Source organism: Photorhabdus sp. P32 (assembly GCF_038085095.1).
GTDB lineage: Bacteria > Pseudomonadota > Gammaproteobacteria > Enterobacterales > Enterobacteriaceae > Photorhabdus > Photorhabdus luminescens.
The window spans coordinates 1-115343 of record NZ_JAZGJN010000293.1; the positions used below are offsets into that span (position 1 = coordinate 1).

At 42.8% G+C, this 115343-nt stretch carries 110 protein-coding genes, 1 tRNA gene and 7 pseudogenes (1 of these 118 running past the window's edge); 59 read left to right on the forward strand and 59 right to left on the reverse strand.

Annotated elements, in window-relative coordinates:
- From V2H77_RS22120 to V2H77_RS22140, 5 genes and pseudogenes are all read left to right on the forward strand, one after another.
- Positions 1 to 122: pseudogene (locus V2H77_RS22120) on the forward strand (IS630 family transposase); the annotation flags it as partial.
- Positions 123 to 664: 542 nt separating this feature from the next.
- Positions 665 to 1441, forward strand: coding sequence for a tRNA-dependent cyclodipeptide synthase (locus V2H77_RS22125; protein WP_341500505.1), 777 nt, complete (start codon positions 665 to 667; stop codon positions 1439 to 1441).
- A gap of 85 nt (positions 1442 to 1526) precedes the next feature.
- Positions 1527 to 2786: a cytochrome P450, cyclodipeptide synthase-associated gene (locus V2H77_RS22130; RefSeq protein ID WP_341500506.1), complete on the forward strand. Its 1260-nt coding sequence runs from the start codon at positions 1527 to 1529 to the stop codon at positions 2784 to 2786.
- A gap of 161 nt (positions 2787 to 2947) precedes the next feature.
- A complete protein-coding gene (locus V2H77_RS22135) occupies positions 2948 to 3328 on the forward strand; it encodes a PadR family transcriptional regulator (RefSeq protein ID WP_265377672.1) in 381 nt (126 codons plus the stop codon).
- A gap of 133 nt (positions 3329 to 3461) precedes the next feature.
- Entirely contained in the window at positions 3462 to 4538 is a 1077-nt protein-coding gene (locus tag V2H77_RS22140) for a methyltransferase domain-containing protein (protein ID WP_341500507.1), read from the forward strand.
- 98 nt (positions 4539 to 4636) lie between these two features.
- Here the strand turns inward: V2H77_RS22140 and V2H77_RS22145 are convergent.
- The 3 genes from V2H77_RS22145 to glyQ form a co-directional block, all read right to left on the reverse strand.
- Positions 4637 to 4713 (reverse strand) — tRNA-Pro (locus V2H77_RS22145).
- Positions 4714 to 4895: 182 nt separating this feature from the next.
- Positions 4896 to 6965 (reverse strand): glycine--tRNA ligase subunit beta, encoded by a 2070-nt coding sequence (gene glyS, locus V2H77_RS22150; protein ID WP_341500508.1) that lies wholly within the window; start codon positions 6963 to 6965, stop codon positions 4896 to 4898.
- Between the two features lie 9 nt (positions 6966 to 6974).
- The gene (gene glyQ / locus V2H77_RS22155; RefSeq protein ID WP_049584050.1) at positions 6975 to 7889 is read right to left on the reverse strand and encodes a glycine--tRNA ligase subunit alpha; all 915 of its coding nucleotides are present in this window, start codon (positions 7887 to 7889) and stop codon (positions 6975 to 6977) included.
- Positions 7890 to 8084: 195 nt separating this feature from the next.
- On the opposite strand from glyQ, the gene V2H77_RS22160 reads away from it, so the two are divergent.
- Both V2H77_RS22160 and V2H77_RS22165 read left to right on the forward strand, forming a co-directional pair.
- On the forward strand, positions 8085 to 8642 hold the full coding sequence (locus tag V2H77_RS22160; protein ID WP_341500509.1) for a DNA-3-methyladenine glycosylase I: 558 nt from the start codon (positions 8085 to 8087) through the stop codon (positions 8640 to 8642).
- 206 nt (positions 8643 to 8848) lie between these two features.
- On the forward strand, positions 8849 to 10102 hold the full coding sequence (locus tag V2H77_RS22165; RefSeq protein ID WP_088374987.1) for a valine--pyruvate transaminase: 1254 nt from the start codon (positions 8849 to 8851) through the stop codon (positions 10100 to 10102).
- A 277-nt stretch (positions 10103 to 10379) separates the two neighbouring features.
- Here the strand turns inward: V2H77_RS22165 and V2H77_RS22170 are convergent.
- Positions 10380 to 10592, reverse strand: a pseudogene (locus tag V2H77_RS22170) (helix-turn-helix domain-containing protein); the annotation flags it as partial.
- Between the two features lie 3 nt (positions 10593 to 10595).
- Entirely contained in the window at positions 10596 to 10721 is a 126-nt protein-coding gene (locus V2H77_RS22175; protein WP_430198876.1) for a type II toxin-antitoxin system HigB family toxin, read from the reverse strand.
- A gap of 393 nt (positions 10722 to 11114) precedes the next feature.
- Between V2H77_RS22175 and V2H77_RS22180 the strand changes: the two genes are divergently transcribed.
- A complete protein-coding gene (locus tag V2H77_RS22180; protein ID WP_265377824.1) occupies positions 11115 to 11435 on the forward strand; it encodes a YceK/YidQ family lipoprotein in 321 nt (106 codons plus the stop codon).
- A 62-nt stretch (positions 11436 to 11497) separates the two neighbouring features.
- Here the strand turns inward: V2H77_RS22180 and V2H77_RS22185 are convergent, their stop codons facing one another.
- Entirely contained in the window at positions 11498 to 12787 is a 1290-nt protein-coding gene (locus V2H77_RS22185) for a DUF3748 domain-containing protein (protein WP_341500510.1), read from the reverse strand.
- Positions 12788 to 12921: 134 nt separating this feature from the next.
- Between V2H77_RS22185 and V2H77_RS22190 the strand changes: the two genes are divergently transcribed.
- Complete coding sequence (locus tag V2H77_RS22190; protein ID WP_341500606.1) at positions 12922 to 13539, forward strand: trimeric intracellular cation channel family protein; 618 nt, start codon at positions 12922 to 12924, stop codon at positions 13537 to 13539.
- Here V2H77_RS22190 and ligB read toward each other — a convergent pair.
- Positions 13533 to 15269, reverse strand: coding sequence for an NAD-dependent DNA ligase LigB (ligB, locus tag V2H77_RS22195; protein ID WP_341500511.1), 1737 nt, complete (start codon positions 15267 to 15269; stop codon positions 13533 to 13535). The genes V2H77_RS22190 and ligB overlap by 7 nt on opposite strands.
- 300 nt (positions 15270 to 15569) lie before the next feature.
- Between ligB and V2H77_RS22200 the strand changes: the two genes are divergently transcribed.
- The 6 genes and pseudogenes from V2H77_RS22200 (at position 15570) to V2H77_RS22225 (ending at position 17822) form a co-directional block, all read left to right on the forward strand.
- Positions 15570 to 15818, forward strand: coding sequence for a type II toxin-antitoxin system CcdA family antitoxin (locus tag V2H77_RS22200; protein ID WP_036814298.1), 249 nt, complete (start codon positions 15570 to 15572; stop codon positions 15816 to 15818).
- On the forward strand, positions 15818 to 16141 hold the full coding sequence (locus V2H77_RS22205) for a CcdB family protein (RefSeq protein ID WP_012776412.1): 324 nt from the start codon (positions 15818 to 15820) through the stop codon (positions 16139 to 16141). Before V2H77_RS22200 ends, V2H77_RS22205 begins: the two co-directional genes overlap by 1 nt.
- A gap of 436 nt (positions 16142 to 16577) precedes the next feature.
- Entirely contained in the window at positions 16578 to 17018 is a 441-nt protein-coding gene (locus tag V2H77_RS22210; protein ID WP_341500512.1) for an antitoxin PaaA2 family protein, read from the forward strand.
- Positions 17018 to 17290, forward strand: a complete 273-nt coding sequence (locus V2H77_RS22215; protein ID WP_341500513.1) for a type II toxin-antitoxin system RelE/ParE family toxin — start codon at positions 17018 to 17020, stop codon at positions 17288 to 17290. Before V2H77_RS22210 ends, V2H77_RS22215 begins: the two co-directional genes overlap by 1 nt.
- A gap of 158 nt (positions 17291 to 17448) precedes the next feature.
- A pseudogene (locus V2H77_RS22220) lies at positions 17449 to 17547 on the forward strand (type II toxin-antitoxin system RelE/ParE family toxin); the annotation flags it as partial.
- Positions 17544 to 17822, forward strand: a complete 279-nt coding sequence (locus V2H77_RS22225) for a helix-turn-helix domain-containing protein (RefSeq protein ID WP_341500514.1) — start codon at positions 17544 to 17546, stop codon at positions 17820 to 17822. The pseudogene V2H77_RS22220 and the gene V2H77_RS22225, both read left to right, overlap by 4 nt.
- A 34-nt stretch (positions 17823 to 17856) precedes the next feature.
- Here the strand turns inward: V2H77_RS22225 and V2H77_RS22230 are convergent, their stop codons facing one another.
- Both V2H77_RS22230 and V2H77_RS22235 read right to left on the reverse strand, forming a co-directional pair.
- Positions 17857 to 18048 (reverse strand): hypothetical protein, encoded by a 192-nt coding sequence (locus V2H77_RS22230; protein WP_341500515.1) that lies wholly within the window; start codon positions 18046 to 18048, stop codon positions 17857 to 17859.
- Positions 18045 to 18299 (reverse strand): hypothetical protein, encoded by a 255-nt coding sequence (locus V2H77_RS22235; RefSeq protein ID WP_341500516.1) that lies wholly within the window; start codon positions 18297 to 18299, stop codon positions 18045 to 18047. Before V2H77_RS22235 ends, V2H77_RS22230 begins: the two co-directional genes overlap by 4 nt.
- A gap of 638 nt (positions 18300 to 18937) precedes the next feature.
- Between V2H77_RS22235 and V2H77_RS22240 the strand changes: the two genes are divergently transcribed.
- The 6 genes from V2H77_RS22240 to V2H77_RS22265 all read left to right on the forward strand — a co-directional run bounded on the left by V2H77_RS22240 (position 18938) and on the right by V2H77_RS22265 (position 26002).
- Positions 18938 to 19258: a type II toxin-antitoxin system RelE/ParE family toxin gene (locus V2H77_RS22240; protein WP_049584161.1), complete on the forward strand. Its 321-nt coding sequence runs from the start codon at positions 18938 to 18940 to the stop codon at positions 19256 to 19258.
- Positions 19255 to 19533, forward strand: coding sequence for a helix-turn-helix domain-containing protein (locus V2H77_RS22245; RefSeq protein WP_341500517.1), 279 nt, complete (start codon positions 19255 to 19257; stop codon positions 19531 to 19533). Before V2H77_RS22240 ends, V2H77_RS22245 begins: the two co-directional genes overlap by 4 nt.
- A 649-nt stretch (positions 19534 to 20182) precedes the next feature.
- Positions 20183 to 20521, forward strand: a complete 339-nt coding sequence (locus V2H77_RS22250; protein ID WP_341500518.1) for a hypothetical protein — start codon at positions 20183 to 20185, stop codon at positions 20519 to 20521.
- Positions 20522 to 20900: 379 nt separating this feature from the next.
- Positions 20901 to 22523, forward strand: coding sequence for a hypothetical protein (locus V2H77_RS22255; RefSeq protein WP_341500519.1), 1623 nt, complete (start codon positions 20901 to 20903; stop codon positions 22521 to 22523).
- Between the two features lie 839 nt (positions 22524 to 23362).
- Complete coding sequence (locus V2H77_RS22260) at positions 23363 to 24235, forward strand: hypothetical protein (RefSeq protein ID WP_341500520.1); 873 nt, start codon at positions 23363 to 23365, stop codon at positions 24233 to 24235.
- A gap of 855 nt (positions 24236 to 25090) precedes the next feature.
- Entirely contained in the window at positions 25091 to 26002 is a 912-nt protein-coding gene (locus tag V2H77_RS22265) for a hypothetical protein (RefSeq protein ID WP_341500521.1), read from the forward strand.
- A 292-nt stretch (positions 26003 to 26294) separates the two neighbouring features.
- On the opposite strand, the gene V2H77_RS22270 is transcribed toward V2H77_RS22265, so the two are convergent.
- Complete coding sequence (locus V2H77_RS22270; RefSeq protein ID WP_341500522.1) at positions 26295 to 26543, reverse strand: hypothetical protein; 249 nt, start codon at positions 26541 to 26543, stop codon at positions 26295 to 26297.
- Positions 26544 to 26913: 370 nt separating this feature from the next.
- On the opposite strand from V2H77_RS22270, the gene gmk reads away from it, so the two are divergent.
- From gmk to spoT, 3 genes are read left to right on the forward strand one after another with little or no spacing between them, the layout of a single operon-like run.
- Positions 26914 to 27537 (forward strand): guanylate kinase, encoded by a 624-nt coding sequence (gene gmk, locus V2H77_RS22275; RefSeq protein ID WP_341500523.1) that lies wholly within the window; start codon positions 26914 to 26916, stop codon positions 27535 to 27537.
- A 54-nt stretch (positions 27538 to 27591) separates the two neighbouring features.
- Positions 27592 to 27867, forward strand: a complete 276-nt coding sequence (rpoZ, locus tag V2H77_RS22280) for a DNA-directed RNA polymerase subunit omega (protein ID WP_011144672.1) — start codon at positions 27592 to 27594, stop codon at positions 27865 to 27867.
- Between the two features lie 17 nt (positions 27868 to 27884).
- Positions 27885 to 30014: a bifunctional GTP diphosphokinase/guanosine-3',5'-bis pyrophosphate 3'-pyrophosphohydrolase gene (gene spoT, locus V2H77_RS22285; RefSeq protein ID WP_132346376.1), complete on the forward strand. Its 2130-nt coding sequence runs from the start codon at positions 27885 to 27887 to the stop codon at positions 30012 to 30014.
- Between the two features lie 60 nt (positions 30015 to 30074).
- Here the strand turns inward: spoT and V2H77_RS22290 are convergent, their stop codons facing one another.
- From V2H77_RS22290 to V2H77_RS22345, 12 genes are all read right to left on the reverse strand, one after another.
- Positions 30075 to 30503, reverse strand: coding sequence for a hypothetical protein (locus tag V2H77_RS22290; RefSeq protein ID WP_341500524.1), 429 nt, complete (start codon positions 30501 to 30503; stop codon positions 30075 to 30077).
- A gap of 14 nt (positions 30504 to 30517) precedes the next feature.
- The gene (locus tag V2H77_RS22295) at positions 30518 to 31009 is read right to left on the reverse strand and encodes a CaiF/GrlA family transcriptional regulator (protein WP_341500525.1); all 492 of its coding nucleotides are present in this window, start codon (positions 31007 to 31009) and stop codon (positions 30518 to 30520) included.
- 131 nt (positions 31010 to 31140) lie between these two features.
- Entirely contained in the window at positions 31141 to 32478 is a 1338-nt protein-coding gene (locus V2H77_RS22300) for a hypothetical protein (protein WP_341500526.1), read from the reverse strand.
- A 161-nt stretch (positions 32479 to 32639) separates the two neighbouring features.
- The gene (locus tag V2H77_RS22305) at positions 32640 to 35375 is read right to left on the reverse strand and encodes a fimbria/pilus outer membrane usher protein (RefSeq protein WP_341500527.1); all 2736 of its coding nucleotides are present in this window, start codon (positions 35373 to 35375) and stop codon (positions 32640 to 32642) included.
- 115 nt (positions 35376 to 35490) lie between these two features.
- Positions 35491 to 36285, reverse strand: a complete 795-nt coding sequence (locus V2H77_RS22310; RefSeq protein ID WP_341500528.1) for a fimbrial biogenesis chaperone — start codon at positions 36283 to 36285, stop codon at positions 35491 to 35493.
- Positions 36286 to 36313: 28 nt separating this feature from the next.
- Positions 36314 to 37051, reverse strand: a complete 738-nt coding sequence (locus tag V2H77_RS22315; protein WP_341500529.1) for a fimbrial biogenesis chaperone — start codon at positions 37049 to 37051, stop codon at positions 36314 to 36316.
- A gap of 56 nt (positions 37052 to 37107) precedes the next feature.
- Positions 37108 to 37671, reverse strand: a complete 564-nt coding sequence (locus tag V2H77_RS22320) for a fimbrial protein (RefSeq protein WP_341500530.1) — start codon at positions 37669 to 37671, stop codon at positions 37108 to 37110.
- A 163-nt stretch (positions 37672 to 37834) separates the two neighbouring features.
- Positions 37835 to 38527 carry a fimbrial protein gene (locus V2H77_RS22325; protein ID WP_341500531.1) on the reverse strand — a complete coding sequence of 231 codons (693 nt, stop codon included), beginning with the start codon at positions 38525 to 38527 and terminating at the stop codon, positions 37835 to 37837.
- A gap of 61 nt (positions 38528 to 38588) precedes the next feature.
- Positions 38589 to 39209 carry a fimbrial protein gene (locus tag V2H77_RS22330; RefSeq protein WP_341500532.1) on the reverse strand — a complete coding sequence of 207 codons (621 nt, stop codon included), beginning with the start codon at positions 39207 to 39209 and terminating at the stop codon, positions 38589 to 38591.
- Positions 39193 to 39942: a fimbrial biogenesis chaperone gene (locus V2H77_RS22335; protein ID WP_341500533.1), complete on the reverse strand. Its 750-nt coding sequence runs from the start codon at positions 39940 to 39942 to the stop codon at positions 39193 to 39195. The genes V2H77_RS22330 and V2H77_RS22335 overlap by 17 nt, the downstream gene beginning before the upstream one ends.
- Positions 39943 to 40056: 114 nt before the next feature.
- Positions 40057 to 40683: a fimbrial protein gene (locus V2H77_RS22340; protein ID WP_341500534.1), complete on the reverse strand. Its 627-nt coding sequence runs from the start codon at positions 40681 to 40683 to the stop codon at positions 40057 to 40059.
- 427 nt (positions 40684 to 41110) lie between these two features.
- Positions 41111 to 41677, reverse strand: coding sequence for a tyrosine-type DNA invertase (locus tag V2H77_RS22345; RefSeq protein ID WP_088374929.1), 567 nt, complete (start codon positions 41675 to 41677; stop codon positions 41111 to 41113).
- 439 nt (positions 41678 to 42116) lie between these two features.
- Between V2H77_RS22345 and recG the strand changes: the two genes are divergently transcribed.
- From recG to V2H77_RS22360, 3 genes are all read left to right on the forward strand, one after another.
- The gene (gene recG, locus V2H77_RS22350; protein ID WP_341500535.1) at positions 42117 to 44198 is read left to right on the forward strand and encodes an ATP-dependent DNA helicase RecG; all 2082 of its coding nucleotides are present in this window, start codon (positions 42117 to 42119) and stop codon (positions 44196 to 44198) included.
- 640 nt (positions 44199 to 44838) lie between these two features.
- Positions 44839 to 45117 (forward strand): hypothetical protein, encoded by a 279-nt coding sequence (locus V2H77_RS22355; RefSeq protein ID WP_088374927.1) that lies wholly within the window; start codon positions 44839 to 44841, stop codon positions 45115 to 45117.
- 96 nt (positions 45118 to 45213) lie between these two features.
- Entirely contained in the window at positions 45214 to 45474 is a 261-nt protein-coding gene (locus V2H77_RS22360) for a hypothetical protein (RefSeq protein WP_049584028.1), read from the forward strand.
- A gap of 702 nt (positions 45475 to 46176) precedes the next feature.
- Here V2H77_RS22360 and V2H77_RS22365 read toward each other — a convergent pair.
- From V2H77_RS22365 to V2H77_RS22375, 3 genes are all read right to left on the reverse strand, one after another.
- Complete coding sequence (locus tag V2H77_RS22365) at positions 46177 to 47478, reverse strand: RCC1 domain-containing protein (protein WP_341500536.1); 1302 nt, start codon at positions 47476 to 47478, stop codon at positions 46177 to 46179.
- An 81-nt stretch (positions 47479 to 47559) separates the two neighbouring features.
- Positions 47560 to 48774 (reverse strand): RCC1 domain-containing protein, encoded by a 1215-nt coding sequence (locus tag V2H77_RS22370; protein ID WP_341500537.1) that lies wholly within the window; start codon positions 48772 to 48774, stop codon positions 47560 to 47562.
- A 594-nt stretch (positions 48775 to 49368) separates the two neighbouring features.
- A complete protein-coding gene (locus tag V2H77_RS22375) occupies positions 49369 to 49581 on the reverse strand; it encodes a hypothetical protein (protein ID WP_341500538.1) in 213 nt (70 codons plus the stop codon).
- Between the two features lie 92 nt (positions 49582 to 49673).
- Here V2H77_RS22375 and V2H77_RS22380 point away from each other — a divergent pair, with 92 nt between their 5' ends.
- Positions 49674 to 49943, forward strand: a complete 270-nt coding sequence (locus V2H77_RS22380) for a type II toxin-antitoxin system Phd/YefM family antitoxin (protein ID WP_341500539.1) — start codon at positions 49674 to 49676, stop codon at positions 49941 to 49943.
- Between the two features lie 2 nt (positions 49944 to 49945).
- Positions 49946 to 50212, forward strand: coding sequence for a type II toxin-antitoxin system RelE/ParE family toxin (locus tag V2H77_RS22385; RefSeq protein ID WP_341500540.1), 267 nt, complete (start codon positions 49946 to 49948; stop codon positions 50210 to 50212).
- Positions 50213 to 50503: 291 nt separating this feature from the next.
- Here the strand turns inward: V2H77_RS22385 and V2H77_RS22390 are convergent, their stop codons facing one another.
- From V2H77_RS22390 to V2H77_RS22400, 3 genes are all read right to left on the reverse strand, one after another.
- On the reverse strand, positions 50504 to 51247 hold the full coding sequence (locus V2H77_RS22390) for a class I SAM-dependent DNA methyltransferase (RefSeq protein WP_341500541.1): 744 nt from the start codon (positions 51245 to 51247) through the stop codon (positions 50504 to 50506).
- A gap of 762 nt (positions 51248 to 52009) precedes the next feature.
- Positions 52010 to 52264: a type II toxin-antitoxin system RelB/DinJ family antitoxin gene (locus V2H77_RS22395; protein WP_341500542.1), complete on the reverse strand. Its 255-nt coding sequence runs from the start codon at positions 52262 to 52264 to the stop codon at positions 52010 to 52012.
- A 170-nt stretch (positions 52265 to 52434) separates the two neighbouring features.
- Entirely contained in the window at positions 52435 to 53202 is a 768-nt protein-coding gene (locus tag V2H77_RS22400; RefSeq protein ID WP_341500543.1) for a Fic family protein, read from the reverse strand.
- Positions 53203 to 53622: 420 nt separating this feature from the next.
- On the opposite strand from V2H77_RS22400, the gene V2H77_RS22405 reads away from it, so the two are divergent.
- Both V2H77_RS22405 and V2H77_RS22410 read left to right on the forward strand, forming a co-directional pair.
- On the forward strand, positions 53623 to 53913 hold the full coding sequence (locus V2H77_RS22405) for a type II toxin-antitoxin system RelE/ParE family toxin (protein WP_139654435.1): 291 nt from the start codon (positions 53623 to 53625) through the stop codon (positions 53911 to 53913).
- Between the two features lie 11 nt (positions 53914 to 53924).
- Positions 53925 to 54242, forward strand: a complete 318-nt coding sequence (locus V2H77_RS22410; RefSeq protein WP_265512992.1) for a HigA family addiction module antitoxin — start codon at positions 53925 to 53927, stop codon at positions 54240 to 54242.
- Between the two features lie 137 nt (positions 54243 to 54379).
- On the opposite strand, the gene gltS is transcribed toward V2H77_RS22410, so the two are convergent.
- A complete protein-coding gene (gltS, locus tag V2H77_RS22415) occupies positions 54380 to 55588 on the reverse strand; it encodes a sodium/glutamate symporter (RefSeq protein WP_341500544.1) in 1209 nt (402 codons plus the stop codon).
- A gap of 241 nt (positions 55589 to 55829) precedes the next feature.
- Between gltS and V2H77_RS22420 the strand changes: the two genes are divergently transcribed.
- Positions 55830 to 57224 carry a uracil-xanthine permease family protein gene (locus V2H77_RS22420; RefSeq protein WP_341500545.1) on the forward strand — a complete coding sequence of 465 codons (1395 nt, stop codon included), beginning with the start codon at positions 55830 to 55832 and terminating at the stop codon, positions 57222 to 57224.
- Between the two features lie 203 nt (positions 57225 to 57427).
- Here V2H77_RS22420 and V2H77_RS22425 read toward each other — a convergent pair whose 3' ends face one another.
- Positions 57428 to 58969 (reverse strand): 4-hydroxyphenylacetate 3-hydroxylase family protein, encoded by a 1542-nt coding sequence (locus V2H77_RS22425; RefSeq protein ID WP_445935668.1) that lies wholly within the window; start codon positions 58967 to 58969, stop codon positions 57428 to 57430.
- A gap of 562 nt (positions 58970 to 59531) precedes the next feature.
- On the opposite strand from V2H77_RS22425, the gene V2H77_RS22430 reads away from it, so the two are divergent.
- Positions 59532 to 61241: an AsmA family protein gene (locus V2H77_RS22430; RefSeq protein WP_341500547.1), complete on the forward strand. Its 1710-nt coding sequence runs from the start codon at positions 59532 to 59534 to the stop codon at positions 61239 to 61241.
- Between the two features lie 57 nt (positions 61242 to 61298).
- On the opposite strand, the gene V2H77_RS22435 is transcribed toward V2H77_RS22430, so the two are convergent.
- From V2H77_RS22435 to yihX, 5 genes are all read right to left on the reverse strand, one after another.
- Positions 61299 to 61571 (reverse strand): type II toxin-antitoxin system YafQ family toxin, encoded by a 273-nt coding sequence (locus tag V2H77_RS22435; RefSeq protein ID WP_012776381.1) that lies wholly within the window; start codon positions 61569 to 61571, stop codon positions 61299 to 61301.
- Between the two features lie 3 nt (positions 61572 to 61574).
- The gene (locus tag V2H77_RS22440; RefSeq protein WP_012776380.1) at positions 61575 to 61811 is read right to left on the reverse strand and encodes a type II toxin-antitoxin system RelB/DinJ family antitoxin; all 237 of its coding nucleotides are present in this window, start codon (positions 61809 to 61811) and stop codon (positions 61575 to 61577) included.
- A 259-nt stretch (positions 61812 to 62070) separates the two neighbouring features.
- Complete coding sequence (fabY, locus tag V2H77_RS22445; protein WP_036778427.1) at positions 62071 to 62988, reverse strand: fatty acid biosynthesis protein FabY; 918 nt, start codon at positions 62986 to 62988, stop codon at positions 62071 to 62073.
- Between the two features lie 72 nt (positions 62989 to 63060).
- Positions 63061 to 63498, reverse strand: coding sequence for a D-aminoacyl-tRNA deacylase (gene dtd, locus V2H77_RS22450; RefSeq protein WP_341500548.1), 438 nt, complete (start codon positions 63496 to 63498; stop codon positions 63061 to 63063).
- Positions 63499 to 63542: 44 nt separating this feature from the next.
- Positions 63543 to 64169, reverse strand: coding sequence for a glucose-1-phosphatase (gene yihX / locus V2H77_RS22455; RefSeq protein WP_341500549.1), 627 nt, complete (start codon positions 64167 to 64169; stop codon positions 63543 to 63545).
- A gap of 156 nt (positions 64170 to 64325) precedes the next feature.
- Here yihX and V2H77_RS22460 point away from each other — a divergent pair, with 156 nt between their 5' ends.
- From V2H77_RS22460 to V2H77_RS22470, 3 genes are all read left to right on the forward strand, one after another.
- The gene (locus V2H77_RS22460) at positions 64326 to 65780 is read left to right on the forward strand and encodes a carbon starvation CstA family protein (RefSeq protein WP_341500550.1); all 1455 of its coding nucleotides are present in this window, start codon (positions 64326 to 64328) and stop codon (positions 65778 to 65780) included.
- A 778-nt stretch (positions 65781 to 66558) separates the two neighbouring features.
- Positions 66559 to 66711 carry a DUF5993 family protein gene (locus tag V2H77_RS22465; protein ID WP_445935670.1) on the forward strand — a complete coding sequence of 51 codons (153 nt, stop codon included), beginning with the start codon at positions 66559 to 66561 and terminating at the stop codon, positions 66709 to 66711.
- A 14-nt stretch (positions 66712 to 66725) separates the two neighbouring features.
- Positions 66726 to 67295 carry a disulfide bond formation protein B gene (locus V2H77_RS22470; protein ID WP_341500552.1) on the forward strand — a complete coding sequence of 190 codons (570 nt, stop codon included), beginning with the start codon at positions 66726 to 66728 and terminating at the stop codon, positions 67293 to 67295.
- A 63-nt stretch (positions 67296 to 67358) separates the two neighbouring features.
- On the opposite strand, the gene typA is transcribed toward V2H77_RS22470, so the two are convergent.
- Positions 67359 to 69197: a ribosome-dependent GTPase TypA gene (gene typA / locus V2H77_RS22475; protein ID WP_265377714.1), complete on the reverse strand. Its 1839-nt coding sequence runs from the start codon at positions 69195 to 69197 to the stop codon at positions 67359 to 67361.
- Between the two features lie 450 nt (positions 69198 to 69647).
- Here typA and glnA point away from each other — a divergent pair, with 450 nt between their 5' ends.
- The 6 genes from glnA (at position 69648) to V2H77_RS22505 (ending at position 76300) form a co-directional block, all read left to right on the forward strand.
- Positions 69648 to 71057, forward strand: a complete 1410-nt coding sequence (gene glnA / locus V2H77_RS22480) for a glutamate--ammonia ligase (protein WP_341500553.1) — start codon at positions 69648 to 69650, stop codon at positions 71055 to 71057.
- Between the two features lie 152 nt (positions 71058 to 71209).
- Positions 71210 to 72259, forward strand: a complete 1050-nt coding sequence (glnL, locus tag V2H77_RS22485; RefSeq protein ID WP_341500554.1) for a nitrogen regulation protein NR(II) — start codon at positions 71210 to 71212, stop codon at positions 72257 to 72259.
- A 9-nt stretch (positions 72260 to 72268) separates the two neighbouring features.
- On the forward strand, positions 72269 to 73723 hold the full coding sequence (glnG, locus tag V2H77_RS22490) for a nitrogen regulation protein NR(I) (RefSeq protein WP_341500555.1): 1455 nt from the start codon (positions 72269 to 72271) through the stop codon (positions 73721 to 73723).
- A gap of 747 nt (positions 73724 to 74470) precedes the next feature.
- On the forward strand, positions 74471 to 74791 hold the full coding sequence (locus tag V2H77_RS22495) for a hypothetical protein (RefSeq protein ID WP_265513000.1): 321 nt from the start codon (positions 74471 to 74473) through the stop codon (positions 74789 to 74791).
- 523 nt (positions 74792 to 75314) lie between these two features.
- Positions 75315 to 76067 carry a hypothetical protein gene (locus V2H77_RS22500; RefSeq protein WP_049583999.1) on the forward strand — a complete coding sequence of 251 codons (753 nt, stop codon included), beginning with the start codon at positions 75315 to 75317 and terminating at the stop codon, positions 76065 to 76067.
- Between the two features lie 8 nt (positions 76068 to 76075).
- On the forward strand, positions 76076 to 76300 hold the full coding sequence (locus V2H77_RS22505) for a hypothetical protein (protein WP_049583998.1): 225 nt from the start codon (positions 76076 to 76078) through the stop codon (positions 76298 to 76300).
- 232 nt (positions 76301 to 76532) lie between these two features.
- Here V2H77_RS22505 and V2H77_RS23735 read toward each other — a convergent pair.
- The 5 genes and pseudogenes from V2H77_RS23735 to yihI form a co-directional block, all read right to left on the reverse strand.
- A pseudogene (locus V2H77_RS23735) lies at positions 76533 to 76716 on the reverse strand (IS5/IS1182 family transposase); the annotation flags it as partial.
- 2 nt (positions 76717 to 76718) lie between these two features.
- Positions 76719 to 76859, reverse strand: a pseudogene (locus tag V2H77_RS22510) (IS5/IS1182 family transposase); the annotation flags it as partial.
- A gap of 108 nt (positions 76860 to 76967) precedes the next feature.
- A complete protein-coding gene (locus tag V2H77_RS22515) occupies positions 76968 to 77447 on the reverse strand; it encodes an Hcp family type VI secretion system effector (RefSeq protein ID WP_049583996.1) in 480 nt (159 codons plus the stop codon).
- A gap of 530 nt (positions 77448 to 77977) precedes the next feature.
- Positions 77978 to 79351 (reverse strand): oxygen-independent coproporphyrinogen III oxidase, encoded by a 1374-nt coding sequence (gene hemN, locus V2H77_RS22520; RefSeq protein ID WP_341500556.1) that lies wholly within the window; start codon positions 79349 to 79351, stop codon positions 77978 to 77980.
- 193 nt (positions 79352 to 79544) lie between these two features.
- Complete coding sequence (gene yihI, locus V2H77_RS22525) at positions 79545 to 80042, reverse strand: Der GTPase-activating protein YihI (RefSeq protein WP_341500557.1); 498 nt, start codon at positions 80040 to 80042, stop codon at positions 79545 to 79547.
- Between the two features lie 192 nt (positions 80043 to 80234).
- Between yihI and V2H77_RS22530 the strand changes: the two genes are divergently transcribed.
- A complete protein-coding gene (locus V2H77_RS22530) occupies positions 80235 to 81698 on the forward strand; it encodes an ArnT family glycosyltransferase (protein WP_341500558.1) in 1464 nt (487 codons plus the stop codon).
- 110 nt (positions 81699 to 81808) lie between these two features.
- On the opposite strand, the pseudogene V2H77_RS22535 reads toward V2H77_RS22530, so the two are convergent.
- Positions 81809 to 82011, reverse strand: a pseudogene (locus V2H77_RS22535) (amino acid ABC transporter substrate-binding protein); the annotation flags it as partial.
- A 245-nt stretch (positions 82012 to 82256) separates the two neighbouring features.
- On the opposite strand from V2H77_RS22535, the gene V2H77_RS22540 reads away from it, so the two are divergent.
- The 9 genes and pseudogenes from V2H77_RS22540 to V2H77_RS22580 all read left to right on the forward strand — a co-directional run bounded on the left by V2H77_RS22540 (position 82257) and on the right by V2H77_RS22580 (position 92565).
- Positions 82257 to 83936, forward strand: a complete 1680-nt coding sequence (locus tag V2H77_RS22540) for a ShlB/FhaC/HecB family hemolysin secretion/activation protein (protein ID WP_341500559.1) — start codon at positions 82257 to 82259, stop codon at positions 83934 to 83936.
- A gap of 26 nt (positions 83937 to 83962) precedes the next feature.
- Entirely contained in the window at positions 83963 to 89158 is a 5196-nt protein-coding gene (locus tag V2H77_RS22545) for a DUF637 domain-containing protein (protein WP_341500560.1), read from the forward strand.
- Complete coding sequence (locus V2H77_RS22550) at positions 89151 to 89531, forward strand: DUF6853 family protein (protein ID WP_341500561.1); 381 nt, start codon at positions 89151 to 89153, stop codon at positions 89529 to 89531. The genes V2H77_RS22545 and V2H77_RS22550 overlap by 8 nt, the downstream gene beginning before the upstream one ends.
- Before the next feature lie 231 nt (positions 89532 to 89762).
- Positions 89763 to 90029 carry a hypothetical protein gene (locus V2H77_RS22555; RefSeq protein WP_341500562.1) on the forward strand — a complete coding sequence of 89 codons (267 nt, stop codon included), beginning with the start codon at positions 89763 to 89765 and terminating at the stop codon, positions 90027 to 90029.
- A 1-nt stretch (position 90030) separates the two neighbouring features.
- A complete protein-coding gene (locus V2H77_RS22560; protein ID WP_036783400.1) occupies positions 90031 to 90375 on the forward strand; it encodes a hypothetical protein in 345 nt (114 codons plus the stop codon).
- Between the two features lie 246 nt (positions 90376 to 90621).
- Positions 90622 to 90909 carry a hypothetical protein gene (locus V2H77_RS22565; RefSeq protein ID WP_341500563.1) on the forward strand — a complete coding sequence of 96 codons (288 nt, stop codon included), beginning with the start codon at positions 90622 to 90624 and terminating at the stop codon, positions 90907 to 90909.
- Positions 90899 to 91411 (forward strand): macro domain-containing protein, encoded by a 513-nt coding sequence (locus tag V2H77_RS22570; protein WP_341500564.1) that lies wholly within the window; start codon positions 90899 to 90901, stop codon positions 91409 to 91411. The genes V2H77_RS22565 and V2H77_RS22570 overlap by 11 nt, the downstream gene beginning before the upstream one ends.
- A gap of 560 nt (positions 91412 to 91971) precedes the next feature.
- A pseudogene (locus tag V2H77_RS22575) lies at positions 91972 to 92251 on the forward strand (type II toxin-antitoxin system RelE/ParE family toxin).
- Positions 92251 to 92565, forward strand: a complete 315-nt coding sequence (locus V2H77_RS22580) for a HigA family addiction module antitoxin (RefSeq protein WP_132346442.1) — start codon at positions 92251 to 92253, stop codon at positions 92563 to 92565. The pseudogene V2H77_RS22575 and the gene V2H77_RS22580 overlap by 1 nt, the downstream one beginning before the upstream one ends.
- Before the next feature lie 272 nt (positions 92566 to 92837).
- On the opposite strand, the gene V2H77_RS22585 is transcribed toward V2H77_RS22580, so the two are convergent.
- The 10 genes from V2H77_RS22585 to ompR form a co-directional block, all read right to left on the reverse strand.
- Positions 92838 to 93581 carry an amino acid ABC transporter permease gene (locus V2H77_RS22585; protein ID WP_088374712.1) on the reverse strand — a complete coding sequence of 248 codons (744 nt, stop codon included), beginning with the start codon at positions 93579 to 93581 and terminating at the stop codon, positions 92838 to 92840.
- Position 93582: 1 nt separating this feature from the next.
- Positions 93583 to 94320 (reverse strand): amino acid ABC transporter permease, encoded by a 738-nt coding sequence (locus V2H77_RS22590; protein WP_341500565.1) that lies wholly within the window; start codon positions 94318 to 94320, stop codon positions 93583 to 93585.
- A 79-nt stretch (positions 94321 to 94399) separates the two neighbouring features.
- The gene (locus V2H77_RS22595; RefSeq protein WP_341500566.1) at positions 94400 to 95236 is read right to left on the reverse strand and encodes an ABC transporter substrate-binding protein; all 837 of its coding nucleotides are present in this window, start codon (positions 95234 to 95236) and stop codon (positions 94400 to 94402) included.
- A 293-nt stretch (positions 95237 to 95529) separates the two neighbouring features.
- Complete coding sequence (gene phoU / locus V2H77_RS22600; RefSeq protein ID WP_088374715.1) at positions 95530 to 96249, reverse strand: phosphate signaling complex protein PhoU; 720 nt, start codon at positions 96247 to 96249, stop codon at positions 95530 to 95532.
- 14 nt (positions 96250 to 96263) lie between these two features.
- A complete protein-coding gene (gene pstB, locus V2H77_RS22605) occupies positions 96264 to 97040 on the reverse strand; it encodes a phosphate ABC transporter ATP-binding protein PstB (protein WP_265377727.1) in 777 nt (258 codons plus the stop codon).
- A 26-nt stretch (positions 97041 to 97066) separates the two neighbouring features.
- Entirely contained in the window at positions 97067 to 97951 is an 885-nt protein-coding gene (gene pstA, locus V2H77_RS22610; RefSeq protein ID WP_341500567.1) for a phosphate ABC transporter permease PstA, read from the reverse strand.
- 1 nt (position 97952) lies between these two features.
- Entirely contained in the window at positions 97953 to 98909 is a 957-nt protein-coding gene (gene pstC, locus V2H77_RS22615) for a phosphate ABC transporter permease PstC (protein WP_341500607.1), read from the reverse strand.
- A 101-nt stretch (positions 98910 to 99010) separates the two neighbouring features.
- Complete coding sequence (pstS, locus tag V2H77_RS22620; protein ID WP_341500568.1) at positions 99011 to 100051, reverse strand: phosphate ABC transporter substrate-binding protein PstS; 1041 nt, start codon at positions 100049 to 100051, stop codon at positions 99011 to 99013.
- A 215-nt stretch (positions 100052 to 100266) separates the two neighbouring features.
- Entirely contained in the window at positions 100267 to 101598 is a 1332-nt protein-coding gene (envZ, locus tag V2H77_RS22625; RefSeq protein WP_341500569.1) for a two-component system sensor histidine kinase EnvZ, read from the reverse strand.
- A complete protein-coding gene (ompR, locus tag V2H77_RS22630; protein WP_341500570.1) occupies positions 101595 to 102314 on the reverse strand; it encodes an osmolarity response regulator transcription factor OmpR in 720 nt (239 codons plus the stop codon). The genes envZ and ompR overlap by 4 nt, the downstream gene beginning before the upstream one ends.
- Positions 102315 to 103236: 922 nt before the next feature.
- Here ompR and greB point away from each other — a divergent pair.
- The 7 genes from greB to V2H77_RS22665 all read left to right on the forward strand — a co-directional run bounded on the left by greB (position 103237) and on the right by V2H77_RS22665 (position 110536).
- Positions 103237 to 103722, forward strand: a complete 486-nt coding sequence (gene greB, locus V2H77_RS22635) for a transcription elongation factor GreB (protein WP_265513017.1) — start codon at positions 103237 to 103239, stop codon at positions 103720 to 103722.
- A gap of 137 nt (positions 103723 to 103859) precedes the next feature.
- Complete coding sequence (locus V2H77_RS22640) at positions 103860 to 104096, forward strand: type II toxin-antitoxin system CcdA family antitoxin (protein WP_088374722.1); 237 nt, start codon at positions 103860 to 103862, stop codon at positions 104094 to 104096.
- A 2-nt stretch (positions 104097 to 104098) separates the two neighbouring features.
- Positions 104099 to 104413, forward strand: coding sequence for a CcdB family protein (locus V2H77_RS22645; RefSeq protein WP_265513018.1), 315 nt, complete (start codon positions 104099 to 104101; stop codon positions 104411 to 104413).
- Positions 104414 to 105098: 685 nt separating this feature from the next.
- Positions 105099 to 107423 carry a Tex family protein gene (locus tag V2H77_RS22650; protein WP_341500571.1) on the forward strand — a complete coding sequence of 775 codons (2325 nt, stop codon included), beginning with the start codon at positions 105099 to 105101 and terminating at the stop codon, positions 107421 to 107423.
- 265 nt (positions 107424 to 107688) lie between these two features.
- Positions 107689 to 107922 carry a ferrous iron transporter A gene (feoA, locus tag V2H77_RS22655; protein WP_046396399.1) on the forward strand — a complete coding sequence of 78 codons (234 nt, stop codon included), beginning with the start codon at positions 107689 to 107691 and terminating at the stop codon, positions 107920 to 107922.
- Between the two features lie 52 nt (positions 107923 to 107974).
- Positions 107975 to 110287: a Fe(2+) transporter permease subunit FeoB gene (gene feoB / locus V2H77_RS22660; RefSeq protein ID WP_341500572.1), complete on the forward strand. Its 2313-nt coding sequence runs from the start codon at positions 107975 to 107977 to the stop codon at positions 110285 to 110287.
- Between the two features lie 9 nt (positions 110288 to 110296).
- Positions 110297 to 110536, forward strand: coding sequence for a FeoC-like transcriptional regulator (locus V2H77_RS22665; protein ID WP_341500573.1), 240 nt, complete (start codon positions 110297 to 110299; stop codon positions 110534 to 110536).
- Between the two features lie 122 nt (positions 110537 to 110658).
- Here V2H77_RS22665 and V2H77_RS22670 read toward each other — a convergent pair whose 3' ends face one another.
- The 7 genes from V2H77_RS22670 to V2H77_RS22700 form a co-directional block, all read right to left on the reverse strand.
- Positions 110659 to 110961, reverse strand: a complete 303-nt coding sequence (locus V2H77_RS22670) for a helix-turn-helix transcriptional regulator (RefSeq protein WP_341500574.1) — start codon at positions 110959 to 110961, stop codon at positions 110659 to 110661.
- Positions 110962 to 111087: 126 nt separating this feature from the next.
- On the reverse strand, positions 111088 to 112080 hold the full coding sequence (locus V2H77_RS22675) for a sterol desaturase family protein (RefSeq protein WP_341500575.1): 993 nt from the start codon (positions 112078 to 112080) through the stop codon (positions 111088 to 111090).
- Between the two features lie 21 nt (positions 112081 to 112101).
- Positions 112102 to 113124, reverse strand: a complete 1023-nt coding sequence (locus tag V2H77_RS22680) for a Gfo/Idh/MocA family protein (protein WP_341500576.1) — start codon at positions 113122 to 113124, stop codon at positions 112102 to 112104.
- Positions 113117 to 113416 carry a pyrimidine/purine nucleoside phosphorylase gene (locus V2H77_RS22685; protein ID WP_341500577.1) on the reverse strand — a complete coding sequence of 100 codons (300 nt, stop codon included), beginning with the start codon at positions 113414 to 113416 and terminating at the stop codon, positions 113117 to 113119. The genes V2H77_RS22680 and V2H77_RS22685 overlap by 8 nt, the downstream gene beginning before the upstream one ends.
- The gene (locus tag V2H77_RS22690) at positions 113409 to 114011 is read right to left on the reverse strand and encodes a hypothetical protein (protein WP_088374731.1); all 603 of its coding nucleotides are present in this window, start codon (positions 114009 to 114011) and stop codon (positions 113409 to 113411) included. The genes V2H77_RS22685 and V2H77_RS22690 overlap by 8 nt, the downstream gene beginning before the upstream one ends.
- A gap of 3 nt (positions 114012 to 114014) precedes the next feature.
- Positions 114015 to 114761 (reverse strand): ferritin-like domain-containing protein, encoded by a 747-nt coding sequence (locus V2H77_RS22695; protein ID WP_341500578.1) that lies wholly within the window; start codon positions 114759 to 114761, stop codon positions 114015 to 114017.
- On the reverse strand, positions 114745 to 115343 hold the 3' portion of the coding sequence (locus tag V2H77_RS22700; protein ID WP_341500579.1) for an MFS transporter. Its footprint extends 580 nt past the window's final position; 599 of the gene's 1179 nt are visible here — the last part of the coding sequence; its start codon lies off the right edge, out of view — the gene reads right to left on this strand; it ends in the stop codon at positions 114745 to 114747. The genes V2H77_RS22695 and V2H77_RS22700 overlap by 17 nt, the downstream gene beginning before the upstream one ends.

A 115343-nucleotide genomic window follows, 5' to 3' on the forward strand; every position in this document is an offset into this window, starting at 1 on the left:
CGGATAAACATGAATTTCGAGACAAAGTGTTCAAATTTTTCACTACAACGCTACCTGATATAGCGGACTCGCTGACGTCCAGAATTAACGACCATTTTCAGGTGCTAAAAACTGCATTTTGAAGTTTATTGGGTATATACCCTATGGATTTCAAGATGCATCGCGACGGCAAGGGAACGAATCCCCGGGAGCATAGATAACTATGTGACTGGGGTGAGCGAGCGCAGCCAACAAAGAGGCAACTTGAAAGATGACAGGTATATAGGTTTTTCTAAATACTTAATTTACTGCCAACGTCGGTAAACTCACGGGCAAAAAATAATTATTGGCTCTTTCCATTGACCTAGCCAATATGAACAGAATATCTACTAATGTACTCAAATAAAGGCCATATAATTAATATGGTAAATCATGTTGAGATGGAGCTAAAAATACAGCACCAGATATTACTGTCTGAGCAACCCCTTAATCGAAAAATGCTATCTGCTCTCAAGAGCGACAGTATGTTTTTACATCCAATTTTCGATAGTTTTTGACATTTTTACGAGATTCACTTAGATCAAATTTATGTATAAATATTTTAATAGGGATGTAATGAATTTCTATAAAAATTAAAAAATTTATACAGGATTATATCGGATCACATTAAAAAAATGGAAAGTCAATGGAAATGTTATCTACTGAAAGAAAATACGTAAAAGAAACGAATAATCAAATATTATCAGTCAATTCAGCATTGTTACACGAAAATTCAGCATTATTTACCGTTCAAGGTGAAACCTCTCGTTGTAACCAAATTATTCAGAGAGGTGATCATGCATTAGTAGGGATCAGCCCCTTTAACTCGCGTTTCTCAAAAGACTATGTTATGGACCTTATTCGGTGGTCAAATCATTACTTCCAACAAGTCGATATATTGTTACCTTGTGAATGTGAAGCTTCACGCCTCTTAGTCGCTAGTGGAACTGAGAAAGCTAAGGCTATCAAGAAAACACATCGCGAAATTAAACGTCATTTACGTAACCTTGATGATGCTATTTCCATGACAAAGTTAAAAAGTAAGCAAATCAGAATTATCCAATTTAGTGACTTTGCACTAAACCACGACTACCAATCTCTTAAAACACAAGTTGAAAACGCTTTCAATGAATCAGAATCTTTTAAAAAAATCTGCCTTGATATGTCCTTCCAAGCCGTAAAAGGGCGACTAAAAGGTACTGGACAATACTTTGGTCAAATTGACCTACAATTAGTATATAAAGCATTACCATATATTTTCTCTGAAATTCCCTTTTACCTCGATACATCTCGATTACTTGGAGTAAAGTCTTCTACATTGCTCTATCACCGCCCTTGGCCAATCGGAAAAGGATTATTTAGTGGTAGTTATCCTATCCAAGTAGGAGATAAACAAAGTTACGGAATCGTCACTCAATTATAAAATACACAGAATTTTATGAGATAGTAGCTGTATTAAGGCTAATAGGCTCTTAGTACTAAATATCATTTAGAAAGGAAGAAAAATAATGGCTAAATTAAGTTCTTTCAACATCCAAGATCCAAAATTTATAAAAAATCCTTACGATTTTTACGACATCTTACATAAACAAGATTTAGTTTATTTTGATCAATCCCGATACGGCTATTTTATTGGCAAATATGAGGATGTTGAAACTATTTTAAAATCCTCACGTTTCAATACAAAGCCATTAACTGAACCGGAATCTGTTATGGGGGATCGCGTTCTTATTCAAATGGAAGGTAAAGAACATGCGTGTAAACGAAAACTCATGATTCAAGGGCTTTTAAAAGATTATTTTAATAGTCACTACAAACCCATGATTCGAAATATTACAGAAGATCTCTTACGACCTCATATAGAAAAAGGAAATATAGATCTTGTTAATGACTTTGGCAGCGATTACGCCGTATTAGTTACATTAGGTATTCTTGGATTGCCAAATGATAACTATCTTGACATAGCTGAATGGCACAGGGGTATCACCAATTTTGTTACCCATTTTGACCAAACAGAGCCAGAAAGAATATACAGTCTCGAATGTGGCCAGAAATTGATTCGCTTACTAAATCCTATAGTAGATCAGAGACGGTGTCATCCCGGTAAGGATATTATATCTATATTTTGTCAAGATACAGAGATGTCCAAAAGTGAAATTACAGCATTGAGTTTAAATATTCTATTAGCGGCGATAGAACCTGCTGACAAAATATTAGCAATGATGTTTAATCACTTAATATCTAATCCAGATATGCTTGAGGCAGTGATTAAAGATCGCAGTCTAATTCGAGACGCATTTGAAGAAACTTTGCGTCTGACGCCACCAGTACAGTTAATTCCAAGAGAAGCGAATGAAGATATCACTATTTCTGGTATCGATATTCCCAAAGGCACTTCAGTATTTTGTATGATTGGCGCCGCTAATCGTGATCCATCGGTTTTTCACAAACCAAATGAATTCGATCTACATCGAAGAAAGAATGCAACTTCGCAACAGCAAGCAAATCGAAAGAGACATTTAGCTTTTGGTGCAGGGACTCATGCTTGTATTGCGGCCGCATTTTCATTTAGTCAGTTGGAAGTTTCATCCAATATTATTTTGGATCGCCTGCACAATTTACGTTTTGCGGATAACTATCATTATCAAGAAGTAGGAGTGTATACACGAGGGCCTTCCAAACTCCTTTTGAATTTTGATCCAAAAATATCGTCTATTTCAGAGAATGGTAGCTCTGATTTGAAAATCACTATGGGGATGATGGAATAGGAACATAAAGTTCAGAAGATCCATCTAAATACTGATAAAGGGATGCCGGAAGTGGGCATCCCTTGAAATAGTCAGGAGATACCTGCACTTATTATAGAAAAGAGTTAAAACTGACTACCTTATACATTGACGCCTTGATGCTCAATGTATATGATGCCGTTATGAACAAATCGAAGAAAACACTTAACACTGTTGGGCGAACAACAGTGGACTACACTGATCGAATGTATTGGAATGGCATCATTAAGATGAGCTTATCCAAGTTTTTCATTCTCAGCGCCCTACAACAACGGCCTATGCACGGTTACGAAATTGCCCGTGAGGTTGAACGTTCTACCCAAGGGTGTTGTTCACCTACTGAAGGTACAATTTATCCGGTGCTGCGTGAATTTGAGCAGGGAGAATATGTCACGGTACACAATGAAACCGTTGCAGGCCGTGGACGCAAGGTATACACATTAACCGACAAAGGGCGCAAAGCTTTTGCTGTCGCTGTAGAAGCTTGGATGGAAGTTGCTACACATATCAATCGTCAGCAATGACGGTTTTTTTTAACTCAATACATTGACCATCTATGCATTGATCAGGAATATGAGGAATCTATTGTAAATCTGGCGCCAAAATTACCGAAACATCATATCAGCCTGCTGATGATTTAATTCAAAGGAGATAAATATGAATGAACAATCATTTAAACAGAGGATTGAAGAGGTACAACATTATTATGGCAAAACCCTGTCTAGTAGAGAGGATCTTGCTATAAATGTATGCACGGTAGACAACACCACTTCAGACAGAATCAAAGAAGTTCTTAAACTTATCCATCCTGATGTACAGAGCCGTTTTTATGGTTGTGGTACGCCTTTTCCTCCCTTGCTAGAAGGAACGACAGTATTAGACTTGGGATGTGGGAGCGGGCGGGACTGTTTTATTCTATCTCACCTCGTAGGTACTGAAGGTAAAGTTATTGGTATTGATGCAACGACAGAACAAATCGAGTTTGCCCAGAGTTTTGTGGATTATCATCGTCGAACCTTTAACTATCCATCCACCAATGTGCATTTTCAACAAGGCTATATCGAGTCACTAGAGGAACTTGATTTACCACCTGAAAGTATAGACGTTATCGTCTCAAACTGTGTCATCAACCTATCTATATCCAAAGCAAGCGTGTTGGCAGGTATGGCTCGTTTACTCAAACCTGGCGGTGAAATCTATTTTTCTGACATTTTTTTAGATAGAAGGCTAGAGCAATCACTGAAAAATGACTCACAAATTGTTTGTGAATGTATCGGTGACGCGATGTACTTTGAAGATTTCATACGGCTGGCAAGAACAGCCGGTTTTCATGATGTTCGTGTCATTAATAGCAATTTGAAATCTATAAATAATAAGGAGATCGAAGCGAAGCTAGGCGGGGCAAAACTGTATTCAATGACGTTAAGGCTGTTCAAATTAGACTTGGAAGATCGCTGCGAGGACTATGGTCAAATTGCAATTTATAAAGGCAATTTACCAGATGCGCCTGATCAATTTGTGCTTGATCGAGAACATATTTTTGAAACCGGCAGAGCTGTCCCCGTATGCCGCAATACTGCCGATATGATCACCAAAAGTCGTTACCATACACTCTTTGATTTAATTGGCGATGGGAAAAAACACTATGGTCTTTTCAATTGTGGAAAGCCGAACAATTTTGATACTGATATCAATGTTATGCAAATCTATGCGCCAAGCGGCTGTAACTGTTAGAGTAAACGCCAGATGACAAAAAGCCCTACAGCAATCACTGTAGGGCTTTTCTATTTTCTTTAAGTCTGCGGCTTATTTGACGTCCACAAACTCTAAATTGGTCGGCGAGAGAGGATTCGAACCTCCGACCCACTGGTCCCAAACCAGTTGCGCTACCAAGCTGCGCTACTCGCCGAAAACGAGGCGAATCTTACTGCGCTCGCTATAGGCCGTCAATACCTTTTTAATAATCATAAGTTAGTTGCTGATAAAAACAACTGAAACTCAGCTATGTCGAGCACCCTCAATCCGTAGAAGTAAAAACTACGGTTCCGACGATTATATTTCCCAACCGTCAGAACCGATTATTTCAAATCACTATTGCAATAACGAAATATCAGCAACTCTCAGGAACAGAGCACGCAATTCACTTAACAGAGTTAAGCGATTCACCCTCACCTGTTGGTTTTCATCCATTACCATCACATTGTCAAAGAAAGCATCGACAATTTCTCTCAAAGACGCCAATTCAACCAGCGCTTCCTGATAGCATCCTTCAGCAAATAAAGGCGCCAGTTTATCCTGTAAAGCCACCAGATGTGTTGCCAGTTTCACCTCTTCCGGCGCTTTCAGCGCAGAAACATTTACTTTTTCATTCAACGTCTCTTCAGACTTTGCCAGAATGTTAGAAACACGCTTATTCGCGGCTGCCAACGCAGTGGCTTCATCCAATGTGCGGAAGTGTGTCACCGCTTTAACGCGGGCATCAAAATCAGCCGGTTGGGTTGGACGACGCGCCAATACCGCCTGAATAGTATCAATGCTGTAGCCTTGCTCCTGATACCAGGCCCGGAAACGGCCAAGCATAAACTCAACTACGTCATCTGTAACCTTGGCATTTGTCAGCTTATCGCCATACAAACGAACCGCTTCTTCCGTCAATGCTTGCAAATCCAGCGGCAATTTTTTCTCGACGATAATACGCAGAGCGCCTAACGCAGCACGACGCAGCGCAAACGGATCTTTATCGCCTTTCGGATGCTGACCAATGCCAAAAATACCCGCCAGAGTATCCATTTTGTCAGCAATCGCTAACGCACAAGAAACGCCAGTAGAAGGCAGTTCATCACCGGCAAAACGCGGTTGATACTGCTCATTCAATGCCAGAGCAACATCCTCTGCTTCACCATCATGACGGGCGTAATGCATTCCCATCACGCCTTGCGTATCGGTGAACTCAAATACCATGTTGGTCATCAAATCACATTTGGACAACAAACCAGCACGGGTAGCATGATTCACATCAGCGCCGATTTTATCTGCAATCCAACCGGCCAACGCCTGAATACGATCGGTTTTATCACGCAAAGTACCAAGTTGCTTCTGGAACAAAACCGTCTCCAGGCGAGGTAGATTATCTTCCAAACGCTGTTTACGATCCGTCTTAAAGAAAAATTCTGCATCAGCCAAACGTGGACGGACTACCTTTTCATTACCAGTAATGATTTGCTGTGGATCAGAAGAGTCAATGTTAGCAACAAAAATAAAGTTAGCCATTAACTTGCCAGCGTTGTCGTAAACCGGAAAATATTTCTGGTCGCCTTTCATGGTGTAAACCAACGCTTCTGACGGCACTGCAAGGAATTTCTCTTCAAATTTCGCCGTCAGCACAACCGGCCATTCAACCAATGAAGTGACTTCTTCCAGCAGACTGTCACTGATATCAGCAACGCCGCCTAGCTTAACCGCCGCTTGCTCTACATCCTGCTTAATCAGTGTCTTGCGGATTGTATAATCTGCAAGCACTTTACCGCGTTGTTGCAAAATCGCCGGATACTGTTCTGCATCATCAATCGTAAACTCAGGTTCACCCATAAAACGGTGACCACGAATGACACGCGCAGATTTAATACCCAGAACCTCGCCTTCAATCAGTTCATTACCAAATAACATGGTAACGGTATGAACTGGGCGAACAAACTGAGTCTCTTTATCGCTCCAGCGCATCAGTTTAGGAATAGGCAACTTATTTAGCGCACTGTTGACCATCGCCGCCAGCAACTCTTTGACACTGCGCCCTTTAACCAGAGCGCGATACAATAACCATTCGCCTTTATCTGTCACTAAACGTTCAGCCTGAGCAGCCGTGATACCACAACCGCGAGCCCAACCCTCAGCCGCTTTTGTCGGTTTACCCTCAGCATCAAATGCCTGAGCAATCGCTGGACCGCGCTTTTCTACTTCACGATCAGCTTGCGCCTCATCCAAATTAGCAACTTTCAATGCCAGACGGCGCGGCGTTGCAAACCAGCTCACTTCGCCATACGCTAAGTTCGCGTTATCCAACTCCGCCGCAAAATTAGCAGCAAATGCTTCAGCCAATGAACGAAGAGCCTTCGGCGGCAACTCTTCGGTGCCGATTTCCACCAGGAAAGTCTGTTGAGTCATGACAGCCTCTTAGTTCTGATTCTTGTTACACATAGGGAAGCCTAACGCCTCACGGGAGGCATAATAAGCTTCTGCAACCGCTTTGGTCAGGGTGCGGATACGCAGGATATAACGCTGACGTTCAGTCACCGAGATGGCTTTACGAGCATCCAGCAAGTTGAATGTATGACCCGCCTTGAGAATACGTTCATAAGCCGGCAACGGTAGCGGCGTTTCTAATGCCAGCAAATCCTGAGCCTCTTTTTCATATTGTTCGAAGCAGGTAAACAGGAAATCGACATCCGCATGTTCAAAGTTATAGGTAGATTGTTCCACCTCATTTTGGTGATAAATATCGCCATAGGTAGTTCTACCCAACGGGCCATCGCACCAAACCAGATCATAAACGCTGTCTACGCCTTGGATATACATTGCCAGACGCTCAAGACCGTAAGTGATCTCACCCGTGACCGGTTTACACTCAAGGCCACCTACTTGTTGGAAGTAAGTAAACTGAGTCACTTCCATCCCATTAAGCCACACTTCCCAACCCAATCCCCAGGCGCCTAACGTTGGGTTTTCCCAGTTATCTTCAACAAAACGGATGTCATGAACCGTTGGGTCTAATCCTAGCTCCTTCAGAGAACCCAGATATAACTCCTGAATATTATCTGGAGATGGTTTAATAATGACTTGAAACTGATAGTAATGTTGTAAACGGTTAGGGTTTTCACCATAACGGCCATCGGTCGGACGGCGAGAAGGTTGCACATAAGCGGCGGCAATTGGCTCTGGGCCAAGTGCACGCAGGCAAGTTATTGGATGAGAAGTACCCGCACCGACTTCCATGTCCAATGGTTGGACAATGGTACAGCCTTGGCGCGCCCAATAATCCTGCAATGTCAGGATCAGCCCCTGAAAGGTCTTGGTATCAAACTTTTGCATGTTGGATCCGCACGCGATACATATGAATTTGAAAGGAAGCTGGTCAGTATACCCTTTGACCTTAAGATATACAGCCCTGAATTCGCTCTTAATTTCGCCCTGAAATAAAAAAATCTCAATTTGGTTATTTTACTTGTATATCTATACAGTTAAGGTACTGTCAATTCCTAACCACTCATACTGAAAGTAACGACTATGGAATTAACACGCTGCCATTGGGTTACCTCTGACCCGGAATATCTGGCCTACCACGACAATGAATGGGGGAAGCCGCTAAAAGATAGCCAAAAGTTGTTTGAAATGATTTGCTTGGAAGGGCAACAATCTGGACTATCATGGCTGACTATTCTGAAAAAACGTGAAGGCTATCGTAAATGTTTCCATCAATTTGATCCGGCAAAAATTGCTGTCATGGATGAAAATGATGTAGAACGACTAATGCTTGATCCCGCTATTATCCGTAACCGCGCCAAAATTAACGCTATTATCAACAATGCGCGCGCCTATCTTAAGATGCAGCAACAAGGAGAAGAATTCAGTACTTTTATCTGGCGCTTCGTCGATAACAAACCCATTATTAATCAGTGGGAAACGAGCACAGAAGTACCGGTAAAAACAGAGATTTCAGAAGCGTTATCACAAGCGCTGAAAAAGAGGGGATTCAAATTCATCGGCAGCACTACTTGCTATGCATTTATGCAAGCTACTGGTTTGGTCAATGACCATACAATAAACTGTTTATGTAGAAAATAAATTCAGTGAATTACTATCGCACTTAAGATTAATATGCATAATAAAGCTGGATGTTAACCAAACATTCAGTTCTTTGTTTTAAATGCTAAATTAAACGCAATATTAAATAACCAATAGTCATAATTTTCCAGATTGCACCCCAATAATGCGCGGAGTATGGTGTTATGTCTGTTAATCCAAACAACACACCGACAACGAACGTGGCTATGATTTTTTCTCAATTTGGTAACAAATTCACACAAGATGCAGGCATAACCCGCCTGATGAATGACCTTAATCAAGGGTTGAGGACGCCTGGCGCAATTATGTTAGGCGGCGGCAACCCGGCACATATCCCGGAAATGGATGACTATTTTCAGCAACTACTGACAGAGATGGTCGCCAACGGCCAACTCACTGACACGCTATGCAACTATGATGGGCCTCAAGGAAAGGACACATTAATTCAAGCATTGGCAGAGATGTTGCGCGAAAAATTAGGTTGGGAGATTGGTACACAAAATATTGCCCTGACCAATGGCAGCCAAAGTGCATTCTTCTATCTATTTAACCTGCTGGCTGGACGCAGCGAAGATGGCTCTGTGCGCAAGGTGCTGTTTCCGCTAGCGCCGGAATATATTGGTTATTCTGACTCAGGGCTGGATGAGGGCTTATTTGTCGCCAATAAACCCAATATTGAATTATTGCCAGAAGGCCAGTTCAAATATCATGTTGATTTTGACCATCTCAATATTACCGAAGATATTGGCCTGATCTGTGTTTCTCGCCCAACCAACCCAACGGGTAACGTTATCACTGATGAAGAGTTACAACGGTTAGATTATCTGGCTCAACAACACCAAATTCCATTGCTCATCGATAATGCTTACGGCGTGCCATTCCCAGGTATTATTTTTAGCGAAGCTACACCATTGTGGAATCCCAATATTATTCTGTGCATGAGTTTATCCAAATTAGGGTTGCCGGGTTCACGCTGTGGAATCATTATCGCTAACGATAAAATCATCAATGCCGTCAGTAACATGAATGGCATCATCAGTCTTGCGCCGGGTGGTGTGGGCCCCGCAATGGCATTGGAAATGATCCGCCGTAATGACTTGCTTCGTTTGTCACAAGAAATTATCCGCCCGTTCTACCAACAACGGGTTCAAGATGTGATTCAGATTATCCGTCGTTATCTGCCGGCAGAACTTTGCCTGATCCATAAACCAGAAGGCGCCATTTTTCTGTGGCTATGGTTCAAAAACTTGCCGATAACCACAGAAACGCTCTATCAAAGACTGAAAAAACGTGGTGTGTTAATGGTTCCAGGCCACTATTTCTTCCCCGGGCTGGAACAAGACTGGCCGCATACCCATGAATGCATGCGTATGAATTATGTTCCTGATCCGGAAAGTATTGCCAAAGGGATTGCGATTCTGGCAGAAGAGATTGAGCGAGCACATCAGCAAGCAGCTTAAGATCACTAAAATAAATAGTAAAAGCCCACCTCCCTAGGAGTTGGTTTAAGGATGACAATAAAAAAGCTCCTGCTCGGAAAGACAGGAGCCAAATGACAACGAGGACTTTACATAATTATTCTCAGAATTTGTAGAATGCTTTGTGCATTAAGAAGAGTGAAAGAAACACTCCCTGTTTACCTACTCTCCTTAAGCAGCCCCTATTCAATCAGAAATTTCTAAATCCAATGCCTTGAATAGGCGGGTTTTTGTGCGTTTACTGATGGCTAATGTGAGGCCCATCTGAATCCATACGGAATTTTATCGCTTCAATGGGATTTGGCGGATCAATCGGGAAATGTTCAGTCTCATAAGCCTCAATCAGCAAGACCATGACTTCCATATAATCAAATTCAGGAGATCCAATTTCAGGCTGATTATCAAACAATAGCGAGATGGATTTTAAAGCTGCCTTGTAATCCTGTTCTGTTCTGATTGGTTTAACATTCATAGCTTACTCCGACTCAATTGTATTGGCGTCTATCGCATCATATTCTTGATGTATTCTAACAAATTTCACATACAGCCAGCCAATCGGGTAAAAAATGCAAACAATTAAGCGATAGTTGTTACCTTTGATATTAAATAGCTGTTATGTAGTTAAGCCTATAAACTATAAGGACTTATCACCCTAGAAAGGAGCACAACACTCTTTAGAACCTTATTATTAACAGACAAAAGCCAAATTGTTTTAGTCTCAAAAATTACTTAAGTTATAGGCTATTCAAATTATTATGACGACTTACATTATTTTTTATTAGTCAAAAAACAGAAAAAAATCCTGTTACATAAAAAATTCACGACTTTTTGATGTCAATGCTATGGTCAACGTTGCGTGACGTGATTATAGTGATTGATGTCAAAACCCTTCGTTAAGGGATTTGGAGAAATTTGGGGAAATAAAGATCACCCAACAAACTCAAGAACGGGCGAACTATTTCAGCGGATTAGCCATACGAGATCGATAGAACCGATGAAGAGTAATAAACTAATTCTATTTTGCGTCATATTAGGATGGCTGTTAATCAGCGGGTGTACCAGCATCATGACACATTCAGGGCCAAGTCGCGGTTATTATCCCGGAGCTAAAGCCAACATTGAAATGTTAAAAGACCAAGAGACAGGTTGGGTAATGAAACCATTACTCGCGATTGATCTGCCTTTTTCCGCGATATTAGATACTCTGTTATTACCTTATGACTATATAAAATCTGACGAAGATCAATCAGCAAGTTCACCAAAAGAGCGAATTGAAAAAATAGAAAAAGCACAACATCAAACCAAAAACAATTAATTGATAATCCGTTCCGGTTTATTTATTGCCACCAGCAGAAAATGAACTGGCGGCAAATATATTTATTTCAATCCGGTTTCCACCAGGAAAATTTGCATATAACCATCGACTTCACGCGTAAATGCAACATAACGGCTATCCGGTGAAATCACAACCGCCTCAGCAGCAGGCGCTTTTTCTGTACGCTTCGTCAAACGTTGCATCTGACCATTTTGTACATCGCATAGCATCACACTGTTATCACAAATAAAAGCAACATACTGACCACGGCTTTCCCAACTAAAAGCAGATTGAATGCCACAATGACTGTGCGTTATCTGACGCGGTTCTCCGCCATTTGGCGATATTGTCCATAGTTGGACAATGCCATTGTCATCTTTCATCAGAAAACCAATCTGCTCACCATCCGGTGAGGTCCACAGCCAGTGACGTGGATTATTCACTACCCCAGGCCAACGCTTATGACTGGTAAATGTCAGACGACGCTGCATGATATTAGCAGGCGGCGCGGGTAACGTTGTTTCCGTACCTTGCAGTGGTTTTTCCCCTGCTATTGCATAATCAGTATCCTGTTCGGGTAAATCAACAATATAGACTTCCGGTACCTTTTCTCCTGTTGCAGAGATAGTATCGCCAATAAATGCCAACGCCCAACGCTGCCAATTTCCATCCGCTTTACGATATCCTGCTTGACCTATCCAGCACTCCTCATAGGCACGGTTAATCTCATCACTATCTGGCTCCGGTTGAGATGTTGTAGTACTGACGACAACGGAGAAATAGCTACCATCATATTCACGAGGATGTTGTTTAGGCGGTTCAACTGATTTGAGGGGCACAGCAACGGCGATGTTGCGTAAATCCAGCGCGGGATCAAGCTCATGCATAACATGGTCGTTATAAGTAAAACTCAGACGACTACCATCCGGGCTGAATACATGAACATGACTGCCTCCACGCAGCGCTCCCGGCGTATAAGGAGCAGTAATATCCATTGCATCCAGCGTAACCGCTTTTCCCGGCGCATCCTCACTGACAATCACGCCCCGCCGATGATGAAAATCATAATGCCATTGCTCATCTGGAAATTCAGGCCCATGAATAAACGCATACCGGATAGGTTCTGTTGGGCTGACTGTCACCACGCCAACATGAGCTCCATCCTTGGCCTGATAGATAATTTCTGTTTTGCCGCTGTATACATGAATTTTTTCTATCGTTAAACCGGTAAAAGAAGCGCCGTGAGGACGAACATCATAAGCTAACCACTGGCTGTCTGGTGTCCAGACATTAATATTGGTAAGCTGGCGACTACGATGATCAAACGTGATTTGCCATTCCTGAAAGGCCATTTTATTATCCTTATATCAGGTTTTTTCGGATAAATAATATTAATCCGAAATAGATGGAACTAAAAAATTTCAGTCGAGACTTTACCACTTCGACATTACTCTTACTTTTTTATGCTGCGCACATTTTATTATCTATGTTACTAAGTGTTCTTTATATCATTGGGATTACCGCTGAAGCGATGACCGGCGCTTTAGCTGCGGGCCGCCGTAAAATGGATATGTTCGGCGTGATTATTATTGCTTCTGTAACGGCAATTGGCGGCGGCTCCGTTCGGGACATGCTTCTCGGGCACTATCCCCTCGGTTGGGTTGAACACCCTGAATATATCGTTACCGTTGCCTGTGCCGCCGTAATCACCACTTGGGTTGCCCCCATGATGAAGCATTTACGCCGTCTGTTTCTGATCCTTGATGCCATTGGTCTGATTGTCTTCTCCATTATTGGTGCGCAGATTGCTCTGGATATGAACTATAGCCCAATAATCGCCTCCATTGCCGCGGTTATCACCGGTGTTTTCGGCGGCGTGCTACGCGATATGCTGTGTAACACCATTCCATTGGTTTTCCAGAAAGAGATTTATGCCGGCGTCTCTTTTGCCGCCGCTTGGTTATATATTGGTTTACAGCACACGCCATTACCGCTGGATGGCATTGTTTTGATTACCCTGATCGTCGGCCTGACAGCAAGATTGGTTGCTATTCGCTACCGCCTTGGATTACCTGTCTTTAATTATGAACATTCTGATCACTGAGCCATACCAACGGGGTTCGGCCCAACCCCGTTTTCCCGATCAAACCCCTTGATTCCTGCCACTGACAGTTTCTCGGCAATTGCTTTAATCTGCGTGTCATTGACAAAATCAGACAACTTTTTCACTTGCCCGCGAGTGAATTGCTGTTTTAACTGTGCTCCGGCTAATTTCTGCTCCAATTGCTGCCAGTGATCAACATCGTCAGATAGCTTATCCATATAAGGCACTCCAATGCCTTTCATCCAATAGGAAAAAGGTTGATTCTTTGCCTTACTGAATTGTGAATACATAGCCTGTGCCCGTTTATCACCGATTCCTGGTAAAGCGGCAATATCTTGAACTGAGAGCGTTAACCAACCGGTTAAATCAGTAACTAACTTCTGTTCACTCAGCATTGCCCAACTACCGCTACTGACACCTGTCATATGCAAATGTTCACCAAGCCATTTCAGCCGGGCATTAAACTGTTGTTCACAACCTGCCGTTAACGTCAGGCAACTCAACGCATGATAACGCTGCTTATCTGGCGGCTGAATATTCTGACGCTCTTTGATCCGCCACACCACCTGAGCTAATTTCGGGATACCATGACCCGCAAGTGTAAGAGTCACCCGATCCCCCGGCAACACATCCAACTGTTGCCAACGACGGACTGAACCAATATTAACTCGGCTGACTTGTCGGTCATCCAGTTTTACCTTATCTAGCCCAAGCACAACTGAGATTTTGCCCGTTCTGCCAATAGTAAAGCTCACTTCCCTGACTTGTGTGACCTGATGGCGTAAAGGGTGTTTCCATGCCACAGCCCAACTGTTGGAGCCAGACCGCCATTGATTCCCTTTAGGTTCAATTTCCTGTTTCAGCACGATACCGTCTGTAGCGAAAGGCATAGGTTGCTCAAAATAATGCATCCGCAGTTTCTGTACCTGCTCTGGCCTCTCTATTTTATGGCTATAGCGAAGCGCGAATGGAAAACCCATACTCGCCAGTTTCTGCAATTTACTTTCCATATCCACAGGGCCATCCGGCCAGCTCCAGATAAACACACCGATTTGCTTTAATTCTGGCGAATGCTCCTTGCGCATCATCAAACCCGCAACACGATTACGAGCGCCATCACTGCCGGACAATTGCTGTCTATGCCCCTCTTTATGCAGAAAAAGCTCGCCTTGCAACACCAGATCAAATGGAGCATTTTCTATATTTTGGGGAATATCGGGAATATGTCGGCTTTTCGCTGTCCAGTCTACTCCTGCGGAACCATTGCCTCGGCTAATTAATGAAACTAATTTCCCATTCTGATAAACCAGTGTTACCGCCACGCCATCAATCTTTGGCTGTAACCAGACAGGTAATCTGCCGTGCAGCCATCGGTTAATTTCCCACTCGTCTTTCAGTTTGCTTAATCCGGTATGAGCAACTGGATGAACCAGCTTATTATCGGGAAAAACTTCTACAGGAAAATCTGAATGAGGCGCCTGTTTCAGGCAGAGTTGCCAATGAATTAACTCCGCCATTAATTGATCATAAACTTCATCATCGATCTCGCTGATCCCTTTCTGACGATAAAGTTGATCCCATTGAGCCATCTGTTGCATCAGACTTTTTGTTTCATGTTGCAATTTGTCCTGCGACCATGCAGGACAATCTTTCTCTGTATTCAATGTTTCAGCCGCAACTATCGGTGTACTGAAAACAATAAACAGAATCAATATCAATAAATTAAGCATCCGTTGCTCCCTTGCTATCCATGTATAACAGCAAAATAGAGGATAAAGAGATGCTATCCAAGGCAGAGATAATAACTTTGCGAAGCGGTTCGAAGAATAACTGCCTGAACCCCCAAAGTAACAGACTTTTTTATATACTGCACAAAACAGATAATTACGGTGAGAACCTGACTCATTTAACTATTTATTGCATTGCAATTAATAATTAAATTCTAAGTCTTTCAAGAAGCAGGATACTTGATTGTTTTTCCGTTACCCATCATACTTATGCGCATACCTTTGCGCATAGGAGTAAACACCATGAATACCGTTACCTCTCCCCGTAACAGCACCAAAAGAAGCACCAACGTGTACCTGACGGCTTCACTGGTCGATAAAGCCCATAGTATGGACATGAATCTCTCAGCAACACTAGATATTCTTCTGGCGCAGGCTATAAAAGCCAAACAGGATGAGAGAGAGAAAGAGAAAGAAGATATGCAGGCTATGAACATATTCATGGCGAAAGCTGGAATGCTCACAGACGATGAATTTTTCGGGAGCCTGTAATGCCACAGCAATTTGATGTGTATCGTAATCCATCGGCCAAAACAAACAGGCTTTGGCCGTTTTACCTTATTATCCAGAATGATTATTTTGATGATTTAACAACAAGGATTATTGTTCCTCTGGTATCTAAAAATGACATTAGCCTCAACCAGAAAAGAATCACCCCTCAGGTGGTCATTAATAATAATAGTTATTATATATTTACACCGGCAATAACGTTTCTGGATGCAAAAAAAATCAACAAATCAGATTTTGTATGCAACGTAGCCTCATCCAGAAATGAAATTATCTCAGCCCTCGATGCTATCATAACGAACACCTGAACCCGCAAAGAGAAGAAAAGAGAAGAAAGATAACTAGAACCGTCAGACCCCTTCGTGCGGAGAATGTAAAAAATACCCGCTCAATCCGGGCAATTTTTCTCTGTATTCAATGTCTCATTGGCAACTATCGGTGTACTGAAAACAATAAACAGAATCAATATCAATAAATTAAGCATCCGTTGCTCCTTGGCTATCCATGTATAACGGCAAAATAGAGGATAAAAAGATACTATCCAAGGCAGAGATAATAACTTTGCGAAGCGGTTCGAAGAATAACTGCCTGAAATCCCGAAGCAACAGACTTTTTTATATACTGCACAAAACAGATAATTACGGTGAGAACCTGACTCATTTAACTATTTATTGCATTGCAATTAATAATTAAATGCATATGCTATCCAGAATACTTGCATATAAATAACTCAGGAGAACATTTATGGTCACAGAAACAATCGATCATCCCACACTAAATCGCCTAGTTGAAGCCGGCGCTGTTAACTCGGTACATGTGGTAGGTCATAACGATGGATGGGCTTTGATGGTGAAATATGGCACGGTGGAGCGTCCTCTGGTTGCCCAGCGCAGCCGTCAAGTACGCTTGTTCAAACGACTGGAAACCCTTGTCACCTATCTTAAAGACGTAGGCATTGCACAATTCAATGTAGATGCAGCCAACTATAATCTGGATACACCAACGAAAACGGCCCGTCCAGACCGTGCAGAAGCTCTGAAACGGGCGCATAAGGCTGCTGCTTATGATGCATGGTTCCGTAAACAAGTTCAGGCAGCTATTGATGATCCCCACCCCAGCGTTCCTCATGAGGAAGCTAAGGCACAGTTTGCAGCCAAAAAAGCGGCCCTACGTAAGGAGATATAATGGAGTTGGAATGGAAGCCAATGGCTTTGGCTGATCGTGAGGCTATTATGGAATATATCGCGCTGGATAATCCGCTTGCTGCAATTAAGCTCGATAATGAATTTGAAGTAACGGCAGAAACGGCCTGCCAACATCCCAATATGTATAAGCCTGGTAGGGTAAAAGGGACACGGGAAGCTGTCGTTCACCCCCATTACGTTATTATCTACCGGGTTCAGGGAAACCTTTTACAGGTACTCAGAGTGTTACATACTGCTCAGCAATGGCCTTAACTATACTATTCACGAGTATATACTCTATGGATTTCAAGATGCATCGCGACGGCAAGGGAGTGAATCCCCGGGAGCATAGCGAACTATGTGACCGGGGTGAACGAGTGCAGCCAACAAAGAGGCAACTTGAAAGATGACGGGTATATCTACAAGGTCCAAATATCATTGTCCTTCATGCATTTATTAAGAAAAACCAGAAGATATCTAAAAAGGATCTTGATCTCGCTTATGAACGAATGAAAGAGGTTACAAAATGAATAGCTTAAAGTCTCTAAAATCCAAAGCATTAGCTAACCCAGATGTAAAAGCTGAGTATGATGCGCTAGAGCCAGAATTCGAGCTAATTAATACTCTATTACGCATGCGGCGTGCTGCTGGTTTAACTCAAAATCAAGTTGCACAGCGTATGGGAACAAAAGAAGCGAATATTTCCAGGCTTGAAAAAGGAAATGGAAACCCAACACTTAAGACACTATTGAACTACGCCAAAGCTTGCAATTGTGAACTGCATTTTGGCTTCAAAACAACTTAATCCAAACGATATGAAAAACATCTTCGGGGGTTTTTCATATTTGTTTTCTTTTGTAACAACCAGATACATCCGCATTTTTCAATGATAGATTATGCAGAGTGAATTTTCTTGCTATATCATCGGGATTAACTACAGGAAGCTTACCGGTTAGATGACGTCGAACCAGTGTCGATTTGCCCGCTCCATTAGGTCCCGCGATAACCCATAGCTGAGGCCGATGAGTCATGCTTCCAAAACCTCAACCATTTGCTCTGTACCACTCATAAAACTAACTAATTCTCTAGGACCACCCGGGTATTCCTTGATAACCATCCCTGCTGGAGTATCAAACTCCGCATAATAAATTGGTTCACCAGAATTGAGGTGAGCACACGCCTCTGAACCATCGTCATTTGCCAATTGAGCATCGAAAATGGTCATAAAAGTTTGCTCTTGCACCGGTGACATTTCATCTAAATTTTGCAGTTCAAGCCTCATCACTGTACCCCCTGTCATTTGCACCACAAACTTATGACAGAATAAAATTAACTTAATGATATTAAGGCAATAACTGTTGATAAATTATACACCATAGAATGCAGTGTAAATTCCATTCTTACCCCGGACAACCTTTTTTATTCATTACTTTATTTTTCTTACACTATTTCTAACACATTCATCTAGTTACGGGTTAGTGATCGAAAGATCATAGCCCCTGAATATATCACCATGTAAAAAATACCCGCTCAATCAGGGTAACTTTTCCCTATGTCTAATGTTTCAGCCGCAACTATCGGTGTACTGAAAACAATAAACAGAATCAATATCAATAAATTAAGCATCCGTTGCTCCTTGGGCTATCCATGCATAACGGCAAAATAGAGGATAAAAAGATACCATCCAAGGCAGAGATAATAACTTTGCGAAGCGGTTCGAAGAATAACTAACTGAAATCCCAAGGTAATGGACTTTTTTATATACTGCATAGAGTAGATATCATGGTGAAAACCTGATGTATTTAATATTTGGTTCAGAGCTGCTATCAACAATCTCCGCCACTCGGGTTTTCATCGAAAACAGAGGTTTGACAACTTACAAACTTATCATATAAGATAAGTTTAAGGGCAATATTGAATATGAACTGGAACATTGAGTTCTATGATGGTGTCGAGGGTGTGATCCTAGATATGCCACCCGGAATTCAGGCACGTATGCTAAAACTGCTTGAGCTCATTGAAGAATATGGCGCTAATCTTGGAGAGCCACACACTAAGCCAATGGGAAAAGGCCTATTCGAGATTCGAGCCAAAGCGCAAGAAGGTATTGGACGCGGATTGTTTTGCTACCTACAAGGTCCAAATATCATTGTCCTTCATGCGTTTATTAAGAAAAACCAGAAGATATCTAAAAAGGATCTTGATCTCGCTTATGAACGAATGAAAGAGGTTACAAAATGAATAGCTTAAAGTCTCTAAAATCCAAAGCATTAGCTAACCCAGATGTAAAAGCTGAGTATGATGCGCTAGAGCCAGAATTCGAACTAATTAATACTCTATTACGCATGCGGCATGCTGCTGGTTTAACTCAAAATCAAGTTGCACAGCGTATGGGAACAAAAGAAACGAATATTTCCAGGCTTGAAAAAGGAAATGGAAACCCAACACTTAAGACACTATTGAACTACGCCAAAGCTTGCAATTGTGAACTGCATTTTGGCTTCAAAACAACTTAATCCAAACGATATGAAAAACATCTTCGGGGGTTTTTCATATTTGTTTTCTTTTGTAGCAGCCTTGCGGGTAAACAACGGAGAGTTAGCAGGAAAAGCCTCGATACCAAAGCACATAACGATACGATTAGTTAATTTACTAAGTAATATTTTGTTATTACGAAATATTAATCAATGATTTAACCAAATATAATGACTCAGCCTATCACATATTAATTTTTAATTTCATCGCCCTCTGTCATTACCAAAATCAACCTTCAAATAAATATAAAAATAAAATAACCCCACCAAACAATTTGGAAAAAAATATTACAACCATCACCCTAGTGATTTTTACTCTTTGCTTTACAGTTAATACTTAGCAGATTAAGTTACATATTCATGTATTAATTAATAGCCATAAAGATGTACATTTCCTCTAAATTCCGTCGTTCAAGCCTCATAATTTTAACCTTCATCACTTATCGATAAAAAATAATCTAAAACCAACTACCAAAAAATCAATTTAGTATTAACCTAAAGTTATTAGCCGATAACCTCTCTCTAAGTTGCAATATAAAATCAGCTTAACCCGCAAAGGATAGGTTTTATGGCATAAATTCCCCTGTGGGTAATAAGGTCAATCCGATATCACCATCATTAGGAGAACAATATGAATCAAAATAACGATCCCTCACCAAACATCGATACTGGCGGTAATACGATAAAACAATATTGGCAACCAAACAGGAGTAGTCACGCTGATAATAATACGCCTATCGCCTCTACCAAAGGGGCAACCGCCATGTTATTACCAAATGGCAGAGTAATCTCCTGGGGAAACAACAACGAAGGTAACGGTGGTCAAGTCCCGCCAGAAATTGTCCGATTACAAGATATCGTTAGCCTGAGCGCATCAAGAAACTCATTTACCGTACTGCGGGCCGATGGTCAGAAAGTTGGCTGGGGTTCGACTGATGATAATAAATTACATTATGAATACGACTACTAGTTAATCCATTGAGCAGAGGTTTTACGGTACAGACTGCCTGTGGGTAAGGTCAATCCAATACCACCTTAAATTTAGGAGGGTAATATGAATCCAAACGATTTCTCCTCAAACATAAGTGCCAGCAATACTCTTATACCCAATGGATTTCAAGATGCATCGCGACGGCAAGGGAGCGAATCCCCGGGAGCATAGATAACTATGTGACCGGGGTGAGCGAGTGCAGCCAACAAAGAGGCAACTTGAAAGATGACGGGTATATATAAATGCAATCTGTAATGATGGCCTGCACGGATAACCCGATGCAGAAAATAATCATCTAAATTAAGGAGCGCCCTTAAAAGGCCAAGGCAATCTGGCCGGAATAGGGTTATCACAAAGAATGAAAATTTTTAATATGCCAACCGGGGAACAATCCCCGTCAGAATATCCGATGAATACTGAAAAAACGTTCATCAATAGAGTAAAGCAGGGTGTTGGCCGAATAGCGGTTCGCTATCGCCGGCGGCCGGCATGGGTGATGTGCGTATCTATCGGGGCGCTTTTTTTCACCTCGGTATTGGCTGCTACTGAATACCCCAGTAAACCAACACCAGACCTAGGGTACCCCGCGACTCCCCCCTGGGACGCAGAATACATATTCAAATCTCTCGGGCAGCCAATCATCAATGGGAAAGACAACAAGGTCTCCATCACCTCTACTTACACCGCAACCGCCATGTTATTAACAAATGGCAGAATGGTCGCCTGGGGAGATGAGGGCGGCGGCTCTATACCGCCAGAAATTGCCAAATTACAGGATATCGTCAGCCTGAGTTCAACAGGTTATGCATTCGCAGCCCTGCGGGCAGACCGTAGCGTGGTCGCTTGGGGAGATGAGAGGTATGGCGGCACTCTTCCAGAAGAAATTGCTAAATTACAGGATATTGTCAGCCTGAGTTCAACAAATTATGCTTTCGCTGCCCTACGGGCAGACGGTAGTGTAGTCGCTTGGGGAGATCAGAAATATGGCGGCAAATTACCAGCAGAAATTGCTGAATTAAAGGACATTATAAGCATAAATTCAATACATAACGTTTCGGATCATGTCTGTGCAGCCTGGTGGCCAGACCGTAATCAATACTCTTGCGGAGATGACAACCGTGGCAAGTACAAAATGAATATACTATATAGCTTCACAAATGATACCTTTACCGCCCTTAGGGCAAACGGTAGCGTGGTTTCTTGGGGAAAAGTCCGAGTTCCGCCCGATATTGCCAAATTACAGGATATTATCAGTCTGAGTGTAATAAATAATACTTTCATCGCCCGGCGAGCAGACCTTACAGTAGTCACCTGGCCCGGATATTCGATACCTCCTGAAATTGCAAAATGGCAAGATATTACCAACCTAAGTATAACAACTTATGCTTTAGCCGCCCTGCGGGCAAACCGCAGCGTAGTCGCTTGGGGACATCAAGACTATGGCGGCCAAGTCCCACCAGAAATCGCCTCATTACGGGATATTATCAGTCTAAGTGCGACAAATGGCGCTTTCGCCGCTTTGCGTACAGATCGCAGTGTCGTCGCCTGGGGGGAGCCAAGCTCTGGTGGTCAGATTCCACCCGAAATTGCCGCATTAAAAGATATTGTTAGCCTATATTCATCAAGAACCACATTCATAGCCCTACGGGCAGACCGCAGTGTGGTCTCCTGGGGTACTATCAGTGTCCCTCCTGAGATTGCCAAATTAAAGGATATCGTCAGCCTGAGTACAACCGATCTTGATGATTCCTCGCGAGGTCATTATGCTTTCGCAGCTCTACGAGCAAATCGTAGCGTGGTCGCCTGGGGGTTCAAAGAGCTTAATATCCAGATACCACCTGGAATAACCCAACTACAAGATATCATCAGCCTAAGTGTATCCAGCAGCGCATTCACCGTCTTACGGGCAAATGGTCAAAGATTAGCCTGGGATCTGTTGGATATGGGAGACAATATAGTACATAGCGAATATGATGATTGATCCCTTGTTATTATGAATGACTAAAAAACACGAAAACCAAGGCTGAGCCATAATTCTTCGGTTCAGCCTATCGTTTATTCCATTTAAAATATCAATTTTCAAATCACGTTCAAAAGACAATAGCTTTATGAAACAGTTTGAAAAAATAAATATTAAAAATCTCAAAATAACTAAGTTTTTATAAACCATACAGAGCGAAAATTACGACAACAACTTAACAACCTTTTATTTCCTACCTGACAATTAATTGTTAGTTAATCAAGTTACTCATTCAAGCAATAATAGCCATAAAGATGTATATCTCCTCTAAATTCTTCTGCCTAAATCTCATTATTATTACTCTTATCATTTACCTGTAAAAATGACCTTAAAAACCACCATCAACAATCAACTTTGGCGTTAACCAATAGTTATCGACTGATAATCTTTTATTATCATATTCTGTTAATTTTTTGCTTTTTCTATTATCTTTTTTTTAAAGAATTGCTAAACTTATTTATGTCTTATTAGCCGCAATAGAAAATCAGCGTAATCCGCAAGGGATTAAGTTTTACGGTATAAGCTCCCTTGTGGGTAAAAAAGGTCAATCCAATACCACCTTAAATTTAGGAGCATAATATGAATCCAGACGATTTCTCCTCAAACATAAGTGCCAGCAATACTCTTATATAGATGCAATCTGTAATGATGGCCTGCGCGGATAACCCGATGCAGAAAATAATCATCTAAATTAAGGAGCACCCTTAAAAGGCCAAGACAATCTGGCCGGAATAGGGTTATCACAAAGAATGAAAATTTTTAATATGCCAACCGGGGAACACTCCCCGTCAGAACATTCGATGAATACTGAAAAAAAGTTCATCAACAGAGTAAAGCAGAATGTTACCCAAATAACGGCTCGCTATCGCCGGTGGCTGGCATGGGTAATGTGCGCGTCTATCGGGGCGTTCTTTTCCACCTCGGTATTGGCCGCTGCTAAATGCCCTAAAGTACCAATACAAGACCTAGGGTACCCTGCTTCCCCGCCCTGGGATGCAAGATACATATTCAAAACTCTCGGGCAACCAGTCATCAATGGGAAAGACAACCAAGGTAAGCCAGTTCATTACCCTACAAGGGGGTACACTAACTTAACAATTGCCTTTCTACAAGTAGTCGATCATGAGTTTCCAACGCCGACAGGCGATTTAAAGTTAAAAGACGCCCTGTTTTGGGTTATCGCCCCAAACGGAATCTTCAAGGTTCCACATGTGGTCACAGGTAAGTATACCTGTAAAATGACTGCCAAGCTTAAAAATGGAACGGCAGGGAAAGCCACAACCACCCTCGAGACGGATGCTGTCGTTGCAAATCATCTAATCCACAGGTTTCAAGGAGACAAAAATGTTCTGGAATCTAGCGTGACAGATCTGGTTTACATAGCAACCTGCAAAGGGACCAGATTTTCATGGGAGCGTAAACCCGAAGAGAAATTTGAATGGGAAAGTGTGTGGGACAACCCAGCACTGTCAATTAAAATGCAAGACCTTTGCAATTGGGTTCATGATGTTGCTTTCTGGACGCCACCAAGCGACAATCCAAATGATCGGTTTAAAGACCCTGCCGTCATGAGACCAACTGCTACGGAACGTGCTGACTTGAAGAAATCAGATGCCAATGATAATCCAGATAATCTATCCGGGACGAAAAGAGCGGATAGCGGCAATAAATAAAAATCGTTAACAGAACAGCCGGGGAGCAATCCCCGGTTGAGTGCGCAATAGTTGTTATTAGGAGTGACTAAAAAACACGAAAACCAAGGCTAAACCATAATACTCGGTTCAACCCATCGCTTATTCCGTTTTAAATATCAACTCACCCGCCCGCTGTTATTATCAATAATCAACTGCCAAATAAATCTCAAAAGACAATAACTGTACGAAATAGTTTGAAAAATAAATATTAAAAATCTCAAAATAACTAAGTTTTCATAAGCCACATAGAGCGGATATTACGAAAACAACTTAACAAGCCCTTATTTCTTTTCTTACAATTAATTGTTAGTTAATTAAGTTACTCATTCAAGTAACAATAGCCAAAAATATGTATATCCCCTCTAAATTCTCCCGCCTAAATCTCATTATTGTCACTCTTATCATCTACCTATGGGAAATGATCTTAAAACAATCAACTTTAGCGTTAACCTATAGTTATCGGCTGATAACTTTTCGTTATCACATTTTTTTAATATTTTTATATTTCTATTATCTTTTTCTTAAAGAGTTGCTAAACTTATTTATGTCTTAATTAGTCGCAATAGAAAATCAGCGTAATCCGCAAGGGATTCAGTTCTACGGTATAAGCTCCCCTGTGGGTAAAAAAGGTCAATCCAATACCACCTTAAATTTAGGAGGGTAATATGAATCAAGACGATTTCTCCTCAAACATAAGTTCCAGCAATACCCTTATATGAATGCAATCTGTAATAACGGCCTGCACGGGTAATCCGATGCAGAAAATAATCATTTAAAGAAGGAGGACCCTTAAAAGGCCAATGCAATCTGGCCGGGACAGGGTTATCACAGAGAATGAAAATTTTTAATATGCCAATCGGGGAACAATCCCCGTCAGAGTATCCGATGAACACGGAAAAAACGTTCATCAACAGAGTAAAGCAGAATGTTGGTCGAAATCGCCGGTGGTCGGCATGGGTAATGTGCGCGTCTATCGGGGCGCTGTTTTCCACCTCGGTATTGGCCGCTACTGAATGCCCTAAAGTACCAGTAAAAGACCTAGGGTACCCTGCGACTCCCGCCTGGAACCCAGAAGTCCTATTCAAAGCTCTTGGGCAGCCAATCATCAATGGGAAAGACAACCAAGGTAAGCCGGTTCATTACCCAGCGAGAGGGTCCACTAACTTAGTGGGTGTCTTCCCGCCAGTATACGATCATGAGTTCCCAACGCCGACAGGCGATTTGATGTTAAAAGATGCCATGTTTTGGGTTAGAGCACAAAACAGAATCTTCAGGGTTCCACATGCGGTCACAGGTATGTATCACTGTAAGATGGTTGCCAAACGTAAAGATGGAGCGCCCGGGCGAGCCACAGCAAACCTTTATACGGATGCTATCGTTCCGAATCATGATATCCACTGGTTCCAGGGAGACCAAAACGTCATGGAATCTAGCGTGACAGATTTGGTTTACACAGCAACCTGCAAAGGGGCTGGATTTTCATGGGAACGTAAACCCGAAGAGAAATTTGAATGGGAAAGTAAGTGGGAAAACGGAGTGCCGTCAATTGAGATGCAAGACAACTGCCATTGGATTCATAATGTCGCTTTCTGGACGCCGCCAGACGATAATCCAAATGATAAGTTTAAAGACCCGGCCGTCCTGAGACCGACGAGTGCGGAAAATGCTAACCCGAAGAAGTCAGCCCCCCGTGATAACCCAGATAATCTCCCCTGGAAGAGAAAAGCGGATAGCAATAATCAATAAAGATCATTAATAAAACAGCCGGGGAGCAATCCCCGGTTGAATATCCAAGCAATACAGATAATAGACCGAGTTATCATTCATCTTATTTGCTATTAATCTGAAATATCAGAATATTTAATTCCAGTTATTATACTGATTTGCTAATAAAAATTAAAAACGATAACTCCAAAACTTCAAATGAGAAATCAACACCAATATCGCTCACACTTAATCATATTATCCGCTTACTTGTTCATGTTACTCTTTCAATTATTTTCATTCGCAAAATATCTCAACTTATGTGATATTTTATTTAATGTTGTAATGTAGTATTAACGACTATATCTAGCTTTCTATTTAACTGATGCAAAGCCAATTCAACAACTTCAACCTTTGATGAATGTTCAACATCAAGAAGCCGATCAATCTGCGGCCCCTTTTGTCCCAGCCGTCGCGCAAGATCGGCTTTGCGTGTTCCTGTTTCTACCATTGCATTATGCAATGCCACTTTCATTACGACGAGAATAGGAAGAGTGACGATGTATTCACCTGCCTCCAACACTGATGCTTCAGGTATAGGCCGACGTTTGTCAATTTCTATAGAAATAGCCGTAACCAACCCATCAATAGATTCTAGAAGAGCTTCGTCAACTGAGTCACCTACTAAGTTGAATATGGTTCAGGAATCTCTTTGGAACCATGATCGGGGAAAACCGACGATTTACCGTTTATGGATACTTTTCCATAGAGCAAAATCCTAAGCAGAAAAGTCAACCCTTTACAGTACAAAATATCCACCGGCTACCCTTCTTCAAGAAAATTTTGGCGGAAATGCATCGGCAACGCGACATGTGTGAACGGGTATGTGTATACTGTTATAAGAATTTTATTCTGCTTTATTTAATTGTTATCCAATCAACCAAGATACCACCATGATCCAAGGTACGTTATATATTGTCTCTGCGCCAAGCGGAGCGGGTAAATCAAGTCTGATTCAGGCTTTGTTAAAAACTCAACCTTTGTATGATACTCAGGTTTCTGTTTCTCATACCACGCGTGCAATACGCCCCGGTGAGAATCATGGTGAGCACTATTTTTTTATCACGGAACAAGCCTTTCGCCAGATGATCGATAATAATGAATTTCTGGAGCACGCCCGTGTTTTCGGTAATTATTACGGTACATCCCGGAAAGTGATTGAAGAAACTCTTGCCAGTGGGGTTGATGTCTTTCTTGATATCGACTGGCAAGGAGCACAGCAGATCCGCAAACAAATGCCATCTGCCCGCAGCATTTTTATCCTGCCGCCGTCAAAAGAGGAGCTTTGTCGCCGTTTGCGCGGCCGAGGGCAGGACAGTGAAGACGTTATTGAAAAACGTATGGCGCAGGCCGTTGCAGAAATGGTTCACTATAACGAGTATGATTATTTAATCGTTAATGATGATTTCAATACGGCACTGGCCGATCTGCACACCATCATCCGTTCAGAACGCCTGCATCGGGAGCGCCAGGCACAACGGCATGATGCTTTAATCAGCAAATTATTGGCAGACTGAACCAAGTTTCAGTATCATGCCGAGTCATTTCTTTACCTGTGGAGTCGCACACATATGGCACGCGTAACTGTTCAAGACGCTGTAGAAAAAATTGGTAACCGTTTTGACCTGGTATTGGTCGCCGCTCGTCGAGCACGTCAACTGCAAACAGGCGGTAAAGACCCGCTGGTTGCGGAAGAGAACGATAAAGTGACCGTTATCGCTCTACGTGAAGTGGAAGAGGGGCTGATTAACGGTAAGATCCTGGATGTTCGTGAGCGCCAGGAACAACAAGAGCAGGAAGCCGCAGAAATGCAGGCGGTTTCAGCTATCGCGGAAAGTCGTCGTTAATCTACGGTAGGTCTGCCTTGTATCTGTTCGAAAGCCTGAATCTGCTTATCCAAAAATATCTGCCTGGGAGTCAAATTGAACTCCTCAAGCAGGCTTACACTGTTGCGCGGGATGCCCATGAAGGGCAAACCCGCACCAGCGGCGAACCCTACATTACGCACCCGGTCGCGGTGGCCTGTATTCTGGCCGAAATGCGTCTCGACCATGAAACACTGATGGCCGCTTTGTTGCATGATGTTATTGAAGACACGCCCGCCACCTTTCAAGATATCGCCCAGCCTTTCGGGCCGGTGGTCGCCGGGTTAGTTGAAGGGGTTTCCAAGCTTGATAAGCTGAATTTCCGCGATAAAAAAGAGGCTCAGGCGGAAAACTTCCGCAAAATGATCATGGCGATGGTACAGGATATCCGCGTCATTTTGATCAAACTGGCAGACCGTACCCATAATATGCGTACTCTCGGGGCATTACGTCCAGATAAACGCCGTCGCATCGCCCGGGAAACGTTAGAGATTTACAGCCCTTTAGCCCATCGTCTGGGTATTCACCACCTGAAAACCGAGCTAGAAGAGCTAGGGTTTGAAGCTCTCCACCCTAACCGCTATCGGGTTATCAAAGAGGTGGTAAAAGCGGCCCGCGGCAACCGTAAAGAGATGATCCAGAAAATTCTGTCGGAAATTGCCGGCAGGCTGGCCGAAGCCAATATTGAGTGCAAAGTCAGCGGCAGGGAAAAACATCTCTATTCTATCTACCGGAAAATGCACCTCAAAGAGCAACGTTTCCATTCCATTATGGATATTTATGCCTTTCGGGTCATCGTTAACAATGTTGATATCTGCTATCGAGTTTTAGGGCAGATGCACAGCCTGTATAAACCCCGCCCCGGCAGAATAAAAGATTATATCGCTATTCCTAAGGCCAACGGCTATCAATCCTTGCATACTTCCCTGATTGGCCCTCACGGCGTACCCGTTGAAGTCCAGATTCGCACCGAAGATATGGATCAAATGGCTGAAATGGGCGTCGCGGCACACTGGGCTTACAAAGAACAGAAGGAATCGAGTACCGCTGCGCAAGTTCGCGCACAACGCTGGATGCAGAGTCTGCTGGAATTACAGCAAAGCGCCGGCAACTCTTTTGAATTTATCGAAAGCGTTAAATCTGATCTGTTTCCTGATGAGATTTACGTTTTCACCCCGAAAGGGCGCATTGTGGAATTACCCGCGGGCGCTACCCCGGTTGACTTTGCTTACGCCGTACACACCGATATTGGTCATGCCTGTGTCGGCTCGCGAGTTGATCGCCAGCCCTATCCCTTATCTCAATCGCTGACCAACGGCCAGACAGTGGAAATTATTACCGCGCCGGGCGCTCGGCCAAACGCAGCCTGGCTGAACTTTGTCGTCAGTTCAAAAGCGCGCGCCAAAATTCGCCAATTGCTAAAAAACCTTAAGCGGGAAGATTCGATTGGGCTAGGTCGCCGTCTGCTAAATCACGCGTTGGGTAATGGGAAAAAGCTGGTTGATATTCCACCGGAAAATGTCAATAAAGAGTTGACGAGAATGAAACTCGCGACAATAGATGATCTGCTGGCTGAAATCGGACTCGGCAATACCATGAGCATCGTCGTCGCCCGCAACCTGCTAGGCGCACAGGAGAGCAACACCAGTAGTAGCAATAACAATAGTAGTAATAACACAGGAGCACGTAAATTACCCATCAAAGGCGCTGACGGCGTGCTGATTACTTTTGCCAAATGCTGTCGGCCCATCCCCGGCGACCCGATTATCGCCCATATCAGCCCCGGTAAAGGGTTGGTTATCCACCATGAATCCTGTCGTAATATTCGTGGCTATCAGAAAGAGCCTGAGAAATTTATGGCGGTAGAGTGGGATAAAGATATTAACAGCGATTTTATTGCTGAAATCAAGGTCGATATGTTTAACCATCAAGGGGCGCTGGCAAATCTGACCGCCGCCATTAACGCGGTAAATTCCAATATTCAGAGCATGAATACAGAAGAGAAAGATGGCCGGGTTTACTGTGCTTTTATTCGGCTGACCACCAAAGACCGCATCCAGTTAGCGAATATTATGCGTAAAATCCGAATTATGCCGGATGTGATGCGAGTCAGCCGTAACAGAAACTAAACCCGCTAAATTCTCCTATTGTTCAGGGAATCTGCTTCTGATTATTATTTACTGCACCGACTAGCCGTGCAAATCAGCGGGGTGAACAACCAAAGCGCTATCCGCAGCAGCCCCATAAGGCGCCATCGGCGATGGCGTCGCCGGATACGGGGCTGGCGGCGCATCACCTCGGTTATCAAAGAATAAACCAATCAATACTGAATCAACCTCACCCAATATGCGGTCCAACCAACCGTCTCCACCCACACCAAACATTAACGCCAGCCCAATAGCAATAAACAATAGCGGTAAAATCCACGTTCGGCACCAATACGCTAATAACTTACGGGGATACCGAGAGCAGCGAACTTTGTTGCCTAACAACACCCCACAGACAGTGAGCAGTAAGATGCCGATAACCAGTACCACTCGGCTTATCAGCATCCCACAAGACTTCACCCACAGAATCGATAAAAACGCATCCTCCATCATGCCCCGCCAGACAGCCACATGTGTCATACACTTTAGGAAATAAACGGACCGCAAGCACGTTGCAAAAACCAAGCGCGCATATGATGAATCCGTGCTGATGTCAGGGAACTCGCCGACTTCACCGTTTTTGTCACCAGTATCGGGTTCCTCTGGGGCATAGGTTTAGCGACTGCCGTAACAATCAGCATCAGACGCCGACTCCCGTGTTTTTCACGAAAAAAGACTTTTTCACAGGAAATCACATCACTCCGCTCATTGTAGATATAATTCATCACATCCCTTGCCCGGCGTTCTGACACCCGAAACACCTGACTAATTTCATTTTTGGTAAATCCGCGCCCCTTCAATAATCCCCAATACGCGACCGCCAGGTACAACGGCGTATCATTCAAGTGAGACAAGCAGACAGGCAGACGAAAATCCCCATGATTACTCTGCTTGCCGGTAATCGTCTGACTTCCAGGCAAATCGGTCTGGTTGCCGCTCACCTGAAGCAGCACTGAATCATTAACATTGATTGTCATTTTACTCTCCCCTGGTGACTAACTGGTCAATCTGTTACCACATGAGAAATGAAATAGTGTGATTTATTGAGATGAAGCACTCGGGCGACTAAGCCGCCATGCCATATTTAAATACCCTGCCATCGTAGGCGTTATCGCACGACTAACGTTGCGTTCATAGTGGTCTGAAATTCACCAGAAGTACCCGGGTCTAACGCCTTTACTTGCCAAACTTCCACATTAAATTGGTTTTGAGAGACATAGGTGTTTGGCGTATCACCCACAGTAAAGTACAGAACATCCGCCGGGTTAGTTGGAGGACCAAATTTTACTGGCCTACCCTTCGCGTTTGGTGCCGCCAGCTTAGTATTCCCACCTATCAATGTCGGTACCACTTTAATCCTCAACGCATTATCGAAGTCAGGCACTACGATACTTTCATTATTATCAGCTAGCTGTGGGGCGGAAAACTGCAAAGTGGCTACTCCTCCGGTACTGCGCTTATCGCTTACAGTGCATGTAATGTTCATAGGAAAAAATCCATCATACCCGCTGAATCCACCTGTTGGGAGCTGTGCCGGATATGGCTCGGGCGACCGGAGTACCTCTCCCATATTCATTACATTATAAATAGAGGCCTTATCGCCAGCATCTAAACCGCAAACCGGCGGGTCCAGTACTGTTACCGGATCTTTGATAGGCGGAAAGCGTGGTTTGGACCACGACATGAACTCCTCTCCATCAGCCAAAATACTCAAAATTGGTGCGTTATCATCACTATCAAATGCGACTTTTTCATCAGGATTTCGCTGCCATGAAAAATTTACCCCACGACAGGAGACATCAAAATCGAGGTCGCTTATCCTTCCCTCTGCTATATTCTTATCATCCTGATTATTAGGATTTTCCGGCTGGAAATATAATGGTTGAGAAAGATTTTCATTGGGGTATGGCTTATCAAGACTCACCGTAAAGTGTTGAATGGCTGTTCCTTCAATAGGATGCTTAGTATGGTAATAATGAGATTTGGCTATAATTGTACATTCGTAACTGCCTGACACCACTCTAGGGACTTTAAAAATTTCCCCGCGCCCTGCTCTGAGCTGGAACCGGACATCCTCCAGAAATTTCTGATCATACGAGGTGGTTCTACTCGCTATCCTCTTCCTATAAAACGGAAACACATCTAATGTCGCTTTACCCGCTGCCGGGTAAGTGATTACTCCATCACTGCGCTTTACCATCCGCTCAGGCCCCAAGACTTTCAAGGTCGTATCAGCGTTCCAATTTAGTGACTCGGCAAACACTGAGGGAGAAGAAAAGATAGCCACCGCGGATAAACATATCATTGCCACCCATATCGGCCACTTACGACAACAAACCGCCATCCAACCAATATCCTGTTTTAGCTTGTTAATAAACGTCTTCTTCGTATTCATCGGCTGCCCAACCGGGAGTAACTTCCCGGTTGCTATATTAGAAATTTTCATTCGTTGATATCACTCCATCCCGGCCAGATTACACTTACCTTTCAGAGGTTCCCCTCTAATAACTATGCCTCTAATAACTATGCCTCTAATAACTATGCCTCTAATAACTACGGTTTTCTGCATCAGGTTATCAGCGCAGACCCACAACATTCCGACTCATCTTAACGGCAGGTTTCGTTCAATTGCCTCATGGGACTCCAGCTCTTATCTTTTTTCGCATTTACCGGAGGAGGCCCCAGGTTAAACACCACCTCACATTGACTATCCGACGCGCTGCCCCACTTCACTTTGAGTACCCCGTTGGGAGGCATGCCGCTCAGGTACACTTGTCCACCCTCCCCAACGATCGCCGCCAGGTTTGTTTCTGTATCCCCTTTAAGCCTCGCCATTGCTCCAAACGGTACCGGCTTACCGTGATAGAGCAAATTCATCAGCAATTGCTGCCCGATACGCACGGGGTAATCCACCATCACAACCGCCCCTTTAGTCGGGAATACGTTCTTGCTACCCTGTGCCATATCGGCCCCCTCCGGCAACGATGACGGATCTAAACTGATACTATTACGGCTGTACGTCTGAGCATAAGGCACCACCGCATATCCCCAGCGATTAGTCGAAATCGAGTCGGAGTTCATCACACGAATACCGCCAATCCCCGAGGTCCGCACCAATACCGCCGCATCACCAATCCGCGATGCCAACGTGACGCCATGCTGATGGGCGATCAATCCGCCACTGACCCCGTAGTTCACACCTCGTCCTCCCGATGAATCGTAGTTGTATCCCAAGCTGGCCTGCCCAAGGGAGCCACGGTATCCCATTGACACTGACCCGCTGTTTCCCTGCCCTTTATTCGCCTGACTTTGCGATACGCTCCAAGACAGACTATTGTCATCCAGCACCGATCCGCCCAAACCTAACTGGTTACTGCTGCGCCCGGTACTATCATGGAACAAGCTATAATTGGCGTAGGCATTGTTCAGCGCCGCATAGGAGCCGAACAGACTGAGAGGAATGTTAACGTTCAACGAAACTTGCCGGTTCTCAGGCCAGTCGCCGTCGCCACGTATGCGATCAATGCTGTAATTGAGTCCCCAGCCCACACGGTAGAAAGAACCATTCAATCCCATCGACAGGGTGGTGTTAGTTTTAGAACTGCCCCAGTAGTTATCCCGCTGGCCGCTGAGCCACAGGGAATAGTTACCCGGCAATGACTGGCTCAACCTCATTTGCCAACTGCTACGACGTCGTTGAGACATCCAGGAAGGGAGTTCCCCCCAAACCGTGTAACCTTGGGTATTAACATCGGAAAAACTAAGGTAATTACGTGTGGAATAGCGGTACGCAGTTAAATCCACCGTCGTGCCAGAGGTCAGCATACTTTTCGAATATTTAGCGCGGTAAGATTCTCCGCGCTGGATATCAGCCATATTTTTCAATCTGGCCCGAGAAGTGGTGATATCCGCAGATAACGCCCCCATCATACCAAGGGAAAGCCCGGTCCCCAGCGCTGCGGACTGGTACGATTGCGCCGCCAAACCACCACCGTATACCGTGACATTGCCGGGCAGACCATAAATCATGGAGACCATGCCGAATACTGGCTTATGCCCGCCACTACTATACCCACTACTGTGATAGCGCCCCACTGCCGCTTCGTACTTGAATTGACCCTGCCGCAACATCATCGGCAGACTAGAATAAGCCTGACTGAACCCATGATGGGTACCATCAGCCTCGGTTATCGTTACCTGCAAATCCCCGCCGGTACTGCTACCCACCAAATCTGTGATACGAAATGGACCTGGCGCGACATTGGTTTGATAAACCACACTGCCATTTTGCGTCACCGTCACCTGAGCATTAGATTTAGCTATCCCGCTGATAATCGGCGCAAAACCACTCTGCCTACCCGGTATCATCGAATCACTGGTGGCCAGCCCAATCCCACGATAGGGGAAACCATCAAATACCTGACCCGCCACACTGCCGGTCGAAGTATCCCCTATCGTCAGATCACTGCGTAACGCCACCACATCCCGCTGCAAATAGGTTTGCAGGAAGTTCCATCTTTGCTGGGATTGAGTGGTTTTTTTCATTGCGTCATTAAGTGAGTCATACCGGTTATAAGTTTGAGTACTATAAGAATAGGTCGCCGTGTTACGAAGACGCCAAGCCCCCAGATTCAATCCAGAATTGAAGCTACCGAATAAGCTCTGATTAGCCTGTTTATTACCAAACTGTGAACGTCGATTCTGACTGCCATTAATACTGTAATTCAATATAAAAGCCGGGATGCCCTCTTGCCATAATTTCGGATCAACCTGACCATTGGCTGAAGGCTTCATCGCTATTTGGGGGATACTCAAATTTAACCGCATCTGGGAAAAGTTGAGGCGAGCCGTAGCCTGGGGAATAAATTTATCTAACGGACTCTCTATCGGCTTATCCGCCGGCAAAGTTTTTAATGCCGGCGTGTCGCTGATATTGACACCGGCGGTCTCTAACAAATCTGGGGTAAGTACCGGAACCAGCTCACTGTCGCCATTACGCTGGAACGTAATATCCCGTGAATCAAAAAAAGTCCCATTCACGTAAATGTCTACCCGATAAGTCCCAGGCGCCTGACCTCCAGCAGTTTCAAACTGCGATAAATCCACCGATTGCCCTGAATTCGAACCAAAGTCCAATAAAGCCGGGTCGAAATAATCACGCCCTATTGCCTGAACACTCCACCCAGTCAGGAACGCCAGCACCATCCGACAGAAAACCAGAGCAAGGCGTAATTTCACCGGACACTTTGATAGAACCAGAGAAATAGAAATATTTTGATTTACACGATGATAAATAGGCGGCCGTTCTATACAGCAATTTATCACCGGAATTAACATTTTCATTATTAAAATCGCCATCTCTTATTTAAATATATTTAACTCATATCTACTCTGTCGGTATCTGTAATATTGTTATTAGCCACATTTGTTATTAACCATATTTGCTATTAACCAGTTATTAACTACTGCCAGATACAGTAATAGATCGACTCTCTTCATCGGTGCCTAAGCCGAATTCATCAATAGCACGCCACGATATCGTGACATTATTACCAGGAGACATTTTGCCCACCGGCAGTGACCAGCTCTGCTGACCAAATGGCGGCACCATCCTAAATAAATCCTGCTCCGGTACGGCAAACGAACTCACATGTAAAGCCTGCAACGTTATCCAAAACGGTGACGGATTAGTCAGCGTTACAACACTCTCTTTTACTGACGCGCTTAATTGTTTCACTGCGCCGGCAACGCCCTCTTTTGGCAATCCTTCAGGACGATAGAACACCTTCACCGCTAAAGCCGTCGTCATTTTCACCTTGCCTGAGAAACCTTTAGATACCGATGATGGTTTCTCAGAAGGCAACATACGCACATTGAGAAAGAACAGAGATTCCCGATCCTTAGGAAAATCCCCACCGGTCCGCAGGATTTTCAGCACCTGCCGTTCATGCGCATCCACCTTGGCAATAGGCGGAATCACAATAAATGGCGCCTTAATATCCAGCGGTAAACCGGTCGCAGGGTCCAATTCCCGTACCGTTGACTGAATCAGATAATTGCTGTCGCTGTTATTAATGAATGTTGAAGGAACGCCATTGTTGAATGATTCAAGGTAAAGCACACGGGCATCATTGATATATAACGCCCCCATCAGACTCTCTTCCGCCCTCAGTGGTAAAACCGGTGATATCATTGCCAGAGCGCATAACACAGACGTTACTCTCTGCTTTATTGAAACCTTACGCTCCGCCATGTGATGCTCTTCCAATCTCAAAATATACTCAGCCAGCCTGTAACGTACCGCTCTGTAACTTACTCACCCCGCCGATATCGGTGATCATCGACCATTCCACCTTACTTCCAGCTTTGCCCGCCTGGGAAAAAGTGGTGTGGCCGAAAGGGACCAATATTGACGGAGCCTTGTCAAAATTCACCGCCTTGCCGTCGAGTTTCAGTTGGGCAAAAGTCTGGTAATACGGCGTTGGGTTGGTCACTACCACACTATTGCCTGCTCGTGTAAACGTCAGCCGACTACGGGCCTGTTCCGGCGTCATCGGCAGCTTATCCGGCCGGTAGATAAGTTTAATGTTCATACCCAACGAGATAGATAGAGATGCGCCAATCTCATCTTGCTTCCCGTCGCTATTTCCCTTGCTGTCATCAGTTGTTTTCTTCGCCGGAATCGCATTAATCCGAAAACGAAACAGAGACTCACGATCATCAGGAAAATCACCGCCGGTACGCATAACCCGCATCACATTCAAGCTATTGCCCTCCATACGGAACAACGGGGGCAGCACAGTAAACTCCGATGAACGGGTATTTGGGTTATCCCACGGCGTCACCGCAGCTTGTACCAGATAAACCTCTTCGCCTGAATTTTGCAGTGAGATGCTTTGCACCTTGTCGCCCTGCTGATAAATAATACGCGTCTTCCTCAACATAAGACCTGCGTGTGCTGACGACGACGCCATAACCACCCATACCCCTAGCATTCCCATGATTATCAGCTTTTTCATATATCCCACTTCATCTCAGACATTCCTCCTCAAATACACCCGGCTTATAACGTTATTTATTTCAAGTGCTCATAGGAAAACTCAAAATGTATGCCCACATTCGCAGTTCCTCCGCATAACACATTAGCCCCGTCACTTTTACACGTTGCTGGTTTATCTTTATCACCTAAACCTCCCACATAAGCCCGGAACGTCCTCGTTGTTCCATCTTTCGCAGACGGTAGCGGCACTTTAAACGGATCATTAATAGGTTCCACCTTAACAAACTGATTGGTGCTAATGTCCAATAGCCTAATCCCCACACCTTCGGCAGTAGCAGTCCCATCCGCAGGCATGAACAGTTCCGAATCATCTGAGTTGCCAGCATCCAGACTCCATATGTATAAAGCTGGCGATTGACCTGGACTACAGTGACTAAGCTTAAATTCCAAGTCTAAGGCAGAGCGTTCCACATATTTGCTATTTCTGAGTTCACTAGCATAGACCTGAGGCATAGCACCGTTATAACTAGCAGATCCGCCATACTTGCCGTTTACACTCAATGCACAGGTTGGACGTAACAGATTGCCTTTAATTGTGATCTCAATATTCTTACCATCCGCCTGAACCGACAAAGACACACAACCGATGATCCATCCAATCAGTATCATGATGAGTAACGAATATTTCGCTCTGCTGTGACATGTTATTAACTCACGGTTTATAAGAGTGTTATTTTTCGCTTTCATCTAACTCTCTTCCCCTCATTGGTCCCCATTTTTATCATCTGTGATCAACCGCATCTCACGGATAAGAGTAGGTAAACGCAACTCGCGCAATTAATGAGCCAGGTCGAATAACCTTACTATCTTTTCCACGCGCAACCGCTACTGTTACCGGAAGCTGTGCACGACCATCATCAAAAAATAGCGAATCAAGGCGATTCTCATGATTATTTATTACCAAGTTACCCCAATCTATTTTCCCTTCACCTCCTAAATGAACAATAAACCCCAACCCCTCAGAGGCGTTATCATAGGAACCAGAGACAGGACCACGGAATATTGAACCTTGTTCAGCGTCGATGGTGTTTCCTGACACAGTGATAACAGGTCCGTTCGGTGCAACATCCGGATCACCACAATTTGTTAATTCCAGATTAAATCTTTTGGGGCTTGATATATGCCCTGCCTGACTGAACTCCGCCGCTGGCAGCGAGCCGAAATTCAGCTCCGAACCATTGATATCATCACCACTGATCCCCACATCACAAGGTTCAGGCACAACAGTTATGAACAGATCTACGTTTATCCCACTCGATTGTGTCGATGGGATTGAGCGGTCTTTAGACTCAGCCATAACGCTGCCAGCCAAGAACAGCACAGCTAACATAACCCCCCAACAAAACCGGAGTACCACCATACGCAACGTCGAGCAGCCGCCATTACTCAGAAAAGCTTGTTGGTCGCCCACTCTGTTTTTTTCTTGCCTTGTCACTTTGTGTTCACCTTAAACTCACTCGTTTACAACTCTTCTGTTAATGAATCGCGCTGCAAACTCAACGATAATCAAATGTAAAATTCACGTTGGCATAGATTTTTCCTGGCTTTTTACAGACCATTACCGTCTCCCCGGCTGCCGGGGCGCATATCAGTGAAAATCTCACCGGCACAGAAGGAGTTTGATCGTTTATGACTGTGCCTTTATCCGCCAGATAAAATGGTTCACCATCCGCTATATTTGAGGACCACTCCGTTCCATTAAGCTTCTTCAAGCGCACTGTGACGCCCACGGCCTTTGAAACCGAATCTTCGCTTTTTTGACTACGAAACAGCGTGTTATCATTTGTACCAAAATGCTCTCCGGTAATGGTAATCGCAGGAGCAACCCTGTTTGCATCGATCACATCTGAGCAATTTCTCAGAGTGAGATTGGTTTCCCCGTAGGCGTTCCCTGATACCAAGCTGGCAAATTGCACTTTGCCCAGATCGATATTATTGTTATCCACAGTGACATCACACGTTCCGTAGGCAATGTCGGCCTTAAATGTGGCGATGGCAGAATTCGCTGCCCACAAGGGACCCGAAGAGAGCCACAGAATTCCTCCCATACCGATGTAATTCAGGTATCTGCGTAGATGCTGAATCCTTGAGATATCGGCTTTACTGAATTTCACCATTGAAGTTCTCTCCACCGCCGAGATCGCTAATCACCGCCCATTCCACTTTCTTTTTATTCTGATTATTTTGAGCGGGATAAACATGGCTACTGAAAGGCGCCAGCATTTGTGGATGGCTTTCAGAAAATTTCACAGGTACGCCATCAACTTTGATCTGGGTAAAGCTGATGTGATAAGGCGAATTGTTGCTAACTTGAATGCCATCGGGAGCATGGGTAAAGCGCAGGGCTTTGTATGCCTGCTCCGGCGTTCCCACCAATCCCGTTGGCCGATAAAATAGTTTGATGGTATTGCCGATAGCATAAGCTATCCCACCGCCAATTTTGGCGCTTTCAAAGCGCCGACTCGGAGACGGAGAGCTACTACCGGGAATAGCAGAAGCATTAAAATAAAAGACACTCTCCCGATCAGTCGGCAACTTACTGGTATCGCCTAAGATGCGCAGAACATTGGTTCCCTTAGGCTCCAAACGGAATAAAGGAGGCGTGACGTAAAAGGGTGCTTTACCCTTGCCATCGACGGTGCGAGTAATCTTAGTCGTCACCAAATAAGGGATATTGGTTGTTGTATTGCGCACCGATACCGTTGTTTCAGCTTTATCCTGTAAGAAAATAATACGTGTAGCATCGATGCCAAACCCGCCTTCGGCCTGACTCTGTGACGCGAATAAAAACGCACCTAATACAAGGCTTTTTACTATGATGTTAGGAAGTCGGAGTTTATGGATCATCATTTTTCTCTTTTCACTCAGCCAATAGCGGTTTATAAAGCACCGTTTCAATCATCCAGAATTTGCAACCAAAGAAGCCTGAAGAAAGGCTCCTCAGGCTGGTTATTGAATCAATAATCATTCATACGCTATGGAAAAAGTAAGAGGGGCATGAATGTGCTGAGGAGATGGTTTATCAGTCGTTGACGCCATATAAGCTTTAAAGACCACAGACTTGTTATTAAAATCTGCCGCTTTAGGAGTTTTATCACTTGATGAAGCTAATACGATACGGCTGTCTTTCTTAAGAAGCTCTTCCGTTCCATCAGCAGAACCATCAACCTTATAGGTTAATGCAACACCCGCATTTGGAGTTTGCCCTTCCGCATTACCCTGACCATCATTAAATATGTCAGTGCTTGCTCCTATCGTAGTCCCTGACACCAACAGCTTAAGCGATTTTTTTGCCGTAACAGTACCATCACAGCCACTGACACCAACAGTAAAAGTTTCATATCCATTAACAACATGCATGCCCACAAATTTACCCTCACCAGTCTTGAATTCACCTGGCTTATGGTTACCCAAACTCACATCACCGTTTTTTACACCACTGGTAATGTCACATGTCACATCTGAGACAGTACCAGTAACAGTTACTGTGGCATTATGCCCCCCTTTATTTTCCTCCCCATCTGCCAAAGCAGCCGAAGCTGCCCCCATAACCAACGCCGCCACGACGCTTATCTTTAATATCTTTTTCATTTCATTAATCTCTTTTTAACTACTTAACTAAAGTCTGCTTCAAACTCGTGCATCACGTTTTGATAAACAGAGATATCTAGCTGTACAAATATTTGCCAATTAGGACCATTTTGACAATTGAGAAATAAAAAATTTTCCGTGCAAAAACAGAACGATACAGAGATAACCTATAGATATTTCGCAAATTTTAAGGATATTTTCTTTCTTAATCCGAAAATTAAGAACAGAAATTTCGTTAAAGTAACGAAAGAAGTGTAATGTTTTTGCATATTGGGATAAAAAGAGTGGATTATTGAAATATTTCTGTGGTATTATCTTTGAGGTTTACAAATGTATACAAATCTATCTCTTTTTTTATTAAAAAACTTTTAGTATAATTTCTAGGCAATTGTTTCTCAATTGTCAAAATGGTCCTAACTGTAATACACTAACGTCTGCCTTTTATACCCCAAACTCCTTGAAAACGTTCAACATTACTAGCGGTATAACGTACCGTATGGCGAATGTTTTTATGTCCAAGATAATCTTGTATCAGCCGGGTATCTATCCCTCGATCTGCAAGAGCAAAACCGCAGGCATGGCGCAACATATGCGGATGCGGATCTACCGAGATATTAGCCAATTGCCCTAGCTGGCTAATAATCTGATAGATACGCTGGCGAGTCAGCGGTTTGCCGCAACGCGACAAAAACAACCAGTCACTATCAGCCCCCTGAAAAGTTTTACGCACTTTAAGCCATGCCTTAATCGCCTTAACCTCACGTTGTAAAAGAGGATGGTTGGTACAAAACCCACCTTTTAATCGCCTGATATATAAACATTTTTCTTTTAATTCCATGTCAGATAATCGTAAATGCCTGGCTTCGCTAACACGAAAGCCGTGAATATAGCTCATATACACCAGACAATAATTTCGTTCTGGATTAGGCCCGACTTTTGCCATTTCCAACATGCTTTCTACTTCTGATTGAGTCAGATATTTTCTTTGGCCCATGATTATTTCTCCAAAATATATTGATAGTACAACCCGGCGATATCCCGCGTAGAACAGACATAAGCTAGGATAAAATAGACACCGCTACCCAAAACGATGGCCTATTGTTCACCGAGGCTACAAGAGGTTATACAGATATGGGGTAAAATTTAAACACCTTTTTTGATTATTTTTTCACCTCACAACAACGTTATTTTACATTTGGCTGACAAGGCAGATTATGCAAAACAGGGTGAAAGAGCCTGTTGTTACAAATCGTCCTTTCTGTTATAGCGGCTTACTCTCAAGGTATTGATATGATTTTCAATCAGTTACAGAGGAAAATATTCCATTGATTACGTTAAACTCGTCTGTATTATTATGGATGGTAAACAGGATCAGGCCGTGACCTGTGAAACCTGATGGACTGCCATGCAATTATGGAGATAAAAGAAACCTTATGAGAGGCCAACTGCTTGATGCCATCCCTCTAACTTCCCTGCATGGTGTCGGGGCAAGTCAGGCCGCTAAATTAGCAAAAATAGGGCTGGTTAATTTGCAGGATCTGCTGCTGCATTTCCCTCTGCGTTATGAAGACCAGACACGCCTTTATACTATTAATGATCTTTTACCGGGTATTTCCGCCACCGTCGCAGGTGAAATCCTGCGTACCGATATTGTTACTGGACGTCGTCGGACCCTGATCTGCAAAATTAGTGATGGCACAGGCGTGCTCATACTGCGCTTCTTTAACTTTTCTGTAGCAATGAGAAACAATCTGGCGAAAGGGAAACAGGTTGTTGCCTATGGTGAAATCAGAAGAGGCAGTCAGGGCGCAGAAATTATTCATCCTGAGTATAAGATCCAAAATCATACTGGAAATGTGCGCCTTCAAGAGACATTAACGCCGATTTACCCGACAACGGAAGGTGTTCGTCAAACAACGCTGCGTAATCTCATTGATCAAGCACTGAAATTGCTGGATACCTGTGTAATCAACGAACTCCTACCAGAAGAACTTAGCCGCTCCATCATTAGTCTGCCGCAAGCGTTGCATACCCTGCACCGCCCAACGCCAGATATTGCTCTGGCGGATCTGGAAACCGGCAAACATCCAGCTTACCGCCGTCTGGTTCTGGAGGAACTTTTAGCGCATCATTTGAGTATGTTAGCTGTCAGAGCTGGCATACAGCGCTATCACGCTCAGCCATTGCCGATGGAAAACAAGTTAAAACCGCAATTCCTTAATCGCCTGCCATTTTCGCCAACTCATGCGCAACAGCGGGTTGTCTCAGAAATCGAGCAGGATCTGGCAAAAGATGTTCCCATGATGCGACTAATTCAGGGGGATGTAGGTTCAGGAAAAACGCTGGTTGCCGCATTGGCTGCGTTGCGTGCCATTGCGCATGGTAAACAGGTCGCCTTAATGGCGCCGACTGAATTACTGGCAGAACAACACGCTAATACCTTCCGGCAATGGCTGGAACCTTTGGGTATTCAGATTGGCTGGCTAGCGGGTAAGCAAAAGGGGAAAGCGCGTCAGAAACAACAAGAAGCCATTGCCAACGGCCAAGTCGCCATGATTGTCGGTACACATGCCATGTTTCAGGAACAGGTGAAATTTTCCGGTCTGGCACTGGTGATTATTGATGAGCAACATCGGTTTGGTGTGCATCAACGTCTGGCTTTGTGGGAAAAAGGACATGAACAAGGTTTTCATCCTCATCAATTGATTATGACAGCCACCCCAATTCCCCGTACCTTAGCAATGACCGCTTATGCCGATCTCGATACTTCTATTATTGATGAACTGCCGCCGGGGAGAACGCCGGTCACAACAGTTGCGATCCCGGATACGCGCCGCGAAGAAGTGATCAAACGAATCAAAAATGCCTGCCTTGATGAAAACAGACAAGTCTATTGGGTTTGTACGCTGATTGAAGATTCTGATGTGTTGGAAGCGCAAGCGGCACAAGCCACCAGTGAAGAACTCACTCTTGCTTTACCGGAGCTGAAAGTCGGGTTGGTGCATGGACGAATGAAAGCCGCAGAAAAGCAGCAAGTGATGGAAGCTTTTAAGTGTGGAGAACTACAGCTTCTGGTCGCCACAACCGTTATTGAAGTGGGTGTGGATGTGCCGAATGCTAGTTTGATGGTTATCGATAACCCGGAACGGCTTGGCTTGGCGCAACTACATCAATTACGCGGCCGAGTTGGCCGTGGGGCTATCGCCTCCCATTGTGTTTTACTTTACAAAACGCCGCTGAGCAGTACTGCCAGAATACGCCTGCAAGTGCTTAGAGACAGCAACGATGGTTTTGTTATCGCGCAAAAAGATCTGGAAATTCGTGGTCCCGGGGAACTATTAGGAACGCGCCAAACTGGGAATGCAGAATTTAAGGTGGCTGATTTGCTAAGAGATCAGGGAATGTTGCCGGAAGTACAGCGTATTGCCCGACATATCCACCAGCATTACCCGGAACATGCCCGCGCCCTGATTGAACGCTGGTTACCAGAACGGACACATTATGGTAATGCGTGATTGAGAACATGTCGGAGCGGACTTGTCGTTTCTCAACGCCGCCAAAAATACGGATATCTGGTTTTATCCAATAATTAAGATGCTCTGCTACAGGGCTTTCTTTTAATTATTCAATTTAATTGGCAATATATTATTTCAGAAGGAATTAAAAATCTAATTATAAAGATAAGTAAAATAAAATTCTTATTCGAATCTGCTATTTTTCATTATTTTATTAAAAAAATTAAATCCAGCACCTCGGATTAATTGATACGACGTTTCACTATCCGAAGTCTTTTATCCGCTAATTGGGGTGATAGGTGGTTCCGACATTTTTCATCAAATTAAGTTGATGATGTGTACGGTATTAGCGCAACATTATGCTCAAAGGTTAAAACGAGAATAGATGTAAATCTATGATAGGAAATTTTAATTAATGTAACATTGAATTACTAAGTTTAAATAGTAAATATTTCTATTAACTCAATGAATTTAATTTTAAATATTTTCTTTTCGAAGTATAAAACCTTGATGGAGGTCACGCAAATAATAGTAGTTTTATTGGTTTTCTTATCTATACTTATATTTCGTTATGGTACATATTAGGATGTTTTTAAATTAGAGCTAAATAAATCTACGTTGATATAATGGAGAGTTTAATATGATTTATGCCAAAAATATTTCAGGTAATGTGGTTAAAGTTGCAATTAGTAAATGGAGTAGTGACGAAGGTGATGATGAATATATTGATATTCCTCCAGGAGAGGTGGCTCAATGGAGTAGATCAGATGAGCGCGGTTTTTTAATGTCATTAGCACGTAAAGATAGTGTCACAATGTTGTATTCAATAAAATCAAATGGCTACATAACTATTTATACTAGCTATGTTGAAAATAACGGTGAACGGATATCTTCTTTATATTCGATACCATCTGCCTAAAAAATTTTATTATTTCACTAGTTTTATTAATTTAATTGCCGTTATTATGCCATTGAATTAAATACAAATATTCATTATTAATATAGTGGAGGACTTATGATTTATGTTAAAAATCTCTCAACTGAACCGGTTAAAGTTTCGGTTAATAAATGTGGAGAGGAAGGTAGAGAGGAATATTTAGCTCTTGATTGTGAAGATGTCAAGGTGTGGGATCTCTCCGATACGCATAGTTTTATATTGTCAGTAATACAGAAAGATATTGAAAAATCATATTCTGCTTCTCATAACAGTTTTATTATTATTTTTGATGATTATGTACAAGATAGCGGCACCAATATATCTCATCAAGAGAAATAAATGAGAATTTGTCATCCGATTTAATTGAGTGTTAAACAAAATTAAATCACCATAATCAGGAATGGAATCTCCATTCCTGATCTATTTATACTCAACGGTTTGCTACTTTCTCCCCTAATGCTTGTTTTTCTGCTTGATTGATAAAGATATATCCAGTCTCTTTATAATTAATCAGTTGTTTTATCAACTTCCCCTGCCAGCATTTCCAGACTAGGTGTTTAGTCCAAATATTTGATGAGTAAGATAATAGAAAGAAATTATCGGCTGATAACTTTAGGTTAATACTAAATTGATTTTTTGGTAGTTGGTTTTAGATTATTTTTATCGATAAGGAGTAAAAGTTAAAATTATGAGGTTTGAGCAGAATAATTTAATAAAGATGTACACCTGTATTGCCACCCTTATTAATACGCAAACATGTAACTTAATTTACCAAGTATTAATTGTAAAGCAAAGAATAAAAATCACCAAGAGAGGTGCGTAATATATTTTCCGTTTATAAAAAAGTGAGTTATTTTTTAGGATTTACATTTAAATTATTTCGTAAAATTATCTTCTTTTTATACTTATTTAAAAAGTGGCTTTGGTAATAACAGGGGCGGGAGAGCTAATATTTCAAATTAAATAAACAATAGGCTAAGCTGGGATATTATAGCTCAGCCTTGGTTTTAGTGTTTTTTAGTCATTCATAATGACAATGGATTAATCATCATATTCACTGTGTACTATATTATCGTTATTAGTATTCCAGGCCACCATCTGACCATTCCTCCGTAAAGCTGCGAATGCATTTTTTGACGCACTTAGGCTGACGATATCTTGTAATCGGGCTATTCCGGGAGGAACCTGAACGTTAGAGCCAGGGATTTTTTCATTATAATCACCCATTTGGTATCCCCAAGTAACCACGCTACCGTTCGCCCGTAGGGCAGCGAAAGCATCCTTTGCTGCACTCAGGCTAACAATATCCTTTAATTTGGCGATTTCGGGTGGAACACTGATATTACCCCAGGAGACCACGCTGCGGTCTGCCCGTAGAGCTGTGAATGAGCTTCCTATATTAGATGAGCCTATTGCTGAATGTAGGCTGATGATATCCTTTAATGCGGCAATCTCGGGTGGGATTACACCTCCTGAACTACTATCCCCCCAGGCAACTACGCTACGGTCTGCTCGCAAGGCAACAAATGCCCTCTTTCCTGCACTTATATTGACAATATCCCGTAATGTGGCAATCTCTGGAGGAACTTGGCCGCCATAGCCGCCATAACGTTCATCTCCCCAAGCAACCACGCTACCGTTCGCACGCAGAGCTGCGGACGCGAGATTGTTTGCACTTATGCTGACAATATCTTGCCATTTTGCAATTTCAGGGGGCATAGGATAGCGACCCCATGTGACTACACGGAAGTTTGCTCGCCGGGCAATGAAAGTATTACCTATTGAACTCAGACTGATAATATCCTGTAATTGGGCAATTTTAGATGGGATTTGGCCGCCATAGTCCTGATCTCCCCAAACAACCACGCTACCGTTCGCCCGAATAGCCGCGAAAGCACGATCTGTTGCGCTTAGGCTGACTATATCCTGTAATCGGACAATATCAACCGGAACTTGGCCGCCATAAGCGACCACGCTACGGTTTGCCCGTAGAGCAGCGAAAGTACTATTTGTTGCACTTAGGCTGACGATATCCTGTAATCGGGCAATATTATCCGGAACTTGGCCGCCATACCACGAATTTCCCCAAGCGACCACGCTACGGTCTGCCCGCAGGCCAGAGAATGCATAATTTGTTGCACTCAGGTTGACGATATCCCGTAATTTGGCAATTTCTGGCGGTACACGGAGTCTCTCCCAAGCGATCACACTGCCATTTTGTAATAACATAGCAGTTGAGTCGTAAGTAGAAGTGATGGAGATCTTGTTGTCAGAGTTACTATGTATTCCAATCCCAGATTGCGGGAATAGGTTGTTTGATGAGAACTCGTTATTTTGTTTCATATTATTATCCTAATAAGGTTATATCGGATTTACCTTACTCACAGGGAGTCTGTACCGTAAAACCTCTGCTTAATGGATTAATTAATTGTCATATTCATTATGCAATTTATTATCATTAGCCGATCCCCAACCAACTCTCTGACCATCGGCTCTCAATACTGTAAATGAGTTTCTTGATGCGCTTAGGCTAACGATATCTCGTAACCGAGCTATCCCAAGTGGGACTTGATTGCCTTGATTACCGTGATCATAGTCTGAATAATTGCCATATCCCCAAGCGACTACACTGCCGTCCATCCGTAGAGCTGCAAATGCGGTTTCTGTTGCGCTTATACTGACAATATCCTGCAATGCGGCAATTTCTGGCGGGGTTTTGATATCATTACCTCCCCAGACGACCACACTGCGGTTTGCCCGCAGGGCTGCGAAAGCGCTCGATGTTGTACACAGACTGACGATATCCTGTAATTGGGCAATTTCCGGCGGAATACTGCCACCCGAAGATTGGTCGCCCCAAGCAACAACACTGTGATTTGCCCGTAGGGCTGCAAAAGCAAAATTTGTTGCACTTAGACTGACAATATCCCGCAATTGAGCAATTTCTGGTGGGATTTGAGTACCTGAATTATTGAACCCCCAGGCGACGACACTGCGGTTCGACCGTAGAGCTGCGAAAGCAGAAACTATTGCACTGATACTGACAATATCCTGCAATTTAGCTATTTCTGGCGGAACTTGACCGCCCCAATTTTTAATTCCCCAAGCGACCACGCTGCGATTTGCCCGCAGGGCTGCAAATGCGCTTATTGTTGAACTCAGGCTGGTAATATCCTGCAATTGAGCAATTTCATCAGGTATTTTACCGCCATAAAATTCATCTCCCCAAGCAACTATGCTACCGTTTGCCCTCAGGGCCACGAAAGCAGAACCTGTTGCCTTTAAACTGATAATATCCTGTAATTGGGCAATTTCTGGCGGAATTTCACCGCCATTACCTTCGTTTTCATTTCCCCAGGCAACCACGCTACGGTTTTTCCGCAGAGCCGCGAAAGCATCATCTGTTGCACTTAGGCTAACGATATCTTGTAATTGGGCAATATCGGACGGGATTTGACTACTAGGGTCATTTCCCCAAGCGATTACTCTGCCAGTTGGCAATAACATGGCGGTTGCCCCTCTGGTAGAGGCAATAGAAGTATTATTATCAGAATGACTACTCCTGTCCGGTTGCCAGTATTGCTTGATAGGATTACCTTCGGCATCCACGTTTGGTGAAGGATCGTTATTTTGATTCATATTATTCTCCTAATGATGGTGATATCGGATTAACCTTTTTACCCACAGGGGAATCTATGCCATAAAACCTATCCCTTGCGGGTTAAGCTGAATTTCTACTGCAATTTAATACCAGCGATTCTTTGATGAATAAGATAATAGAAAGAAATTATCGGCTGATAACTTTAGGTTAATACTAAATTGATTTTTTGGTAGTTAGTTTCAGATTATTTTTATCGATAAAGCGTAAAAATTACAATTATGAGACTTGAGCAACAGAATTTAGGGGGGGATTTACATCTTTATTGCTAATCTTATTAATACGTAAACATGTAACTTAATTTACTAAGTATTAACAGTAAAGCAAAGAATAAAAATCACCAAGAGGGGTGCGTAATATATTTTCTGTTTATAAAAAAGTGAGTTATTTTTTAGGATTTACATTTAAATTATTTCGTAGAATTATATTCTTTTTATACTTATTTAAAAAGTGGCTTTGGTAATAACAGGGGCGGGAGAGCTAATATTTCAAATTAAATAAACAATAGGCTAAGCCGGGATATTATAGCTCAGCCTTGGTTTTAGTGTTTTTTAGTGATTCATAATGACAATGGATTAATCATCATATTCACTGTGTACTATATTATCGTTATTAGTATTCCAGGCCACCATCTGACCATTCCTCCGTAAAGCTGCGAATGCATTTTTTGACGCACTTAGGCTAACGATATCTTGTAATTGGGCAATTTCCGGCGGAATACTGCTGCCCGAAGATGGGTTACTCCAAGCAACGACACTGTTATTTGCCCGTAGGTACCCAAAAGTCATCTTGGTTGGCGGTTGGCTATTTTAACTATTGGTAGCTCCATGCACTTTTAGCCATAATAGCTATTCGAGCCATTTTAGACGGAAGGTGATGTATGGAAATTATTCCCGCACAACTAGCTAAGAACCAGTTTGGTGATCTGCTTATGAAAGTTCAGCGTGAACCTGTGGAAATTAGTAAGCATGGTAAACGTGTGGCCGTGGTTATCTCTCCCGAAGAGTATGATCAGTTCGTACAGCTCAAGTTACAGAATTTAAAAGCCGTTCTGGCTGAATCTATTGCACAAGCTGATCGTGGCGAATTGCATAGTATTGATGATGTATTTGCACCGTTGACAGTTGATGAACTTGAGGGTAAGACTTAAGGATGAGTGTCCGGTTTACTAAGAAAGCCAGAGAGCATATTCGTGCAATCAAACTCTATTCTATGCGCCGATGGGGAGCGAATGTCGCGGAAGCTTATTCAACTTCGTTACGTGTGACTATGACGGAAATTCTTGATCGTCACCCATCCCCCGGTCGTGATCGCAGTGAGGACCTTTATTTAGGTGTACTGAGTTTCCCCGTAGAGAGCCACATTATTTACTACCGAGAAGTTCCGACTGGTATTGAAGTGTTGGCGGTGTTGCATTAGACGCAAGATCCACATAATCATCTATAATGAAGAGCATAAAACGTGGGATACTTTATTTAATTCATGACAAAACAATCAGTTAAGATTTTTTATCAGATACTTGAGTGAGTTACCCGAGCGCTGTTTTCCTCAGAAACCTGAGTTGCCGAACTATTTCATCTGGTTCTCACCAAAATCCCGGCTGGAGGTCAGGAAAAGTTGTTTTGCAGGACGAAGGAAATTCAAAAAAATCCCTCGATAAAACTTGAGGGATTTGTGTAGGAAAGAAAGTGAACCTCGGAGATTATCTCATTAAATCTGACAAACAAGAGCTGTATCGAGGCAATTTCGTTGATAATCATCCCAAAAACCTGGGGGATGAGCCTCAATATCGCTTTCTAACAGCATGGGTTTTTGCCATTTAAATTGTTTGAACCCCGCCTTTTGGATCGCTGTTTGATATTGTTCACGACTCCAACGATACATAGTGAAAGGGCTAGGGGGTATGGTAAGAAATTCAGCTTTCACGAGAGTAGTGTCTTTCACCGGCTCTTCACTCAGAACTTTTATACAATAATTCTCATAATTCCCTTTCTCTAATCGATAATCAGGTTCAAAGGTATACGCAATTAATTTACCGGAAGGCTTGAGATGAGCGGCAATGACACGGAACATAGTTTCAAGGTCTTCAAGAGATTCTGCATGGCAGAATAACCAGGCTGCATTAACTATGTCAAACTTGCCAAATGACTCCGACTCCATCTTGCAAACATTTCTTACGTGAAATTCGATATCGTCACCGTATTGTTGTGATTTGCTTTTCGCAATCGCTATCATGTTTTCTGATATATCGACTCCAATGACTTTCGACGCGCCACGATTTCTGTATTCTCGACTAAAGAGACCATATCCACAGGCTAAATCTAACACTGATTTCCCGTGTATATCTCCTGCCAGATTGAAGATAGTTCTGATTTCTACTTTGATATGGTCAGTAGCATCTGAAAAGCTCTCGTAAAGATGTGCAATAGGACCATATAAAGTGTTATCTTTCATGTTGTTATCCTTAGCTAAAGGCCAAAATACTTTATACCCGTCATTTTTCAAGTTGCCTCTTTGTTGGCTGCGCTCGCTCACCCCGGTCACAGAGTTATCTATGCTCCAGGGGATTCGCTCCCTTGCCGTCGCGATGCATCTTGAAATCCATAGGGTATATTTATCGAAGAGATATATTATTTAGTATGAATTAATAATTACTGAAATTTTTCTCTTATTATAAATAAGATTCCAAAATAGCTCTACATTTCATACCATTCATAATTCCATGTATAACAATGGGTTAGTAAGGTTGCGTGTGGCAGAATCATGAAACGTTATTTATATTAATACGTTAGCGATGAATTAGATATTATTTTTTAATGTTGGTTGATTTTCGGATAAATATGAGAGAGTAAAATAAATATAAAACACTTATGATATGTTTTGTGGAAACTATTATTCTTATAATAATTATGCCATTTAGACAATAGAGAGATGCCAATGAGATTTCTCGGAAGCTAACTGATAATCATTATAGAACCGAATGGCGCGGGTAAATTGACGCTCATTTGTGTTGTTGAGACACTCCTCATCGGTAAAGGCGAAAATAAGCGGATGACGATAAAAACAAAATGACTTTTTTATCGTAAAGCAAAGGTAAAGAAGAGCCAAAAACCAGACAACTCATTGAATTAATTTTACTTTCCTGGAATATCATCACGCTGGATGCTCTGATCCAGTTTGTACCACTCTTTCAAGGCTCGTTCGTCGAAATCGATATTAAATATCATCAAGGTTTACCCTGATACGTCTAGCGGGATTTTTAAGACGGTTACGTACCACTGCTAAGATGTCTGTATCTTCATCATGATCTGCCACCATAACGGAAACTTCAGCGAACGGCAGCTTTTCATTCTCGACAACATAGCGCAGAAAGAGACGCAGCGCATCGGATGGCGATAAGTTCAGTTTCTCAAATGTCTGATACGCACTTTTTTTAAGTTCTTCATCAACTCTGATCTGAATAGTACTCATAACGTTATCTCCTGTAATGACATTTGTATTACATTTTATTGCATAACATTTGTAGTGCAATAAAATTTTTTGCTATAAGTGGAGTATAGAATCGCTGGTAAATGAATTACACATGGCAGGTAAACAAAGTGAAATCCCGCCATAGGCTTATACCAGAAACCATTTTATGATCATTTAAAAAAATCGGGATTTGCCACTTTATCCGGGTGACAATCCACCAGGAACGCCATCATCTCAGTGGCATCTTTGCTCAGGTAGAAGCGGACCATCTTTTCGTTGAACTCATGTACTTTCGCCGCAGGCACGCTGATGGCGTCTATACCGTTTGACATCAAAATACCATTCATCATGAAACGGGAAGTGCGTTTGTTACCGTCAAAGAAGAATTGCTGTAACGCACCAAAAAGGAAGAATGCAATTCCCTTTTCAAAAGGCTGACATTCATCCAATGCCGCCATACCGGCTTGAAAAATGTGGTTCAATTCTGGTGCGCCTGATTCGGTAGGTAACGGAATATGCCGACCACACTCACCCAAACTAACATCTGGGGTGTAGTTGGTCTCCTGCCCTTCCCCACGGAATGTTCCCCATTCCAAGACTTCATTGCGAGCAACTATGCTATGAAGTTTAGCAAACGTAGCTTTGGTCAACTCAAATTGACCTCTTTTCACCAAAGATAACAGGCATCTGGAACTTTCTGCGAGATTCAGTACTTGCTCCTGATCAGAAACCTTCCTACCACCGACGGTTATACCGTCCAACAATGTTTTCACTTCCGGGAAGGTGAAGGGATTACCTTCAAGCACGCTGGCATCCCAAACAAACTCCGGTAACATCCGGTGAAAACGAAAGCATACCCGCTCAATAGAATGAATCGGAACAATAAGAGGAACCGCAGACCGGTCCCAACGAAACCCCAATGCGTTGAAAAGCTTCATCGTTGCCCATCCTTTTTACTACATTTGAATTCGCTAAATTATAAGCAAAACACAGTAAAAGACCATCTCACCAGAAACGCTCTCGTTTGACGAGCTAGTCTCTAAAAATCATTTTATCCGTCAAGAGCAGGCCAGAGAAAACCGATTAACCTCATGAGTGAAAAAAGATTTACAAACGACGAAAGAGACGATAGAGCACAATTTCGCAGACGCGAAGCAGCACACGGATACCATTATTTTTAACAAGACTTGTCAGTGGTCTGACTATTTACCATGCAAATGGCGCTCCATATACTACTGCCAATTATTCATTGTTTCACAAACATAACTTAGCGGAAAAATGTAACACGCATTGAGCGCAGGCAAAAACGAAGACTAAAAACCATTTGTACCATGCATCGATACAGGATACCATTGACCATGATTAAGGCGTTCCGGGATCAGTGGTTGGATGATTATTACTTTCGCGGTGAAAAGTCACCCAACATACCTAGCACAATTGAAAGTGCTTTAAAGCGTAAGCTCGATATTATTCATGTCGCTAAAGGCGAGAAAGATTTAAGGGTGCCACCGGGTAACAGATTTGAGCATCTGGAGGGCAATCTAAAGGAGTGGTGTTCGATCCGCGTTAACAAGCAATATCGCCTGATATTCCAATGGGATGCAGGAGAGGCTAACGGAATCTATCTGGACCCACATACATACAGGTAAGAGGTAAAACGATGATTGAAGCACTAAAAATTCCCGCGCATCAACCTACCAGTGTGGGCGCTATGCTCAAAGAAGAATTTCTGGAACCCTTGGGTATCACTCAGGGCGAACTGGCAAAAGCTATGGGTGTAGGCCGGAAGACCGTCAATGAGCTGTGCGGCGGTCGGCGCGGAGTGACTGCGGAAACTGCCTTTTTGCTGGCAAAGGTTTTGGGAACCACACCGGAGTTTTGGCTTAACCTCCAGTTCATCAATGACATATGGCTGGCTCAGCATAATGAGGTTTTGGCTGACAAATTGGAACACGCGCGGCCCTTGGTAGCCGCCTAGTTGCGATATATTGCGTTGTATTGTCGTTTTGACGGTGAAACGATGACAATGCTTGCCTAAAATAAATAATGATCAAAGAACACAACAACAATACTGCACCAACTACATAGCTGGCGCAGTATTTTGCCAATTTACTCCTACACCGCCGGGAATATCGGCAACAGCAGATAGAGTTTAATCACAATCGCGTTAACGATATCAATAAAGAACGCGCCAACCATCGGCACCACCAGAAACGCTACATGAGACGGTCCAAAGCGATCAGTAATCGCCTGCATGTTCGCAATGGCGGTAGGTGTCGCGCCTAAACCGAAACCACAGTGACCCGCCGCCAGCACCGCAGCATCATAGTTTTTCCCCATCACCCGATAGGTGACAAAAATTGCATACAGCGCCATAACGATGGCCTGAATAGTGAGAATGATCAGCATGGGTAATGCCAACGATGCCATCTGCCACAATTTCAGGCTCATTAACGCCATTGCCAAAAACAGGGAAAGGCTTACGTTACCCAGTACAGAAACCGCTCGGTCAAAGACTCGGTAAAAACCTAACACCGACAGACTGTTACTGAGGATAACCCCGATAAATAACACACAGACGAATGTCGGTAGTTCAAACCATGTACCTTGCAAAAATTCAGATACAAAATTACCTGCCATCAGGCAGATAGCGATCAAGGCGATCGTCTCCAGCATCACCAATGCTGTGATCATCCGCCCGGTATAAGGTTTTTCAAATGCTGTCGGCACCTCGGTATCATCGCCCCTCAGTCCTGGGGTTTTGGTATTTTTCACCAGGAAACGTGCGACCGGGCCGCCAATCAAACCACCCAGTACTAAACCGAAAGTCGCACAAGCCATTGCTACTTCTGTCGCATTTTCAAAACCATAACGCTCACTAAACAGTTTACCCCAAGCGGCGCCGGTCCCATGACCGCCAGACAACGTAACAGAACCCGCCAGTAAGCCCATTAAGGGGTCCAGCCCTAACAGTTCAGCCAGAGCGATACCCACCGTGTTCTGAACCAGCAATAAGCCAACAACGACGAAAACAAACGTGAACAGGACCTTACCACCCGCTTTCAGGCTGGAAAGATTGGCATTCAAGCCGATAGTGGCAAAGAAAGTTAACATCAAAGGGTCTTTAAGAGACAAATCAAAACTGATTTCCCAACCTATTGTTTGTTGAACGGCTAAAAGAATCAGAGCAACTAACAAGCCACCAGCGACCGGCTCAGGAATGGTGTATTTTTCAAGAAATGGGACTGATTGTACAAGTTTGCGTCCAAGTAATAGTACTAATGCGGATGCAACGAGCGTGCCATAAACATCAAGATGATACATCTATGTACCCCAGCTATATTGTTAAAATTATGTAAGTTATTACGACGTTATACTCATCCTTAGAGAACGCCAAAAACAGGCAACGCTGGATTAGAAAAAAAATCTGCCACAAACACAAGTTAAAACATATAAAAATGTGACCAAAGCAAATCATGGCAAGTGACGGAATTTTTACGCAAACGATTGCTTTTGCACCATTGATCATTAAAATGCGTTCTTTGTCAGTCCGGAATTTCACACCATGCTCACCTCATCCCCTGCACAAGCTGAAACAATGCCCCCGAAGAAACCAGTTAGTGAATTGATTTATCGCTTAGAAGATCGGCCACCATTGCCACAAACGTTGTTTGCTGCCTGTCAGCATTTACTGGCAATGTTTGTCGCTGTTATTACGCCGGCAATTTTAATCTGCCAAGCGCTAGGGCTACCTGCTCACGATACGCAGCGGATTATCAGTATGTCTCTGTTTGCTTCAGGATTGGCATCATTAATCCAGATCCGAGCCTGGGGGCCGGTAGGTTCTGGCTTACTTTCCATTCAAGGGACCAGCTTTAACTTTGTTTCCCCACTGATCATGGGCGGGCTGGCATTGAAAAACGGCGGCGCCGACATTCCAACTATGATGGCAGCGTTATTCGGCACTCTAATGGCGGCATCCGTCACAGAAATTCTGTTATCCCGCGTATTGCATCTGGCCCGGAGAATTATCACCCCGTTGGTTTCCGGTGTTGTGGTGATGATTATCGGCTTGTCGCTCATTCAGGTTGGGTTGACCTCTATCGGCGGCGGGTTTTCTGCTATCGAAAATCACACTTTTGGTTCTCCAGAGAATCTGTTTCTGGCAGGCATTGTGTTGGTCGTCATTGTTTTGCTGAACCGCCAGCGTAATCCTTATCTGCGTGTCGCGTCTCTGGTGATTGCAATGGCAGTCGGTTATGTTGCCGCCTGGCTAATGGGTATGCTGCCACCAACAACGGTACAAGAAAATAGCTCACTCATGACAATTCCCGCACCACTCTATTATGGTCTTTCCTTTGACTGGAATCTGCTTATCCCGCTAATGTTGATTTTCATAGTCACTTCGCTGGAAACTATCGGCGATATTACCGCGACGTCTGATGTTTCCGAGCAACCAGTCAGCGGTCCTCTATATATGAAACGTATTAAAGGCGGTGTTTTAGCTAACGGCTTAAATTCTATGCTTTCTGCCGTATTCAATACCTTCCCAAATTCTTGTTTTGGGCAGAATAACGGGGTTATCCAACTCACTGGCGTTGCCAGCCGCCGTGTAGGTTATGCCGTAGCGCTAATGTTGATGCTGTTAGGTCTATTTCCTGCGGTGGCAGGATTTGTACAACAGATCCCTGAACCGGTATTGGGAGGCGCCACTATCGTGATGTTCGGTACGATTGCCGCATCTGGTATCCGTATCGTTTCCAGAGAAGCGCTTAACCGCCGGGCAATTATGATTATCGCGCTCTCTTTAGCGGTTGGTATGGGCGTTGCTCAACAACCGCTAATTTTACAGTTCGCTCCTGACTGGCTGAAAACGTTACTCTCTTCCGGTATTGCTGCTGGCGGTTTGACAGCCATCACCCTTAATCTGGTGTTTCCTCAGGAAAAACAATCTCTCTAACAAGCTGATATCGGGTTACACATAATCAACTCATCACGCACGTATATTTCATCATCGCGCGTGATGATGGTTTATACCCGTCATCTTTCAAGTTGCCTCTTTGTTGGCTGCGCTCACTCACCTCGGTCACATCGTTATCTATGCTCCCGGGGATTCGCTCCTTTGCCGTCGCGATGCATCTTGAAATCCATTGGGTATATCTCCTAGCGGCTGGAAGGCCAAATAAGATCGTTACCAACCCAACCATCAAGATCGTATTCACTCATACACTGCTCAGCAAACCCTTTCAATTGATCCACTAAGCCCGAAGCTTGGGAAGTCCATAACGTATCAAGTCTGGTAATTTCATGACTGCCGGCATAATTGAGCTCGTATAATTCATGCCTGTTAGCGAATTCCGTACCAATAGAGTCCCAAATCAGTTTCATGAGTTTGACTCGCTCAACTGCGCTGTAACCATTGGAGCCACGCATGTATTTATCAAGATAAGGAGAGAGTTCCGGGTTGGAAAAATCGCGGGCATGAGAGTTAACATAAATCAAGGCGCTGCCCAGATCCTGTTCAATAATTTCTTTTACCCTCGGGTAACCCTTCGTCATAAACCAACGATAAGCTACTCCATATTCGTACCGAGGCAATAGGGCATCTTCACCCCAAGGCTCCGGAGATTTAATCATTGCATCACTGAGCGCCCAAAACAGATTACGCCATGACAATACTTCACCAACCCGTGTTTGCACACCACGGAAATCCTTCGTACCTGTGGCTTCAACACCCTTAAGGAGCAATCCAGAAATAAAATCAAGTTTAACCGCCAATCGGGTCACACCATGCAACATAGCCCGATGAAAAAACCCTGATTCAGCAAAAAATAACGAAACTTTATCTACATCTCCATAGATAAATATGTTTTCCCAAGGAACCTTCACTTTATCCAGAATCATTATCGTATCGTTCTCATCAAATCGGGACGAGAGCGGATAATCAAAAGGACTGCCCATTTTATCAGCCGCCATTGAGTAAGAGGGGCGACAAATTAATTTTACTCCTGGCGCATTCATCGGCACAGTAAAGACTAACGCAAATTCCCGTTTCTTTATTGGTAAGCCGTAATGACCAATAAAGTTGTAATGACAAAGCGCCGATCCCGTAGCGACAACTTTAGCGCCGCTGACAATCAGTCCATCATCACACTCTTTTTCAACATGAACACAAATATCACCAATTTCATCAGGTGATAAATGACGATCTATTGGCGGATTAATAATCGAATGATTCCAGTAATACACGTTTTCCTGTGAGCGGATATACCAGTTTTTTGCATTATCAGCAAAATCACCATAAATATCCGGCCTTACGCCGAGTGAGGTAAGAAACGAAGCCTTATAATCAGGGCTTCTACCCAACCAGCCATAACTCATGCGAGCCCACGCGGCGATAGCATCACGATCAGCAATTAAATCCTGTTGTGAGTGCGGTACACGGAAAAAGGGATGTGTTACACCAGAACTACCCGTATCTGTAGGCGTAGTCAGTACATCACGATGAACAGGATCGTGCAAAGCATCATAGAGTTTCGCAATAGAGCGGGCTGTATTTTGAAAAGCAGGATGGTTGGCAACATCGTGAATGCGTTCACCATAAGCCCAGACTTCCCGACCATCGTTTAGCCCATCCAGAAATTCCTTTCCTGTAAGTGGGCGAGTTGTGCGGATACTACCTTCATTCGACGATTTTTGTTTCATGTTTTCTGACATAGAAGATTCCTTACATTATTTATTTGCCGGAAGATGGGTGAAAATAAGCTATGCAGTGTTATTTCAAGCATCAATCAAACTGAGAAAGGAATAGAAGGAATGACGAAAAAAATCATTACTCCATTTATGGCCATACATTAATTCATTCGGATGTCATTGGCTATATTTCCATGCAATAAAATATAGATTTAATGATTATATTAATCACACAATATAATTATTAACAAATTCACACAAACGCGCTAAGTTGTTAATGAAAAAAAACTTAGCGTAAAAAAAACAAAAATACAATTAAACAAAGATTAATCTCTTAAGTTTATTTTAATAGAATAAAACGATAACGAATAATTAATCATTTTTCTCATCTCATACCCTGAAATTATTAGAAATAACACCTGATAGAGTGACTTATTGGGATTCTTATTGTTAAATTCTACAAATGTTACAAATAATAATTTCTCCTCGTTCATAACTTTTATTCACCACCTCTTGAGTGAACACGAAAATTACGGCATAAAAGGAAGTTATAAGCCGACTAAATTGGAGTCTGATGATGAGATGGTTAGGAAAATCGCTGGTTACTCTGTTACTACTGCTAATACTGGCAGTAATCACTGTTTATGTCGTGATGCAGACAAACTGGGGAGCGCATCAGCTTAGTCAATGGTTGAGTCATCACAGCCGTTATCAGGTTCAAATCGGCAATATCGAACATAACTGGTCACAACCAGGTACCCTGGCATTTTCCGATATCGTCGTTAGCAATCAGCAACAGACTTTCACTTTAGCAGCTCAAGTTGTCACATTCGATTTCAACTGGCAGCAACTCACTTCCCCGCGCCATTTTCATCGTCTGTTATTGCAACAGGGCCAATTAACAATCAGAGATCAGTCACAATCCATACCTTTTAGCGCCAATATTCTGCAACTTAATCAGATGACTATTCAGTCAGAAAATGCAGACTGGCAAATTCAAGGACAAAACATCACCGGCGGCATCACCCCCTGGAATCCGCAATCAAATAAGTTGGTAGGGGATGGGGAATTTCAATTCAGCGCTGATAAACTGAATTTCAATGATATTTCTCTCGAAAAAGTTATTATGCGAGGAGATAACCAGCAGAATATCCTGACTATCCGTTCATTTGGCGCAACATTGGCACAAGGTTCAGTATCGGGTAATGGGCAACGTCAGCCTGATGGTAGCTGGCAGTGGGATAATTTACTTATCAGCAATATTCGTTGGCAAACGCCAATGACACTTGAAGCGTTATGGCTAAAAGCGAGCAAATTACCTGCCGTTAATATTAAAGATCTGAGCCTTACTAATGCCAAGCTGGAAGGTAAAAACTGGTCTGCCAACTATCTGGATGCCTCAGTAAAAAATGTTGGTTTGACCAACGGGAACTGGCAGGCAAAAGAGGGCATCATTGATTTCAATGTCATGGATACTACGCTGAATGATCTTCATTTCACCGATATTATTGGTCACCTTCTTCTGGCTGGCAATGAACTCACTATTTCCAATCTCACGTCTCGTTGGGAAAAGGGATTATTCCACGTCAAAGGGAAATGGAATCACCAAACAAAACAATTCAACATCACCAATGCAACAGTTGCCGGTTTAATTTATACCTTGCCGCAAAACTGGCATCAGCTACTGAAAAAATCATTGCCTGAATGGATATCCAGATTTTCCATTAACGAGATGACGATTAACAACAGTTTATTGATTGATATTAACCCCAATTTTCCATTCCAGCTTACCGCCCTCAGTGGTTATATCTATGACATGGAGTTACTGAAAGAAGGGAAATGGGGGATCTGGAGTGGCTCTTCAAATCTAAGTGCCACCAGCGCAACATTTAACAAAGTTGAATTACGTCGCCCTTACCTTAAATTACACACAGAGGGAAATAAACTGATTGTCGACCAATTAGATGCTTCTGTTGATGATGGATTGCTGAAAATAAAAGGCACAGTAGATCAACAGGTACAGAAGCCATTCACTTTAGATTTCCGGGGAATAGATGCAGATTTGGCGATTTTACCTCAATGGCGGTGGGTGCCGTTGAAATTACAGGGTAAAGGTAATTTCACGCTGTTAATACAGGGAGATCTTGCTGCTGATGATATTAAAAGTACTATTGATGGTACATTGACTGCCACGGATAAACAATCAGGCAAAGAAACTCAAGTAATCGATAAAGGGCAGATATCCATACAAAATTGTGAAACCTGCTCAGTTATTAGGCTATAACCGTGTAAACACCCAGTAACACCAAATAGCCCAAAAATTGGGCTATTTGGGATGAGATCACAGCTTAAATAGTTTTGCATGACTTCCAACCCGATATAAGAAAACCTCTTGCTCAGTTCTCTTATAAATCAATAGGAGATCCGGCTTTCCATGACATTCCAGATACCCAATATAATCCCCCTTCAATGAGTGCTCTTTATATTCACGGGGAAGTGGTTTTCCCGTGGCAAGCAGTTTTAATACGGTATTAATAACAGAAATAGCTGATTTATCATGCTGAAAGGGTTTTAAATCCTTTTTAAATGCAGATGAATATCGAATTTTTAGCATATTTTATTTAAAAATTTCATCCCAAAATTCATCTACGGTATCTACACTTGTACCACCACCACTTTCCAGCTCACGGATCGCCGCCTGCGTTGTGGCATTAGGAATGTGGCGTTCCTTTGTCGCTCGGGTTAATACCAGGCGGACAAAACTAGACATATCCAAACTGTTATCCTGAGCAGCTCTCGCTACCGCATTTTTTAGTTCTTCAGGAACACGAACTTTTAATATGGCCGTATTCATAGTATCCCCCTCTTCTGACTGTTTTCTCCCTTATCGTAGGACTATTGTGGACACAAATCAAGATTGTCAGACTAATAAACACACAAAATCTGTATTCTATAGCGTTATGAAGGTACAAAAAATGGCGTGCATACTGCCTAAACCTGATGCCTTTATGTTGCGCGTACTCAACGAAGCTTAACCTTATAAAAGCAGCCTTTCATTTCTGCTGTTAACATGAAAAATACCACCAGTGGCATATTTAATGCCACTGCGAAATCTAAGCGATAGCCGTATAAGCATTCGGCAATACCATATAGGTGCCAGTAAATACCGCACCAATTCCCTGATCGCCGCTGACAATCACATCCAACTTCACTCTCGCTTTACTGCCTTGTGCCAAACGAGCCAAATCACCGCTCATATTTTTAAGATCCGCAACAGATTTTGGCCTGCCAATAACCGGTTTTTTGTAACGGATATCGGCATCAGCCAGAATAATATCGCCACCCAGTTGACGTTCCTGCAACAACAGCCAGATCAATCCCCAACCGGTCAATGTCGCTAATGAGAATAGACTGCCAGCAAAGATAGTTTGGTGAGGATTTTGATTACCTGCTTCCGGCATGGTGGTAATAAAGCTCTGACCGGTATATTGAGAAATTCGTACCCCCATTTTTTCACTGAGGGGAATATGTTTGTACCAAGCCTGTTGCAGTTCGTTGCACCAATCCGGCCGGTGAAGAATATCATCAAGTGTCGCAACCGGTTTTATCATCAGAAAATGGCGAACCGGTGTCGTTTGCGGGCTAGTAATTGGCCCACGGTTTTCAAACCCCAATTTACTGAAAAACTCCACCGCATATTCACGAGCACTGCAAACTACCCGCTTAACACCTTCCTGACGGGCAACCGATTCCAGGGCCATTGCGATTAATTTTCCTAACCCTCTACCTTGTACGTTGGGATGCACTGCCAGAAAGCGGATTGCCCCCTCACTATCCGCATTGATATATAAACGCCCTACCGCCACTGGGTTACCTTTCTCATCCACAACCATCTGGTGATGAGCCATCGTGTCATAACCATCTTTTTCAGAGCCGACAGGCTGATGCAGTGGCTTACGCAACATTTCCCAACGAAATCGGTAATATGCTTCCAGTTCTTGTTCTGTTTCAGGTACTCGCAGATGATACATAGAAACTGCCCCTTTCTTTTGCTTATGATGTTTAATCGGGGATGGTTGCGTTCTACTGGCTATTTTTGGTTGCTAGACCTGCAACCAGAAAGTGACTGGCCCATCGTTTGTCAGGCTGACTTTCATATCGGCAGCAAACCGCCCGATTTCTGTTTTTACACCACTTTGGCGGCATTGTTCAACAAAATAGCGATATAATTCATCGGCCTTGTCTGGGGCAGCGCCACCGGAAAAACTGGGGCGCATGCCTTTTTGAGTATCGGCAGCCAGTGTAAACTGGGAAACCACCAACAAACTGCCTCCGGCCTGCTGGACGTTCAAATTCATTTTGTCCTGCTCATCACTGAATACCCGATACCCAACCACCTTTTCACACAACCGTTTTGCCTTCTGTTGATCATCTCCTTTCTCAACACCTAGCAACACCAGCAGGCCGTGACCAATTTCCCCAACGACTTCGTTCTTAACAACAACATTTGCTTGTGTTACCCGCTGGATTAACGCAATCATATTTTTCCTTTATTCAGATAGTCACATCAGCACACTATCCTCTATTATCCGTTCAATCCTTCATTTTGTTCAGAAAAACCGCTTGCTTCGAAATAATCTGGCACTGTCTGCCTATCAACAACATGAACGCTATTGATCCCTAACGCCCTGGCTGCTTCCACATTTTCCAGCACATCGTCAAAAAACACCGCCTGATCCGGTGAAAAGCCTTCTGTCTCAAGCACATATTTGAAAATATCAGGTTCAGGTTTACGCATTGCCAAATCCTGTGACAAATAGAGGTAATCAGCGGATGCCGCAATCTCAGGATAATTATGCGGCCAGTAATCCAGGTGCAAGCGGTTTGTGTTGGATAACACCACAACCCGGTGTCCTGCCTCACGTAATTTCTTCATTATCTGAATAATTTCAGGCCGGATATCAATAAAGATAGCATGCCATCCAGCAGCAAACTGCTCAAAACTGAGTGAAATACTCATTTCCTGACATAAAGTATCAGCGAATTCCAGATCAGTAATTTGACCACGCTCATGTTTTTCAAACGTTTCTCCCATAGAGAAACTTTTAGTCAAAGTCGCAAGAGGTGTCCCGCTCAAATTACTCCATACCGCTAAAACCCTTTTAAAATCAATATCAATAATCACATTACCCATATCGAAGATATATAGCATAATTACCCCCTGGCTAATTAATGACTTTTTACTTTAATCGTATTTTCAATTAGAAAACAGTACGGACAAGTAAAAAGCGAATTACTTCACGGTATTTTTTTTATGAAACTATAAAGTAGCATCCAGATTAAAAAAGTCGAGTAAGGTGTTATATTTATGTCGTGGTTCCTCCTCTGTATCAGCCTTCTTCTGGCTGGATATTTTATATATGGCAAGATTGTCGAAAAGATATTCACTATTCGGCCAGAAAGAAAAACCCCTGCGCTTTCTATGGCTGATGGTGTTGATTATGTTGCTATGTCCACCCCAAAAGTTTGGTTAATTCAGTTACTGAATATTGCCGGCGTGGGTCCTATTTTCGGCCCAATTCTTGGCGCCCTCTATGGCCCGCTTGCCATGCTGTGGATTGTATTCGGCTGTATCTTCGCCGGCGCAGTACACGATTACTTCTCCGGTATGCTCAGTGTGCGTGCCCGTGGTGCATCCGTGCCCGTTATCGTTGGTAATGAACTGGGCAAAACCATGAAGCATTTCATGAATATATTTGCTGTTATTCTGCTGATGCTAGTTGGAGTCGTCTTTGTTTTGAGCCCTGCCGGCTTGTTGAATAACCTGCTGAAAGAGGCAATGGGTTGGGATAACATTGCTATCTGGGTCGGTATTATCTTTGCTTACTATATTCTCGCAACGCTGGTGCCTATTGATAAAATCATCGGTCGCCTTTACCCATTATTCGGCGCATTGCTATTGTTTATGTCTGTCGCGCTGATGGTCGGTTTAGCAATGAGCGATAAGCCCTTCTATTCTCAAGGATTAGATTTCACCACTAACTTTAACCCGAAAGATCTGCCTATTTGGCCATTGCTATTCGTTACGATTGCTTGTGGCGCTATTTCTGGTTTCCACGCCACTCAGTCTCCGCTGATGGCGCGTTGTATGCAGAATGAAAAAAATGGTCGTTTCGTTTTCTACGGCGCAATGATTGGTGAAGGGATTATCGCGCTAATCTGGTGTACATTGGGCCTGAGTTTCTATGAAGATACTAACGCGCTACAAGCGGTGATTGATCAAGGTACAGCCTCTCTGGTTGTTCACGAAGTGTCCACATCTCTGTTAGGTACCGTCGGCGGTATTCTGGCAATCCTCGGTGTGGTGATTTTGCCAATTACTTCTGGCGATACCGCATTCCGTTCTGCCCGGCTTATTATTGCTGAATTCTTGAATATTCCTCAGCAACAAATGACTAAACGTCTGTTATTAAGTGTGCCAATGTTTATTGTCGGTTATCTGATTACCAAAACTGACTTCAATATCATTTGGCGTTATTTCGGTTGGGCAAACCAGACTACAGCAATGGTCATGTTATGGGCTGCCTCCGCATGGCTGCTGCGTCGCAATAAGTTCCATTGGATCACCACCCTGCCAGCCATGTTTATGACCGCAGTGTGCTTCACCTATCTGGCATTTGCGCCAGAAGGTTTTGCGCTAAGCTGGAATATCTCCGTTGTTATCGGCCTGGCCGCAATGGTGGTTGTCACAATTGCCTTCTTCGCGAAAGTCCGCTCTCAATCAGCTTCCGATAATATAAAAGCCGAAGCATTAAATGAGTAAAAAACCAAGAAGATATTAAATATCACAACAGCCCCTCACGATAAAAAGTTGAGGGGTTTTAATTGCCGATCTCCTTTATCGTGATAAGAAACATTTATTCCTCCTGCAAATATCAGACGAAATATCACATGAATATTGATAATTTAAGCGTTACGATCAGAAAAATTAGTGAAGAAAACGCCATTTCCCCATAGAGAATGTCTGGGATAGCTTCTTTATGAAAGCTTAGTACCCATTATAGTGACAAACAATGAAAAAGAATTCATCTGGGTAGAGGGTTAATTGTAGAAAATTGGATAGATTAAGCCCTTTAAAAGTAAACCTACAAATAGTCGTTAAATTAGGGAGTTTCCAGACAAAGATATGATTCGCCGTTCCTAATCGTTTCCTGCTCAACTATTAAATAAAAAACAACTCATTGAAACTCTCGCCAAATGATAATCACGCTCATCCTTCTGAATAGTGGCGAACATAAACAAGATTGACTACAATTGTTATTAGCAGCACACTACGAATAGTGGGTTAAATCATACACCATTCGAAAACCAAAACCTTGCTTTAATAAATGTAGGTTTGTTCGTTTTCAAATGCGATACCAAAGAGAGTCGTTCCCATTAATGGCGCCAAAGCGTTTCTTTTTACGGGCAACTTACCTTTGGATAATTGATCGCTTGTATCGAAGTAAACGCTTCTAAACTGAGTTTGATGAATTCCCTCCCCTGAACTACAAGGGAAAGGTCTTAAATGTTTTTAGAAAACTGGAGAATCAACCATGTATATGTTTTTACCTTTTTTACTCGCATTATTTGCGGCTATCACCACCCTATATGGCAAGTATAAAACCAGTTATACCCTATGGGGTCTCCTTTTGGTGACGACTGTAGTTTGGTTTATCCATCATGCAACTGATTCGTTAAATCTATCTTTTTAATGGGAGACAATCTAATGAATCAGGTATTAGCCACAAAACAACAGATCAGCTACGGCATGATATTTAACCTCATTGGGTTATTTGCTATCAGCGCTGCTCTAACCCTTGCCTTCTATTATCAATTGGTCCTTTCAGAACTCCCTTGTCCATTATGTTTGCTACAGCGGGCAGGCATGATCACGATAGGGTTTGGTTTCCTGTTTAATCTGCGTTTTGGCATCAAAAGCGCACATTATGGCTTGTCACTTCTCGGCTGTATCGTGACTGGCATTGTTGCGATCCGACAAGTATTTTTACATATCACACCCGGTGATCTCGGTTATGGTTCCGCATTTTTGGGTCTGCATTTCTATACTTGGGCCCTTATCTGCTCAGTTATTGCGATTATCGGCATCTCAGTCATGCTGATATCAAAAAGCCTAGAAAAAACAACTGAAGCAAGACCAAACAAGTCGGTTATCGGTCAGATTATTATCGGATTATTTGTCATATTAATTACCGCAAATTTAATCTCCACGGTTTTGGAATGTGGCGGTGGGCAGTGTGATGACAACCCAACGTTCTATCAACTGCTCGGTAAATAATCTCATTTGTTTAAAAAACTCAGGGCGCCATTGGCGCCCTAAGCATTGGTATTGCAGGAAAGATTATGCTTCTTTACTGCGATACGCACGACGGCGTTCGTTTTCCGTCAGATGGCGTTTACGCAGGCGAATAGACACCGGGGTCACTTCCACCAGCTCGTCATCATCAATAAACTCCAGAGCCTGCTCCAGGGTTTTCTTAATATGTGGAGACAGGGTTGTCGCTTCGTCAGTACCAGATGCACGGACGTTAGTCAGTTTTTTACCTGTCAGACAGTTAACTGTCAGGTCATTAGAACGGGAATGAATACCGATCACCTGGCCTTCATATACTTCGGCGCCATGACCAAGGAACAACTTACCGCGATCTTGCAAGCTGTAAAGCGCATAAGCAACCGCTTTACCCTGACCATTGGAAATCATCACGCCGTTCTGACGGCGACCGATTTCACCCGGACGAACATCATCATAGTGGCTGAATGTCGCATACAGCAGACCAGTACCGGAGGTCATTGTCAGGAACTCAGTACGGAAGCCAATCAGACCACGGCTTGGAATAATATAATCAAGGCGTACACGGCCTTTACCGTCTGGCAGCATGTCGCGCAGATCCGCTTTACGCTCACCCAACGCCTGCATCACATCTCCCTGATGCTGCTCTTCAATATCCAGCGTCACCTGTTCGAAAGGTTCTTGCTTGCGACCATCGATTTCACGGAAGATAACTTTCGGACGGGATACCGCCAGTTCAAAACCTTCACGGCGCATGTTCTCAATCAGAACAGATAAGTGCAATTCGCCCCGGCCAGAAACACGGAACGCATCCGGATCTTCTGTTTCTTCAACCCGCAGCGCGACATTGTGAACTAACTCTTTCTTCAAACGCTCAAGGATTTGACGTGAAGTAACATATTTGCCTTCACGGCCACAGAAAGGAGAGGTGTTAACACAGAAATACATGCTCACTGTCGGCTCATCAACAGCCAGCGGCGGCAACGCTTCAACCGCGTTGACGTCACACAGGGTATCAGAGATATTCAGCTCACCCAGGCCGGTAATCGCAACGATGTCGCCCGCTTCCGCTTGCTCACTCTCAATACGCTCCAGACCCAAATGGCCCAACACTTTACCGATTTTACCGTTCCGGGTTTTACCTTCACTATCAATAATCGTGACATTCTGGTTTGGCTTAACTGTACCGCGCTTGATACGACCAATCCCAATAACGCCAACATAGTTATTGTAGTCAAGCTGAGAAATCTGCATCTGGAATGAACCGTTCAGGTCAACTTTCGGCGGCTCTACATGATCGACAATCGCCTGATACAACGGCGTCATATCTGTCGCCATATCTTCATGATCAGTACCGGCGATTCCCATCAACGCAGATGCATAAACAATGGGGAAGTCCAGTTGCTCGTCAGTCGCTCCCAGATTGACAAACAGGTCAAACACCTGATCTACAACCCAATCAGGACGGGCGCCAGGACGGTCAACTTTGTTAATAACCACAATCGGTTTCAAACCATGAGCGAACGCTTTTTGTGTCACAAAACGGGTCTGAGGCATTGGCCCGTCCATAGCGTCCACCAGCAATAGTACGCTGTCAACCATAGACATAACACGTTCAACTTCACCGCCGAAATCGGCATGTCCCGGAGTGTCTACGATATTAATACGGTAGTCATTCCATTTAATGGCGGTATTTTTTGCGAGGATAGTAATTCCACGCTCTTTCTCCAGATCATTGGAGTCCATCACACGCTCTGTCGCTGTCGCACGGTCACCGAAAGTACCGGATTGTTGCAGCAGCTTGTCAACCAGGGTCGTTTTACCGTGGTCAACGTGCGCGATAATGGCGATATTACGCAATTTTTCGATCACAAACTTTGCCTCAGGCATTTATAGAAATGGCGCGCTATTGTACACACATTGGTCGAAGGACTAAACAGGATCACAATAATCTATGCTTAACAACTTGATGACAATGAAATTGTGATCCCTTTCACGCCCATAAATAGACGCATTTTTTGATATAAACGCACTAACATTGTGCGTCTCAGTCATATAATTGCACCAATATAGTGCAATTTTCCCAAATATTCCGGTATCCCATCACCGGTATACCTACGATACAGTATATTGCAAGGTGTTAAAAAGTTGGCATGCTTTTCGCAAATGCTTTTCGTGATTGAATTGACTTTCACAACTAATTTGACTTTCATAACTATAAGTTTGAAGTTTGCAAACGTGTAAATAGCCTTGTTAAGGTAAAAACAATGTGATTGTGTTTTCTTTAGTCTTAATCACGACAATTTTATCAAGACCAACACAAACCAGGAGAAACCGAGTATGTCTGTTGAACATGTTTTAACCATGATTGAAGAGCATCAGGTGAAGTTTATTGATTTGCGTTTCACTGATACCAAAGGCAAAGAACAACATATGACCATTCCTGCTCATCAGGTTAATGCAGACTTCTTTGAAGATGGCAAAATGTTTGACGGATCTTCAATTAGCGGTTGGAAAGGGATTAACGAATCTGACATGGTGCTAATGCCAGACTCCAGTACAGCCATGCTTGACCCGTTCTTTGACGATGCCACATTGATCCTACGTTGTGACATTCTGGAACCCGGCACCATGCAAGGCTACGACCGTGATCCCCGTTCCATCTCTAAACGCGCTGAAAACTTCCTGCGTTCAAGCGGAATTGCCGATACTATCCTGTGCGGACCAGAACCTGAGTTTTTCCTGTTTGATGACGTGCGCTTCAGCAGCGCCATGTCCCATTCTTACTATCACATCGATGATATCGAAGCTGCATGGAATTCCGGGACGCAATACGAAGGCGGCAACAAAGGCCATCGGCCTGCGGTAAAAGGCGGTTATGCTCCCCTGCCTCCCGTTGATTCTTCTCAGGATTTACGTTCAGCGATGTGCCTGACAATGGAAGAGATGGGGTTGGTTGTAGAAGCTCATCATCATGAAGTGGGAACAGCAGGTCAAAATGAAATCGCTACCCGTTTCAACACCATGACCAAAAAAGCGGACGAAACCCAGATTTACAAATACGTCGTACATAATGTCGCGCACAATTTCGGCAAGACGGCAACCTTTATGCCAAAACCTCTGGTTGGCGATAATGGCTCGGGTATGCACTGCCATATGTCTCTGTCCAAAAACGGGACTAACTTGTTTGCCGGTGACAAATACGGTGGTCTGTCCGAACTGGCGCTATTCTACATTGGCGGTATTATCAAACATGCTCGTGCACTGAACGCATTTACCAACCCGACAACCAACTCTTATAAACGTTTAGTTCCGGGCTATGAAGCCCCGGTTATGCTCGCCTACTCCGCCCGTAACCGTTCAGCATCTATCCGTATTCCCGTTGTCGCCAGCACTAAAGCTCGCCGTATTGAAATACGTTTCCCTGATCCAGCGGCTAACCCTTATCTGGCGTTCGCCGCTCAGTTGATGGCTGGCCTTGACGGTATCATCAACAAAATCCATCCCGGTGATGCGATGGATAAAAACCTGTATGACCTGCCACCGGAAGAAGCCAAAGAGATCCCTACCGTCGCTCCTTCTCTGGAGGAAGCACTGGCGGCATTGAATGCCGATCGTGAATTCTTGACTCGCGGCGGTGTATTCACCGATGACGCCATTGATGCATATATTGACTTGAAAAACAGTGAAATAGAACGTGTCCGTCTGACGCCGCACCCACTGGAGTTTGAACTCTATTACAGTGTGTAATTAGCAGCACCGTTTCCGCTGATCATTTTTGTTGCCGTGAAACCTTTAGCCCATCTTCGGATGGGCCTTTTTCCTGCTAGCTAAATTTCAGGCTTTGACTGGGTTTTACGCTCGAACATGATACAGTGCACCAAAAAGGTGCAGGAGTGTGGATGAAAACGGAAAATCTGCCCGATAGCGGGCAAATATTAAATTCACTCATTAACAGTGTACTGGTACTGGATACTGATCTCGTCATCCGTTATGCCAACCATGCGGCACTGCAATTATTCGCTCAGAGTACCCGTAAACTATTCGGTACACCTCTTCCAGTACTGTTTAGCTATTTTTCACTGGATACAGAACTGATGCGCTCTAGTCTGGTCAGCGGCCAGAGTTTTACTGATAACGAAGTAACGTTAGTGGTTGATAACCGCTTTCACACTATGTCGCTCAGTGCCCAACCGATTTCCGAGCAGTTCATCTTGCTGGAACTGGCGCCTATGGATAGTCAACGCCGGTTAAGCCAAGAGCAGGTACAACAAGCTCAGCAGATAGCCGCACGGGAATTGGTTCGGGGGCTGGCACATGAAATCAAAAACCCCCTTGGTGGGTTGAGAGGAGCCGCGCAATTACTGTCAAAAGCACTGCCTGATCCTGCTTTGCAGGAATACACCCAGGTAATTATTGAACAAGCCGACCGATTGCGCCATCTGGTAGACAGATTGCTTGGCCCACAACATCCGGGGGAACGAATTAAACAAAGCATTCATTATGTTGCTGAACGGGTTTCTCAGCTAGTCTCGCTGGAAATGCCGGATAACGTCACACTAGTAAAAGATTACGATCCCAGTTTGCCAGAACTGGCCCACTATCCTGATCAAATTGAACAGGTGCTACTGAATATCACCCGTAACGCCTTGCAAGCGCTAGGCAAACAGGGGGGAACCATTACCCTCCGCACTCGTACTGCTTTTCAAATTACCTTGCATGGTAAGCGCTATCGTCTGGCGGCCAGAATTGACGTGGAAGATAACGGGCCGGGTATCCCGCCACAAATTCAGGACACCTTGTTTTACCCAATGGTCAGCGCTCATGAAGGTGGAACAGGTCTTGGTCTATCCATTGCTCGCAATTTAATAGACCAACACTCTGGCAAAATAGAATTTACCAGTTGGCCGGGACACACAGAATTTTCTATCTACTTACCAATTAAGAAATAGAGGATAACGATGCAACAGGGAAAAATTTGGATCGTCGATGATGACAGGTCAATCCGCTGGGTACTGGAGCGAGCGTTAAGTAACGCGGGGATGGAATGTACCAGTTTTGCCGACGCGGATAGCGTACTGACCGCTCTGGCCCAAAACACACCTGATGTACTGATTTCGGATATCCGTATGCCGGGGATGAATGGGCTAAACCTGCTGAATAACATCAAACAGAGCAACCCTTTGCTGCCAGTTATCATTATGACCGCTCACTCTGATCTGGATGCTGCGGTCAGTGCTTATCAGCAAGGAGCGTTTGATTACTTACCAAAACCCTTTGATATTGATGAAGCCGTTGCCTTGCTGGAACGAGCGCTTAGCCACTCCCGCGATCAGAATCAATCAATTAAAAGTCCGCAGGTCGTCACATCCGTTTCTGACATGATAGGAGAAGCGCCTGCCATGCAGGATGTTTACCGTATTATCGGCCGCCTCTCCCGGTCCTCTATCAGCGTCCTGATTAATGGCGAATCCGGTACCGGGAAAGAATTGGTGGCCCATGCGCTGCACCGTCACAGCCCACGGTCCAATGAGCCATTTATTGCCCTTAACATGGCAGCTATTCCTAAAGATTTGATTGAATCAGAGTTATTTGGTCATGAAAAAGGCGCTTTTACCGGCGCTAATCAGGTACGTCATGGCCGATTTGAACAAGCCAATCGCGGTTCACTATTTCTTGATGAAATTGGCGATATGCCTCTGGACATTCAAACTCGTCTGTTACGGGTATTGGCGGAAGGCCAGTTCTACCGAATTGGCGGCTATGCTCCAGTGAAAGTGGATGTACGGATTATCGCGGCAACCCATCAGGATCTAGAACGTTTGGTACAGAAAGGCAAATTCCGTGAAGATCTCTATCACCGCCTTAACGTTATTCGTATGCAATTACCGCCCTTACGTGACAGAGTAGAGGATATCCCTCGCCTGACCCGTCATTTCCTACAACAGACTGCCAAAGAGTTAGGCGTAGAAACAAAGATTCTCCATCCTGACGCAGAAATGGCCTTAATGCGTTTACCCTGGCCGGGCAATGTTCGCCAGTTGGAAAATATCTGCCGTTGGCTGACTGTCATGGCCGCAAGTCAGGAAGTACTGGTACAGGATTTACCGTCTGAATTATTTGAACCCCACCATACCGAAACCGGCACAACAACATCTGTAAATTCCGTATCTGCAAATACGACACCTACACATACAATACAGGAAAACTGGTCGCAGCTACTTGCCCTGTGGGCAACAAGCGCCTTGGAAAACGGTCAGCAGGATCTGCTATCTGAAGCATTACCGTTATTGGAGCGTACCTTACTTGATTGTGCACTTAAGCATACTAAAGGTCATAAACAAGATGCTGCACGATTGCTAGGTTGGGGACGCAATACTATTACACGGAAGTTAAAAGAACTTGGGTTGGAGTAAGGAGATGATATCTCCAGTCCTATAACCATTTTGCGGGATTTAATATATCAGATTCCCCATTAGCAGGATTAAATAACCGATCTCGATCACACTTTATACTATTCATTCAGACAAGGAAATAATCCCACATAAAGCCAATATCACTATTATTTCTGGCACAGTTAATGCCGTCGGAATAAAAAATCGACGTCAGGGCAAAGTTTTTAGGGATCGTTATAACTGATTGACTGTCTGTATTATATCTGATAAAACCAGTATCAAACGTGATTAATTTACGATCAATCGAGATAATAGAATCGACAAAAGGCAAGATTGAGCAGTATCTATCACCCTCCAAGTGAACAGAACGTATCTGAAAGAATAGCGCTTCTTGATAAGGAGAAACCCAATAATCTCAGAAATTACCTAATTGAGAATGTGTGACGCACTACCAACGCAGTTGTATACAACTACTTAACCTAGTCCAAAGCTACGGGGGTATATTGAGTGTCTGTAGCTCGCGCAATAAAAACCCTCAAAGAGGATCTCTGGATTGAGTCGGCAATGTAACAACATATTGCGGCAATGCGAGTGTATTCTGACAAACAGTTAGGAACCAGAAAAAATACGCAATATTTCAAACTACTGTTATTGTCTCACCAAGTGAGCGAGAACTTAATTTAAGAAAACCACAACCCCGGTTGTGATTTATATTCAAACTAGTAATTAAAGGGTTGGTTTAAAATGATGAAGTGGTGTCGGATTATTATGGCAGTTATTTTGTTTTATTCTCTTTTCGTTGGTATGATGCAAGTATTGTCGCTTAATTTTTATATTTTTCATGATTATTTTGGCTGGTGGAAGATTCCAGCCAAAGTGGCCGCTGTAATCGCCACTCTTTACGTTTTTGCTCTACTTGCTAAGTTTTTGCCTCTTATTATTGTTATTTTTATATGTAGCTTAGTTTTGGTGGTAAATGTATGGCATTGGTCATTGTGGACTTCAATCCTTATTCTTATTTGGCCGGTTATTGTTGTCTTGGTTTATTGCGTACTCACCAAAAGCCTGAAATATAATACATCGGACTAGTACTACAACCATAATTTTCTTTCCCGACAGACAATACATTCATATAAAAGCTTAAATCATACGATTTCTCAGTATTGTAATTATCAGAAAAAATACAATCTCACATTGGAACTAGATACAAAGAATAACGGAACTTCATTACACAATGTTAATTACTTTTTATAGAATAAATCAAAATATTTGGAATTTATATTTTCTTTTACGGAAACCAATATCTGACATTGTACTTTTTTAGTGAATTTTTGTTACTTGATTGATATAGTTATTTTTATATAAATATGTTATATTGATTTTCATTAATTAAGATAGCATATGGATGACAGAGGTACATTAATGCAATAAATAATGCTCTAGTTAATAGCTCAGTTATAACTGAGGACAAACTAGCTGTAATGATGATATTCTGCTTTCAATTATTATCATCTACAAATAAAGATGAAGTTAATATGCATATCTCTGATGGTAGGGTATTAACACTGAAATTCGAAGAAAATTTAATTAATCATTGATTTGGAGCTTATGTATGGAATCTAGTATCGAAAATGACCTCTGGAAAGAGGTAGATCGGCAAAATGATTTGCTTTGGAGAATAGAAGAAGCTAAGCGTGTAGCGGGCCTCAGTCTCGAAAAGGCAGTAAATGACACTATAGAATTAGGTGAAGAGGTCGTAGATACTATAGGCTTAGGTATGAGACGTAAGCTCTGGCAACTTTCATATTTTTTTGACGGTTATGAAGATGTATACGGAAGGATAAAAGAAGAAGATCACAGAATGAAATTAAATCTGATGGATCTTAAAAATGAAAATAAAAGAAAATTCATTTCGAGAATAACAGAAATATATGTTGATGAAGTATTTAAAGGTAATGAAGAAAAGGAGAAAGAAAGAATATATGGAAAAATATTAAAATTTTCCGCTAAAGTGACAATAGGTAAATCAATTAAATTAAGTGTATCAGCTATAATAGCAGAAGCCATATATTTAAATTTAATTAAAAAAACCATAGTGAAAAACATAGCCAAGCGATTTATAAGTGGATTATTAAATATTGCCCAATTTTATGGATATTATGAGAAAGCATCAATATCAGCAAATAGACTTAAAATAACATGTCCACAACTCTATTGGGCTTTGTATTTTCAAAAACTGGAAATGTTATATTTTATAGTTGAACCTGAATTAGAAAAAGGAATTTATTTAATAGAAGGATTTAGGAATAAGCAGGTCAGCGAAGAAGAAGTTGCTCGCGTACTTGCACATATGATGGGGGATTGAATTTATATATGAAAAATAAAACATTTAGTAAAGGGTGGTTCAAAAATCTTTTTTATGTATTTATTAAAGAATTATTGTGGTCAAATATGCCCGTTGTAGCCATTTTTATATGGGGGATTGTATCAGTGTATTTCTTCCCCGATGAATGGTGGATTGCATCTTTAATAGGAAGTATTGTAATTGTTGTTCTATTTCTTGTTCTCACATATTTAAGTGAAAGAAAAAAAAGCTAAGCGTATATGTTTAGCTCCAAGCCGCTGACAAACCTCGTTGAAAATAACGAGGTTTGTTTCTTTCATTATGAACCATAATGCTACCCCATTTTCTTCATTAATCCAGTCTAATCACCCGTCAGAGCGTTATTTTAGCTTTCCCTGCATTGACAGGCTCGTTCTCCATAGATAAAAACAACAAAGCATCGCGACCAGCAAAGCTATATTCTTGATATTTTGGGTTATTGCTCGAGCAGACATAACAATCCTGCGGTTTGTCATAGGTAAAATGTTTCTTCTGAAAGGTGCTCAGTTCCTTGTTAGGACGGTGAATAACCGACGATGAGCGTGGGGCCTAACTGATCCATCATGTAACAAACCAAGGCCGTAAAATACTTCACATCCAACCCTACCGCGAGAAGATTGAAAGACAAGCGAAATACAACGGGGCGACTAATTCACGGATAAATTCGAAATCAATGGCGGCACCAATTTTACGGACCAGACGATTTTTGGGCACCAGCTCGTCAAGTGAGAGCGTTTCTGGCGGGAAAGTCTCGGGAGGAGGTGTTTTTAGCATGGCGGCAAGCTCCGTTTGGTGAACGGAACTTAATTAAAACAAAGTGCCGGATAAAAAACCAGCACTTTGTCAATAATCTGGCTAAGCATATATGCTTAGCTTTAATTTTTAATAAATTCGTTCATCCCATATACTATAGGCTGATGTTCCTGCTGTTACATGGTTCCATGTAATGGATTTATATTTAAGAAAAATTTTCTCATACGGCATTAACTCATTACTATTAATTGAATTTGGATAAGTACAGGAAATATCAACAATAGTTGCTTCTGTAATTTTTACTTCATAAAAAATCTCTGACTGCCCTGTCTGACTTGTCCTATAAAAAATAAAAACACCATTCAATGATTCGTTAGAATCTATAGCCATAGCTAACAATGGGGATGATTTATCAATAGGCTTGATAAATTGTATGGGATGATGACTTACGTTCTGGTTACGAGTTATTGCGTGATTTAGACTGAGTACCTGTATTTGATCTTCATGTCCTTTTTGGTATCGATTCCCTATAGAATCGAGGGTTGAGCATCCAGATGATATTAAGCCTTGTTTCTTACCATTTAATGTTAGATAAATCATGTATGACATAAAGATTACCATCCTAGTTTTTTATTCAAATGATGTTAACTCGATATTTGGGCTAAAGAAAAAAGTAACTTAACATATAAAAAAACTTATGAATACTGGAAGGACTTTTTCAGTGAAAAGTTAACTATGTTTCCCTCCAAAACATAGCTCACGAGCAGTTAAAATCACATACTCGGCCCATAATTACGATAAGGTTTATTTTTCAGCGCTGGTTGCTCTAACTTCTGCTGCCTTATCGCTTGTTCTGTTTGTAAAAACTCTCAAACTGTTGGAGCTGCGCTGTCGATTCGGTCACGCAATTGTTTAAGTAATCGACTTGTTTCAACAACGTGACGTTTTCTTCCAAGGCTCACTCGAACATGTTTTGCAAGGAGAACTCTATTTACAATTTTGTGGAATTTCCCTTTTATTTAAATAGATATAGGTAAATGAGGTAAAGTGAAAACTATGAAACCGGATACTCAAATGTAAAGTAAAAAGATTTTAAAAGAAGTTAAAACCTTTTTATTTAAAAACCATGCTCGAAACAATCAAATCACCCTTGAAAACTGACGCTGACTAACTTTCTGGCGTAAATAAACATCAAAACACATACAGATATTACGAATCAGTAACCGGCCTCGCGGCGTTACCCAGATCTGTTTCTCATTCACTTCAACCAGCCCATCTTCAATCAACGGCGCTAATAATTGCAACTCTTCCGCGAAATAACGGGTAAAACTCAGCCCATATTGCTGCTCAATATCGGCAAAATTTAGACGGAAATTACAGATTAGCGCTTTAATAACATCACGACGCATACAATCATCTTGAGACAGCGTTAAACCACGCCATAAAGCATGCCCCTGTTTTTCTAATTCCGCATAATAGGTTTTTAACTCTTTTTGATTTTGAGAATAACTATCACCCAACATACTGATAGCAGAAACACCCAAGCCCAGCAGATCACACTCTTCCTGAGTGGTATAACCCTGAAAATTGCGATGTAATTTCCCTTCCCGCTGAGCTACCGCTAGTTCATCATCCGGGCGAGCAAAATGGTCCATGCCGATAAACTGATAGCCATTGTTTGTCAGCGTTGCGATTGTTTCTTGCAATATATCCAACTTTTGCTCGACACTCGGTAAATCATGTTCCTTAATTTTACGTTGAGCAGCAAATAAATTCGGCAAATGAGCATAATTGAAAACACTCATTCTGTCCGGTGATAACGCTAATACCCGCTCCAGAGTGAAAGCAAAACTTTCTGGTGTTTGTTTCGACAGGCCATAAATCAGATCAATACTGGTGGAATTAAAACCCATTTCACGGGCGCGTGCTACCAAAGCAAAGATAAACTCTTCATCCTGTTCACGGTTAACCAGACGCTGTACTTCTTTATTAAAATCCTGCACGCCCATGCTCAGACGGTTAAAACCTTCATTGCGCAGGTGATCAATCATATCCAGTTCAATTTCGCGTGGATCAATTTCAATGGAAATTTCAGCATCCGGCAGAAAATCAAAATGATGGCGCAACAATCCCGTCAATTTGCTGATTTGGTTTTTATTAAGATAAGTTGGCGTACCACCGCCCCAGTGCATCTGGCTAACTTTACGATCAGAAAACAACTTTGCCCGGTCACTAATTTCCCATTCAAGCCATTGCAGATATTCATCCGCTTTATGCTTCTGACGAGTGACCAGCTTATTACAACCACAGAAATAACAGAGCTTATGGCAAAACGGAATATGGAGGTAGAGAGAAAGCGGTCGTTCAGGGTAACGGGTAGCAGCCCGGATAAATGCTGCATTATCATACTGCTGATTAAATTCCAATGCCGTCGGATATGAAGTATAACGGGGGCCGGAATAATTGTATTTTTGGATCAAAGGCAAATCCCAAACGATGGCTTGATCAGACATGCTTATTCCTTCCGATGTTTTCGCCTATCAAAGCGTAACGCTTTCACATGTTTAATATGTTGCGTCGTTGTGACCCTGCGCAGCCGGGTTTTACGCCGCGATAATCGCCATAGTTTACCCAATAACCATAGCAAATAACATACTATTAGTATGGTTATTAGGCTTAATCCGCCTTTGATCATGGGAGATTAAATTATTTACCTTTCAGCAGTTGCATAATGTCATCCTGCTTCTCTTCTTCATCCAGTTTAATCCCTAACGTTTCCATCAGAGCGTCAATCCTATCCAACGTGCTATCAATATAGTCATGCTCTTCTTTAGACAGACTTTCGCCATTTTCCAGACGCTCTAGCAATGCATCCAGACGATCATCGTTTTCCAACATCGCCAATTCTTCCTGTGGCGACAAACGTGGTTTTGTCTCAACTTTATTAGCAACGACAGGTTTTATCGGTTGTTCTCCGACGATCAGCGGAACAGGCACTTTACTGCCAAGACGTGGATCACGTTGCTGCTTGCCTGACTGATGTTTATCGCCGCCTTGCTCCTGATAGCGGTTACCGGGCGGATTGCCGCTATGCTTTCTCTCACGCTTACGTGCACGCCCTTCTGCATTCAATTCTTCGCGGCTTTTTCTTTTCTGTTTACCAGCAGATGCTCTGGCTGGCGCTTTTTTCTTTAACGAGTTCATAGCCTGTTACTCAGTTTGGTTTATCAGGGTATTGCTGCGCCGGAATCTAGCAGAAACCGCACGTATAGAAAAGCGCCGCGAATAATTCTTTACCTTTTAATAAATATAGCCAAAATCTCTTATCATTCATGCATGGTTTAATCATCAACGAATATGCTATTACTCTTAGCTCTCAATAAATGATCAATCGATATGCCTATTTTTGATACTTCTTGCTATAAATCCGTTTACTTGTGGGTAGTTGGTTATGCTTTGTTATGGGTGATAGTGAGTTATTCATTTGACCCAACCGTGCCTTATGATGCCGTCGAAGCATTGAACTGGGGAAAAAACGGCGAATGGGGTTCACCTAAAAATCCGTGGTTAGTTGGTGCAATGATGCTGCCTGCTATCCATATAAGCGGTATTTCATTGAGTTTTTACTGGTATTTCATTCACTTTATTGCTGTCGCGATTGGCATGCTCGGTGTATGGCATCTGGCCTTCCGGCTGACAGGAAAAAAAGAGCTGGCGTGGCTCGCCATGCTGACATTGAACCTATCTGGTATTATTAACTTCGATATCATCCCATATAATGATAATTATCTGCTAATTATGCTATGGCCGTGGATTATGCTGTTCTTTCTGCGAGCAGTGTATGACAATCCGCACTGGTGGCTGGCATTCGCTCTCAGTTCCGGGCTGGCAACAATGGGAAAATATTCCACACTGGCATTGGTTGGTTCGGTTTTTCTGTTGACCCTGTTTGTGCCTAAAGTTCGCCAGTGTTACCGCCAACCCACGCTCTATATCGCCTTGGTTATCTGGTTTATGCTGGTGCTGCCTAACTTCTGGTGGCTGTGGAACAATGATTTTGCCGCCTTCAAATGGGTAGATTCACAAATAGATAGCGGATTTAATCTACATACCACCCGCTCGTTATTATCGGTATTTTATCCACTGATTATCGTTGGCATTATTATCTATCAGCTTGGCGGCCGTATTAGCTGGCCGAAGGAACAACCGAACCGTCTGGTAAACATTGTTATTCTATTGCCATTACTGATTATCTACTGCTGGTTCTCATTCAATAAAGGCGGAAGAATGACAGAATGGCTGCACCCCTTTATGTCTGTTTCATCAGCGCTGTTGGTTGGTTCTATTACCCGTTTTCCACAGAAATCATTACGCAATACCCTGAGAGGGCTGATTGTCGTCGCAGTATTGATTTTGATGGGATACATACTGATTATGGCAGCCAATATTCGCGGCGCGGGCCATAAGTTCGAAGGCATCAAAGACTTTTCCTGGCAACTGGAACAACGCTGGCATCAACTCTATCCAACTCCGCTCCATTATGTCGGAGGTGAATATTTGCATCAGTGGCTGACTGTCTACGCCCCAAGTCAGCCAGAGACAATCCAGCCTTGGACGCTAGAAGAACAAGCGCCCAATATCTACAATCGCCATGTTAAAGCAAGCGATATTGTACGTAACGGCGCCATTCTGGTAGGCGAAAAAGGTAAAACCTGTGAACAGGAAGATTTTCACAGTGTTTTGCAATACTGGCCAACCCTGAAAATAGAGAGCACTGATGAGTTTCTTTTCCAGCCTGAACCTGAAACTAAGCCAATATTGGTCTGTATAGGTTTTGTGCCGCCGGAGAAATATCAGTAGCTTTCTCTGCAAGTTGAAAGCCTGATTTAATAGGCTTTCAACATTTCATACCCCGTTAATGCGTATCGACAAATACCATCTTTTCTTCCAAAGGGTACTTCCGCCGCAGCCACTGCCTGATATTCACAGGTGATGCTATATAAGCAGAGCTCTCAAATTCAGCTTTTTGGGCTTCCGGTACATTAGCCAATAGACCGACTAACTTAGCATCATCCTGTGTGATGGCTTGCACATTGCCATTACGTAACGCAGCAAAGGCCAGAAGTATGTTGTCATAAGAGATCACTTTGGCTGTCGGATAATGCCCGCTCAGATACTGTACGATTGCTAGGTTGAGGACGCAATACTATTACACGAAAACTGAAAGAGCTAGAGTTGAAGTAAGGAGATGATATCCCCATCCCTATCACCATTTTTCGGGATTTAATATATCAGATTCCCCATTAACAGGATTAAACAACCGATCTCGATCACATTTCATACTATTCATTCAGACAAGAAAATAATCCCACATTAGAATAGTTTAATAATGTTATTATTTAACTATCAAGATTATTTATGGGAAGCCATTTTGTTTATTACCGAAGCCTGACAGGGCTGATCCTGCTAGCAATCTCCGAGCTGGTCCATGCTTCAACACCGATCAGCCCTGCGGCTCAAGAAACGATCACGCAACAACAAAAAGCACTACTGCAACAAGCCCAACAGCAACGGGAAGCGCTGCGCAACAACATCACCTTATCTCCATCACCCGATGTAGCGCCGAGTACAGAAAAGTCTGTTTGCCACACCATTCGCCGGATTGAATTTGACGGTGCAAAAAGCCTGCCTCAATCAGTCAAACAAGACTTAACGCGCCCTTATTTATCCCACTGCTTATCTTTGCAGGACATTAATGCATTGGTACGAAAAACCACTAATGCCTATATTGAACGGGGTTATGTCACTTCCCATGCCGGGCTAAGAGCACAGGATTTATCCTCCGGTGTTCTCATTATTACGGTCAATGAAGGCAAAGTTGCATCAGTCAGTCTGGACGGTGAAACACCTCTCTCGTTGAAAATGGCTTTTCCGAGCATAGTGGGTAAAACGCTTAATCTGCGAGATATCGAACAAGGCATGGAACGCCTGAACCGCCTGCCCTCTCAACAAGTGACCATTGATATTCAGCCGGGCAAACAACTGGGTTATTCCGCGGTTATCCTAAAGCGAACATCGATTCGCTTACCCGTTAGTGCCAGTTTGGGAGCTGATAACAGCGGTCAAAAAAGTACCGGCGCCGGACAAATCAATGCCAACGTGAATCTGGATAATCCATTACACCTTGCTGACCAGTGGTCATTATCCGCTAGCCGTAACAGTGATTTCCGCAATAGCCACCAAAGCCGCAGCCTTTCCGCCAATGTGACAGTTCCCTACGGTTACTGGTTATTCAGTTATCAATATGCATGGAATGACTCCTTTCAGAATATCTCGACGGGTTTACAAACCTATCGCTACACAGGCGACAGCCAGACTCACCGGCTGACAGTAAACCGGACGTTATATCGTGATGGGAAACAGAAGCTGGCATTGGATATGGGGCTGACACGCCGTCGGACCACCAATGTACTGGCAAAAGAAACATTATCCATCAGCAGCCCGACATTGAGCACCATCAACTTTGGCGTTAATTACAGCACCGTGCTGGCGGGTAGCTATATCACGTTTAACCCGACGGTGAGCCACGGTTTACAAGCATTTGGCGCCACCAAAGATGATCCGCGTTTCTCAGATGCGCCACGTAGCCAATTTCGCAAATTCAGTCTGAACGCCAGCTATTTCATGCCGGTCACAAACTCCGTTTATTACCTGTCATCGATTTACGGCCAGACCACGCCGGACAACCTTTACGCCAGTGAACGTCTCTCACTGGGCGGGCAATATTCCGTTCGCGGATTCAAAGAACAATATCTTACCGGCAACCGCGGCGGATATTGGCGCAATGAGTTGAACTGGCGGATATCAGAACTTCCTATCCTAGGCGAACTCGCTTTAACCGGAGCGCTGGATACTGGCTGGTTACAGGAAAAAACCGGACAAATCGAGGGCGGAAACGTCACCGGCGCGGCTCTGGGCTTATCACTGACTCACCCCAGATTCAACCAGACCATCACTATTGGGAAGCCCCTCATTCACCCTGATCACCTAAAACCGGATCACTGGGTCACTTATTGGTCAGTATCACTGACTTTGTAACACTTAAATTAAAAAGGGATAGTACGATGAGTAAATGCAACCACTCTGTGGCGAGAGGCACGAGTTATCTTTTAATTTACCTGACGGCAATCCAGCCGCTACACCCGGCGATTGCCGCGGGAATCACACCGGATAATCACCAGACTCAGGTAAAAAATCAGGGCAATGTCCCAGTTATCAATATTGCTACGCCGAATAACGCGGGAATATCCCACAACACCTATAAAGAGTTCAATGTCGCCGCTCAGGGCGCCGTACTGAATAACGCCACTCAAACGGCTAAATCACAACTGGCAGGACAACTTAACGCTAACCCTAATCTGCATGGCAAAGCGGCGGAATTAATTATTAATGAAGTGACCGGCAGCGGACGATCCAATCTGCAAGGCCAATTGGAAATTTTTGGTAATAAAGCCAATGTGATGATTGCCAACCCTAATGGCATTACTTGTGATGGCTGTGGTTTTATTAATACTTCGAGTGCAACGCTGACCACGGGTAAACCCCAATTTGATAAACAGGGCGCGTTGGAAGCATTGGAAGTTAAAAAAGGCCAAATTACCATTGGCGGCAAAGGGTTAAATGGCAAGGCGACGGATTATGTCGATATTATCAGCCGGGCGACGGAATTAAATGGAAAAATTCAGGCGAATAACCTGTCTCTGACACAAGGCGCTAACCGAATTAGTTTAAAAGACGGCACAGTTAAACCTGTTGCTGGAGAAGGAACTAAACCTCAATTAGCCGTTGACACCAAAGCGTTAGGCGGCATGTACGCCAATAAAATCCGACTGGTTGCCACTGAAGATGGCGTTGGCGTGAATTTAAAAGAGTTAACCAGTAACCAGCGTGATATTACTTTAAACGCCAATGGCAAAATTGAACTGGGAAATATCACAGCTAAAACGGACCTGAATATTGTTGGTAAAGAAACCCATATTGCGCAAAATATTAAAGTACAAGCGGGACGGGATATTACTCTGGAAAATACCACTCTGGATAATAAAGGCAGTGTAACCGCAAATCGGGATATGCGGATATTTGGCGACACGGTAAAAAATACAGGCAACAAAGCCTTGCTACAAGCCAATGATAATATGTGGATACAGAAAGATGCTCAGGGGAATAAAGGTAAGTTAGTCGAGAATAAATCTGCGACGATAAAAACCGTGAAGGGGGATTTGGTTGTCAGGACCCAAAAACTTAATAATACACGTGATGTTTTTGTTGTTAAAAACAAAGAGTTAACACCCGATTCAACAGATAAAAACATGATTGTTCATGAAACGGAAACATGTGATTTTGGAAACCCGGTTATTCATGAGGCTGAATTAACAACTCCACTTCCTAAGAAATGGTTTGGGCGTGTTGATTTTGGTAGAGATAATATTACAGACGGGGGAATTCATGTAAATCACGCCAGAACTGAAACCAGAATTTCTGACAGTAAGCAACCTGGAGTTATCACATCTGGAAAGAATATTTATATCAACAGTGATGAACTTTTGAATTTTGTCAGTAAGATCAGTGCCGGTAAAGATATTTTCTTAGCAGGAATTAATTTTATTAATGAAAGCAGAATAACGGGAGTGCTCAATAATTATATTGTATATACTCAGAAAGAAACTGAAGGTAATGTATCTTCCGGTGGTGAAGTATATATCAGGACATACTTTGACAGATCAGGAAACGTTAAAACATGGGAGGATGAAAGAAATATTATTGAACCCGCAAGTGTTGTTGCTGCCGGTAATCTTGTCGCCGATTTTAAAGATAACATTAATATTCGCACACCGCTACCCTATGACATAAACAAAATGTCCCAAATAACTGTTGCAGGCGGTTATAATACGTTATCAGCTAAAAATATTGTATTAAACTCAGGGAAAGTTAGCAACAATAATATTATTAAAGCGAATAATGACATCACCATTTTGGCAACTGACTCTGTTACATTAAACACAGGGGAAGTTATTTCTGGTGGTAATTTATCTATGATCGCCGCTGATAATATTGATGTATTGCAGAGTAAGATCAAGGGGAAAAATATTACTGTTACTAGCCGTAATGCTGATTTAAAATTGCAAAGCAATGAGATTGCTGGATATTTCAACCACGATGGTAACCGAATAATCAGCAGCATTGAGGCAACCGGTGATTTATTGCTAAATGCAGGTAAGAATATTATTCTGCGGGATGTATTTTTAACTAAAAGTGATAATATTACTTTGACGGCAAATAATGATATTACGATTGATAATAACAATGTTGTGCTATTATCACATAAACGCATTGGCAGTATTCTATCTTACATTAAAGAGCAAGAACTTTTTAATAACATGTTATCTAAAGTAGGTAAGCTGGATGCAAAAAGTTCTATTATGATTAACGCCGGTGGAAATTTATCTGCGAAGAGTATTCGTTTCTCCGCAGGAAAAGACATCAACTTAACTTCGGCAAAAAGTATTGATCTGATTCCCCGTGAATTATCACCTTCACTGAGTGAATTATTCCCTTCATCACGTTCAGGAGAATTAAGCAGCCGATTAACCGCAGGAAATAATATCAGTGTTATCAGCGGTACAGATATCAACGGAAAGGCGGTGCAGATACAGGCAAGCGGTAACGCATTATTGTCCTCTGGAAGGAATATCACACTCCTGCCCCTGCTTTACTCTGCGATTGCTTACAATGATGATGACAGACCTGAGCATTATGATGAATATAAGGATGACAGAAATCATGGCGCACAAATCCGTGGCGCTAAAAAGCTGACAATGGCTGCAAATGGAGCCATTACCACAGTGGGTTCAACGCTACTTTCTGATGGTGATATCACGATTACCTCTGGTGGCGATATCCGTTTCGAGTCGGCTCGGAATCACTTCTACAAAGATCTCGCTGATTATTTCAAAGATAAAAGCATCACAGAAACCTATACTCAACAAAGTACGGAATTAACCAGCGGTGGCGTGCTGACCGTCCTTTCAAACGGCAGTATTCTTTTTCAGGCCACCAAACTGACGGCCAAAGGGGCAATGGATATCGCGGCGAAAGGCGGTTATCTGTACGCTCAGGCGATGGAAGAATCCAGTCATTATGAGAACACAGAGACAAAGCGTAAATGGTATGGCAAAAAGAAAACCACTAAACGCACCCGTCATGATGTCACGAACAAAGTCACTGAATTTACCGCTGGCGGTGATATCAATCTGTTAAGCCGGGATGACAGCACCTATGAAGCCAGTAAAATCGCCGCCAATAAAAATGCCAAACTGACCAGCACTCACGGTAAAGTCAACTTCAAAGCGGTCAAAAACAGCACCTTTGAACAGACTATTACCCATTCCAAAGGCTTTTACATCAAGCAGACCGATAAAGGTTATACCGAAAACAAATGGGTGCTTCCTGCCATTCATATCGGCGGAAAATTCACCGTAGAGGCGGCCAAAGGAGTTAGCGCGGATATCAAAGCCCAACATGGTCGAGCGCTACAAAATGCAGTATCAGTATTCGGCAATACGCCGGAAACAGCCTGGCTGAAAGAACTTCATGAACGTAAAGACGTTCAATGGAATTTAGTCAAAGATGCCTATGACAGTTGGGATTATAAAAGTCAGCATCTAAATCCGGTGGTCTCTGCGGTCATCGCGATTGCAGTCGCCGCTGCTACAGCCGGTGCCGGATTAACCGTTTCCGTTGCCGGATCAGCCGCCAGTACCGCGGGTTCAGCCGCAACGGCAGCGGGCGCTACTGCCAGCACTGCCGCCGCCATGAGTTCAGTCGCTTACGGCGCGACCGCTTCCGGCATGGCCGCCCTCGCTTCTCAGGCAGCGGTAGCGTTGGTGGATAATCAAGGTGACTTATCCAAAACCTTAAAAGTGATGGGAAGCAGCGATACGGTTAAATCAACCATAACGTCAATGGCGATGGGTGGCGCACTCGCGGGTTTTGATAACGTCATGGGATGGGATAAAGCCGCCAATGGTACGCAAATTGACCCGGCAAAAGCGACATTACCTAAACTGAGCAATGGTGACTGGAGCAAAGTGGCTCAACGGATCGCAGGTCAATCCATTATCAGTTCCAGCCTGGGTACAGCCATCAATGGCGGGAGTTTTAAGGACAATTTTACCACCGCATTACTGGCTAATATTGGCAGCCAGATTAACGCCGAGGGTGCCGGGTTGATTGGCAAGAATGGTCAGGTGTTAGGTTTACCCGGAAAAGCCATCAGCCATGCGGCGGTTTCTGCCCTTGCGGCGGAAATTGGCGGCGGTGATGCCAAAGGGGCGGCTGCCGGGGCATTAGCGGCAGAACTGGCTGCGATAACATTGGATAAAACATTCAATGATCCAATGAAAATTCAGGCGGGCGGCAAAATCATCGGCAGCGTTGCAGGGGCCATTGCGACCAACAGCGCCAAAGGCGCTAACAGTGGGGCCAATGCCGGAGAAATTGTTATTCTCTTTAACCACCTGAACTCCATGAATGCCTACAATCTGGCGAGAGAGCTCCAGGAAGCTAATAAGCAAGGAACGCCTACCGAAACAATCTGGAACAAATACAACAAACTGAGCGCTGCGCAACGGGCAGAAATGTTGTCTACCTGTGCCGGGAACGGTGGGTTATGTACATTGACCTATCAGGCTGAAATGGACGGTGGGATAAAAACAGCAGATGCGATTAGTGGCTTAAGATGGATGTTTAACTTATCGGCTGAGGATGCCCATCGTATCAGCCAGTTTGTGACGACAGAAAATCAGAACGATTTAGGGCTGTTGTATAACTCGCTGCCTGCCTGGGAAAAAGGTGCGCTAATAGCCAAAGAAGCGGTAGAATCTGCCGGTATTGGCGGTGCTATCGGCGGTAAAGCTTCCGTTGCTTCGATTGTTGGGAAGAATAAACAACCTTATCAACCGAATCAGGGTGCTGTTGGTAATATGGGAGAGTTTTTTAAACAGCCAGGATTTGGGGGCCAGATTAAAAACGGCACACTTAAAACCAGCAAACGATATCAAGGACAGAGTATTTATCAAGCTCAGGGTAAACTGGGTGATATAATCAAGAAAGGCGATCAAATGTATCTGGACGGTGCGCATAAAAATCATCTTGAACTTTTTGATAGTAAAAATAATTTTAAAGCAGCCCTTAATTTAGATGGTTCAGTAAATGTGGATAAGACCAAAGCTGGTCAAGGGAGGAAACTTAAAATTGACTGAAATAAACAAGTTAAATGACATCAAAACGATTTTAGTCGAGCTAGCAGCAGCTTGCAATATCTCAAAAAATGAGCTTGATAATGTTGGTAGCCTTGATTATTCGTTAAATCTGGATGATGAACTGCAAGATGAGCTCAAAAAATTGATATCCATGTTTGCAGTATCAAAAAAAGCCCTTGACCAAAATGATATGGTTGCAGTTCAGACAGCATTAGTAATGGCTAGGATATATGCAATGAATTTACGTAATTTTTTTGATGGAATCTTTGAAGATATAGAAATGATAGGTTGGACAGATCGATATAATTGGCCGAAAATTCCTGAAAATTATAAGATCCCAGACCACTATAATTACCCTGAAAATAAGAAATAATAACCACCCCAGCTAAAAGGCTGGGGTTCAACTTATTAACAACGTACTGATTTTTAGTCGGTATTTTGCTCCTATAAAAATTTGCCAGCATGTTAAAGCCACCCAAATTTTTCCTCCAGAAAGGAGCTCTCTTGAGTAGCTGATGGCGCTATCAGCAATAAAGCTTCGGTTGCTTCGATTGTTAGGAAGAATAAACAACCTTATCAACCGAATCAGGGTGCTGTTGGTAATATGAATGAATTCCTAAAACAATCCGGTTTTGGGAGCCAGATTAAAGGAAATACTCAAAAAACTAGTAAAATGTATGATGGGCAAAGTATTCATTCTGCAAAAAGTGACATTGATAAATATATCAAAAAAGGCGACCAGATTTACTTAGATGGTGATCATAAGAATCATCTTGAAGTTTTTGATAAAAGAGGAAATTTTAGAGTTGTGCTAACTTGGATGGTTCAATTAATGACGCTAAAACGAAAGCTGCGGAAGGGAGAAAATTAAAATGATGAAAACGCTAAACAAACTTAGCTATTGTATTAATTTACTCTCACTTAGGAAAAATATCCAAGCTGAGTTAAATCTGAATTTTAATATTACCGAAAAATACAAGGAATATATTTATGATTTTAAACAGGCAGTGATGTTACTTAATAGAACTATTGAAGAAAATGATCAAATAGCTATTCAATGTGCGCTGACAAGAGTTCGGATTACATCATTGAATCTGTCTAATCTATATGCAGACATTATCGACGATGTTGTATCAATAAACAGTCAGGACTTGTGGCCTGAAATTCCAGAAGATTACAAAATACCTGATCATTATAACTATCCTCAAAACAAATAACTTATACCCCCAGCCACGGCTGGGGCTTATTTATCGGCCAATTACTACTTACTTATCAGAGAAAATTATTTAAAAAGAGGAGTGGGACAAAAACAGCGGATGCTATTAGTGGCTTAAGATGGATGGTTTAAAATGATTGGTCCTAATGCAAGTAAATCACAACAATTTTTATTGGATAAACAAAGCGGTCAACAACTACCTGAAATTAAGAATATTACCATTGTTGATATAAAATGAGGATATTAAATGAATATACATGACTTTGATAAAAATATAAAACCTCTTTTAAGAAATTATTCTTTTGAATATTCATCTTTTGCTGATGGTGAATTTGGTAATCTTGAGCGAATTGAATTTGAGGGCTGTGGAAAACTAGGGACTATTGATATATGGTCTAAGGGTTGGCTAAGTATAGACATATATGATTGTATTTTAGATAGGCAGGTAATGAATGTCATATATTCACCCGAACAAAAACAATCTTGCAAAACTGGAGTAGAGGTGTTTTTAAGGATATTACTAAGTGAAAAATAAAGTGGAAATTATATTAGGTGATATAACAAAAGTTGCTGTTGATGCTATCGTTAATGCAGCTAATACATCTTTACTTGGTGGTGGTGGAGTTGATGGAGCAATACATAGAATAGGTGGAAAAATTATTTTAGAAGAATGTCAAAAAATTAGAGCTAAACAGGGTGGCTGCAAAGTTGGTGAAGCAGTGATTACAAGTGCGGGTAATTTGCCCGCTAAATACGTGATCCATACTGTAGGTCCACGTTGGAATGGCGGTAGTAATAATGAATTTTCATTATTAGAAAAATCTTATTTAAGTTGTTTTGAATTATCTAAGATCTACAATGTCAAAAGACTTTCTTTTCCCAATATTAGTACCGGAACCTATAAATTCCCTAAAGAGCTGGCTGCTAAAATTGCTTTAGATACAATTGCTTCATATTTAAATAAGTCTCTTCACATTTCTAAAGTCAATATTATCTGTTATGAGAAAGATAATTATGATATATATATATGGATTTGATGAACAATAAGTCTTACAAAAACAAATTTTAAATTTTTTGTCGTTCCTTTTCTAGAAAGAGAACGACTACTTACCCAGAAGAAATTTATTTTAACATTAACCAAAAAAATCACTTAACTAGCACTGTCTCCTTCCTAGCGGCCAAGTTAGATACTGGTCCCATGATGGCTATAGTGATGAGATGTGGTCAGATATCACTGATTGGCTCCAACAAGTATGGATAAATGGCAATTAATAAATACTCTGCCAAGAGTTATTATCCAATCGACTATTAGGTAAAACTCATATCTCCATAGTTTATTCATTTGCCTGTTCGTAATAAAAATAATAAAAACGATTTTATTAATGCTGAAATATCTGTGGGGCATTTATGCTCTCCTTCATGAAATTCGTTGAGAGGATAATATGGTATCTGTAAATAATGAATGAAAAATGTAATCAATGTCTGCAAAGTTTCTTTAAGTTTTGGGAGAACGCTTACTGGTTATTTATTATGGGCACTGCATGACGTGTAACATCAGTGTATAGTGTTACGTATGGTGTAATAAAAACGGGAACAAATGATTAAGTCATTTAAACACAAAGAGCTAAAACAGCTTTTTGAAATAAGGAGTTATTTCAGGCATCCCGGCGCAGGACGCCGTCAGAATCAATGATCGCTTACAAGCCATCGACGCGGCTAGCATGATAGATGATTTAAATATTCATGCCTACAAGTTACACCTCCTAAAAGGAGATCGGGTTGGTATATGGTCAATCACTGTTAGAGCTAACTGGCGCATCACGTTCGAATTTAAAAATGGTGATGCTTACATTTTAAACCTAGAGGATTATCACTAATGAGACAGGCTATTGTTTCTCATCCAGGCGTTATGGTATCCAACATACTGGAGGATTTGGGGGTTGGCGTTCGACAATTTGCTAAAAACATCGGTGTAACTCCAGCAACAGTTTCCCGCTTTCTTTCTGGTAAAACAGCGTTAACCCCGGCGCTCGCCATCCGTCTATCTGCTGCGCTGGGGAGTAATCCGGCGTTTTGGATGCGCCTACAGACGAACTACGACTTGCGCCAACTGGAAGATGAGATCGATACGTCCGGGATCGTTTTATATGGCGATCGGAACGAAACACCGCAGGCCACTTCAAAGCATTAATCAATAGTAAAATCCAATAAATGTGGAGGGCTATCTCCGAAATGATGTGTGATTTTGGTCCCAAATAAAAAGCAGTGACCAACTGGCAATTCAATGAATTACGGTTCTACAGAAGACAGAGAATATAAGTATAGCAAGTAAGAATAAAGACCAGCATTATTGTCATATCCTTTCCTTATTCTCATAAAGTTGCTGATTTAAATTAACATTAATAATCTCCCTATCGTTAAAATAGGGAGATTATGCCTTAGATAATTAAGTAAAGAGAAAAACTAATATTGGGGCGCCAACACTAATTTTTCTTTCCGCCAGAAACGGAAAAGAGATATTTTTCTACGTTGCAGAGTGAAGCGGCGAACAAGATAATTTGCTGTCAATTCCAACGCCAAACACATCACGAAATAAATTAATGCGACAAATAAAAAGACTTCTGTCGGGTAAACCATGCTGCGGTTATTAACCTGAGTCGCCAGAAATGACAGTTCCGCCACGCCAACGATATAAGCCAGAGAGGTGTCTTTTATCAGCGCAATCCACTGATTAATAAAGGAAGGCACCATCATACGCAACGCTTGCGGCAAAACAATGTACCAAAGTACCTGCCAACGGTTAAAACCTAACGATAATCCTGCTTGCCACTGACCGGCGCCAATCGCAATAATCCCCGCTTTCACTCCATGAGCCAAGTAAGCCGATGTGATCAACGCCAGAGCGCAAACCACCGTAGTAATTTCTGGAATTTCCATACCAAGCATTACTGGCAACAGGAAGTAAGTCCAGAAAATCAGCATAATGACGGGAATTGCCCGAAAAAAGCCCAATACTGCGGCTAACAGGTTAACCCAGAAGCCTTTTAACATTGCCAAAGCAATACCTGCGACCGTACCTAATACAATAGAAATCGCCCCGGCTATCAGGCTAATCATCAACGTCAACGCCGCCCCTTCAAGAGGACCATCAGGAAATGTACCTAACAGTAGATAGCGCCAGTTTTCTGCAATGACTGAAAAATCCATTTTAATGTCCTCTCGTTATAGCTTGTTGTTGACGCCATTGCCCCCAACCTTCCATGACGGCAATGGTGGCGATATACAGCACCGTTGCAACACCGAATGCTTCAAACGTTTTCAATGTTTCGGTTTCTACTTGACGGGAAGCATATGACAACTCAGCCACGCCAATTGCCATTGTCAGTGACGAGTTTTTCACAATATTCATATATTGTCCTAGCAATGGCGGCGTTGCGATCTTCAACGCTTGTGGCAATACCACATAACGCATTGCCAGCCAGCCAGTAAGCCCCAGTGCATGAGCGGCATATTTTTGCCCGCGCCCTACACCCTGGATACCAGCGCGTAGCTCTTCCGCCACAAATGGTGCTGAATAGAGGGTTAAACCAATAAACCCAGCTAAAAATTCGAATGAAGGCCAAGCCAGTGGCAGACCTAACAGATTGATTTCATGAGGCGTGTTCAGCCAAAGCATCACCTCTTGCGGTAGTATTTGCCCTGAGGCGAAATACCAGAAAAACAGTTGCACCAGCAAAGGCGTATTGCGAAATAGCGTGGTGTAAGCGGTTACCGTCCAACGGAGAATTTTCAATTGGCTGTCACGGGCAGCAGCCAGTACAAACCCTAGCAAGGTGGAAGCTACAACGGTACAAGCGGATATCCACAGCGTAATCAGGAAACCTTGCCAAAGCCACCCCAAATATTGGGAAGCAAGCAACTGTTCTGTAACAAATAACTCAAACATATCTTACGATTACCAGGTATTACCAATGACAAAGCCCCGCAACAACAGGCGAGGCTAATTACCAAGGATTTATCACTTATTAGGACTCTGTTTGCTGCTCCAAAGGCGCAAACTTAAAGTCACCTCGCGGTTGGGCAGACTTGGTTTCCGGGCCAAACCAACGGTTATAAATTTCCGCTGCTTCACCCTCTTTTTCCAGTTTCAGCAAAGTTTGGTTTACCGCCTCAACCAAGCGCTCTTGTCCTTTCGCCGCAGCCACTGCCTGATATTCACGGGTGATGCTAAAAGGAGAGATCTCAAACTCAGCTTTTTGGGCTTCCGGTACATTCGCCAACAGACCGACTAACTTGGCATCATCCTGCGTGATGGCTTGCACATTACCGTTACGTAGCGCAGCAAAAGCCAGAGGTGTGTCGTCATAAGAGATCACTTTGGCTGTCGGATAATGCTCGCGCAGTGTAATTTCCTGTACTGTTCCTTTATCAGCACCGATACGTAAGTTTTTAATGTCTTCGGGCGATTTTAAAACACCTTTACGGGCAATAAATTTTTGCCCAGTAGCAAAGTAAGGGATTGAAAAATTAACCTGTTTAGCGCGCTCATTAGTGACGGTAAAGTTGGCGGCAATCAAGTCAACTTTCTTTGATGCCAACAGAGGTAAACGGTTCGCCGGGTTAGTCGGACGCAGCTCTAATTTAACACCCAGGTCATTTGCAATCGCGTTAGCGATATCTACATCATAACCCGCCAGTTTTTTGGTTTGCGGATCAATAAAACCAAACGGTGGATTACTGTCGAAAACAGCAATCCGCACTGCGCCGGCTTTTTTAATATCATCCAGCTTATCCGCCTTCGCAGTACCCGTAACCAGTGTTAACCCAGCCAATAACGCCGTAATAAAAACGCGAGATTTCATTAAACTCTCCTGACAATAATTAATTCTTTATTAATCACAAGCTATCAATTTCACTATAGTGCATGAAATAATATAAATAACTATGTTTATAACTATCGGCAATTATACCCGTTATCTTTCAAGTTGCCTCTTTGTTGGCTGCACTCACTCACCCCGGTCACATAGTTCGCTATGCTCCCGGGGATTCGTTCCCTTGCCGTCGCGATGCATCTTGAAATCCATAGGGTATATAAGGCAAAAAAAATGCCGGTAAAAATACCAGCATTCAGATTATTGACCAAATAGTCAGTGAGCTACTCGTTATCTTTCGTCAACAATTTTTCTAATTCATCACCACCTACATGCCGGAAATCCTGCCCTTTAACATAGTAGAAAATGAATTCACAGATGTTTTGACAACGATCGCCAATGCGTTCAATAGAACGGGCGCAAAGCAGGACGGTCAGGACACTTGGGATGGTTCGAGGATCTTCCATCATATAAGTCATAAGCTGGCGGACAACACCTTCATATTCTTTATCCACCTTTTTATCTTCGTGATAGATACGAATCGCTTCTTCCAGATCCATGCGGGCAAAAGCATCTAAAACATCATGCAGCATCTGGATGGTATGACGGCCAAGGGATTCCAGACTAACCAACAGGGGTTGATGCTGATGTGAGAATTTCTCAAGTGCCGTCTGGCAAATTTTATTTGCCACATCACCAATTCTTTCCAGTTCAGCAATGGTTTTTGAAATCGACATAATCAGCCGCAGATCACTGGCCGTTGGCTGGCGCTTAGCAATAATGCGAACACACGCTTCATCAATAGCCACTTCCATCATATTGACCTTATGGTCATCCTCAATCACTTCACGCGCCAATGCGGCATCCTGATTATGCATTGCGGTAATCGCTTTGGTGAGTTGCTCCTCCACCAGCCCGCCCATCGCCATCAGTTCAGTCCGGATATAGGCCAGTTCAGCGTTAAACTGACCAGAAATATGTTTATTGAGATTCAGATTGTCCATGTTACGCCCCGTAATCAACCATAACGACCAGTAATATAGTCTTCCGTTTGTTTCATTTTTGGTGTGGTAAACAATGTGTCTGTATCACTGAATTCAATTAATTCACCAAGGTACATAAACGCAGTGTGGTCTGAACAACGCGCGGCCTGTTGCATATTATGAGTCACAATCACCACGGTATATTCCGATTTCAATTCGCTGATCAACTCTTCAATACGGCCGGTAGAAATCGGGTCAAGAGCTGAGCAAGGTTCATCCAACAGTAAAACTTCTGGACGGATCGCAATGCCACGCGCAATGCACAAACGTTGCTGTTGCCCGCCAGATAGGCTGTATCCGCTCTGATGCAGTTTATCCCGGGTTTCAGTCCACAATGCCGCTTTCGTCAAAGCCCACTGAACACGTTCATCCATTTCCGCTCTGGAGAGTTTTTCAAACAGACGAACACCAAACGCGATATTGTCGTAAATAGACATCGGAAATGGCGTCGGTTTCTGGAATACCATGCCCACTTTGGCCCGCAACAGCGCTACATCTTGTTTATCCATCAGGATATTATTGCCATCCAGCAAAATTTCGCCTTCTGCCCGCTGTTCGCCATACAGTTCATACATTTTGTTGAAAGTCCGTAACAACGTAGATTTACCGCAACCCGACGGACCGATAAAAGCGGTGACTTTATTCTTTGCAATATTCAACGTTATGTTTTTCAGCGCGTGAAATTTGCCATAGTAAAAGTTCAGATTGTGGACCTGAATTTTGCTGCTAGCGATATCATTAACTCTGCTCATTTACTTCTCTCTGTTGAAAATATCAGTCAGTGCTTTTTCTTGGCAAACAGCACACGCGCCACAATGTTAATCAGCAATACACATAGGGTTATCAATAATACGCCGGCCCACGCCAGTTGCTGCCATTCAGAGAATGGACTCATGGCAAATTTAAAGATGGTGACCGGTAAGTTAGCAATTGGCTGGCTCAGATCGGTACTCCAGAACTGATTGGAAAGCGAGGTGAACAGCAACGGCGCCGTCTCTCCGGCAATGCGAGCAATGGCCAGCAGTACACCGGTGATAATGCCGGACACCGATGCTTTCAGCGTAATGGCTGAGATCATCTTCCACTTCGGAGTGCCTAAAGCATAAGCGGCTTCGCGCAGGCTATCAGGAACCAGTTTCAACATGTTTTCCGTGGTTCTGATCACAATCGGCACCTGTAACAACGCCAAAGCAATCACTCCCGCCCAACCAGAAAAGTGCTGCATTTTCGTTACAACGACAGTGTAAACAAATAAACCAACGACAATAGAAGGGGCTGACAGCAAAATATCGTTTATAAAGCGGATCACCTCTGCCAACCATGAACGGCGACCATATTCCGCCAAATAGATACCCGCCATGATCCCCAGCGGCGTCCCGATAACTGTCGCCCACAAGATCAGTAATCCACTGCCCACAATGGCATTTGCCAAACCGCCGCCTTCCGTATTCGGCGGCGGCGTCATTTCGGTGAACAGCGCCAATGACATGCCGTCAAAACCTTTGGTGACGGTGGAGAACAGAATCCACACCAGCCAGAACAAACCAAATAGCATGGTTGTCATTGATAACAGCAGGGCGAAACGATTTTCTTGACGGCGCCATGCCTGTTTACGGTTACGTGCATCGGTATCAATAGGCTTTTGTCTGTCTATGGTTGCCATCTCAGCGCCCCTCATTCTTCGCCAGACGCATAATCATCAATTTTGATAGCGCCAGCACAATGAAGGTGATCACAAATAGAATCAGGCCAAGTTCCATCAATGATGCGGTATGCAAGCCAGATTCTGCTTCCGCGAATTCGTTCGCCAGCGCAGAAGTGATGCTGTTGCCGGGCATAAACAGTGAAAAACTGTCGAGCTGGTAGGTGTTGCCGATGATAAAAGTCACCGCCATCGTTTCCCCCAACGCACGACCAAGGCCCAACATGACACCGCCAATCACCCCATTTCGGGTGTAAGGCAACACGATGTGCCAGATAACTTCCCAGGTAGTACAGCCGATACCATAAGCGGATTCTTTCATCATCACCGGCGTTTGTTCGAAAACGTCACGCATAACCGAGGCGATATAAGGAATAATCATGATAGCGAGAATGACACCCGCTGCCAGAATACCGATACCAAAGGCAGGGCCGGAGAACAATTCGCCCACAATCGGCATACTGGCGAGGAGATTGCCGACAGGCTGCTGGAAATAGGCGGCAAATAACGGCGCAAAAACAAACAATCCCCACATGCCATACACAATACTTGGGATGGCAGCCAATAACTCAATGGCGATACCGAGCGGACGTTTCAGCCAGTTAGGCGCGAGTTCCGTTAGGAACAGGGCAATCCCAAAACTGACAGGCACTGCGATAATCAACGCAATCAGCGAAGTCACCAACGTACCGTAAATCGGTATCAAGGCGCCAAATTGCTCTGCCGGAGCATCCCACTCTTTCTGCCAAAGAAAAGAGATGCCGAACTGCTGAATACTTGGCCAGGAGGCAATAATCAGCGAAATAATGATGCCTCCTAACAAAAATAAAGTTATCAGCGCAGCTAGTCTAACCAGTGCGCCGAAAATAATATCGCCATTTTTACTGGGTGCTTTCATTGCCGTTTTCTGTTCGGCCATAGAGCTTATTCTCATTCGGGGTTAACTCCCCCCTTAAATGGAGGGAGAAATTAAAACGACAAATTTAATCGATATTTTAAAACAATCACTATCAACACGACTTAATACAGGGCCTTACCATTGCTATCTTTCACCTGGGTTTTCCAAGCTGCACGAACTTGCTCAATCACCTCTTTGGGCAAAGTTGCATAATCCAGATCGTTTGCCTGTTTACTCCCTTTCTCATAAGCCCAGTCAAAGAATTTCAATACTTCTGCCCCTTTCACGGCATCTTTTTGCTGTTTATGAACCAGAACAAATGTGGTGGAGGTCATCGGCCACGCATTTGCGCCTTGTTGGTTCGTCAAATCCTGAGCAAATGTTTTATGCCATTCCGCTCTCTTCGCTGCGGCGCTGAAACTCTCTCCTGTCGGGCTAACCACGTTGCCGTTAGCAGATACCAGTTTGGTATAAGCCAGATGATTCTGTTTCGCGTAAGCATATTCAACATAACCAATGGAACCCGTCAGACGCTGAACAAATGCGGCAACCCCATCATTACCTTTACCGCCTAAACCAATAGGCCAGTTTACAGTGGAACTTGCGCCAACTTTTTCTTGCCACTCTTTACTCACTTTAGAGAGGTAGCTAGTAAACACAAAGGAGGTACCGGAACCGTCAGCACGACGTATCACAGCAATATCTTGATCCGGCAGTTTGACTCCTGGATTCAATTGAGTAATCGCTGGATCATTCCACTTTTTCACTTTACCTAAATAAATATCGCCTAAAGTTTTACCATCCAGTGTCAATTCACCGGCTTTAACCCCCGGGATATTAACCGCCAGAACCACCCCACCGATGACTGTCGGAAACTGAAACAAACCATCAGCAGTTAACTTTTCATCGGATAAAGGGGCATCGGAAGCACCGAAATCAACGGTATTCGCCAGAATTTGTTTTACGCCGCCGGAAGAACCGATGCCTTGATAATTGACTTTATTACCTGTCTCTTTTTGATAAGAATCCGCCCACTTGGCATACACCGGCGCGGGAAATGTCGCACCTGCCCCGGTTAAGCTAGTGGCAGCAAATACAGACAAGGTTGTCAAAGAAAACGTCGCTGCCATTATGCCGGCTACGGTGGTACGCATCAGTTTCATAATCCCTCCTAATGGGATATTGAGAATCAATAAAGAAATGTATTCGTCAAATTCAAAAAAGGTGCAGGAGGGAAAATAGGTTAATTTAATTACAGCAAAATGTCTTAATTATGACATTTTTATGACAGCACAATGGGCGCTTAACCTGAGACTGACATAAAACTGTCATCTCCATACACCATTAAAATCAAATATAGGAGATGATTATCAAGCCGTTAAAAATTATCTTCCACCACAGGAATACAGACACGGATAGATAATCCCCCTCTGGGACTGGTACCCATTTCAATTTTCCCATCATGAGCATCAATAATTCGCTGAACAATCGCCAGACCTAACCCTGTTCCACTGCTGCTACGCGCTCTTTCGCCACGAACGAATGGCTGAAATAACCGCGGCAAATCTTCCTGCTTAATGCCTGCTCCATTATCTTCTACCTGAAACCAGGCAAATTTATTTGTCTGACCACTACTCACTTTAATCCAGCCGTTACCATAACGATTGGCATTAACCAACATATTAGCCAATGCCCGTTTAATCGAAATCGGATTGGCGTTAACGGTTATTGGGTTAAGAGACAGATGGTTTTCAATATCCTGCTCATAGCCATTTTCGGCGGAAATAACCTCTTTGAGAATAGCGTTCAGTTCGCAGAATTCCATTGGCATCTCTTGACCGGTACGGAGATAGTCAATGAATTGCTCAATAATCGCGTTACACTCTTCAATATCTTTATTGATAGATTCAGACAGATAAGCATCTTCCTTGCTCATCATTTCTGTTGCTAATCGGATACGTGTCAGCGGAGTACGCAAATCATGGCTTACGCCAGCAATTAATATCGTGCGGTCACTTTCCAATAACTTTATCCCGGCGGACATTTGGTTAAATGCGCGAATGGCTGCACGAACTTCCAGAGAACCCGCTTCCCGCACCGCCGGCATCATAATACCTTTACCTGTTTGCCTGGCTGCATACTCCATTTCCAGTAAAGGCCGGTTCTGAAAACGGATATAAAGCCAGATACAACCGAATACCAGTAATAGAATTGCCAGTGTATAACGGAAAATAGGAGAAAATTGATTTTGTTCTATCTCAGTCAGAGGAACCCTGACCCAAATATCGGGAGAAAGGTAAGAATTAAGCCAAAGTATAGGATTATCTGTGTTTATCTCCAGACGAAGATCAGCCTTGCCGCCGAGGTATTCGCTCATCTTCTCACTCAAGAAATCATAATGTCTGGCCCAACGTAAACCTTGTATCTCCGCGTCAGATTCAGAATAGAGCGTAATACCCAACTCTTGGTAAATCTCCCGGCGAACTACCGGCGATATGACCAGAAAAGAACCATCCTCTAGCTTTAATTTTTCAGCCATTAGGGTACGAACTTCATACGCTAATACTTTATTGAACTGCTGCAAGCTTGGCATGATAACGAAATTCACAACAACCAAGTAGCTGGTTACCAGACTGATAAACAGCATAGCCATAATCAGGAATAAAGTATGGGTAAATGTGCTGCGAGGGGAGAATCGCAATAATTTCATACACGAATTCCGTCAGGCACAAAGACATAACCCAGACCCCAGATAGTCTGGATATAGCGAGGATGGGCAGGATCTTCTTCAATTACACGGCGCAGACGCGAAACCAAGACATCAATAGATCGCTTCATCGTGCTATATTCCCGGCCACGAGCTAAATTCATCAGCTTATTACGAGACAGCGGCACGCCAGGATAAGAAACCAGTACTTTCAATACAGCAAATTCTCCACTGGTTAATTGAATATGTTCATCTCCCTGAAACATCTCCCGTGTACTCAAATTGAGGCTAAACTTACCAAAATTAATAATCGCATCATCCTCAGCCGGCAGACCCAATAACTTATTCGCCTGACGACGTAATACCGCCCGGATACGCGCCAATAACTCACGAGGATTAAATGGCTTCGGAATATAATCATCAGCGCCAATTTCTAACCCAACAATACGATCGACCTCTTCTCCTCTCGCCGTCACCATAATAATCGGCACCGGATTACTTTGGTTTCTCAGCCTTTGGCAAACAGACAGCCCATCCTCCCCCGGTAACATTAAATCCAATACGATTAAGCTAACAGATTCCCGTGTCAGTAAACGGTCCATCTGCTCCGCATTAGCGGCACTACGTACCTGAAAACCTTGTTCTGTCAGATAACGCTCTAATAACGTTCGTAAACGCATGTCATCATCCACCACAAGGATCTTGTTATCTACTTGCATTATCAAACTCCAAAAAACACTACATGCTTTGATAAATTTATCATTTTGAAAGAGATTAACCCAAAGATAGAAACCAGATATCTGTATTTTGAGACTATTCCTAATAGGACTTATTTCCACTGTTATTAATTCGAATTATTAATTTAGTGGTTTATTACTGACAACGAGAACGCAGTAATTCACTGTCAACTATCGAATTTCTACCGTTATTTCGCTATCCGCCAACCTATCAATTAACGCCCCGACTACCGGCAAATCGATAGAAATCCATTTATTAGCTGGATTAAATTCATCAGGCCGACTAAACGAAAAATGCCTTTGGCTGCATATTATCTTCTGACCTACGCCACGGCTTTCGGTTTTTCCTGACTAACGAGGATCTGGATCGATAATGTTCAGCTCACCGACGTTTGGACAAGAAAATCGCTCAACAATCGAGTTTTCGTCACCTTTCCTTACTATAGTAAACAATTTCGCTTGTTTTTTCTTCACTTAAACCTTAGTAGCCTGTTTCATCACCAGAAAGATTCACAGCATACATACTATTCAGTACACAGAACCATAAATTATATGATGAACATTATAAATATTAGAGCCAAATATCATAATGCGCAGACAGGTAAAGCAATCTTGTTACCGATAATGCTAACTCGAAACCATCTGTTAACCATATTATCTCCCGTTTTAACACCCGTGCTCACCGCAGTGGGAGCATATCGTATTCGCTTGCCACGCAGCCCAATCCATCAACAGTGATAAATTTACTCAACCAATGACGATCTGAATGTAACCAATACGCTAATCTTGCAAAACAGCCGGGATCTACCGATTAATGACTAAAAACCGAGTCTTAATTTGACATCTCCCAAAATGGACTGTTTTATATTTATGAGGTTAACTACAGTATCTACATCAAGCTAAAATGAAAACTAAACTGATAACCCGTGAAGGCTACAACAAATTAAAGGAAGAACTGGATTATCTCTGGCGTGAGGAGCGTCCAGAAGTGACTAAAAAAGTCACTTGGGCAGCAAGTCTCGGTGACCGAAGTGAAAACGCAGATTATCAATATAACAAGAAAAGGCTGCGGGAGATTGATCGGAGAGTTCGATATCTAACCAAGAGCTTAGAAGAATTGCGATGTGTTGATTATTCCCCCCAACAAGATGGGCGAGTATTCTTTGGGGCATGGGTAGAGATCGAAAATGATCAAGGTGAGATCAAACGCTTCCGTATTGTTGGATACGACGAAATTTTTGGTCGCAAAGATTACATATCAATCGACTCTCCAATGGCTCGGGCTTTATTGAAGAAAGAAGTTGGCGACAGTGCAATCGTTCATACACCAACAGGAAAAATGCTGTGGTACGTGAATGAAATCGAATATATAAAATATCTTTCGACATGACGTAGTTAGCTATATATCGAAGAATAACAACCGAATGAATTAATAAGCATAACAAGCAGAAAAAACCGACATTCAGAACTATAATTCGTGTATATATACGTGTAGCATACACGTATACTCAATGCCGGAGATAAATCATGACAGCAAGACAACGCAACACACAGAGCGTCACAATGACTGTAGAACGAAGCTTACTGAGCCGGGCACGTGAAGCAGGTATTAACTTTAGCGCCACACTGACCGCCGCCTTGGATGCCGAATTACGCAATTACGAAGCGCTGAAATGGCGGGAAGATAATAGGGAAGCTTTGGAGGCGTTAAACCGTTTCCATGATGAACATGGTTGTTTTAGTGATGAACACAGGACATTTTAACAATGCAATTCACCGTTTACCGTAATACTGGGAAAAACGTTGTTTATCCCCTATTGCTGGACGTCACGAGTGACATTATCGGGCAGTTAAACCGCAGAATTGTGATCCCACTGTTGCCAGTTGAAAAATATCCTGACAGCAGTCGCCCTGTTCGAATGATCCCCGTTATCAGACTGATAGACGACAAAGAATATGCGGTCATGACTCACGAATTGGCCAGTATATCTGTTTATGCTTTGGGTGCTGAATTTTGCGATGCATCGCAATACCGTAATCAAGTAAAGGCGGCACTCGATTTCCTCTTTGACGGTATTTAAGTCAGATAAGTGCAGACTGTTGCCAGACTGCACTTATCAACGGCAGAGATCCAATTAGCATTGAAGAGACCAGAGGAATTAGACAGAATGAATAATCAGAATCTCCACTATTTCAGAGCACTTAGTTTAATTCATGACGCAATCAAAAACGCGAGAGCAAATGATTCAACTCACATGCCATGCCGCAATGGGTAAAATCGATTATGTCAGCTGAACAGGTAAGAACTCGAATTTATTCATTAGCCCATTAAAAAATTTAAAATGGGTAGATTCACATAATTAAGTGCAACATTGTTAATCTGGAAGTAAACATGTTCGTATTCCATTAAATAAATTCTTTAGGTAATCCCTCCATTTTTAACGAAAATCAAAAGTAGATTTGTAATTAATTAGTTACCTGCTTCTGGAATAATGCGATGAAACTCAAATTTTTCCTATTCTAACTGCTCTTTTAGTTTAATTCGTATATTTAGAAACAGCTCATAGCAAGTCCGGCAACCCACTTATGGTTCCAGCAACAACTTTTCACATTTGGGGCTGATCGCAGTTGCTATAGCGTCATCGGCAACAAATTCGTTGAATAGTATCGTAACTCGTCAGAATAAGATTGGAAATTGTTTCTCGCAGAACGTATAAAGGGGGTTTTGTGAATATTTGAAGCCTATCCACCAGAAGAAAACGCAACATGAATGAATCTCTGAGCCAAATTATTGCAAGTGAGCTACAGGCACAGCCACAACAAGTACTTTCAGCGATTAGCCTGCTTGATGAAGGGAATACTGTCCCTTTTATCGCACGATATCGTAAAGAGGCTACCGGCGGTCTGGATGACACCCAACTTCGCCAACTTGAGACCCGCCTGAGTTATCTGCGCGAATTGTCGGACCGTCGTCAAACCATTCTTAAGTCCATTGACGAGCAAGGCAAGCTGACACCAGAACTGGCAGAAGCCATTAATGGCACTCTCAGCAAAACAGAGCTGGAAGATCTCTATCTGCCATATAAACCGAAACGCCGTACCCGTGGACAAATCGCTATTGAAGCAGGTCTTGAACCGCTAGCAGACGCCTTGTGGCAAGATCCACAGCAAGAACCGGATCTGGTTGCCGCTACCTTTGTTGATCCTGATAAAGGTGTCGCTGATACCAAAGCGGCGCTGGATGGCGCGCGTTATATCCTGATGGAACGTTTCGCCGAAGATGCCGCATTATTGGCAAAAGTACGCGACTATTTATGGAAAAATGCCCATCTGGTCGCTAAAGTCGTTGCCGGAAAAGAGGAAGAAGGCGCTAAATTCCGCGACTATTTTGATCACCATGAACCTATCGCACAAGTCCCTTCTCACCGCGCATTGGCTATGTTCCGCGGCCGTAATGAAGGCATACTGCAACTTTCCCTAAATGCTGATCCTCAGTTTGATGAACCACCGAAAGAGAGTTATGGCGAACAGATTATTACTCAGCATCTTAATCTGCGCTTGAACAATGCACCGGCAGATAGCTGGCGCAAAGCTGTGGTGAATTGGACCTGGCGCGTCAAGGTATTGTTACATCTTGAAACTGAATTGATGAGTACCTTGCGCGAGAAAGCGGAAGATGAAGCCATCAAAGTATTCGCTCGCAACCTACAAGACCTATTGATGGCCGCACCTGCGGGTATGCGCGCAACAATGGGGCTTGATCCCGGTCTGCGTACCGGCGTCAAAGTGGCCGTTATTGATGCAACCGGCAAACTGATTGCCACAGACACGATTTATCCTCATACCGGTCAAGCAGCTAAAGCTGCTGCGAGTGTCGCGGCGTTGTGTATCAAACACCAAGTAGAACTGGCGGCCATCGGTAATGGAACCGCTTCCCGCGAAACAGAACGTTTCTTTGCCGATGTGCAAAAACAGTTTCCAGAGATAAAAGCCCAAAAAGTGATTGTCAGTGAGGCAGGAGCATCGGTTTATTCTGCTTCTGAGCTGGCAGCACAGGAGTTTCCTGATCTGGACGTTTCACTACGCGGTGCAGTCTCTATCGCCCGCCGCTTGCAAGATCCACTGGCTGAATTGGTGAAAATCGATCCAAAATCCATCGGTGTAGGTCAGTATCAACATGATGTCGGTCAGAGTCAGCTTGCCAAAAAACTGGATGCCGTCGTTGAGGATTGTGTAAACGCCGTCGGCGTGGATCTCAATACCGCTTCTGTTCCACTGCTAACCAGAGTTGCCGGGTTAACCCGTATGATTGCCCAGAATATTGTCAACTGGCGCGATGAAAATGGTCGTTTCAATAACCGAGCGCAATTACTGAAAGTCAATCGTCTTGGGCCAAAGGCTTTTGAGCAATGTGCTGGATTCTTGCGGATTAATCACGGTGATAACCCGCTGGATGCATCGACCGTTCACCCGGAAGCTTATCCGGTAGTGGAAAAAATTTTGGCGGCCACTGAGCAAAAACTCCAGGAATTGATGGGTAACCCTACTTCATTGCGTGGATTGCAACCTCAGGATTTCACCACCGAGCAATTTGGTGTTCCAACCGTTACCGATATTCTGAAAGAACTGGAAAAGCCTGGCCGCGATCCACGTCCAGAGTTTAAAACTGCGACTTTCGCAGAAGGGGTGGAAACCATGAATGATCTGCGTCCGGGAATGGTGCTGGAAGGTGCCGTCACTAACGTGACTAATTTTGGCGCATTTGTCGATATCGGCGTTCATCAAGATGGCTTAGTTCATATCTCTTCGCTGTCTGATCGCTTTGTAGAAGATCCTCACACCGTGGTAAAAGCAGGTGATATCGTTAAAGTAAAAGTGCTGGAAGTTGATCTGAACCGTAAACGCATCGCTCTGACCATGCGCCTTGATGAGCAACCGGGAGAAACCCACTCACGCCGCAGTAATAATGCACAAACTGACCGCCGTCCTGAACGTAATGATCGGAACCGTAATACTTCCCGTTCTTCTACCTCAGCCGGAAACAGTGCTATGAGTGATGCGCTAGCCGCCGCATTCGGAAAAAAACGTTAACATTCCCATCGCTATAAACAGATGCACTGCTTCGGCAGTGCACGTTCCACCATTTTTATCAGAAAAAATCCAAACTCACTGATTTATGCCAACCTGAGTGGCTAAATTAACACCAATAATGAAAATAGAATTAACATTGAAATTAATGTTGGTTATTATTCTTATTTGCAATTATTATGAATTGGGTTAAAAATCGCACTTCATAATGAATGGGTATGACTCATTCTCGGTATTATTTTACTTATCACACATTCCGGAAGGTTATATGCAACTTCTTCCAGACCATAGTTACAAGATCATAGGCTTTTCTCCGAAGATCAGCCCAGCTTACCGGCAGAAATTACTGTCATTAGGTATGTTGCCCGGTTCTTCTTTTCATGTTGTCCGCTTAGCGCCTTTAGGTGATCCGATACAAATTGAGACTCGCAGAGTCAGCCTGATTCTGAGAAAAAAAGACTTGGAATTTCTCACATTAGACAACGCTCAATGCAACGCATAATCCGTTGCAAGCAACGAAACAGTTACTCTTAATTTAATCTGGCACCAAAAACATGAAAGCACTGACCATTGGCTTAATTGGCAACCCCAATGCCGGCAAAACGACATTATTTAACCAACTTACTGGCGCCCGACAACGTGTAGGCAACTGGGCTGGCGTTACGGTAGAACGAAAAGTTGGCCGTTTTACCACCGCGGAACACAAAATTGAGTTAGTTGACCTACCGGGAACCTACTCTCTAACCACGATTTCTGAACAAACATCACTGGATGAGCAGATAGCCTGCCACTATATCCTAAGTGGCGATGCTGACATGCTGATTAACGTCGTAGATGCATCTAATCTTGAGCGAAATCTCTATCTGACGTTACAACTGTTGGAATTAGGCATTCCATGCATCGTCGCACTCAACATGTTGGATATCGCTGACAGTCAGCATATTCAAATTGATATCGCCGAACTGGAGCGACGCCTTGGCTGTCCAGTCATTCCAATGGTTTCGACTCGTGCAACTGGACTGAATGAACTGAAACAGGCAATTGACCGCCATAAGCAGAATGCCGGGCAATCATTGATTCACTACCCCGACTGCTTGTTGCAAGAAGTTGAGACGTTATCTGGTGCAATTTCAGAAAAATTTCATGCTCAACAACGCCGTTGGTTAGCGCTTCAAATGCTTGAAGGGGATATTTATAGTCTGGAACGTTCCGGCTTTGCCGCCTCGATACTGGCTGAATCTAAAAAACGCCTGCAACAACAGCAATATGAAGAGCCGGAACTGATGATTGCCGATGCGCGTTATCAAAGCATCAATACATTGTGCATGGCCGTAATCGATACCCAAAAAGCCATGCCAAACAAACTTACCCAGGCAATCGATAAAATTATCCTCAACCGCTGGCTGGGCGTACCTATTTTTCTGGCGGTTATGTATCTAATGTTCGTGCTGGCAATTAATATTGGTGGTGCTCTGCAACCTATCTTTGACAGTGGTTCTGTCGCTGTTTTCATTCATGGAGTTCAATGGCTTGGGTATACCTTAAGTTTTCCTGAATGGCTGACAGTGTTCCTCGCGCAAGGTATCGGCGGCGGTATCAACACAGTTTTGCCACTGGTCCCCCAAATCGGCATGATGTATTTATTCCTCTCTTTCCTCGAGGACTCTGGTTATATGGCGCGGGCGGCGTTTGTCATGGACCGTCTGATGCAAGTTCTGGGACTACCGGGCAAATCTTTCGTTCCGCTGATCGTTGGCTTCGGTTGCAACGTCCCATCCATTATGGGGGCGAGAACGCTAGATGCTCCGCGTGAACGCTTGATCACGATTATGATGGCGCCCTTTATGTCTTGCGGCGCAAGATTAGCCATCTTTGCCGTATTTGCCGCCGCATTCTTTGGCAAAAATGGAGCAACTTTTGTTTTTTCCCTTTATATATTGGGTATTGTAGTCGCTATTCTGACTGGCCTGATGTTGAAATACACCATTATGCGCGGCGAAGCTTCGCCATTCATTATGGAGCTCCCGGTTTACCATATTCCACATCTAAAAACTCTGTTTCTGCAAACCTGGCAACGCCTGAAAGGTTTTGTTATCCGTGCCGGTAAAGTGATCGTTATCGCCAGTATGTTCATCGGCGCTCTTAACAGTTTCTCATTCTCTGGTAAGGCGGTGGATAGCATCAACCAATCCGCTCTCGCTTCGGTCAGCAAGGTTATTACGCCCATATTACAGCCCATTGGCGTTCACTCAGATAACTGGCAGGCAACCGTAGGTCTGATAACTGGCGCAATGGCAAAAGAAGTCGTTGTTGGAACACTTAATACCCTGTACACCGCAGAAAGTATTAATAATGAGTCGTTTAATGCAGATGAATTCAATCTGCTTGATGAGCTGAAAGATGCAGTTGGTGAAACCTGGAATAGTTTGAAAGATACCTTCACTCTGAGCGTGCTTGCCAACCCAATCGAAGCTAATAAAGGCGATGGTGAGATGGATAGTGGTTCTATGGGAACCATGAGCGCCAAATTTGGTTCCGCTATTTCAGCTTACAGTTATCTGATCTTTGTTCTGTTATATGTACCTTGTGTTTCGGTGATGGGCGCGATCGCTCGTGAAACCAGCCGGGGTTGGATGACATTCTCCATCCTGTGGGGACTGAATGTAGCTTATTCAATTTCAGCCCTGTTCTACCAGATGGTGACTTTCTCACAGCATTCGCAAAACAGCCTGATCATTATTCTGACCGTCGTTCTATTTAACGCACTGGTGTTCTACTTCCTGCGTCGGGCCCGCAGCCGTGTGACGATGAAGTTAATCAGCAACCCAGGAAATAGCTGCCACTGCTCCAGTGGAAACTGTCACTAGGAGTTAAAAATGATTAGCCTGTTACAAGTAAGGGATGCCGTCGCTCTGAATGGACGGGCAGATGCCAAATTGTTAAGCCACCAGCTTTGTGCGTCAGTACAGATGATTGCCGCTATGCTTGAACAACTTACAGTGATGGGCAAATTGGAAAAAATTGATGCAACTGCCTGTCTAAGCGGCGGTTGCAAACAATGCCCTGAAGCACAGAAATGTGATACGGCGGTTTATCGGATTGCTGGGGGGTGTTGAGCCATATTACAGAATGGCTAATCATATATCGTTAGTCTGAGACAACCCCATTTTTTTAAAGTGGGGTGTATCAACAACCAGTTAATCCAAAGGGTCATAAGCCATAACCACACACATACAGTCTATTGATTTACAGACATTTGGAAAACAAATTCTCCCCCAAGCGCAGCAGCATAGCGGCTTAAAGTATCCAGATTTGGCACACTCTTGCCATTTTCCATACGACCAATGTTTTGCTTCTGAGCGCCAATCTTCTGAGCAACATCTTGCTGAGTAAGATGTAACGTTTTACGTGCATCTTTAAGTTGTTTCATCAATTTTTTGCGGATCTGGATATCGTTATATGCAGCCAGAGTCGCAGCGTCTTCTAAAAGAAGCGTTTTAGCTTCAGAAAACGGGATAATATCATAATCATTATCAGACATTTTTAAGACTCCATTTAATTTCTTTCATTCGTTTTAACAAATTCCGTTAATTACAGGATACACAATGGATAGCAGTATATTCGCCTCTCTAACGCACTTGACAAAAGTGTGTATTTACAGGAACTGCTACCGGAGACTTACAATCATTTTCTTCAATCGTTTTACAATTCGTTTAAAAGGCGTTACATACATGTTTTTCACACCAGAATAATCATCGTATTTTTCGCCAGTTGCACCAAAAGTCAACACTTCATCTGCCTGAGGCATAATTTGTGTTTTAAATAAACGGTCCCAAAATGAAAAAATAAAACCAAAATTTTTATCATGGTGTTTAACAGAGCTACTATGATGTAATTGGTGATATGCAGGGCTAACAAGAATATCTCTAATAAAAGGAGGATATCTTAAGTAAACCATAGAATGTTGTAAATTCAAACCAAACATAAGAAGTAAAAACATAAATACATTTTGCCCAGCAAAAATAATATACTCATTCTGAGCATTGAAAAAATAAGACACTCCTCCTGCATATATACCTGTAAACAAGCTTGCTATCAGAATAAAAAATCCTTGATTTACCGGGTGAGACCTATAGGCAGTTAAAGGTGTAAGATTTTCAGCAATGTGATGAATTTTATGAAATTCCCATAACACCCTGATTTTATGAGATATAAAATGTTCGAAAAAAACTGAAAAGTCAAAAACAATAATTGCTCCTAGGGTCAAAACTAAGTTGAGAGCTATGCCAGGAATAACATGAAAGTGAGGAATGCCAATAAATGACAGGAGATTTATAGTTCCTTCTTTAAAGAATAAAGCTGACGATAAAATAAGGGCATATGTAAATCCAAATACTATCTTGTCGACAAAATAAAAAATGAAATCATCCTTTGATGATTTAGATGTTAATTTATGCGCTTTAACTACCATTTTGCTCGATTTTAATGGGTTGACCGTTTTATTTTTATAGGCATAAAACAAAACGGCAATCAAAAAAGCCATAAACAAATAGCCAATGAACAACCCATGACTTGGTGCAAAAAACACAGTTAATCTTTTAAAAAAAGGAATAGCAATATCCTGATATATAAAATCAAAATAACTACTGAGATTCTCCATATTTTTTCCATTTGTTTTAGTTTAAATTTGCAGAGAACCTGATTGACATTGGATGGTTTCAATCAGTCTTATAGTATCTAAAGATTTTTTCTGAAGTTCATCAAGTATATATTTGTCTTTATTTCCTTTGATGAAATCAATAAAATTATATACCATTCTGTGATGTTGTAGATCTTTAAGGAATATTTTTTTATATTCCTTATCAACCAATGGCTTTAGTCCCGATGTCATTTTTACTCTCAAAAATGGCAGCATCCTACCATAGACAAAGGAGCCGCAATATGGCATTACAAAATCTTGAATGCTAATCTCGCCCTTTTCACCAGATATTGTTACTTCCTGCCTAGTTGTAGAACCTCGATAGGATGAAGCCATACTGAAAGTTATATTAGAGCTTGTTAAACCTATAGCATTAAATTCGACAATAGCTCCTGTCTCTTTCTTCAAAACAAATGAGTCTAATTTAGATATCTCTTTTCTTTCAATAAGCGATAAAATCATACGAATAGGGTACCAACCAAGATCGCCAAGGGCACCTTTATCCTCAAGATAAAGGTTAAATTTTATATGTGAGTAATCGGTACTCGGCCAAAAAAAATTTGAGTCGATTCTGACAATTTTGCCCACATGTCTATCTATTAGTTTCGGTAACGAATTATATAACTCATTATGCACAAAGTGCGTTGCATCCATCCAAATAATATTTCTCTCTTTTGAGAGTTCAAGAAATTCCGAGAGAAACACAGATGAAGGCAAAGGCTTTTCAACTAAAATATGCTTTTTATACTCGAGACATAATCTCATATAAAACTCTTTTGTTGAACTGGGAGTTGCAATATAAACTGCATCCAGTCCCGGATCTTCGAAAAAAGCTTTAGGTACAGTGTAGCCTTTTCCTTTTCTGCTACAGAATTCGCTACAAAATGATTCTGCGTTATTTTTACTCCTTGATAATACAGAATAAACTTTAACACCAATATTAGCACAACTCTTAGCTATGACTTTTGCCATTAATCCTGTGCCAATAATTCCTAAATTAATCATAAAAGCACCTATAATCTAAATGTTCTGTTACTTCGACTTCAAAGGTTAAATTTTTAGGAACAATAATTTCATCACCAGATCGTACTAATACCCTCTTTTCCTCAATGTTAAAATAGGCTTCTCCATTATAAATCCTAAAATGCTCAGTAGTTTCCGCAAGCCAGCGATATTTACCTTTTGCCATAAAACCAAAGGTAACCAGATTATCATATTCATCTTGAAAATTTCGGAGAACAGATCTCCCGTCAAAAAAAATATATGTCTCTACAAATTTATATCGGCCATTACACATAGTAAGTACTTAGCTCCTTTATATAATCATCGTCGATACTTAGTTTTTCTTTAAAAGGTGATGTGATAACTTCAGGTACAGGATCGTAACCAAGATGTAGCCTTTTATCGAATCTTAATGATAAATCCCGTGTATAACACAAAATAAGTTGTAATCTATTTTTATATGGACAAGGATCTCTCCAGTGTTCAAATTTCTTCCCATCTAAAATCAAAAGGTCACCAGATTTCATATTTACCGGTTTATTCTCTACGTATAAACTCCAATCAGCTTCCTCTTTAGTATGTATTCCAATCGAGATAATGTAATCTACAGAATTTCTATCCTTATGCTTTGGAAGTGCATATTTCTTTTTATAATTCCATAAAAAAGAATAACTCGGATATACTTTTTCATTTACAATGTCTGATACTAAATCACAGTAATGGCTCAGCATGGCTTCAAAATAAGGTGTGGCATAATACATATGGGCTTTGGTTGAGTCATTATTCCCCTTTAAATACCCTAAATTTTTCGAAATAGCTAAATATCTGTAAATAATATCTATTTCTCGTTCTGTTATTGCATTTTCGATAACGTGAATACCACTGAACATTAATCATCTCTCCATGATTTTATTAATGAAGTTATCATGTCGGTTTTTAATTCTGGTTTCAATTTCATCAGCGGGGATACCGCTGATATCTGACAGCCAGTTAACCCCATCTTTATTGACGTGCAATATTTTCTTAAAAGTAGTCAGATGATCTATAACCATTTCTTTTTTAGCCGGTGACTGCTCGATAAGCGCCCTAAAGTATGTAATTCCCATTTGAACATGTCTCGCTTCATCCTGCATTGCTCCCTTATATATCTGGCCGATTAAGCTTTTATCACCGAAAGCGTGAATAAAAATGTTAAATTGCTCTAGAGCACCATTCTCAAGAAAAACATGACTGAGAAATGTCTCATCAAAACTTCTTAATTTGGCAAAGTGTTCAATATATATATCCCTAGTTTTCGGTAAATCCTTTATGCTGCCGTTTGCTAAAATTGCATATTTCGCGAAAAGTTCAGAGTGTCTGGCTTCATCATTAACAGCTTGAGCTAGTCCTATTTTCAACGAAAAATCACCACATTGAAGCAGTAACTCCGCAGCATTTTGCATTCCCAAAATTTCAACATGAACAGATAAACTCGCAACGACTATAGCGGTCTCGTATAAGCTCTCAGGGATCAAATCTCTCCCGGCCAAGTTCCAATTCAGATTACTATCCCATGTTTGCTTGGTTTTTCCTTTCAAGTACAAGTCATAGTGTTTTGCATTGATAAAATCAATATTGCTAAGCTTATTTTGGTTGTACATATTTATTCCTTTCCTCAGTTAATTTATGCTTTTTAAATAAAAAATACAGAAATATCACAGCAAGCAAGATGCTTGTTAATTTAAAAGTGAATTCGATAGAAATGAGTTTTGCAATATACCCACCAATAATTGGCATCAAAATTGCCACTACAGATGAAATCTTCTGTATATCTCCTGTAGCTTTTCCTACGTGCTCAAAACCAATAATATTTCTTACACCGTATCTAATTGCGAAAAACGTCACACCAGAGGCGATACCAACGAGGAAAACCAATAAATAATATGTAGCATAATGATATGTTTTTGCGTCTAAAAAACCAAACCCCCAAAAGGCCACAAAATTAGCCATAACGGAAAATAATAAGACATTCTTGGCTGACAATTTTTTAAGTAACCAGCCAGAAACTCGCGTTCCTATTATGCCACCGAACCCGAGAAGTGAAATTATGTAGCCTATACTACTTTGATTTTGCCCAATCTTCTCGAAGAAGATACCGAGCATATCATTGCTAAGAAAAAAGGCTAAGTTTGACAAAGTATAAGCCGAAACAAGTAAATATAAATCCGGTTTATTTCGCAATT

Excerpts from the sequence above, each read along its gene's own strand:
- V2H77_RS22125 (WP_341500505.1), top strand. The coding sequence starts at position 665 with ATGGAAATGTTATCTACTGAAAGAAAATACGTAAAAGAAACGAATAAT.
- V2H77_RS22130 (WP_341500506.1), top strand. The coding sequence starts at position 1,527 with ATGGCTAAATTAAGTTCTTTCAACATCCAAGATCCAAAATTTATAAAA.
- V2H77_RS22135 (WP_265377672.1), top strand. The coding sequence starts at position 2,948 with ATGAACAAATCGAAGAAAACACTTAACACTGTTGGGCGAACAACAGTG.
- V2H77_RS22140 (WP_341500507.1), top strand. The coding sequence starts at position 3,462 with ATGAATGAACAATCATTTAAACAGAGGATTGAAGAGGTACAACATTAT.
- glyS (WP_341500508.1), bottom strand. The coding sequence starts at position 6,965 with ATGACTCAACAGACTTTCCTGGTGGAAATCGGCACCGAAGAGTTGCCG.
- glyQ (WP_049584050.1), bottom strand. The coding sequence starts at position 7,889 with ATGCAAAAGTTTGATACCAAGACCTTTCAGGGGCTGATCCTGACATTG.
- V2H77_RS22160 (WP_341500509.1), top strand. The coding sequence starts at position 8,085 with ATGGAATTAACACGCTGCCATTGGGTTACCTCTGACCCGGAATATCTG.
- V2H77_RS22165 (WP_088374987.1), top strand. The coding sequence starts at position 8,849 with ATGATTTTTTCTCAATTTGGTAACAAATTCACACAAGATGCAGGCATA.
- V2H77_RS22180 (WP_265377824.1), top strand. The coding sequence starts at position 11,115 with ATGAAGAGTAATAAACTAATTCTATTTTGCGTCATATTAGGATGGCTG.
- V2H77_RS22185 (WP_341500510.1), bottom strand. The coding sequence starts at position 12,787 with ATGGCCTTTCAGGAATGGCAAATCACGTTTGATCATCGTAGTCGCCAG.
- V2H77_RS22190 (WP_341500606.1), top strand. The coding sequence starts at position 12,922 with ATGTTACTAAGTGTTCTTTATATCATTGGGATTACCGCTGAAGCGATG.
- ligB (WP_341500511.1), bottom strand. The coding sequence starts at position 15,269 with ATGCTTAATTTATTGATATTGATTCTGTTTATTGTTTTCAGTACACCG.
- V2H77_RS22200 (WP_036814298.1), top strand. The coding sequence starts at position 15,570 with ATGAATACCGTTACCTCTCCCCGTAACAGCACCAAAAGAAGCACCAAC.
- V2H77_RS22205 (WP_012776412.1), top strand. The coding sequence starts at position 15,818 with ATGCCACAGCAATTTGATGTGTATCGTAATCCATCGGCCAAAACAAAC.
- V2H77_RS22210 (WP_341500512.1), top strand. The coding sequence starts at position 16,578 with ATGGTCACAGAAACAATCGATCATCCCACACTAAATCGCCTAGTTGAA.
- V2H77_RS22215 (WP_341500513.1), top strand. The coding sequence starts at position 17,018 with ATGGAGTTGGAATGGAAGCCAATGGCTTTGGCTGATCGTGAGGCTATT.
- V2H77_RS22225 (WP_341500514.1), top strand. The coding sequence starts at position 17,544 with ATGAATAGCTTAAAGTCTCTAAAATCCAAAGCATTAGCTAACCCAGAT.
- V2H77_RS22230 (WP_341500515.1), bottom strand. The coding sequence starts at position 18,048 with ATGACTCATCGGCCTCAGCTATGGGTTATCGCGGGACCTAATGGAGCG.
- V2H77_RS22235 (WP_341500516.1), bottom strand. The coding sequence starts at position 18,299 with ATGAGGCTTGAACTGCAAAATTTAGATGAAATGTCACCGGTGCAAGAG.
- V2H77_RS22240 (WP_049584161.1), top strand. The coding sequence starts at position 18,938 with ATGAACTGGAACATTGAGTTCTATGATGGTGTCGAGGGTGTGATCCTA.
- V2H77_RS22245 (WP_341500517.1), top strand. The coding sequence starts at position 19,255 with ATGAATAGCTTAAAGTCTCTAAAATCCAAAGCATTAGCTAACCCAGAT.
- V2H77_RS22250 (WP_341500518.1), top strand. The coding sequence starts at position 20,183 with ATGAATCAAAATAACGATCCCTCACCAAACATCGATACTGGCGGTAAT.
- V2H77_RS22255 (WP_341500519.1), top strand. The coding sequence starts at position 20,901 with ATGAAAATTTTTAATATGCCAACCGGGGAACAATCCCCGTCAGAATAT.
- V2H77_RS22260 (WP_341500520.1), top strand. The coding sequence starts at position 23,363 with ATGAATACTGAAAAAAAGTTCATCAACAGAGTAAAGCAGAATGTTACC.
- V2H77_RS22265 (WP_341500521.1), top strand. The coding sequence starts at position 25,091 with ATGAAAATTTTTAATATGCCAATCGGGGAACAATCCCCGTCAGAGTAT.
- gmk (WP_341500523.1), top strand. The coding sequence starts at position 26,914 with ATGATCCAAGGTACGTTATATATTGTCTCTGCGCCAAGCGGAGCGGGT.
- rpoZ (WP_011144672.1), top strand. The coding sequence starts at position 27,592 with ATGGCACGCGTAACTGTTCAAGACGCTGTAGAAAAAATTGGTAACCGT.
- V2H77_RS22295 (WP_341500525.1), bottom strand. The coding sequence starts at position 31,009 with ATGACAATCAATGTTAATGATTCAGTGCTGCTTCAGGTGAGCGGCAAC.
- V2H77_RS22300 (WP_341500526.1), bottom strand. The coding sequence starts at position 32,478 with ATGAAAATTTCTAATATAGCAACCGGGAAGTTACTCCCGGTTGGGCAG.
- V2H77_RS22305 (WP_341500527.1), bottom strand. The coding sequence starts at position 35,375 with ATGAAAATGTTAATTCCGGTGATAAATTGCTGTATAGAACGGCCGCCT.
- V2H77_RS22310 (WP_341500528.1), bottom strand. The coding sequence starts at position 36,285 with ATGGCGGAGCGTAAGGTTTCAATAAAGCAGAGAGTAACGTCTGTGTTA.
- V2H77_RS22315 (WP_341500529.1), bottom strand. The coding sequence starts at position 37,051 with ATGAAAAAGCTGATAATCATGGGAATGCTAGGGGTATGGGTGGTTATG.
- V2H77_RS22330 (WP_341500532.1), bottom strand. The coding sequence starts at position 39,209 with ATGGTGAAATTCAGTAAAGCCGATATCTCAAGGATTCAGCATCTACGC.
- V2H77_RS22335 (WP_341500533.1), bottom strand. The coding sequence starts at position 39,942 with ATGATGATCCATAAACTCCGACTTCCTAACATCATAGTAAAAAGCCTT.
- V2H77_RS22340 (WP_341500534.1), bottom strand. The coding sequence starts at position 40,683 with ATGAAAAAGATATTAAAGATAAGCGTCGTGGCGGCGTTGGTTATGGGG.
- V2H77_RS22345 (WP_088374929.1), bottom strand. The coding sequence starts at position 41,677 with ATGGGCCAAAGAAAATATCTGACTCAATCAGAAGTAGAAAGCATGTTG.
- recG (WP_341500535.1), top strand. The coding sequence starts at position 42,117 with ATGAGAGGCCAACTGCTTGATGCCATCCCTCTAACTTCCCTGCATGGT.
- V2H77_RS22355 (WP_088374927.1), top strand. The coding sequence starts at position 44,839 with ATGATTTATGCCAAAAATATTTCAGGTAATGTGGTTAAAGTTGCAATT.
- V2H77_RS22360 (WP_049584028.1), top strand. The coding sequence starts at position 45,214 with ATGATTTATGTTAAAAATCTCTCAACTGAACCGGTTAAAGTTTCGGTT.
- V2H77_RS22365 (WP_341500536.1), bottom strand. The coding sequence starts at position 47,478 with ATGAAACAAAATAACGAGTTCTCATCAAACAACCTATTCCCGCAATCT.
- V2H77_RS22370 (WP_341500537.1), bottom strand. The coding sequence starts at position 48,774 with ATGAATCAAAATAACGATCCTTCACCAAACGTGGATGCCGAAGGTAAT.
- V2H77_RS22375 (WP_341500538.1), bottom strand. The coding sequence starts at position 49,581 with ATGACTTTTGGGTACCTACGGGCAAATAACAGTGTCGTTGCTTGGAGT.
- V2H77_RS22380 (WP_341500539.1), top strand. The coding sequence starts at position 49,674 with ATGGAAATTATTCCCGCACAACTAGCTAAGAACCAGTTTGGTGATCTG.
- V2H77_RS22385 (WP_341500540.1), top strand. The coding sequence starts at position 49,946 with ATGAGTGTCCGGTTTACTAAGAAAGCCAGAGAGCATATTCGTGCAATC.
- V2H77_RS22390 (WP_341500541.1), bottom strand. The coding sequence starts at position 51,247 with ATGAAAGATAACACTTTATATGGTCCTATTGCACATCTTTACGAGAGC.
- V2H77_RS22395 (WP_341500542.1), bottom strand. The coding sequence starts at position 52,264 with ATGAGTACTATTCAGATCAGAGTTGATGAAGAACTTAAAAAAAGTGCG.
- V2H77_RS22400 (WP_341500543.1), bottom strand. The coding sequence starts at position 53,202 with ATGAAGCTTTTCAACGCATTGGGGTTTCGTTGGGACCGGTCTGCGGTT.
- V2H77_RS22405 (WP_139654435.1), top strand. The coding sequence starts at position 53,623 with ATGATTAAGGCGTTCCGGGATCAGTGGTTGGATGATTATTACTTTCGC.
- V2H77_RS22410 (WP_265512992.1), top strand. The coding sequence starts at position 53,925 with ATGATTGAAGCACTAAAAATTCCCGCGCATCAACCTACCAGTGTGGGC.
- gltS (WP_341500544.1), bottom strand. The coding sequence starts at position 55,588 with ATGTATCATCTTGATGTTTATGGCACGCTCGTTGCATCCGCATTAGTA.
- V2H77_RS22420 (WP_341500545.1), top strand. The coding sequence starts at position 55,830 with ATGCTCACCTCATCCCCTGCACAAGCTGAAACAATGCCCCCGAAGAAA.
- V2H77_RS22425 (WP_445935668.1), bottom strand. The coding sequence starts at position 58,969 with ATGAAACAAAAATCGTCGAATGAAGGTAGTATCCGCACAACTCGCCCA.
- V2H77_RS22430 (WP_341500547.1), top strand. The coding sequence starts at position 59,532 with ATGATGAGATGGTTAGGAAAATCGCTGGTTACTCTGTTACTACTGCTA.
- V2H77_RS22435 (WP_012776381.1), bottom strand. The coding sequence starts at position 61,571 with ATGCTAAAAATTCGATATTCATCTGCATTTAAAAAGGATTTAAAACCC.
- V2H77_RS22440 (WP_012776380.1), bottom strand. The coding sequence starts at position 61,811 with ATGAATACGGCCATATTAAAAGTTCGTGTTCCTGAAGAACTAAAAAAT.
- fabY (WP_036778427.1), bottom strand. The coding sequence starts at position 62,988 with ATGTATCATCTGCGAGTACCTGAAACAGAACAAGAACTGGAAGCATAT.
- dtd (WP_341500548.1), bottom strand. The coding sequence starts at position 63,498 with ATGATTGCGTTAATCCAGCGGGTAACACAAGCAAATGTTGTTGTTAAG.
- yihX (WP_341500549.1), bottom strand. The coding sequence starts at position 64,169 with ATGCTATATATCTTCGATATGGGTAATGTGATTATTGATATTGATTTT.
- V2H77_RS22460 (WP_341500550.1), top strand. The coding sequence starts at position 64,326 with ATGTCGTGGTTCCTCCTCTGTATCAGCCTTCTTCTGGCTGGATATTTT.
- V2H77_RS22465 (WP_445935670.1), top strand. The coding sequence starts at position 66,559 with ATGTTTTTACCTTTTTTACTCGCATTATTTGCGGCTATCACCACCCTA.
- V2H77_RS22470 (WP_341500552.1), top strand. The coding sequence starts at position 66,726 with ATGAATCAGGTATTAGCCACAAAACAACAGATCAGCTACGGCATGATA.
- typA (WP_265377714.1), bottom strand. The coding sequence starts at position 69,197 with ATGCCTGAGGCAAAGTTTGTGATCGAAAAATTGCGTAATATCGCCATT.
- glnA (WP_341500553.1), top strand. The coding sequence starts at position 69,648 with ATGTCTGTTGAACATGTTTTAACCATGATTGAAGAGCATCAGGTGAAG.
- glnL (WP_341500554.1), top strand. The coding sequence starts at position 71,210 with ATGAAAACGGAAAATCTGCCCGATAGCGGGCAAATATTAAATTCACTC.
- glnG (WP_341500555.1), top strand. The coding sequence starts at position 72,269 with ATGCAACAGGGAAAAATTTGGATCGTCGATGATGACAGGTCAATCCGC.
- V2H77_RS22495 (WP_265513000.1), top strand. The coding sequence starts at position 74,471 with ATGGCAGTTATTTTGTTTTATTCTCTTTTCGTTGGTATGATGCAAGTA.
- V2H77_RS22500 (WP_049583999.1), top strand. The coding sequence starts at position 75,315 with ATGGAATCTAGTATCGAAAATGACCTCTGGAAAGAGGTAGATCGGCAA.
- V2H77_RS22505 (WP_049583998.1), top strand. The coding sequence starts at position 76,076 with ATGAAAAATAAAACATTTAGTAAAGGGTGGTTCAAAAATCTTTTTTAT.
- V2H77_RS22515 (WP_049583996.1), bottom strand. The coding sequence starts at position 77,447 with ATGTCATACATGATTTATCTAACATTAAATGGTAAGAAACAAGGCTTA.
- hemN (WP_341500556.1), bottom strand. The coding sequence starts at position 79,351 with ATGTCTGATCAAGCCATCGTTTGGGATTTGCCTTTGATCCAAAAATAC.
- yihI (WP_341500557.1), bottom strand. The coding sequence starts at position 80,042 with ATGAACTCGTTAAAGAAAAAAGCGCCAGCCAGAGCATCTGCTGGTAAA.
- V2H77_RS22530 (WP_341500558.1), top strand. The coding sequence starts at position 80,235 with ATGCCTATTTTTGATACTTCTTGCTATAAATCCGTTTACTTGTGGGTA.
- V2H77_RS22540 (WP_341500559.1), top strand. The coding sequence starts at position 82,257 with ATGGGAAGCCATTTTGTTTATTACCGAAGCCTGACAGGGCTGATCCTG.
- V2H77_RS22545 (WP_341500560.1), top strand. The coding sequence starts at position 83,963 with ATGAGTAAATGCAACCACTCTGTGGCGAGAGGCACGAGTTATCTTTTA.
- V2H77_RS22555 (WP_341500562.1), top strand. The coding sequence starts at position 89,763 with ATGAATGAATTCCTAAAACAATCCGGTTTTGGGAGCCAGATTAAAGGA.
- V2H77_RS22560 (WP_036783400.1), top strand. The coding sequence starts at position 90,031 with ATGATGAAAACGCTAAACAAACTTAGCTATTGTATTAATTTACTCTCA.
- V2H77_RS22565 (WP_341500563.1), top strand. The coding sequence starts at position 90,622 with ATGAATATACATGACTTTGATAAAAATATAAAACCTCTTTTAAGAAAT.
- V2H77_RS22580 (WP_132346442.1), top strand. The coding sequence starts at position 92,251 with ATGAGACAGGCTATTGTTTCTCATCCAGGCGTTATGGTATCCAACATA.
- V2H77_RS22585 (WP_088374712.1), bottom strand. The coding sequence starts at position 93,581 with ATGGATTTTTCAGTCATTGCAGAAAACTGGCGCTATCTACTGTTAGGT.
- V2H77_RS22590 (WP_341500565.1), bottom strand. The coding sequence starts at position 94,320 with ATGTTTGAGTTATTTGTTACAGAACAGTTGCTTGCTTCCCAATATTTG.
- V2H77_RS22595 (WP_341500566.1), bottom strand. The coding sequence starts at position 95,236 with ATGAAATCTCGCGTTTTTATTACGGCGTTATTGGCTGGGTTAACACTG.
- phoU (WP_088374715.1), bottom strand. The coding sequence starts at position 96,249 with ATGGACAATCTGAATCTCAATAAACATATTTCTGGTCAGTTTAACGCT.
- pstB (WP_265377727.1), bottom strand. The coding sequence starts at position 97,040 with ATGAGCAGAGTTAATGATATCGCTAGCAGCAAAATTCAGGTCCACAAT.
- pstA (WP_341500567.1), bottom strand. The coding sequence starts at position 97,951 with ATGGCAACCATAGACAGACAAAAGCCTATTGATACCGATGCACGTAAC.
- pstC (WP_341500607.1), bottom strand. The coding sequence starts at position 98,909 with ATGGCCGAACAGAAAACGGCAATGAAAGCACCCAGTAAAAATGGCGAT.
- pstS (WP_341500568.1), bottom strand. The coding sequence starts at position 100,051 with ATGAAACTGATGCGTACCACCGTAGCCGGCATAATGGCAGCGACGTTT.
- envZ (WP_341500569.1), bottom strand. The coding sequence starts at position 101,598 with ATGAAATTATTGCGATTCTCCCCTCGCAGCACATTTACCCATACTTTA.
- ompR (WP_341500570.1), bottom strand. The coding sequence starts at position 102,314 with ATGCAAGTAGATAACAAGATCCTTGTGGTGGATGATGACATGCGTTTA.
- greB (WP_265513017.1), top strand. The coding sequence starts at position 103,237 with ATGAAAACTAAACTGATAACCCGTGAAGGCTACAACAAATTAAAGGAA.
- V2H77_RS22640 (WP_088374722.1), top strand. The coding sequence starts at position 103,860 with ATGACAGCAAGACAACGCAACACACAGAGCGTCACAATGACTGTAGAA.
- V2H77_RS22645 (WP_265513018.1), top strand. The coding sequence starts at position 104,099 with ATGCAATTCACCGTTTACCGTAATACTGGGAAAAACGTTGTTTATCCC.
- V2H77_RS22650 (WP_341500571.1), top strand. The coding sequence starts at position 105,099 with ATGAATGAATCTCTGAGCCAAATTATTGCAAGTGAGCTACAGGCACAG.
- feoA (WP_046396399.1), top strand. The coding sequence starts at position 107,689 with ATGCAACTTCTTCCAGACCATAGTTACAAGATCATAGGCTTTTCTCCG.
- feoB (WP_341500572.1), top strand. The coding sequence starts at position 107,975 with ATGAAAGCACTGACCATTGGCTTAATTGGCAACCCCAATGCCGGCAAA.
- V2H77_RS22665 (WP_341500573.1), top strand. The coding sequence starts at position 110,297 with ATGATTAGCCTGTTACAAGTAAGGGATGCCGTCGCTCTGAATGGACGG.
- V2H77_RS22670 (WP_341500574.1), bottom strand. The coding sequence starts at position 110,961 with ATGTCTGATAATGATTATGATATTATCCCGTTTTCTGAAGCTAAAACG.
- V2H77_RS22675 (WP_341500575.1), bottom strand. The coding sequence starts at position 112,080 with ATGGAGAATCTCAGTAGTTATTTTGATTTTATATATCAGGATATTGCT.
- V2H77_RS22680 (WP_341500576.1), bottom strand. The coding sequence starts at position 113,124 with ATGATTAATTTAGGAATTATTGGCACAGGATTAATGGCAAAAGTCATA.
- V2H77_RS22685 (WP_341500577.1), bottom strand. The coding sequence starts at position 113,416 with ATGTGTAATGGCCGATATAAATTTGTAGAGACATATATTTTTTTTGAC.
- V2H77_RS22690 (WP_088374731.1), bottom strand. The coding sequence starts at position 114,011 with ATGTTCAGTGGTATTCACGTTATCGAAAATGCAATAACAGAACGAGAA.
- V2H77_RS22695 (WP_341500578.1), bottom strand. The coding sequence starts at position 114,761 with ATGTACAACCAAAATAAGCTTAGCAATATTGATTTTATCAATGCAAAA.